109 protein-coding genes, 3 tRNA genes and 1 other RNA gene (2 of these 113 cut by a window edge) are annotated in these 109050 nt (G+C 66.5%); 59 read left to right on the forward strand and 54 right to left on the reverse strand.

Annotated elements, in window-relative coordinates; all coding sequences use genetic code 11:
* Positions 1-2002, reverse strand: partial view of a DNA gyrase subunit A gene (gene gyrA, locus IB269_RS04185; protein ID WP_034395021.1) — the 5' portion only. 665 nt of this gene lie to the left of the window's left edge; 2002 of the gene's 2667 nt are visible here — the first part of the coding sequence; it begins with the start codon at positions 2000-2002; the stop codon falls past the left edge of the window.
* Between the two features lie 229 nt (positions 2003-2231).
* On the opposite strand from gyrA, the gene ompA reads away from it, so the two are divergent.
* From ompA to ssrA, 4 genes are all read left to right on the forward strand, one after another.
* Complete coding sequence (gene ompA / locus IB269_RS04190) at positions 2232-2891, forward strand: outer membrane protein OmpA (protein ID WP_192366470.1); 660 nt, start codon at positions 2232-2234, stop codon at positions 2889-2891.
* An 84-nt stretch (positions 2892-2975) separates the two neighbouring features.
* Positions 2976-3698 carry a bifunctional 2-polyprenyl-6-hydroxyphenol methylase/3-demethylubiquinol 3-O-methyltransferase UbiG gene (gene ubiG / locus IB269_RS04195; protein ID WP_012206516.1) on the forward strand — a complete coding sequence of 241 codons (723 nt, stop codon included), beginning with the start codon at positions 2976-2978 and terminating at the stop codon, positions 3696-3698.
* A gap of 5 nt (positions 3699-3703) precedes the next feature.
* Positions 3704-4369: an HAD family hydrolase gene (locus IB269_RS04200; protein WP_013801633.1), complete on the forward strand. Its 666-nt coding sequence runs from the start codon at positions 3704-3706 to the stop codon at positions 4367-4369.
* 12 nt (positions 4370-4381) lie between these two features.
* Positions 4382-4759: a transfer-messenger RNA gene (ssrA, locus tag IB269_RS04205) on the forward strand.
* A 142-nt stretch (positions 4760-4901) separates the two neighbouring features.
* On the opposite strand, the gene IB269_RS04210 is transcribed toward ssrA, so the two are convergent.
* Positions 4902-5120: a hypothetical protein gene (locus tag IB269_RS04210; RefSeq protein ID WP_013801634.1), complete on the reverse strand. Its 219-nt coding sequence runs from the start codon at positions 5118-5120 to the stop codon at positions 4902-4904.
* Between the two features lie 97 nt (positions 5121-5217).
* A complete protein-coding gene (locus tag IB269_RS04215) occupies positions 5218-5514 on the reverse strand; it encodes an H-NS histone family protein (RefSeq protein WP_192366471.1) in 297 nt (98 codons plus the stop codon).
* Positions 5515-5971: 457 nt separating this feature from the next.
* On the opposite strand from IB269_RS04215, the gene IB269_RS04220 reads away from it, so the two are divergent.
* Together IB269_RS04220 and IB269_RS04225 are read left to right on the forward strand one after the other, a co-directional pair.
* Entirely contained in the window at positions 5972-9790 is a 3819-nt protein-coding gene (locus IB269_RS04220; RefSeq protein ID WP_192366472.1) for an ExeM/NucH family extracellular endonuclease, read from the forward strand.
* A 985-nt stretch (positions 9791-10775) separates the two neighbouring features.
* Complete coding sequence (locus IB269_RS04225) at positions 10776-11102, forward strand: tetratricopeptide repeat protein (RefSeq protein ID WP_071957192.1); 327 nt, start codon at positions 10776-10778, stop codon at positions 11100-11102.
* Positions 11103-11151: 49 nt separating this feature from the next.
* On the opposite strand, the gene IB269_RS04230 is transcribed toward IB269_RS04225, so the two are convergent.
* Positions 11152-11616, reverse strand: a complete 465-nt coding sequence (locus IB269_RS04230; protein WP_192366473.1) for a ribonuclease HI family protein — start codon at positions 11614-11616, stop codon at positions 11152-11154.
* A 101-nt stretch (positions 11617-11717) separates the two neighbouring features.
* Between IB269_RS04230 and IB269_RS04235 the strand changes: the two genes are divergently transcribed.
* On the forward strand, positions 11718-12341 hold the full coding sequence (locus IB269_RS04235) for a glutathione S-transferase family protein (protein WP_192366474.1): 624 nt from the start codon (positions 11718-11720) through the stop codon (positions 12339-12341).
* 71 nt (positions 12342-12412) lie between these two features.
* Here IB269_RS04235 and IB269_RS04240 read toward each other — a convergent pair whose 3' ends face one another.
* The 3 genes from IB269_RS04240 to infA form a co-directional block, all read right to left on the reverse strand.
* Positions 12413-12847: a YbaY family lipoprotein gene (locus IB269_RS04240; protein WP_013801640.1), complete on the reverse strand. Its 435-nt coding sequence runs from the start codon at positions 12845-12847 to the stop codon at positions 12413-12415.
* A gap of 258 nt (positions 12848-13105) precedes the next feature.
* Positions 13106-13182: transfer RNA gene (locus IB269_RS04245), tRNA-Pro, on the reverse strand.
* A gap of 60 nt (positions 13183-13242) precedes the next feature.
* Positions 13243-13491, reverse strand: a complete 249-nt coding sequence (gene infA / locus IB269_RS04250; protein ID WP_012206460.1) for a translation initiation factor IF-1 — start codon at positions 13489-13491, stop codon at positions 13243-13245.
* 450 nt (positions 13492-13941) lie between these two features.
* On the opposite strand from infA, the gene asd reads away from it, so the two are divergent.
* The gene (gene asd, locus IB269_RS04255) at positions 13942-14796 is read left to right on the forward strand and encodes an archaetidylserine decarboxylase (RefSeq protein WP_065345055.1); all 855 of its coding nucleotides are present in this window, start codon (positions 13942-13944) and stop codon (positions 14794-14796) included.
* 45 nt (positions 14797-14841) lie between these two features.
* On the opposite strand, the gene IB269_RS04260 is transcribed toward asd, so the two are convergent.
* From IB269_RS04260 to IB269_RS04295, 8 genes are all read right to left on the reverse strand, one after another.
* Positions 14842-15114 (reverse strand): hypothetical protein, encoded by a 273-nt coding sequence (locus tag IB269_RS04260; RefSeq protein WP_224986237.1) that lies wholly within the window; start codon positions 15112-15114, stop codon positions 14842-14844.
* Between the two features lie 87 nt (positions 15115-15201).
* Positions 15202-16254, reverse strand: coding sequence for an NAD(P)/FAD-dependent oxidoreductase (locus IB269_RS04265; RefSeq protein WP_192366475.1), 1053 nt, complete (start codon positions 16252-16254; stop codon positions 15202-15204).
* Positions 16255-16267: 13 nt separating this feature from the next.
* Positions 16268-16597, reverse strand: a complete 330-nt coding sequence (gene fdxA / locus IB269_RS04270) for a ferredoxin FdxA (protein WP_012206456.1) — start codon at positions 16595-16597, stop codon at positions 16268-16270.
* Between the two features lie 164 nt (positions 16598-16761).
* Entirely contained in the window at positions 16762-18153 is a 1392-nt protein-coding gene (locus tag IB269_RS04275) for a sulfate adenylyltransferase subunit 1 (protein WP_043820601.1), read from the reverse strand.
* Positions 18153-19085 (reverse strand): sulfate adenylyltransferase subunit CysD, encoded by a 933-nt coding sequence (gene cysD, locus IB269_RS04280; RefSeq protein WP_013801646.1) that lies wholly within the window; start codon positions 19083-19085, stop codon positions 18153-18155. Before cysD ends, IB269_RS04275 begins: the two co-directional genes overlap by 1 nt.
* A gap of 41 nt (positions 19086-19126) precedes the next feature.
* Positions 19127-19885 (reverse strand): phosphoadenylyl-sulfate reductase, encoded by a 759-nt coding sequence (locus IB269_RS04285; RefSeq protein ID WP_012206453.1) that lies wholly within the window; start codon positions 19883-19885, stop codon positions 19127-19129.
* Between the two features lies 1 nt (position 19886).
* Positions 19887-20270, reverse strand: coding sequence for a DUF934 domain-containing protein (locus IB269_RS04290; RefSeq protein ID WP_012206452.1), 384 nt, complete (start codon positions 20268-20270; stop codon positions 19887-19889).
* A 28-nt stretch (positions 20271-20298) separates the two neighbouring features.
* Positions 20299-22131 (reverse strand): nitrite/sulfite reductase, encoded by a 1833-nt coding sequence (locus tag IB269_RS04295; RefSeq protein ID WP_192366476.1) that lies wholly within the window; start codon positions 22129-22131, stop codon positions 20299-20301.
* 450 nt (positions 22132-22581) lie between these two features.
* Between IB269_RS04295 and IB269_RS04300 the strand changes: the two genes are divergently transcribed.
* Positions 22582-23439 (forward strand): hypothetical protein, encoded by an 858-nt coding sequence (locus tag IB269_RS04300; protein WP_225613952.1) that lies wholly within the window; start codon positions 22582-22584, stop codon positions 23437-23439.
* On the opposite strand, the gene IB269_RS04305 is transcribed toward IB269_RS04300, so the two are convergent.
* The 9 genes from IB269_RS04305 to IB269_RS04345 form a co-directional block, all read right to left on the reverse strand.
* Positions 23436-24230, reverse strand: a complete 795-nt coding sequence (locus IB269_RS04305) for an ABC transporter ATP-binding protein (RefSeq protein WP_123695237.1) — start codon at positions 24228-24230, stop codon at positions 23436-23438. The two genes, IB269_RS04300 and IB269_RS04305, sit on opposite strands and share 4 nt — an antisense overlap.
* Positions 24223-25236 (reverse strand): FecCD family ABC transporter permease, encoded by a 1014-nt coding sequence (locus tag IB269_RS04310; protein WP_192366478.1) that lies wholly within the window; start codon positions 25234-25236, stop codon positions 24223-24225. Before IB269_RS04310 ends, IB269_RS04305 begins: the two co-directional genes overlap by 8 nt.
* A complete protein-coding gene (locus tag IB269_RS04315; RefSeq protein WP_192366479.1) occupies positions 25236-26297 on the reverse strand; it encodes an iron ABC transporter substrate-binding protein in 1062 nt (353 codons plus the stop codon). Before IB269_RS04315 ends, IB269_RS04310 begins: the two co-directional genes overlap by 1 nt.
* 5 nt (positions 26298-26302) lie before the next feature.
* The gene (locus IB269_RS04320) at positions 26303-26851 is read right to left on the reverse strand and encodes a DUF2478 domain-containing protein (protein WP_097201903.1); all 549 of its coding nucleotides are present in this window, start codon (positions 26849-26851) and stop codon (positions 26303-26305) included.
* A gap of 33 nt (positions 26852-26884) precedes the next feature.
* Positions 26885-27772 carry a tungsten ABC transporter permease gene (locus tag IB269_RS04325; RefSeq protein ID WP_249320484.1) on the reverse strand — a complete coding sequence of 296 codons (888 nt, stop codon included), beginning with the start codon at positions 27770-27772 and terminating at the stop codon, positions 26885-26887.
* 22 nt (positions 27773-27794) lie between these two features.
* Positions 27795-29876 (reverse strand): TonB-dependent receptor plug domain-containing protein, encoded by a 2082-nt coding sequence (locus IB269_RS04330; protein WP_192366480.1) that lies wholly within the window; start codon positions 29874-29876, stop codon positions 27795-27797.
* A gap of 191 nt (positions 29877-30067) precedes the next feature.
* Complete coding sequence (mnmC, locus tag IB269_RS04335) at positions 30068-32008, reverse strand: FAD-dependent 5-carboxymethylaminomethyl-2-thiouridine(34) oxidoreductase MnmC (protein WP_192366481.1); 1941 nt, start codon at positions 32006-32008, stop codon at positions 30068-30070.
* A gap of 15 nt (positions 32009-32023) precedes the next feature.
* On the reverse strand, positions 32024-32692 hold the full coding sequence (locus tag IB269_RS04340) for a trimeric intracellular cation channel family protein (protein ID WP_097201907.1): 669 nt from the start codon (positions 32690-32692) through the stop codon (positions 32024-32026).
* Between the two features lie 172 nt (positions 32693-32864).
* Entirely contained in the window at positions 32865-33137 is a 273-nt protein-coding gene (locus IB269_RS04345) for an oxidative damage protection protein (RefSeq protein ID WP_012206441.1), read from the reverse strand.
* A gap of 144 nt (positions 33138-33281) precedes the next feature.
* Between IB269_RS04345 and IB269_RS04350 the strand changes: the two genes are divergently transcribed.
* From IB269_RS04350 to IB269_RS04380, 7 genes are all read left to right on the forward strand, one after another.
* A complete protein-coding gene (locus IB269_RS04350) occupies positions 33282-34304 on the forward strand; it encodes a sulfate ABC transporter substrate-binding protein (protein ID WP_013801660.1) in 1023 nt (340 codons plus the stop codon).
* 425 nt (positions 34305-34729) lie between these two features.
* Positions 34730-35731: a sulfonate ABC transporter substrate-binding protein gene (locus tag IB269_RS04355; RefSeq protein ID WP_170962019.1), complete on the forward strand. Its 1002-nt coding sequence runs from the start codon at positions 34730-34732 to the stop codon at positions 35729-35731.
* A 23-nt stretch (positions 35732-35754) separates the two neighbouring features.
* The gene (locus IB269_RS04360; RefSeq protein WP_013801662.1) at positions 35755-36810 is read left to right on the forward strand and encodes an aliphatic sulfonate ABC transporter substrate-binding protein; all 1056 of its coding nucleotides are present in this window, start codon (positions 35755-35757) and stop codon (positions 36808-36810) included.
* 38 nt (positions 36811-36848) lie between these two features.
* Positions 36849-38009, forward strand: coding sequence for an FMNH2-dependent alkanesulfonate monooxygenase (gene ssuD, locus IB269_RS04365; protein WP_034395335.1), 1161 nt, complete (start codon positions 36849-36851; stop codon positions 38007-38009).
* A gap of 11 nt (positions 38010-38020) precedes the next feature.
* Positions 38021-38863 carry an aliphatic sulfonate ABC transporter permease SsuC gene (gene ssuC / locus IB269_RS04370; protein ID WP_097201910.1) on the forward strand — a complete coding sequence of 281 codons (843 nt, stop codon included), beginning with the start codon at positions 38021-38023 and terminating at the stop codon, positions 38861-38863.
* Between the two features lie 15 nt (positions 38864-38878).
* A complete protein-coding gene (locus IB269_RS04375) occupies positions 38879-39859 on the forward strand; it encodes an ATP-binding cassette domain-containing protein (protein ID WP_012206435.1) in 981 nt (326 codons plus the stop codon).
* A gap of 54 nt (positions 39860-39913) precedes the next feature.
* On the forward strand, positions 39914-40129 hold the full coding sequence (locus tag IB269_RS04380) for a TOBE domain-containing protein (protein ID WP_012206434.1): 216 nt from the start codon (positions 39914-39916) through the stop codon (positions 40127-40129).
* Positions 40130-40157: 28 nt separating this feature from the next.
* Here IB269_RS04380 and IB269_RS04385 read toward each other — a convergent pair whose 3' ends face one another.
* From IB269_RS04385 to IB269_RS04400, 4 genes are read right to left on the reverse strand one after another with little or no spacing between them, the layout of a single operon-like run.
* Positions 40158-40637 carry a DUF2269 family protein gene (locus IB269_RS04385; RefSeq protein WP_034395341.1) on the reverse strand — a complete coding sequence of 160 codons (480 nt, stop codon included), beginning with the start codon at positions 40635-40637 and terminating at the stop codon, positions 40158-40160.
* The gene (locus IB269_RS04390) at positions 40634-41038 is read right to left on the reverse strand and encodes a DoxX-like family protein (protein WP_192366482.1); all 405 of its coding nucleotides are present in this window, start codon (positions 41036-41038) and stop codon (positions 40634-40636) included. The genes IB269_RS04385 and IB269_RS04390 overlap by 4 nt, the downstream gene beginning before the upstream one ends.
* The gene (locus IB269_RS04395) at positions 41031-41900 is read right to left on the reverse strand and encodes an NAD-dependent epimerase/dehydratase family protein (protein ID WP_192366483.1); all 870 of its coding nucleotides are present in this window, start codon (positions 41898-41900) and stop codon (positions 41031-41033) included. Before IB269_RS04395 ends, IB269_RS04390 begins: the two co-directional genes overlap by 8 nt.
* Before the next feature lie 32 nt (positions 41901-41932).
* Positions 41933-42493 carry a GbsR/MarR family transcriptional regulator gene (locus IB269_RS04400; RefSeq protein WP_192366484.1) on the reverse strand — a complete coding sequence of 187 codons (561 nt, stop codon included), beginning with the start codon at positions 42491-42493 and terminating at the stop codon, positions 41933-41935.
* A gap of 187 nt (positions 42494-42680) precedes the next feature.
* On the opposite strand from IB269_RS04400, the gene IB269_RS04405 reads away from it, so the two are divergent.
* A complete protein-coding gene (locus IB269_RS04405) occupies positions 42681-42998 on the forward strand; it encodes a hypothetical protein (RefSeq protein ID WP_013801667.1) in 318 nt (105 codons plus the stop codon).
* 76 nt (positions 42999-43074) lie between these two features.
* The gene (rlmD, locus tag IB269_RS04410; protein ID WP_034395354.1) at positions 43075-44547 is read left to right on the forward strand and encodes a 23S rRNA (uracil(1939)-C(5))-methyltransferase RlmD; all 1473 of its coding nucleotides are present in this window, start codon (positions 43075-43077) and stop codon (positions 44545-44547) included.
* Positions 44548-44648: 101 nt separating this feature from the next.
* Here the strand turns inward: rlmD and IB269_RS04415 are convergent, their stop codons facing one another.
* Both IB269_RS04415 and IB269_RS04420 read right to left on the reverse strand, forming a co-directional pair.
* Positions 44649-45077 carry a hypothetical protein gene (locus IB269_RS04415; RefSeq protein WP_012206427.1) on the reverse strand — a complete coding sequence of 143 codons (429 nt, stop codon included), beginning with the start codon at positions 45075-45077 and terminating at the stop codon, positions 44649-44651.
* Between the two features lie 66 nt (positions 45078-45143).
* Positions 45144-45836: a Bax inhibitor-1/YccA family protein gene (locus IB269_RS04420; protein ID WP_012206426.1), complete on the reverse strand. Its 693-nt coding sequence runs from the start codon at positions 45834-45836 to the stop codon at positions 45144-45146.
* Between the two features lie 190 nt (positions 45837-46026).
* Here IB269_RS04420 and IB269_RS04425 point away from each other — a divergent pair, with 190 nt between their 5' ends.
* Positions 46027-46434, forward strand: coding sequence for a heme-binding protein (locus IB269_RS04425; RefSeq protein WP_192366485.1), 408 nt, complete (start codon positions 46027-46029; stop codon positions 46432-46434).
* Positions 46435-46458: 24 nt separating this feature from the next.
* Entirely contained in the window at positions 46459-46617 is a 159-nt protein-coding gene (locus IB269_RS04430; RefSeq protein ID WP_192366486.1) for a hypothetical protein, read from the forward strand.
* A 78-nt stretch (positions 46618-46695) separates the two neighbouring features.
* Here IB269_RS04430 and hemP read toward each other — a convergent pair whose 3' ends face one another.
* The 8 genes from hemP to IB269_RS04470 all read right to left on the reverse strand — a co-directional run bounded on the left by hemP (position 46696) and on the right by IB269_RS04470 (position 52166).
* Positions 46696-46917 carry a hemin uptake protein HemP gene (hemP, locus tag IB269_RS04435; protein ID WP_012206424.1) on the reverse strand — a complete coding sequence of 74 codons (222 nt, stop codon included), beginning with the start codon at positions 46915-46917 and terminating at the stop codon, positions 46696-46698.
* A gap of 200 nt (positions 46918-47117) precedes the next feature.
* Positions 47118-47531, reverse strand: a complete 414-nt coding sequence (locus tag IB269_RS04440) for an ExbD/TolR family protein (protein WP_013801671.1) — start codon at positions 47529-47531, stop codon at positions 47118-47120.
* Between the two features lie 3 nt (positions 47532-47534).
* Positions 47535-48257 carry a MotA/TolQ/ExbB proton channel family protein gene (locus IB269_RS04445; RefSeq protein WP_012206422.1) on the reverse strand — a complete coding sequence of 241 codons (723 nt, stop codon included), beginning with the start codon at positions 48255-48257 and terminating at the stop codon, positions 47535-47537.
* Positions 48258-48272: 15 nt separating this feature from the next.
* Positions 48273-48974: an energy transducer TonB gene (locus IB269_RS04450; RefSeq protein WP_013801672.1), complete on the reverse strand. Its 702-nt coding sequence runs from the start codon at positions 48972-48974 to the stop codon at positions 48273-48275.
* Positions 48975-49075: 101 nt separating this feature from the next.
* The gene (locus IB269_RS04455; protein WP_012206420.1) at positions 49076-49348 is read right to left on the reverse strand and encodes a bacterioferritin-associated ferredoxin; all 273 of its coding nucleotides are present in this window, start codon (positions 49346-49348) and stop codon (positions 49076-49078) included.
* Positions 49349-49454: 106 nt separating this feature from the next.
* The gene (locus tag IB269_RS04460; RefSeq protein ID WP_192366487.1) at positions 49455-50582 is read right to left on the reverse strand and encodes an alpha-hydroxy acid oxidase; all 1128 of its coding nucleotides are present in this window, start codon (positions 50580-50582) and stop codon (positions 49455-49457) included.
* Positions 50583-50699: 117 nt separating this feature from the next.
* Positions 50700-50999, reverse strand: coding sequence for an SWIB/MDM2 domain-containing protein (locus IB269_RS04465; RefSeq protein ID WP_012206418.1), 300 nt, complete (start codon positions 50997-50999; stop codon positions 50700-50702).
* A 216-nt stretch (positions 51000-51215) separates the two neighbouring features.
* Entirely contained in the window at positions 51216-52166 is a 951-nt protein-coding gene (locus tag IB269_RS04470) for a DMT family transporter (RefSeq protein ID WP_192366488.1), read from the reverse strand.
* A gap of 362 nt (positions 52167-52528) precedes the next feature.
* On the opposite strand from IB269_RS04470, the gene aceA reads away from it, so the two are divergent.
* The 10 genes from aceA (at position 52529) to IB269_RS04520 (ending at position 62349) form a co-directional block, all read left to right on the forward strand.
* On the forward strand, positions 52529-53860 hold the full coding sequence (gene aceA / locus IB269_RS04475; RefSeq protein WP_013801675.1) for an isocitrate lyase: 1332 nt from the start codon (positions 52529-52531) through the stop codon (positions 53858-53860).
* 308 nt (positions 53861-54168) lie between these two features.
* Positions 54169-56100 carry a threonine--tRNA ligase gene (gene thrS / locus IB269_RS04480; protein ID WP_034395367.1) on the forward strand — a complete coding sequence of 644 codons (1932 nt, stop codon included), beginning with the start codon at positions 54169-54171 and terminating at the stop codon, positions 56098-56100.
* Positions 56101-56180: 80 nt separating this feature from the next.
* Positions 56181-56798 carry a translation initiation factor IF-3 gene (gene infC / locus IB269_RS04485; protein WP_012206414.1) on the forward strand — a complete coding sequence of 206 codons (618 nt, stop codon included), beginning with the start codon at positions 56181-56183 and terminating at the stop codon, positions 56796-56798.
* A gap of 203 nt (positions 56799-57001) precedes the next feature.
* Entirely contained in the window at positions 57002-57205 is a 204-nt protein-coding gene (gene rpmI / locus IB269_RS04490; RefSeq protein ID WP_012206413.1) for a 50S ribosomal protein L35, read from the forward strand.
* A 26-nt stretch (positions 57206-57231) separates the two neighbouring features.
* A complete protein-coding gene (gene rplT / locus IB269_RS04495; RefSeq protein ID WP_012206412.1) occupies positions 57232-57591 on the forward strand; it encodes a 50S ribosomal protein L20 in 360 nt (119 codons plus the stop codon).
* 110 nt (positions 57592-57701) lie between these two features.
* A complete protein-coding gene (gene pheS, locus IB269_RS04500) occupies positions 57702-58754 on the forward strand; it encodes a phenylalanine--tRNA ligase subunit alpha (protein ID WP_012206411.1) in 1053 nt (350 codons plus the stop codon).
* 75 nt (positions 58755-58829) lie between these two features.
* On the forward strand, positions 58830-61277 hold the full coding sequence (gene pheT, locus IB269_RS04505; RefSeq protein ID WP_192366489.1) for a phenylalanine--tRNA ligase subunit beta: 2448 nt from the start codon (positions 58830-58832) through the stop codon (positions 61275-61277).
* 33 nt (positions 61278-61310) lie between these two features.
* Entirely contained in the window at positions 61311-61643 is a 333-nt protein-coding gene (locus IB269_RS04510; protein ID WP_012206409.1) for an integration host factor subunit alpha, read from the forward strand.
* A 188-nt stretch (positions 61644-61831) separates the two neighbouring features.
* A complete protein-coding gene (locus IB269_RS04515) occupies positions 61832-62242 on the forward strand; it encodes a MerR family transcriptional regulator (protein ID WP_013801679.1) in 411 nt (136 codons plus the stop codon).
* Between the two features lie 30 nt (positions 62243-62272).
* Positions 62273-62349, forward strand: a tRNA-Pro gene (locus tag IB269_RS04520).
* Between the two features lie 100 nt (positions 62350-62449).
* Here the strand turns inward: IB269_RS04520 and IB269_RS04525 are convergent.
* Positions 62450-63448 carry a LysR substrate-binding domain-containing protein gene (locus tag IB269_RS04525; protein WP_071956347.1) on the reverse strand — a complete coding sequence of 333 codons (999 nt, stop codon included), beginning with the start codon at positions 63446-63448 and terminating at the stop codon, positions 62450-62452.
* Positions 63449-63501: 53 nt separating this feature from the next.
* Here IB269_RS04525 and IB269_RS04530 point away from each other — a divergent pair, with 53 nt between their 5' ends.
* The 4 genes from IB269_RS04530 to IB269_RS04545 all read left to right on the forward strand — a co-directional run bounded on the left by IB269_RS04530 (position 63502) and on the right by IB269_RS04545 (position 68302).
* Positions 63502-66555: an FAD-binding and (Fe-S)-binding domain-containing protein gene (locus IB269_RS04530; protein WP_192366490.1), complete on the forward strand. Its 3054-nt coding sequence runs from the start codon at positions 63502-63504 to the stop codon at positions 66553-66555.
* Positions 66556-66662: 107 nt separating this feature from the next.
* A tRNA-Pro gene (locus IB269_RS04535) sits at positions 66663-66739 on the forward strand.
* Positions 66740-66998: 259 nt separating this feature from the next.
* The gene (locus tag IB269_RS04540; RefSeq protein ID WP_012206405.1) at positions 66999-67349 is read left to right on the forward strand and encodes a single-stranded DNA-binding protein; all 351 of its coding nucleotides are present in this window, start codon (positions 66999-67001) and stop codon (positions 67347-67349) included.
* 134 nt (positions 67350-67483) lie between these two features.
* The gene (locus IB269_RS04545) at positions 67484-68302 is read left to right on the forward strand and encodes a MetQ/NlpA family ABC transporter substrate-binding protein (RefSeq protein WP_012206404.1); all 819 of its coding nucleotides are present in this window, start codon (positions 67484-67486) and stop codon (positions 68300-68302) included.
* A 199-nt stretch (positions 68303-68501) separates the two neighbouring features.
* On the opposite strand, the gene IB269_RS04550 is transcribed toward IB269_RS04545, so the two are convergent.
* The 6 genes from IB269_RS04550 to IB269_RS04575 form a co-directional block, all read right to left on the reverse strand.
* The gene (locus tag IB269_RS04550; RefSeq protein ID WP_192366491.1) at positions 68502-69227 is read right to left on the reverse strand and encodes a nitroreductase; all 726 of its coding nucleotides are present in this window, start codon (positions 69225-69227) and stop codon (positions 68502-68504) included.
* A 4-nt stretch (positions 69228-69231) separates the two neighbouring features.
* Positions 69232-70431 carry a thiolase family protein gene (locus tag IB269_RS04555; protein ID WP_192366492.1) on the reverse strand — a complete coding sequence of 400 codons (1200 nt, stop codon included), beginning with the start codon at positions 70429-70431 and terminating at the stop codon, positions 69232-69234.
* Entirely contained in the window at positions 70428-71978 is a 1551-nt protein-coding gene (locus IB269_RS04560; protein ID WP_192366493.1) for an AMP-binding protein, read from the reverse strand. The genes IB269_RS04555 and IB269_RS04560 overlap by 4 nt, the downstream gene beginning before the upstream one ends.
* Positions 71971-72564, reverse strand: coding sequence for a biotin transporter BioY (locus IB269_RS04565; protein WP_012206400.1), 594 nt, complete (start codon positions 72562-72564; stop codon positions 71971-71973). The genes IB269_RS04560 and IB269_RS04565 overlap by 8 nt, the downstream gene beginning before the upstream one ends.
* Positions 72565-72632: 68 nt before the next feature.
* Complete coding sequence (locus tag IB269_RS04570; RefSeq protein ID WP_043820550.1) at positions 72633-73226, reverse strand: energy-coupling factor transporter transmembrane component T family protein; 594 nt, start codon at positions 73224-73226, stop codon at positions 72633-72635.
* A gap of 17 nt (positions 73227-73243) precedes the next feature.
* The gene (locus IB269_RS04575; RefSeq protein WP_192366494.1) at positions 73244-73984 is read right to left on the reverse strand and encodes an energy-coupling factor ABC transporter ATP-binding protein; all 741 of its coding nucleotides are present in this window, start codon (positions 73982-73984) and stop codon (positions 73244-73246) included.
* A 386-nt stretch (positions 73985-74370) separates the two neighbouring features.
* Here IB269_RS04575 and IB269_RS04580 point away from each other — a divergent pair, with 386 nt between their 5' ends.
* The 4 genes from IB269_RS04580 to IB269_RS04595 all read left to right on the forward strand — a co-directional run bounded on the left by IB269_RS04580 (position 74371) and on the right by IB269_RS04595 (position 77522).
* Complete coding sequence (locus IB269_RS04580; protein WP_192366495.1) at positions 74371-75252, forward strand: methionine ABC transporter ATP-binding protein; 882 nt, start codon at positions 74371-74373, stop codon at positions 75250-75252.
* A 67-nt stretch (positions 75253-75319) separates the two neighbouring features.
* Positions 75320-75985, forward strand: a complete 666-nt coding sequence (locus tag IB269_RS04585; RefSeq protein ID WP_012206396.1) for a methionine ABC transporter permease — start codon at positions 75320-75322, stop codon at positions 75983-75985.
* Positions 75986-76047: 62 nt separating this feature from the next.
* Complete coding sequence (locus IB269_RS04590; protein WP_192366496.1) at positions 76048-76878, forward strand: MetQ/NlpA family ABC transporter substrate-binding protein; 831 nt, start codon at positions 76048-76050, stop codon at positions 76876-76878.
* A gap of 95 nt (positions 76879-76973) precedes the next feature.
* Positions 76974-77522: an NADPH-dependent FMN reductase gene (locus IB269_RS04595; protein WP_063325741.1), complete on the forward strand. Its 549-nt coding sequence runs from the start codon at positions 76974-76976 to the stop codon at positions 77520-77522.
* Between the two features lie 89 nt (positions 77523-77611).
* Here the strand turns inward: IB269_RS04595 and IB269_RS04600 are convergent, their stop codons facing one another.
* Both IB269_RS04600 and IB269_RS04605 read right to left on the reverse strand, forming a co-directional pair.
* Entirely contained in the window at positions 77612-78100 is a 489-nt protein-coding gene (locus tag IB269_RS04600) for a hypothetical protein (protein ID WP_192366497.1), read from the reverse strand.
* A gap of 334 nt (positions 78101-78434) precedes the next feature.
* Complete coding sequence (locus IB269_RS04605; protein ID WP_012206392.1) at positions 78435-79073, reverse strand: FMN-dependent NADH-azoreductase; 639 nt, start codon at positions 79071-79073, stop codon at positions 78435-78437.
* Between the two features lie 176 nt (positions 79074-79249).
* Here IB269_RS04605 and IB269_RS04610 point away from each other — a divergent pair, with 176 nt between their 5' ends.
* The 7 genes from IB269_RS04610 to IB269_RS04640 all read left to right on the forward strand — a co-directional run bounded on the left by IB269_RS04610 (position 79250) and on the right by IB269_RS04640 (position 85864).
* Positions 79250-80179: a LysR family transcriptional regulator gene (locus IB269_RS04610; protein WP_016448262.1), complete on the forward strand. Its 930-nt coding sequence runs from the start codon at positions 79250-79252 to the stop codon at positions 80177-80179.
* A gap of 115 nt (positions 80180-80294) precedes the next feature.
* Positions 80295-80954 (forward strand): RBBP9/YdeN family alpha/beta hydrolase, encoded by a 660-nt coding sequence (locus IB269_RS04615; RefSeq protein WP_013801694.1) that lies wholly within the window; start codon positions 80295-80297, stop codon positions 80952-80954.
* 158 nt (positions 80955-81112) lie between these two features.
* Positions 81113-82114, forward strand: a complete 1002-nt coding sequence (locus IB269_RS04620) for a sulfate ABC transporter substrate-binding protein (protein WP_063325738.1) — start codon at positions 81113-81115, stop codon at positions 82112-82114.
* A gap of 74 nt (positions 82115-82188) precedes the next feature.
* A complete protein-coding gene (gene cysT, locus IB269_RS04625) occupies positions 82189-83094 on the forward strand; it encodes a sulfate ABC transporter permease subunit CysT (protein WP_013801696.1) in 906 nt (301 codons plus the stop codon).
* Position 83095: 1 nt separating this feature from the next.
* On the forward strand, positions 83096-84094 hold the full coding sequence (cysW, locus tag IB269_RS04630) for a sulfate ABC transporter permease subunit CysW (RefSeq protein WP_192366498.1): 999 nt from the start codon (positions 83096-83098) through the stop codon (positions 84092-84094).
* A 37-nt stretch (positions 84095-84131) separates the two neighbouring features.
* Positions 84132-85259, forward strand: a complete 1128-nt coding sequence (locus tag IB269_RS04635) for a sulfate/molybdate ABC transporter ATP-binding protein (protein ID WP_013801698.1) — start codon at positions 84132-84134, stop codon at positions 85257-85259.
* Positions 85260-85357: 98 nt separating this feature from the next.
* Positions 85358-85864 (forward strand): disulfide bond formation protein B, encoded by a 507-nt coding sequence (locus IB269_RS04640; RefSeq protein ID WP_012206385.1) that lies wholly within the window; start codon positions 85358-85360, stop codon positions 85862-85864.
* 3 nt (positions 85865-85867) lie between these two features.
* Here IB269_RS04640 and dhaL read toward each other — a convergent pair whose 3' ends face one another.
* Positions 85868-87664: a dihydroxyacetone kinase subunit DhaL gene (gene dhaL, locus IB269_RS04645; RefSeq protein ID WP_192366499.1), complete on the reverse strand. Its 1797-nt coding sequence runs from the start codon at positions 87662-87664 to the stop codon at positions 85868-85870.
* Positions 87665-87958: 294 nt separating this feature from the next.
* Between dhaL and rpiB the strand changes: the two genes are divergently transcribed.
* The 7 genes from rpiB (at position 87959) to IB269_RS04680 (ending at position 95012) form a co-directional block, all read left to right on the forward strand.
* Entirely contained in the window at positions 87959-88432 is a 474-nt protein-coding gene (gene rpiB / locus IB269_RS04650; RefSeq protein WP_012206383.1) for a ribose 5-phosphate isomerase B, read from the forward strand.
* A gap of 2 nt (positions 88433-88434) precedes the next feature.
* Entirely contained in the window at positions 88435-89931 is a 1497-nt protein-coding gene (locus IB269_RS04655) for a sugar ABC transporter ATP-binding protein (RefSeq protein WP_192366500.1), read from the forward strand.
* 63 nt (positions 89932-89994) lie between these two features.
* Complete coding sequence (locus tag IB269_RS04660; protein WP_192366501.1) at positions 89995-91050, forward strand: substrate-binding domain-containing protein; 1056 nt, start codon at positions 89995-89997, stop codon at positions 91048-91050.
* Positions 91047-91811 carry a GolD/DthD family dehydrogenase gene (locus IB269_RS04665; protein ID WP_192366502.1) on the forward strand — a complete coding sequence of 255 codons (765 nt, stop codon included), beginning with the start codon at positions 91047-91049 and terminating at the stop codon, positions 91809-91811. The genes IB269_RS04660 and IB269_RS04665 overlap by 4 nt, the downstream gene beginning before the upstream one ends.
* A 48-nt stretch (positions 91812-91859) precedes the next feature.
* Positions 91860-92840 carry an ABC transporter permease gene (locus IB269_RS04670; protein ID WP_012206379.1) on the forward strand — a complete coding sequence of 327 codons (981 nt, stop codon included), beginning with the start codon at positions 91860-91862 and terminating at the stop codon, positions 92838-92840.
* A 48-nt stretch (positions 92841-92888) separates the two neighbouring features.
* Entirely contained in the window at positions 92889-94010 is a 1122-nt protein-coding gene (locus IB269_RS04675; RefSeq protein ID WP_012206378.1) for an erythritol/L-threitol dehydrogenase, read from the forward strand.
* 45 nt (positions 94011-94055) lie between these two features.
* Entirely contained in the window at positions 94056-95012 is a 957-nt protein-coding gene (locus tag IB269_RS04680; protein ID WP_012206377.1) for a sugar-binding transcriptional regulator, read from the forward strand.
* A gap of 35 nt (positions 95013-95047) precedes the next feature.
* On the opposite strand, the gene IB269_RS04685 is transcribed toward IB269_RS04680, so the two are convergent.
* From IB269_RS04685 to IB269_RS04695, 3 genes are all read right to left on the reverse strand, one after another.
* A complete protein-coding gene (locus IB269_RS04685; protein WP_013801705.1) occupies positions 95048-95695 on the reverse strand; it encodes a LysE family translocator in 648 nt (215 codons plus the stop codon).
* Positions 95696-95801: 106 nt separating this feature from the next.
* The gene (locus tag IB269_RS04690) at positions 95802-96473 is read right to left on the reverse strand and encodes a glutathione S-transferase (protein WP_192366503.1); all 672 of its coding nucleotides are present in this window, start codon (positions 96471-96473) and stop codon (positions 95802-95804) included.
* Between the two features lie 93 nt (positions 96474-96566).
* A complete protein-coding gene (locus IB269_RS04695) occupies positions 96567-97424 on the reverse strand; it encodes a LysR family transcriptional regulator (protein WP_012206374.1) in 858 nt (285 codons plus the stop codon).
* Between the two features lie 109 nt (positions 97425-97533).
* On the opposite strand from IB269_RS04695, the gene bla reads away from it, so the two are divergent.
* On the forward strand, positions 97534-98445 hold the full coding sequence (gene bla, locus IB269_RS04700; protein ID WP_034367430.1) for a class A beta-lactamase: 912 nt from the start codon (positions 97534-97536) through the stop codon (positions 98443-98445).
* Between the two features lie 171 nt (positions 98446-98616).
* Here bla and argA read toward each other — a convergent pair whose 3' ends face one another.
* Positions 98617-99963 (reverse strand): amino-acid N-acetyltransferase, encoded by a 1347-nt coding sequence (gene argA, locus IB269_RS04705; RefSeq protein ID WP_012206372.1) that lies wholly within the window; start codon positions 99961-99963, stop codon positions 98617-98619.
* 283 nt (positions 99964-100246) lie between these two features.
* On the opposite strand from argA, the gene IB269_RS04710 reads away from it, so the two are divergent.
* From IB269_RS04710 to IB269_RS04725, 4 genes are read left to right on the forward strand one after another with little or no spacing between them, the layout of a single operon-like run.
* Positions 100247-101698 (forward strand): TolC family protein, encoded by a 1452-nt coding sequence (locus IB269_RS04710; RefSeq protein ID WP_192366504.1) that lies wholly within the window; start codon positions 100247-100249, stop codon positions 101696-101698.
* A complete protein-coding gene (locus IB269_RS04715; protein ID WP_013801710.1) occupies positions 101695-102744 on the forward strand; it encodes an HlyD family secretion protein in 1050 nt (349 codons plus the stop codon). The genes IB269_RS04710 and IB269_RS04715 overlap by 4 nt, the downstream gene beginning before the upstream one ends.
* A 13-nt stretch (positions 102745-102757) precedes the next feature.
* Positions 102758-103972, forward strand: coding sequence for an ABC transporter permease (locus IB269_RS04720; RefSeq protein WP_047219430.1), 1215 nt, complete (start codon positions 102758-102760; stop codon positions 103970-103972).
* A gap of 1 nt (position 103973) precedes the next feature.
* Positions 103974-105107, forward strand: coding sequence for an ABC transporter permease (locus tag IB269_RS04725; protein WP_192366505.1), 1134 nt, complete (start codon positions 103974-103976; stop codon positions 105105-105107).
* A 12-nt stretch (positions 105108-105119) separates the two neighbouring features.
* Here the strand turns inward: IB269_RS04725 and IB269_RS04730 are convergent, their stop codons facing one another.
* Positions 105120-106325 carry an MFS transporter gene (locus IB269_RS04730; RefSeq protein WP_192366506.1) on the reverse strand — a complete coding sequence of 402 codons (1206 nt, stop codon included), beginning with the start codon at positions 106323-106325 and terminating at the stop codon, positions 105120-105122.
* Between the two features lie 51 nt (positions 106326-106376).
* Positions 106377-107375: a LysR family transcriptional regulator gene (locus IB269_RS04735; RefSeq protein WP_012206366.1), complete on the reverse strand. Its 999-nt coding sequence runs from the start codon at positions 107373-107375 to the stop codon at positions 106377-106379.
* A gap of 76 nt (positions 107376-107451) precedes the next feature.
* On the opposite strand from IB269_RS04735, the gene IB269_RS04740 reads away from it, so the two are divergent.
* Both IB269_RS04740 and IB269_RS04745 read left to right on the forward strand, forming a co-directional pair.
* Complete coding sequence (locus IB269_RS04740; RefSeq protein WP_225613954.1) at positions 107452-108336, forward strand: amidohydrolase family protein; 885 nt, start codon at positions 107452-107454, stop codon at positions 108334-108336.
* A 26-nt stretch (positions 108337-108362) separates the two neighbouring features.
* Positions 108363-109050, forward strand: the 5' portion of a protein-coding gene (locus tag IB269_RS04745) for a tripartite tricarboxylate transporter substrate binding protein (protein ID WP_013801717.1). The gene runs 308 nt beyond the window's last position; 688 of the gene's 996 nt are visible here — the first part of the coding sequence; its start codon is at positions 108363-108365; its stop codon lies off the right edge, out of view.

Consider the following 109050-nt stretch of genomic DNA (forward strand, 5'->3'; position numbering starts at 1 on the left):
TGCTGGTGGACATGAACACATAGTGGTCGGCCGGGAAGCTGCGGTACTCGCCCGTCAGCGGCAGCACCACGTTGATCTTCTCGCCATCCTGCAGCGGGAACATGTTGACGATGGGGCGTCCGCGCGAGCCGCGCGAACCTGCGGGCACTTCCCAGACCTTGAGCCAGTACAGGCGACCGCGGTTGGAGAAACACAGCAGGTAGTCGTGCGTGTTGGCGATGAACAGCTGGTCGATCCAGTCGTCTTCCTTGGTGGCCGTGGCCTGCTTGCCGCGTCCGCCGCGCTTTTGCGAGCGGTACTCGGACAGCGGCTGGCTCTTGATGTAGCCCGTGTGGCTGAGCGTGACCACCATGTCGGTGGGCGTGATCAGGTCCTCGGTGGACAGGTCCTGCGCGCTGTACTCGACCGTGCTGCGGCGGGCGCCGACCTTGCTCTGGCCGAACTCGGCCTTGATCTGCTTGAGCTCGTCGCCAATGATGGCCGACACGCGCTCGGGCTTGGACAGGATGTCCAGCAGGTCCTCGATGACGGACATCACGTCCTTGTACTCGGCGACGATCTTGTCCTGCTCCAGGCCGGTCAGGCGCTGCAGGCGCATCTGCAGGATTTCCTGGGCCTGGGTTTCGGACAGGCGGTACAGGCCATCGGCCTGCATGCCGAATTCGCGCTCCAGCCCGTCGGGGCGGTAGTCGTCGGCGTTGACCACGCCGCCATCGGTGCGGGTGCGCGTGAGCATCTCGCGCACCAGCTTGCTGTCCCAGTTGCGCGTCATCAGCTCGGCCTTGGCCACGGGCGGCGTCGGCGCGTTGCGGATGATGGCGATGAAGTCGTCGATATTGGCCAGCGCGACCGCCAGGCCTTCCAGCACATGGCCGCGCTCGCGCGCCTTGCGCAGCTCATACACCGTGCGGCGCGTGACCACTTCGCGGCGGTGCTGCAGGAAGACCTCGACCAGATCCTTCAGGTTGCACAGCTTGGGCTGGCCATCGACCAGCGCCACCATGTTCATGCCGAAGGTGTCTTGCAGCTGGGTCAGCTTGTACAGGTTGTTGAGCACGACCTCGGGCACTTCGCCGCGCTTGAGCTCGATCACCAGGCGCATGCCCGACTTGTCGGACTCGTCCTGGATGTGGCTGATGCCTTCGATCTTCTTCTCGTGCACCAGCTCGGCCATGCGCTCCTGCAGCGTCTTCTTGTTGACCTGGTAGGGCAGCTCGTCAACGATGATGGCCTGGCGCTGGCCGCGATCGATGTCCTCGAAGTGGCACTTGGCGCGCATCACCACGCGTCCGCGACCCGTGCGGTAGCCTTCCTTGACACCGTTGATGCCATAGATGATGCCGGCCGTGGGGAAGTCAGGCGCGGGAATGATCTCCATCAGCTCGTCGATGGTGGCCTGAGGCGTCTGCAGCAGGTGCAGGCAGGCATCCACCACCTCGTTGAGGTTGTGCGGAGGAATGTTGGTGGCCATGCCCACGGCAATGCCCGAGGAACCATTGACCAGCAGGTTGGGCAGCCGCGCGGGCAGCACCAGCGGCTCGCGCTCGCTGCCGTCGTAGTTCGGGCCGTAGTCCACCGTCTCCTTGTCGATGTCGCCCAGCATCTCGTGGGAGATCTTGGACAGGCGGATTTCGGTGTAACGCATCGCCGCCGCGCTGTCCCCGTCCACCGAACCGAAGTTGCCCTGCCCGTCGACCAGCATATGGCGCAGCGAGAAATCCTGTGCCATGCGCACGATGGTGTCGTACACCGCGCTGTCTCCGTGCGGGTGGTACTTGCCGATCACGTCGCCGACGATACGCGCCGACTTCTTGTACGGCCGGTTCCAGTCGTTGTTGAGCTCGTGCATGGCGAACAGCACGCGCCGATGCACAGGCTTGAGACCATCTCGCGCATCGGGCAGCGCCCGGCCCACGATCACGCTCATTGCGTAATCGAGATAGCTGCGACGCATCTCCTCTTCGAGGCTGATGGGCAGGGTTTCTTTAGCAAACTGGGTCATGTGTGGCGATACTCTGACGGCGGGAAAAGGCCCATTTTAGGTCGAATGACGTGTAGCAGCCGAGCAACATAACCCTGGAATTCCGCCGCTGTCCTACTTGTTGGCGCCCGCTTGGCGGTCCGTCTGCTTGTGACGTATGGCACAATCAATTCAACGTTTTTGGTGATGGTCACTGATAACGTCCACAGATTCGCAGCCCTGCTGCGGCTTTTTCCCCAAGAGGAGAACCATGAAGAAACTGAACAAAGTGGCGATGTTGTTTGCCTCTGCCGCCCTCGCAACGGCTGCTGGCGCACAAGTGAAGGCTGCTGACGGTGGCAAGACCATCGACAACTGGCAAAACGGCACCAGCGAACTGGTGTGGAAGAACGGCACGAACGAACTGTGCTGGCGCGATGCCAACTGGACGCCCGCCACTGCAGCAGCTGACTGCGACGGTGCCCTGAAGCCTGTGGCAGCCGCTGTGGCTCCTACCGCAACGCCCGCTCCGGCAGCTCCCGCCCCGGCACCGGCTCCCGCTCCCGCCGTGGCTTCCAAGGTGACCTTCTCTGCTGACGCTTTCTTCGACTTCGACAAGTCGGTTCTGAAGCCCGAAGGCAAGGCCAAGCTGGATGACCTGGCCTCCAAGGTCAAGGGCATCAACCTGGAAGTGGTCATCGCCGTCGGTCACACCGACTCCGTTGGCTCTGACGCCTACAACCAGAAGCTGTCGGTTCGCCGCGCTGAAGCTGTGAAGGCTTACCTGGTGTCCAAGGGCATCGAAAAGAACCGCGTCTACACTGAAGGCAAGGGCGAAAAGCAGCCCATCGCCGACAACAAGACCAAGGAAGGCCGCGCAAAGAACCGTCGCGTGGAAATCGAAGTGGTCGGCACCCGCGCCGCTCAGTAATCTTTCGATTGCTTCCCGCAAAAGCCCCGGCAACGGGGCTTTTTTTATGGCCGAACGGTCGTCGCAATCACCGACAATCGAGCCATGAGCAACGCAATCAACGTCAATGCCGACCCGGCGGAGCTGGAGAAATTCTCCAGCCTGGCCCATCGCTGGTGGGACCCGGAAAGTGAGTTCAAACCTTTGCATCAGATCAATCCGTTGCGCCTGGACTGGATTGATGCGCAAGCTCCCTTGAAGGGCCGCAGGGTCCTTGATGTCGGCTGCGGTGGGGGCATCCTCGCCGATTCCATGGCCCGCAAGGGGGCGAGAGAGGTGGTGGGCATCGACCTGGCCACCAAGGCATTGCGTGTGGCCCAGTTGCATGCGCTGGAAACGGGTACTCCGAACATCCACTACCACGAAGTCAGCGTGGAACGTCTGGCCGAGGAGCAGCCGGGCTCCTTTGACGTGGTGACCTGCATGGAGATGCTCGAGCATGTGCCCGATCCCGCATCCGTGGTCGCGGCCTGCGCCGAGCTGGTCAAGCCTGGGGGCTGGGTGTTCTTCTCCACGATCAACCGCAGTGCCAAGGCCTTTGGTCTGGCCATTGTGGCGGCTGAGTACCTGCTCAAGATGATTCCCAAGGGGACGCATGAGTACGCCAAGCTGATCCAGCCCAGCGAACTCGCCATGTTTGCCCGTCAGGCTGGCCTTGACCTGCAGGCCAGCAAGGGTCTGCAGCACAACCCCATCACCGGGCGCTACTGGCTCAGCGCGGACACGTCGGTGAACTACATGCTGGCAACGCGCCGGGCAGAAGGGTGAGCCGCATGTGGCAAGAAGTCCGAGCTGTTCTGTTCGACCTGGACGGCACCCTGATCGACAGTGCACCCGACCTGGGTGCGGCCGCAGACAGGATGCGCATTGACCGTGGCCTGCAGTCGCTTCCCTATGAGCGGTATCGGCCCATGGCGGGCGCCGGGGCACGGGGGATGCTGGGAGTAGGCTTCGGGCTCACGCCCGACTCGCCGGAGTTTCCGGAGATGCGCGAGGAGTTTTTCCGCAACTACGAGCAGTGCATGACCGAGCGCACCTATGCGTTCGATGGTGTCCCGGAGCTCATTGCACAGCTCCAGGCGGCATCCATGCCCTGGGGAGTGGTCACCAACAAATCCATGCGTTTCACCGATCCGCTGACGCAGCAGATGCCGCTTTTCGCGAGCGCTGGTGCCATCGTCAGCGGTGATACCACGCCCCACGCAAAGCCCCATCCAGCACCGTTGCTGGAAGCTGCCGCGCGTATCGGCCTGCCCCCGCAGTGTTTTGTCTATGTGGGTGATGATGAGCGCGACATCGTTGCAGGCAAGGCCGCAGGCATGAAGACCGTGGCAGCCTGCTACGGCTACCTCGGCGCAGCGGGCGATACGCTGCAGTGGCAGGCGGATGCGCAAATCTATTCTCCGCTGGAGCTCTTGAAACTGCTGGAAAGAGGCTAAGATAGGAGTCTTGGGGCTGTCCTGGTTTCGACGTGGGTTCGGGACCGGTGTGGTGCATGTCGAGCTTGAGTGACGCTCGTAAATCTCCATTCAAAAAACTAACTGCAAACGACGAACGTTTCGCACTCGCCGCTTAAATCCGGTGAGCCTTGCAACAGCACGCTGATGGGCTGGGCAAGGGGGTAGCAATACCTCCCGGCTGCAAGGGAATTTACATCAGCTGGCTGCGTGCTGGGCTTCTTAGTACGTGGCAAGATCCAAGGAAGCTGGCATCCCGGGTAGCGTGCGCCTGCGCGACTTGGGAGGCGAGACTCAAAACAGAACGCTAAACATGTAGATCTGCCCGGCGAAGGCTTGCGGACGCGGGTTCAATTCCCGCCAGCTCCACCATCCAAGACACCGCCACACACTGATGACCTCAGCGTGTGGCGGTTTTTTTTGCCTTCAACTGTCCTGCGGTGTCGTCGGAATCGCACGGATTTCGCACGGGCTGCGGGAACGGGTTCGGCAAGGAGGCTGGCCCAGGGTTGATTCAGCTGCTGCCCATGTCGGGCATGGGCTGTTGCGACAGTTCCTGGATCAGCGTGAGGCGGAAATGCGCCAGGGCCTTGGCGCCATGCTGTATGTGGTGCAGGTCTGCCACCCCGCCGATGCCCGAGACCAGCAGCTCTGGTTTGTTGGACAGGATGACTTCTATGAAGTGGTCAGCCAGTTCTGCTGCCAACAGGGTTTCTGTGCTCTGTTTGCTCATGTGCGTTTCCTCCTTGTGTTGGAAATCGCATGGTATGGCAACGCGGCGAAATAGGGGGCGCCGACTGGGGGGTATGGCCGGCGCCCGGTGTCGATTCTCAGATGGCGAGGCTTGCGCGGTCCTTGCCTTCTATCCACTTGGGCGGCTTGCCGCGGCCTGTCCAGGTGGCGCCGGTTTCTGGGTTGCGGAATTTGGGCTCTCCCACGCTGTGCTTGCTGGCCTTGCCGGATTTGCTCTTGGCGGAGGGGAAGACATCCTCCTCCGTCAAACCATATTGCTGCACCATCGCCTTTGCTTCAGCGATCGCATCGGTTTTCGCATTCTGGATTAGTGCGTCGATTTTTTTCTCAAGCTCGGCTTTTTGTTGCAGCAGGGCCTTGTAGTCGGATGTCATGGCAATGATGATTTTCAGTGGGAGATGCGCGTGTATATCACGGGTATGAATATTTTGTAAGTTATCAGTAAGAAAAAGAGTGTGCGAATGCAGGAACGGTCACCAGCGACGTGGCGCGTTCAGAACAGGTGATGGTGATGGTTGGGGCGATGAGGTGCGCCCAAGAAAAAGGCCAGCGGCTTGCGCTGGCCTGGGAAGAAAGAGCCGGTGCTTTTTGAAAGCTTCCTGGGGGAATGAGAGGGAGGGAGGAGGAAATGCCCCAGACCCGGCAATGAAACGGTGCAGAAACTGAAGGCGATGATGCCTGCCGTGCGCAGGCGGGCCGATGGGTGAGAGGCGAGTCTGCACGTAGGACGGAGGAGCATCTGCCGAGTCACAGGCTGGTCATCTCCATGCGCGATAAACCGGGGGTTGCGCAACCATGGGAGGGAGCGCATTGTTTTTTTATTGCGCATCCATGTCCATTGCTGCCACGCTGATTCCATTTGTTTTCAACCCGGCCAATCCGCTGAGTGCGCCATTGCAGCGCCATCGTTGGCGCCTGTATGGTGCGGGCCTGCTTCTTTCGGCGTCTGCCGGGGTATGGGCGCAGGTTCCCTTCAACGGCACCTACACGCAGAATTTCGACACCCTGGCCGCGTCCGGGGCGGGGCTGGCCTGGGCCAATAACAGCACCTTGCCGGGCTGGTTTCTCTTCAACAAGAACCTGGCATCCATCACCTCTTACGTCGCTGGCAATGGTGCCTCCAACACCGGCAGCTTCTACAGCCTGGGGCTGAGCGCGGACCGCGCCTTGGGGGGCGTGGCATCAGGCGGGGCCTACTTTGGCAGCCCGGCCCAGGGCGCTGTAGCGGGTTGGATTGCGCTGGCGGTGCGCAATGACACGGGTGGCTCGGTCGATGGCATCACCTTGCGATTCAACGGCGAGCAATGGCGCAACGGTGGCAATACGGAACCGCAGCCCATGGTGCTGGAGTACGGCATGGGAGCCACCTTTGCCGACGTGCCTGAATGGCTGCCTGCCGGCGCGAACTTCAATTGGCAATCGCCTGTTGCCACTGGCACTGCTGCCGCCGTGGACGGCAATGTGGCCGGTCGGGTGAACAATGTGGGCGGGGATCTGCGCGGCCTGGGCTGGGCGCCAGGTGCCACGCTGTGGCTGCGTTGGGTGGAGCTCAATGATGTGGGCAACGACCACGGCCTGGCCATTGATGACGTCTCCATCACCCTGGCGCTGCCCGACACCACGGCGCCCACGCTGCAGGCAAGCATTCCCGCAGCGGCGGCGACCGGGGTGGCGCTGAATCCCGAAATCAAGCTGAGTTTCGATGAGGCGGTGAAGCCCGGTAGCGGCAGTTTCGAACTGCGCCAGGGCGCCACGGTGGCGGCAACGCTGCAGGCTGGCGATGCGGCGCAGGTGAAATTCAGTGGCTCGACCATCACGCTCAACGCGGGTGTGCGGCTGGCGGTCAATACGCCCTACAGCCTGGTTTCCGTGGGCGAGCCGGTGCTGGATACCTCGGGCAATGTGTGGACCGGCACGACGCTGGGCTTCACGACGGGAGACGAGCCTCCGGTCACCAGGATTTCTGCGGTCCAGGGCTCTGGCGATCAGTCTCCGCTGGTGGGGCAGAAGGTGACGGTGAGTGCCGTGGTGACGGCCTATATGCCTGGACTGAGCGGCTTCTTCGTGCAGGAAGAGGCGGCAGACTCCGATGGCGATGCTGCTACCTCGGAGGGCATCTTTGTCTACTACGGCAACGCCAATCCTGGCGTGGACGAGAGCACGGTGGGCAAGCTGGTGCAGATTTCCGCCTCGGTGAGCGAGTTCCGCAATCAGACCCAGCTCAGCGCCATCACGGACTTCGTGGTCCGCGGCGCGGCGGCCTTGCCGGAGCCGGTGCGCATCGCACTGCCTGTCAGCGACATGGGGCAATGGGAGCGTCTGGAAGGCATGCGTGTGGAGGTGGCATCTGCCACCGCAGGCGGCAAGCTGGTGGTGAGCGACAACCGCACGCTGGGCCGCTACGGCAATGTCACGCTGTCTGCCGATACGCCGTTGGCGCAGTACACCGAAGTCAACGCTCCCAGCGTGGCGGGCTATGCAGCCTACGTGCAGACGCTGCAGCGCAGCCAGATCATTCTCGATGATCGCTCCGGGGCCCAGAATCCCGAGTTCGTGCCGGGCCGTGGCGGCCTGCCGCTGTCGGCGTCCAACACGCTGCGCGCTGGCGATGGCGTGGATCGCGTCATCGGCGTGCTCGACCAGTTCTTTGATGCTGCCGCCAGCGAGCCCTATCTGACCAGCTACCGCGTGCAGCCCACGCAGACGCCGCAGTTCACGGGAGCCGCGCGACCTTCTGCTGCTGAATTGCAGCAGGCCGTGGGAGCGGCCACGCTCAAGATCGCGTCTGCCAACGTTCTCAATTTCTTCAACCTGACCGGTGCCACAAGCGGCTCTTCCCAGGTGATGTTCAACACGCCGCTGGGCAACCAGCAAGGCATTCGCGGTGCCAACAGCATTGCCGAGCTGGACAGGCAGCGCGCCAAGATCGTGGCCAATCTGCTGGGGCTGGGCGCCGATGTGTACGGCCTGATGGAGGTGCAGAACAATGGCTTTGGCCCAGGCAGCGCCATCCAGGATCTGGCCGACGCCTTGAACGCGAGTGCGGACAAGCCTGCCGGCGCCGTGTATGCGGTGGTCAAGGCACCCTTCACTGAGGCTGCAGGCACGGTGCCAGGCGCGGGCACGGATGCCATTACCGTGGCCATCGTCTATCGCAGCGACCGTGTCACGCCGGTGGGCAGCGCAGCGGCACCCAATGTCTCTACCTACGATGCCTTCAACGGAAGCATTGGCGGAGCCCGGGTGCCGATTGCGCAGACCTTTGCCGTGGGCGGCAGCGCGGAGCAGTTCACGCTGGTGGTGAATCATTTCAAATCCAAGGGCAGCGTGCTCGGTGGCGCAGGCAATGCGGACGTGCTCGACGGCCAGGGCGCCAACAACGCGGCGCGCGTGAAGACGGCCCAGCAACTGAGCAACTGGCTGGCAACCCGGCCCACAGGCGCGACCAGCCCCCACGTGGTGCTGGTGGGTGATTTCAACGCCTATGCGAAGGAAGACCCCATCACCACGCTGGAGGCCGGCGGCTATGTCAAGGTCTCCCAGGGGCTGTCCTATGCATTCGACGGAATGTGGGGTTCGCTGGACCATGTGCTGGTGAGCACCAGCCTGCAGCCCAGCGTGGGGCGTGCGGTCAAGTGGGCCATCAATGCCGAGGAGCCCGAGGTGCTCGACTACAACGTCGAGTTCAAGTCGCTGGATCAGCAGGCCAGCTTCTATGCGCCCACTGCCTATCGTTCCAGTGACCACAACCCCATTCTCCTGGGCCTGAATTTCGGTGGCCGGGCGCCATCGTTCAGTGGCGTGCCTGCCAATGCGCAGGCCGTGGTGGTGGGGCAGGCGGCCGATCTGGCGGACGTGGTGGTGGCCGATGCCGACAGCCCCGTCGTCACACTGTCCATCGTCGCCAGCGGCGGACAGGTGCTGGGCCTGGAGGATGTCGATGCTGCACAGCCCGGCATACAGCTGCGCGGCAGCCCCGAACAGGTGTCGCAGCAATTGCGCGCCGCCATGTACATGGCTTCGGTGGCCGGCCCGGCCAGCCTGCAACTGAGCGTGAGCGATGGTGTCCATGCGGCTGTGACGGCCAGCTATCCGCTGCTGGCGACCGCAGCGGGCGCGGTGGACCCGGCCAATCGATTCAACATCACCGGAGCAAGCCAGATTGCGGTTGTGGGCGAGGTCGTGGGCGGTGGCGCCAACTGCCGCCTGGCCGAGCCGCCGCAGGTCGTGGCGGCACCGGGTACTCCACGTCCTGGGGCCGTGGTGCCACACGGGCTGTTGAAGCTCAATACCGATGGCTGTGATGCGGGTGCGCTCGTGACGGTCAGGCTGACCTATCCCAACGATTTGCCCGGTGGTGCTGAATACTGGAAATGGGGCCGCACGGCAGATAACACCACGCAGCACTGGTACCGCATACCTGCAACGCTGCAGGGTCGCGTCGTCTCCTTCGTGCTGCGCGATGGCGGCCTGGGCGATGACGATCTTCTGGCCAATGGCCGTGTGGAAGATCCTTCGGCCCTGGTGCTGCCTGCAGCGGTCGGTGGCGGCACGCCGGCGTCGATTCCGTCACTGAGCGAGTGGGCGGTCGCGCTGCTGAGCCTGATGATGGGTGGGTTGGCCATCCGTCTGCGCCGACGCAACCCTTGATGCTGCCGTGAAAAAGGCCCGGTCTGCACCACGTGCAGGCCGGGCTTTTTGCATTGGGGCAGGGGAAACTGCGGACAGGCATTTGCCCGACTGCGTGCAAGAGGGATAGGTGGGAGAGGATCTTGGTGTGCAACCGCAGGCCGATGCTTGATGATGGCCGGGTTGGGTGCGAAAGTGGCGCGTCTGCTGCGGCGGGCGCCGTCTCGGTGCGAGGAATGAGAAAGATATCCAGAAACGATCGTGCTTGAAAAAGAGCCTGGCTAACCGGCATACCGCTGGCTGGCAAAAACGACTGCAGGCTGAACTGGCCTGACGAGTCGCCCCACGATGAAACTGAACTGCTGCAACACCATGAATGCTGCAGCATGGGTTGAATGATATACGCAAACAAGAATCATTCTCAAATAAACCCAGAACTTTCTCTGGAATTAGAAAAAGCTTGTGTTTTGCGGTTTTCGCCTGCTGGGCTGGTATCTGGCGTGGTGCCGCTCCAGAAAAAACGCCCCGGCTGCGGAGGCGGCCGGGGCGCTGAATGGAGCGTTCCATGCGATCAATCCAGGAAGGACACATGCTAGGGGTTTTGAATGAGAGCGCTTGCGTCTGCGTCTCCGGTCCTTCCTGGTTGTCAAGTGTAAATTGAAACAAGGTGCTTGATGGGGTCAAAGCAGCCGAAGTTGCATGCATCTGAGCCGTAAAGCTGTTTTTTTGTACTCCGATGCAACCGCCTCAAGCCAAATGCGCCGTGCAATGCAAAAAGCCCGCTGTGGAGCGGGCTTTTTTCTGGGAATGTGGACGATGGCTCTTACGCGACCATCGTTTTACGGCAGAACGTCTCTGCGGCTGTCACCGTTGTTTTTTTCGTCGTAGTGCACGACGCGCCGGCGTGAGATACAGCATTGCCTGCGCAGACAACCACGGGATTATAGCAGAGGCACAATTTGCCGCTGTAGCCATGGGCCTGTGTTGCCGCAGAAGGGGTTTGAAGATGAATGAAATGACGCAAAGGCTTGAGGGCCTGCTCGCATCCGGCAAGGACTCGGCCCTGCTGCGCTGTACCTTAGGCAAGACCTATCTTGAAAACGAGGCGCCTGAGGTGGCGCATTCACACCTGGAGCGGGCCACTGAAATCGATCCAGGCTATTCAGTGGCGTGGAAGCTGCTGGGCCGGGCATTGCTGGCGCTGGGTGACGCTGCTGGAGCACGGCGGGCGTGGAATACGGGATTGGCCTGCGCGCAGCAGAAGGGGGACGCCCAGGTCGTAAAGGAGATTGGGGTGTTCCTCAAGCGCCTGGACAGGCAGCAGGCGGCCTGAGTCGAGACCCTGCGAAAGGGTGGGTGTGGGTGCGGGTGCGGAGCGGGATTCACGCCTGCAAAAGAGCTTCCCTGGCCAGGGCGTCGGCCTCGGTGTTGCGGTGGCGGGGTATCCAGCGCAGTTGCACGTGCTCGAACCCGGTCAGCATGGTGCGGGCCTCGTCAAAGAGGTCTGCCAGGCGCGCGATGGGCTTGATGGGGCGTGGCGATGGAGTCAACTGCTCCACCAGGATGCTGCTGTCCGTGAAGATGGTCAGGCGGCGCGCCTGCAGGCCTTGTAGGGCCTGCAGCGCGGCCATCAGGGCGCGCAGTTCGGCTTCGTTGTTGCAGCCTCGCTCGGGGCAGGGCTCGGACAGAAGGTGGCGGCGTCCGTCGGGTGCGGTGATGACGGCGCCCATGGCCATGCGTCCGGGGTTGGGTACGGCGCTTGCATCGATGTAGGCAGTCCAGAGGTCGGCATCTGAGAGCGCGGGGTCGCAGGCGCTTGGGCGTGATGAGGGCTTTTCCAGGGGCATGCCTGCATCATGCGGCAGCGGTGGAGGTTCGGTCGCATTTCTTGTCGGATCGCACGGGACAATGCAGGTCTGCAAATCACCGAAACCGAAGAAGGCAGCGAATGATCAGGATTCTGGGCAAGTCATCGTCCATCAATGTGCGCAAGGTGCTGTGGCTTTGCGTGGAGTTGGGAATTTCTTTCGACCAGGAGGAATGGGGTTCAGGCTATCGATCGACGCAGGAGCCTGGATTTCTGGCGCTCAATCCGAATGCGATGGTTCCCGTGCTGCTTGATGGACCGCTGGTGCTGTGGGAGTCCAATACCATCTGCCGCTACCTGGCGGCCCGCCATGACCGGCAGGACCTGCTGCCGGCAGCGCCCGCCGAGCGCGCGCTTGTCGAGCAGTGGATGGACTGGCAGGCCACCGAGCTGAACAATGCCTGGCGCTATGCCTTCATGGGGTTGGTGAGAAAAAGTTCGGAGCACCAAGACCCCGCGCAACTGGCTGGCAGCATGGCGAACTGGCATCGCCACATGCGCATTCTGGAAGACCAGTTGTCGCGCACCGGCGCCTTTGCTGCTGGCACGCAATTGAGCCTGGCCGATATCGTGCTGGGCCTGTCCACGCACCGCTGGATGTCGGCGCCCCTGGAGCGCCCTGAATTGCCTGCAGTCCGCGCCTACTACGAACGGCTTTGCGAGCGGCCGGGCTTTCGCCTGCACGGCGCCAACGGCATGCCTTGATGGTGGTCTGGCGCCCTGCGTGACAAAGCCCGCCAGGTTTCCTGCGGGCTTTGGTTGTTGAAAGCGTGGGGTCAGGGGGCGACGCGCACCAGCATCATGTCGGCCTTCGAGCCTGCACCACGGGTCAGGACCGGGTGGACGGTGTCATTGATGAAGATGAGTTGGTTGCCCTGGGTAATGCGTGAGGTGACCGTGTACTGCGAGGCAGGATTCAGGCGGCTGGGCTCGACGGGCAGCTTGAAGCTGTAGGGCGGCTTGAGGCCTTCGAGCCGCATGGACTGCTGGGATATCACCGGGGCGGGAGCATCGGCGCGCGAGGTGTCCTGCAATTCGACGACCAGCACGGCATCGGGCGCAAGCGGAGCGGGCTCCCTCAGGTCAACCGTTCCCATGACCGCAGTGACGGGCGCATTGGGCGCCGGCTGGGTCTGTGCGCATGCACCCAGCAGTGCTGCGGACATCACGAGGGCCAAGGCTGTGCGGCGCTGAAGGCTGTTGGAATTCATTGGAGCTCCTTCTTGATTTGGGAGTCCCAGTCTGGCCTGGCGCGGGTTGCGAGGCTGTAGGAGCAGGCTCAACGCAAGGTGCTGCCATTTCCCAAAGTCGCATGGGCCGATCTGCTGGCTGGTTGCCAGTCTTGGAGGCAAGGGTGTGAAAGGTTTGTGCTCATGCTGCGGGCGCTGCTCTGGCGACGCTCGGTTGAACACGTGCGATCTGGACAGACAAAAGCCCCTGGCTCTTTCGAACCAGGGGCTTGAATCATTTGGTCGGAGCGGCGGGATTCGAACTCGCGACCCTCTGCTCCCAAAGCAGATGCGCTACCAGGCTGCGCTACGCTCCGACTAAAACGCTATTGTAGCGTCAAAAAAATGGGTATTTTCGCAATGGGCGAATTTTTTGCTCAACGCGAGCCAGGTCCAGGGCCGCGGTTGGCCAGGTGGCGGAAGGTGATGCGGCCCTTGGTCAGGTCGTAGGGCGACATCTCCAGCGACACTTTGTCGCCAGCCAGGATGCGGATGTGGTGCTTGCGCATCTTGCCGCCGGTGTAGGCGATCAGCTGGTGTCCGTTTTCCAGCGTCACACGAAAGCGAGAGTCAGGCAGGACTTCCGTGACGGAACCCTGCATTTCAATCAGTTCTTCTTTGGCCATGTGTTCAATCTCTCAGGTCTGGGTCGGTTGCGGCACTCACTTGTCGGAACCACGAAGGCCTTGCCTGGCCCACAGAACATGGGGTACGTGGGCCGAGGCTGAAAAAGCAGTGGATGTTCTGCGCAAGAGGCGCAGACCGAACGGAAGGCCAGGTCACAATGGTGTCGCAAAGGCAAAGCCCGGCAACAGCTAAACCTCCCAATTCTACAGCGTTGCATTCCCGCGCGTGCGCGGCCCAATGCGGCCGTCGCACGCAAAACACAGGTTGGATTTTTGCTGGAACGGTGCTGCCTTTGTCATCTGCGTTTCATCCGCGGCCTCCGGAAATCGTGCGCGTGGCTTCAAGGCGGGTATGACAAGTGCTGAAAGCGGCGGGAGGAGTGGAGGGCGAGGGGTGTGGGTTGGCTAGAATCCGCCCACAACTTCTATTACTTTCATAGCAAAACCTCGATGTCTGATCGACTTGCCGTTCTCTCCCAGTATCTTTTGCCCAAGCAGGCGCTGACTGCCGTCATGGGGCGCCTGGCCCAGGCGCGTGCTGGCGACCTGACCACGGCAGTCATCCGCCGCTTCATCGCACGCTATGGCGTGGACATGTCGGAGGCGGCCGATTCCGATCCTGCGGCCTATGCCAGCTTCAACGAGTTCTTCACGCGGGCGCTTAAGCCCGGTGTGCGGCCGCTGGCTTCGGCCGACTGGGTCTGTCCGGTGGATGGGGCCATCAGCCAGATCGGCGCCATCGAGGGCGAGCAGATCTTCCAGGCCAAGGGACACAGCTACAGCGCCACGGCGCTGGTCGGCGGCGATGCGCAGTTGGCGCGGCAATTCGACAACGGGCATTTCGCCACCATTTACCTGAGCCCGCGCGACTACCACCGCATCCACATGCCCTGTGCCGGCCGGCTGCGGCGCATGATCTATGTGCCGGGCGAACTGTTCTCGGTCAACCCGGTCACGGCGCGCGGCGTTCCGGGCCTGTTTGCGCGCAACGAGCGCGTGGTCTGCGTTTTCGATACCGACCATGGCCCCATGGTGCTGGTGCTGGTGGGCGCCACCATCGTGGGCAGCATGGGAACGGTGTGGCACGGCATCGTCAATCCGCCCCGTCCCGGACGCATCCAGGACTGGCGCTATGACGACCAGTCCATCGTCCTGGGCCAGGGCGAGGAAATGGGGCGCTTCCAGCTGGGCTCCACCGTCGTCATGCTGTTTCCCGCATCGGCAGGGCTTCGCTTCAACGAGCAGTGGACGCATGCTGCGCCCGTGCGCCTGGGCCAGAAGATGGCCGGGCGCAACGAGGCCTGAGCCTGGATGGATGATCGATGAAACCGGGCCCAGGCCCGGTTTCTTTCAAAGGATCCAGCTCAGGGCTTCAGGGCGCCTCTGTGTGGTGAACATCGAAGGCGTGATGCTCAGCCGTTCAGGCCTGACGGGGTCTTCATGGCCGACCAGGTAGACCATCAGTTCGCGACGGCGCAGTATCACGTGGCTGACCTTCTCGGCCTTGCCGTTTTGCGTGACATGCGTGCCGGGGCGAAACAGCGGCATCTGGAAGGTGAAGCTGCGCGGATCGGCCGGTGGCGCGATCGCGGTGCTGGGAGGGGCTTCGAGTGTGGCAACCATAGGCTTGATGTGCATGAGTGGACGCTGCCAACTCTATCGACACTGCCGCGCCAAACTGTAGGGCCGCGGGGGTGCGGCCACGAGCAATCATGCCTGCGGGTGGGAAACGCCAAGGATGGCGTGCAGCCGTGCGCTGGTCGTCGTGTACTGCAGCAGCGGTTTTTCGCCCTGCAGATACTCGGCGGCGGCAAAGGCCGCCATGGTGGCTTCATGGAAGCCGCACAGGATCAGCTTGTGCTTGCCCGGGTAGCTGACGATGTCGCCAATCGCATAGATGCCTGGCGCATCGGTGGCCTGGGTTGCAGGGTTCACCAGCAGCTGCTTGCGTTCCATGGCCAGGCCCCATTCGGCGACCGGGCCCAGGCGAGGGGAGATGCCCAGGCAGACGACCAGTTGCTGCGCCGCCAGTTCGTGCTCCTGGCCTTCGCCATCCATCCACTGAACGGCGCGCAGTTGGCCTGCATCGGCATGCAGTTGCGTGATCTGGCCGATCACCACGCGGATTGAGCCGCTGTCGCGCAGCTCCTGCAGGCGCTCCAGCAGTGCGGCCGAAGCCTGGAAGGCGTCGCGGCGGTAGAGCAGATAGGTGGCCTGGGCCCTGTCGGCGCAGGCAATGGCCGCGGCCACGGCCTCTTCGTCGCCACCGTGGACGATGGCGGTCTGGCCGCGCACCATTTCCAGATCGGCAGGATGGTAGTGAAGCTGGCCTGCAGCCAGCAGCTCCACGCCGGGCACCTTCAGCGCCTTGGGCACAAAGGCGCCCACGCCAGCCGCAATGAAGACGCTGCGCGCATGCAGTTCAAGGCCTTGCGAGGTCTGCGCCAGCCAGCGGCCATCGTCCATGCGCTGCAGCCGGGCGACCTGCTGGGAAAGGTGCAGTTGCGCATCCATGGGCGCGATCTGCCGCTGCAGCAGCTGGACCAGTTCATGGCCCGTGCATACCGGAATGCCGGGAATGTCGTAGATGGGCTTGTCGCCGTACAGCTGCGCGCACTGCCCGCCCACATGGGGCAGGGCATCGACGACATGGCAGCGAATGCCTTGCAGGCCCAGCTGGAACACCTGGAACAGGCCCGCCGGGCCCGCGCCTATGACGAGGGCATCGGTCTGGATCGGTTGCGTGCCGGAGGTGTCTTGCATGGGCTGCGCGGCTTCAGCGTTCGAGCTGGTCCAGCTTGCCGGGCTTGCCGTTCCAGTCGTCGGCGTCGGGCAGCGAGGCCTTGCGCTTGGTGATGCTCTTCCAGCCCTTTTCCAGCGACAGCTCGGCATTGAGCTTGATGAAGGCCAGTTGGTCGGCGGGGACGTCTTCCTCGGCAAAGATGGCATTGGCCGGGCATTCGGGAATGCACACGGCGCAGTCGATGCACTCGTCAGGATCGATCACGAGGAAGTTGGGGCCTTCGCGGAAGCAGTCCACGGGGCAGACATCCACACAATCTGTGTATTTGCACTTGATGCAGTTTTCGGTGACGACGTGAGTCATGGGAGTCTTTTATGGCAGTGTGAATGTCGGTATCAACCCGGGATTCTAAAATTTTTCAGGAGCCAGTCCCGCACATGGCAAGGATTCTGGCGCGGACTGCTGCGGTTTTCCGAAAGCCCACGAGCCGGCATGTGCCGGCTCGCGAAGCGGGACTGTCCAGTTGCTCAATCCAGCAGTGCAGCGCCTGCGGTAGCGTGGCTGGCCGTGTCCACAAGGATCAGCGCACCCAACTGGCGGGCCTGGGCGAAGGGCGCTGCGGGAATGCTTTCCTGCAGCAGCAGCTCCACGCGGCCGATGGCGTTGGGCTCCAGCTGGGTGGCCTCTTCCTGGGCCAGCGTGTGGATGTTCAGGCGGTGCACCACGCGGCGGGCCTTGGCCTTGATCCAGCGGTGGCCGTGCAGCGCCAGGTAGGTGCGGCCGGGGACCAGCGGCTGCTCGTCCATCCAGGCCACGGTGGCGGTCAGCTCGCGCTTGCTGGGCCATGCGGGCTGCGCTTCCTGGGCGTCGAAGTCGTCGTCGGCAGCGGCCGCTGCAGCCGCAGGGGCTGCGACGAGCCAGTCGCCGCGCGAGACATCGACCTCGCGGTCCAGCGTGATGCCGGCCGACAGGCCTGCGTCGATGGAGCCGGGGACGCGGGCATGGTCCAGCACCTGGGCAATCACGGCCTGCTGGCCGCTGGGCAGGATCTGCACGGCGTCGCCCACGCGTGCGCGGCCTGCGGCCACGCGGCCCCAGAACACGCGGCGGCCCTGGCTGGTATCGGCCGAGGACGAGAATTTCTCCACCCATTGCACGGGAAAGGCCAGCGCCAGGCCGGTGTCGGTCGGCGTGTTGGGCAACTGCTCCAGCAGTTGCAGCAGGCTGGGGCCGTCGTAGCCGGCCCAGCCGGGCTCGGCGTTGACCACATTGAAGCCCTTGAGAGCCGAGACGGGCACGGTGGCCGCGGAGGCAATGCCGGCCTCGGCCGTGAAGCGCTCCAGCGCGCCGCGGATGTGGACGAAGGCCTGTTGCGGGTCTTCGACGGCGTCGAGCTTGTTGACGGCAAACACCAGCGAATGCACGCGCAGCAGGTGGGCCAGCAGGCTGTGGCGGCGCGTCTGCGGCAGCAGGGTGAGCTGCGGGTTCTTCCAGTCGAGCTTGGTGGCATCGACCAGCACCACGGCGGCGTCGGCGCTGCTGGCGGCCGTGACCATGTTGCGCGTGTACTGCTCATGGCCCGGCGCGTCGCCGATGATGAACTTGCGGCTTTCGGTGGCGAAGTAGCGGTAGGCCACGTCGATGGTGATGCCCTGCTCGCGCTCGGCCGACAGGCCGTCGGTCAGCAGCGCCAGGTCGGTCTCGCCGCTCTTGGTGACGCCGGCCAGCTGGTCCTGCAGCACGGCGCGCGTGTCCACCAGAAGGCGGCCGATCAGCGTGCTCTTGCCGTCATCGACGGAGCCGCAGGTGATGAAGCGCAAGGCCGAGGCGTTGGCGGCGGTCTGCTGTGTGGCCTGGCTGGCCTGGGTGGCCGTGGAATCCGCGACGGCTGCGTCGGCGGCAATGCTTGCGGTGGTCATCAGAAATATCCGTCCTTCTTGCGCTTTTCCATGGAGGCGTCGCTGGTCTTGTCGTCCATGCGCGTGGCGCCGCGTTCGCTGACTTCGGCGGCCAGGGTTTCGAGCACGATGTCGGCTGCCGTGGCGGCTTCGCTTTCCACGGGGCAGGTGCAGGTGATGTCGCCCACGGTACGAAAGCGCACGTCGCGCACCACGACTTCCTCGCCGTCGCGTGGGGGCGTGAGTTCGGTCACGGGCACCAGCAGGCCGCGGCGCTCCACCACTTCGCGCTTGTGCGTGTAGTAGATGCTGGGCAGGGCGATCTGCTCGCGCTCGATGTATTGCCACACGTCGAGTTCAGTCCAGTTGCTGATGGGGAACACGCGGAAGTGCTCGCCGGGGGCCAGACGCGTGTTGAACAGTGTCCACAGCTCGGGGCGCTGGGCCTTGGGCTGCCATTGGCCGAAGCTGTCGCGGTGGCTGAAGATGCGTTCCTTGGCGCGGGCCTTTTCCTCGTCGCGGCGCGCGCCGCCGATCAGGGCGTCGAAGCGGAATTCATCGATGGCCTCCAGCAGCGTTACTGACTGGTGGACGTTGCGGCTTTCGCCCGGATGGGCCAGGCGCACTGTGCCGCGTGCCATGGAGTCCTCGACGCTGCGCACGATGAGTTCGGCACCGAGCTCCTTGGCGCGCAGGTCGCGGAAATCGGTCACTTCCGGGAAGTTGTGGCCGGTGTCGATCATCAGCAGCGGGTAGGGGATGCGGCCCTTGCCGAAGGCCTTCTCGGCGCAGCGCAGCATGACCAGCGAGTCCTTGCCGCCCGAAAACAGCAGGGTGGGGCGCTCGAAGGCGGCGGCCACTTCGCGCAGCACGAAGATGGTTTCCTCTTCAAGGGCGTCGAGGTGGCGGTTGCTGAGATGGCTCAGCACGGAGGTGTCCACACGGGCATTCATTTCTTGGTTTCCAATCAGATCGGTGTCAAACCCTGCAGGCTTCACTTCTTGGCATGCAGGCCGCATTCCTTGGCCGCTTCATCCTCCCACCACCAGCGGCCGGCGCGGAAGTCCTCGCCAAGGCTGACGGCGCGTGTGCAGGGGGCGCAGCCGATGCTGGGATAGAACTGGTCGTGCAGCGGGTTGTAGTCCACGCCGTGGCTGGCGATGTAGTGCCAGACATCGCCCTGGGTCCAGTCGGTCAGCGGGTTGAACTTGGTCAGGCCCTTGGTCTCGACCTCGCTGCGGTCCACGGCGGGCACGTCGGCGCGGGCATTGGACTGCTCGCGGCGCAGGCCCGTGATCCAGGCGCTCTTGCCAGCCAGCGCGCGCGCCAGCGGCTCCATCTTGCGCACGCCGCAGCAGGCCTTGCGCAGCTCGATGCTGCGGTACATGGCGTCCTGGCCGTTGTCGCGGATGAAGTGGATCACCGATTCGAGCTGCGGCCGGTAGACCTTGACGCTCAGGCCGGGCAGCGACTGGGTGCGCTCCAGCAGGGCCAGGGTCTCGGTGTGCAGGGCGCCGGTGTCCAGCACGAAGACGGGGATGTCCAGGCCCAGGCGGTGGATGATGTCGGTGATCACCACATCCTCTGCGCCCAGGCTGGATGCCTGCGTCACGGCCTCGGCGCCCAGCGCCGCTGCCTCGCGCAGCAAGGCTTCGGTGGCGGCCAGCTTGTCGGCAAAGCCGTTGCTGGCACGGCCGTTGACCTCGGTGGCCTTGGCCGATGCCTGTCGCGACAGAAAGCTTTGCGCACCCATGTCAGGCCGCCTTGACGAAGTGGGGCTCGGGATGGACGGCATCACCCTGGTAGAAGCCGTGGAAGCGGTCCAGCTGGCGCTGGGCGTCGGCGATGTCCACGCCTTCGCGCAGCACGGCCACGTCGAAGCCGCAGCGCTGCATCTGCACCAGCTGGTCGATCAGCACGTCGCCGGTGGCGCGGATTTCGCCCTGGAAGCCCAGGCGCTTGCGCAGCAGGCGGGCCTGGCTGAAGGCGCGGCCATCGGTGAACTTGGGAAAGTTGAGGTCGATTCGCTGCACGCCGGTCAGGTCCAGCGTGAAGGGATCGGCGTCATTGGCCGGGGCGATGATGGTCTGCTGGCCTTCGGCCGGGCTTTGGTGCTCTTGGGCGGCGATGATTTTCATGGGGATCTCCTGCGGCTCTCACCTGGGGTCAGGCGGCCGCCTCCTCGGTGTGCTTGGCGGGGTGGCGGGCGGCATTGCCGGCGGCCTTGAACGGGTCGATGCCCACGCGGCGCACGGTGGCGATGAAGGTCTCGAAACGGCCGCCTTCGCTTTGGCGCTGCTCACGGTAGGTGGCCAGCAGCGCCTCGATCACGCCGGGCACTTCGGCGGCGCTGAACGAGGGGCCGATGATCTTGCCGGGCGTGGCCGGGCCGGACAGGTGGGAGCCGTCGGCGCCGCCCAGCGTGATCTGGTACCACTCCTTGCCGTCCTTGTCCACGCCCAGGATGCCGATGTGGCCGCTGTGGTGGTGGCCGCAGCTGTTGATGCAGCCGCTGATGTGCAGGTCGATCTCGCCCAGGTCCCACAGCTCGTCCAGGTCCTGGTAGCGCTCGGTGATGGCCTCGGCAATGGGCAGGGAGCGTGCATTGGCCAGCGAGCAGAAGTCGCCGCCGGGGCAGGCGATCATGTCGGTCAGCAGGCCGATGTTGGGCTTGGCCAGGCCCAGGGCCTTGGCCGCCTTGTACAGCTGGGGCAGCTGGTCGCGGCGCACCCAGGGCAGCAGCAGGTTCTGCTCGTGGGTGACGCGCATCTCGCCGGCCGAGAACTGGTCGGCCAGCGCGGCGGCGGCATCCATCTGGTCTGCCGTGGCGTCGCCGGGCGCGTAGCCCAGGCGCTTGAACGACAGCAGCACGGCGCGCAGTTGCGGGTGGCGGTGCGGGCGCACGTTGCTGATCAGCCAGCGGCCGAAGTCCTTGTCTTCCTCGGCGGCCGTGCGCAGCAGGGCCAGGGTCTCGGCCTCGGCATTGGCGGGCGACAGGTCCAGCTCGGGCTCGCGGAAATTGGCGGCCACGCGGTCGTACTCGGCTTGCGTGATGGTGTGGGGGCCACCCTCGACCTCGACGATCTGGCGGAATTCCTCATCGACCTGGTCGATGAAGTTCTGGCCCTCGGACTTCACGAGGATCTTGATGCGCGCCTTCCAGGCGTTGTCGCGGCGGCCGTAGCGGTTGTAGACGCGGATCACGGCTTCCAGGTAGTTCATCAGCTGGTTCCAGGGCAGGAACTCGCGCAGCACCGGGCTGATGGTGGGCGTGCGGCCCATGCCGCCGCCCACGCGCACCTTGAAGCCCAGCTCGCCAGCCTTGTTCTTGAGCAACTGCAGGCCCACGTCGTACCAGCCCAGCGCGGCGCGGTCTTCCTCGGCGCCGCTGATGGAGACCTTGAACTTGCGCGGCAGGAAGCTGAACTCGGGGTGCAGCGTGCTCCACTGGCGCAGGATTTCGGTGAAGGGGCGGGGGTCGGCGATCTCGTCGATGGCAATGCCCGCCAGCGCGTCGCTGTTGATGTTGCGGATGCAGTTGCCGCTGGTCTGGATGCCGTGCAGGCTGACGCTGGCCAGCAGGTCCATCACGTCGGCGGCCTTGGACAGCGGAATCCAGTTGTACTGGACGTTGGTGCGCGTGGTGAAGTGGCCGTAGCCGAACTTCAGGTCGGAGCCGATGCGGCGGCCGTCGTGCAGCGGGATGTCGCCCAGCCGGTCCTGGGTGGCGCGGGCCTCGGCCAGCAGGGCGGCGTCGGGCTGGTCGTACTCGCGGGCCACGCGGGCCAGCACGCGCAACTGGGCGCTGGACAGTTCGCCGTAAGGCACGGCCACGCGCAGCATGGGCGCGTAGCGCTGCACATACCAGCCGTTTTGCAGGCGCAGGGGCTTGAACTCATCCTCCGAGAGCTTGCCGGCCTGCCAGCGTTCGAGCTGGTCACGGAACTGCTCGGCGCGCAGGCGGATGAACTGTTTGTCGAATTCGGTGTATTGGTACATGGCGCTTCGGATGTGGGGTCTTCGACTGCCGCCAGTGGCGGCGGTGCAGGGGTTCATTGCGTGGCACCGAGGCACTTGCGGGAAACGCGCGCAGAACCCTGCATGGACGGAAATGTAAGCAATGGCCTTATAGAAGCAAACGATTGTTTTGTCCTGCAAGTATGTGGATATGGATATAAGTGAATGGCAGCAGGCTTTGTGGGGCCGGGCATGCCAAACGCATGAGCGGCCGATATGCTTTCCGGCCAGAGGGAGGATTTCAGAATGCGAAACCGTTGTGCCGCCATCGGGCTGGCCTTGGCATTGGCAACTGCTGCTCAGGCGCAGGCCCAGAAGCCGGCACCGCCGCAGTCCCCGTTGTCAGCAGCGCACACAGCTGACACGCCTGAACCCGACGGATCCGCACGGGAATCAGCCTGGGATGCGTATCTGCATCGCGTGGCGGCGCAGTTGGCCGGTTCCGGCAGCGGGCGCGATCTGGCCTTTGCGGCCATCCTGATCAATCTGTCGGTCCCACCCTTCCTACAAGAGGATGCCGACAGCCGAGCCCCGCAATGGCGCCAGGCCGCCTTGGAGCGGGCCGGGCAGGACGTGCTGGCCTACCAACTGCTGGCTGCCAGGGCGCCTGAACGTGAAGGCGAGTTGCGGTCGCAGGCTGCGCGCCGCTGGCTGGCGCTGGAACCCAGTAATCTCACTGCGCTGATGTGGCAGGCGCTGGGGCCGCAGGAGTTGCTGACTGCCGCGCGCGACAGCCGCTATGCGGACCTGCACATGTATGAGGGCGTGCGCTGGATGCAGTCGGTGCTGCTGAAACACCCGCCCACGGCCGAGGAGTTGCAGGCGTTTGGAGGTGGGCAGCCCTACCGCCCCGAGGAAGGCGCTGCCATCACGGCCATGGGCATCTGGGCGGCCTTTGAACTGCCGGGCTACCGGACCTTGATCGATGCCTGCAAACCCGAAAAGCGGGGCGATGCCCCGGCGCGAGATGCCGACTGCCTGCATGTGGCGCATCTGATGACGGAACGCTCATCCACCGTGCTGGATGAGGCCTTTGGACTGGCGATACGGCGCTGGCTTGCCAGCACCCCTGCCGAGCGCGCTGCAGTGCAATCCCGGCGGCGCCAGCTGGACTGGCTGATGCACAAGTCCAACCCCCTGAGCATACAGGCGGGTGGCGATCCGTTTGTCCGGCTGTTGTCCGATTCCTCCATCCACAGCGAACAGCAACTGCTGGAGCGCATGCTCAAGGACGCAGGTCGCCCGCTGCAGCCCCCGCCTGGCTGGAAGCTGCCCGTTCCCAAGCACTAGATGCCAACGCTGCGCCTGTCCAGGTCTGCGGGCAGCCGCGCCGCCACCGCCGCCTCGCTCACCCCATAGAGCGCAGCCAGCGCGGCCGGTGTCGCCACTTGCGCCGCCGCACCGCAGGCCTGCAGGCCGCCGCGGCCCAGCAGGGCGATGCGGTCGGCCACCTGCAGCGCATGCTCGGGCTGGTGGGTGGACAGCAGCACGGCCATGCCGCGTGCACGCAGCGCGGCAATCTGGTCCAGCACGCGGATCTGGTTGCCGAAGTCCAGGCTGGCCGTGGGCTCGTCCATGACCAGCAGCGCGGGCTCCTGGGCCAGGGCGCGTGCGATCAGCACCAGCTGGCGCTCACCGCCGCTCAGCTCGGTATAGGGGCGCAGCGCCAGATGGGCGATGCCCAACTGCTCCAGGCAGCCCAGCGCCAGGGCACGGTCGGCACTTGAAGGCCGGGCCAGCGCAGGCAGGCGCGCGGCACGGCCCATGAGCACCATGTCCAGCGCTTCGAAGCCGAAGACGCCGGCCTGCGCCTGGGGCACATAGCCCACGCGCCGCGCAAACTCGGCTCGCGGCCAGCTGTGCACGGGCTGGCCCTGCACGCGCACCTCTCCGGCCAGCGGCGCCAGCAGGCCCAGCACGGTGCGGAACAGCGTGGTCTTGCCGCAGCCGTTGGGGCCCAGCAGGCACAGCACCTCGCCTGCGGTGATGGCCAGGTCCAGCCCCTGGCTGACGCGCCGGCGCCCATGGCCCGTGGCCAGGGCCAGCGTCTGCAGCACGGGTGGGGCCTGCACTTCAGTCATTGCGCCCCGTGCGCGACAGCAGGTAGAGAAAGAAGGGCGCGCCGACCAGGGCCGTGAGAATGCCCAGCGGCAGCTCGATGCGTGCCGCGCTGCGCGCCAGCGTGTCGGCCGCAACCACGAAGCCCGCGCCCAGCAGCGCCGAGGCCGGCAGCAGGCGCACGAAATTGGGGCCGACCAGCAGGCGCGCCACATGCGGCACCACCAGCCCCACCCAGCCGACGATGCCGGCCAGCGACACGGCCGCCGCCGTGCCCAGCGTGGCACAGGCCACCAGCAGCAGGCGCAGGCGTGCCACGGGCACGCCCAGGGCCAGCGCCTCCTCGTCAGGCAGGCCCAGCAGGTTGATGCGCCAGCGCAGCAGCATCAGGGGCAGCAGGGCGCACAGCATCACGGGCGCCGTGGCAGCCAGCTCGGGCAGGGTCACGGCGCTCAGGCCGCCCATGAGCCAGAAGGTGATGGATGGCAGCTGCGTATTGGGGTCGGCCAGCGTCTTGACCAGGGCGATGCCCGCGCCCAGCAGCGCGCCCAGAGCAATGCCGGCCAGCACCAGAGCCAGCACCGGGTCATGGCGGCGCACGCTGGTGCTGATGGCCACCACCACCGCCACGGCGGCCAGCCCGCCACCAAAGGCCAGGGCCTGCACGGCCGCCATGGACCAGCCCAGGAAGATGCCCAGCACCGCGCCCAGGCCGGCACCGGCCGAGACGCCCAGGATGTCGGGCGAGACCAGCGGGTTGCGGAACATGCCCTGGTAGGCTGCGCCTGCCGCCGCCAGCGTGGCGCCCACGGCCAGGCCTGCGGCGATGCGTGGCAGGCGGATGTTCCAGAGCACGGTCTCGGCGCTGGCGGACAAGGGGGACGCCGTGCCCGTGGCGCGCGCCAGCAGCGACTGCCACAGCTGCTGCGGCGCGATGGAGAACTGACCCACCGCCAGCGCCCACAGCAGCACGGCGGCCAGCAAGGCCAGCGCGAGCACCCAACCCATGCGGCGGCCTGTGGCAAGCATCAACGCGCAGTCTCCATCAGCCTGCCCAGCGCTGCGGGCGACAGGTCGGCGCCATAGAACAGGCGGTAGAAGTCGCGCACCTCGCGTTCCAACGGCGGCAGTCCCTGCAGGGCCGGCGCCTGTGGGTGGAGTTTTTCCAGCAGCCAGCGCACACCGATCAGCCGGTTGACGCCGGGCGGACCATCCAGCCAGCCGAAGGGCCAGGCCGGCGCGCAGTGCACGCGGCCCGAGCGCACGGCGGCCAAGCCGCGCCACAGCGGGTCCTGGCGCATGCGCTCGGCAAGGCCGGGTTCCTGCGTGACGATGACCTGCGGGTCCCAGGCCAGGATCTGCTCCATGGACACGCGCGTGAGCCCGCCGCGCCCTGCATCGGCGGCCACATTGCGCCCGCCCGCGTACTCGACGGCTTCCACATTGATGGAGCCCGCCAACCCTGTTTCCAGCCCATTGGCGCTGCGCGCGAAATAGACGCGCGGGCGCTCGGCCGGTGCCATGCCCTGGGTGGCACGCTGCGCCAGCGCCGCCACGGCATCGGCATGGCGGGCCAGCGTCTCGCCACGTGCGGCCTCGCCCAGCAGGGCGCCGACCTCGCGCAACTGGCGTGCGTGGTCGGCCAGCGAGCCCTGGATCAGCGCGCAGGGCAGGCCGGTCTGGCGCGCCAGCCGCTCGGTGGCCGAGATATAGGTGGCATCGGCCGTGCCGGCGTCCAGCACCAGGTCGGGCTGCAGCTTCAGCAGCGACTCCAGCGGCATGGTGCTGCCGCGCCCGGACAGGCGGCCCAGATGCGGCAGCGCCTGCAGTGTGGGCCCCAGATAGGCGCGCGAGACATCGTCCAGCTGCTGGGGCCAGCCCAGCAGCTTGTGCGGTGCCAGCGTGGCCACCAGCACGCCTGCGGGCGGTCCGGCCGCGAATACGCGGCGCAGCCTGGCAGGGTCCGGCATCTGTCCCATGCGGGCGGCAATCGTGGTTGCCTGGGCATGGCCGGGAACAAGAGCCGATGAGGCCAGTGCCGCCATGGCCTGGCCCAGCCAGCGGCGGCGGGTGAACAGAAGATCGGTCATGAAAATCAGGGGATGGGGCTGGCGCAGCCACGGCGCTCAAGCTGTGCCTGGCACCATTGCTCTATCTGCACCTCATCGGCTGCCAGCTCGGCATGCAGGCTGCCGGTGTACCTGCGCCAGTCTTCAAGATGGCGGGCCGCGACGGCCGTGAGCACGGGCGTGCCGGCCTCGACAAAGGCCGCGAATTCGGCGGCAAAGCCTTGCCCCGAGGCCTCGACGATGCCGAAGCGGTTGATCACCACCAGATCCACGCCATCGTCCAGCGCCTGGCGCAGCACGGCGCTGGCCTGGGCCAGGGCCTGGGGGTTGAGACTGCAGGCGCGCGAGGCGCAGCCCAGGTCCTGGGACAGCTCGAATTGGCGGTCACTGCGCAGGTCGAACAGCTGCATGCGCTTGTTGCCGTTGGCATAGCGGTCCTGGCGATGCACCAGACCGCCCACCCGCCAGCCCGCGCTTTGCAGGCGGCGTGCCACGCGTTCGAGCAGCAGCTCCATTGCATGCTCGTCGTCGGGATGGACCAGGGCGGCCAGGGGCAGGGTGGCAGGTGAGTTCATGGCATGCGGTGCTTGTGGAATCCAGGCAGGTTTTTACTCCTGGCCGCCGCCGGTGTCGTTGACCAGGGGCATGCTGTCGCGCCCGAAGATCCAGGGACCTCCGGCTGCCACATTGGCCAGCGCCAGTTCCTGCTGGCCCGGTGCGGACAGCAGATGCTCTGCCAGCCGTTGCGCGCTGCGGCGCTGGCCAGCGTCGGCCGGATGGCGCGGCCCGGGCGTGAGCAGCACATAGGGCCGGCGCATCAGCGGGTCGCCGTGCAGCAGCAGCTCGATGCCGGGCGCGCCCATCTTGCCGAAATGCAGCGGGATATGGCCGACCACGGCATAGGCCTGGAGCTCGGCCGCCAACTGCAGCACGGCCTGGGGGCGAGGCCCGGTGTCGGCGCGCAGCCAGCGGGCGTCCGGCCGTATGCCGGCGCGGCGCCACAGGCGCTGGACCACGGTATAGCTGCCGGGGTCGCGCAGCGCGATGAAGGGCGAGCCGCTGGCAACGATGCGGCGCATGGCCTGCACCCCATCGGCCGCACTGCTCACCCCGGCCGGATCATGCGCTGGGCCAGCGAACACATGCTCGTTCCAGCCCCAGACCCGCGCGGCCAATGCCAGGCCGGCAGCCTCCAGCGACATGGCTTCATCGCTGGCGTGGATGAGCAGCAGCTGGGCGCGGCCCTGGGCCATGGCGGGGATCACGCCCTCCTTGGGCGCGGCAACGGCGGTGCGCACGGACAGGCCCAGGCTGCGGCCCGCCGCGTCGGCCAGGTGCGGCCACACACCGCACAGCGACAGGCCGCCGACCACGGCCACGTTCACGCTGGCAGGTTCGGCCGGCTGGGCGGCGCAGCCGCTCAGGGCGGCCAGCGCGGGCAGGGCGCCCAGCAGGCGGCGGCGAGGGTGGCAGATCGGTTCCATGGAATCGGGCACGGGCACAGTCTCCGACCCGGTTTCAGAAGCGATAGCCCAGGTTGACATACCAGCTGCGGCCCGGCATGGGCAGGCCGTCATCGAACTGGTACCACTTGTCGCCGATATTGGCCACGCCGAAGTCCACGGTGATGTCGCTGCGCGGCTTGTAGCGTGCACGCAGGTTGGCAATGCCGTAGCCGGGCAGCTTGAGCGTCTGCAACTGGCCGCTGCCCGACAGCGGAACGTAGCGGCCCTTCTCGGTCTCGACCTCGGCATTGAATTCCCACTGCGCCAGCGGACGCCACTGGACACCGGCCAGCAGGCGGTGGCGCGGCGTGTTGGTCAGCGTGATGCTGGAGTCGCTGGTGTTGCGGCGGTTCAGGTAGGTGTAGCCGGCGTTCATGCTCCACTGTGCCGACAGCTGCTGGGCCAGGGACAGCTCCATGCCGATGTTGCGCGTGCGCCCCACGTTCTGCGCCTGGTTGCAGGTGGTGCCGCCGCATTCGGCCGACGCCACGACCACGGTCTGGATCTGGTTGCGCACGCGGCTGTAGAACAGCGCGGCCTGGCCCTGGCCGCCCTGCCAGGGCGAGCCGCTGACGCCCAGCTCCAGGTGGTTGGCCGTCTCGGGCTGCAGGTCGGGGTTGGCCAGGGCCGTGCCCATGCGTGCCGAGTAGCGGTCCTTGATGGTGGGAAAGCGCGTCTTGTGCGAGGCGATGAAATACGCCTCGCTGCCGCCGCCCAGCGCATAGCCGAGCTTGGCCACGCCATTGGTGGCGCTGGTGGAGCCCGTGGGCCACTGGTAGACCTCGCGTGCATCGCGCTGGTCATGGCTGAGCGCCAGGTTCAGGCTCCAGCGTTCGGCCAGGGAGATCGTGTCCTCGACCACCAGCGAGCGCGTTACGTCGCGGTAGTGCTTGCTGGGGTCCTTGGCCGAGGCGGCATCGGTGTGCTCGTCGATCTTGTAGTGCGCGCCCAGGCGCAGCGCATGGCCCTTGAAACTGTAGTTGGCCCACTCGATGCTGGCGCCCTGGCTCACGTCCTTGTAGCTGCTGGTGGGGTCATGGCGCGTGTAGCTCGCGTCCGTGTACATGTCCAGGCCGTTTTGGTAGGTGTCGTGGTAGATGCGTGTCTTGAGCAGGTTGTCGGCATTGATGCGCGTGGTGCTCAGAAAGTACACGCTGTCCTTGTCCCAATAGGGCCAGCGCCAGTAGCGGATGACGTTCTTGCCCGTGGCGCTGCCGGTATACACGGGGTTGCCCTTCTCGCCTTCCTGGCGCACATAGCCCAGCGCGTATTCGTCCGTGGCATTGGGCGTCAGGCCCAGCTTGAACGACAGCCGCTTGTCCGTGCGGTAGGCGTTGTCGCGGTAGTTGCCCGTGTCGGTGGGCTGCTTCTTGAAGTCCTTGAAGCCCTTGGGCAGCGGAAAACTGTCCGCGTCCAGGTAGGAGGCGCCCAACTGGTAGTACCAGGTGCCCAGGTTGCCGCCCAGGTTCACGGCGGCCTTGCGTTCGCCGCCTGCGCCTGCGCCGATGCGTGCATCGCCCTCGAAGGATTTGACCGGCTTGCGCGTGACCAGGTTGATGGCGCCGCCCAGCGTATTGGGGCCATACATCAGCGAGGCGCCAGCCTTGGCCACGCGGATCTCGGACAGGTCGAACGTGGTGAAGCGGCCGAAGTCCACATAGCCGTCATAGGGCACGTACAGCGGCACGCCGTCCACGAACACCGGCACCTGGCGCGGATCGAAGCCGCGCAGGTAGATCATTTCCTCGTTGCGATTGTTGCGCGACAGCGTGGCGCCCGGCAGCAGGCGCACGGCGTCGGCCACGGTGTCGGCATTGCGCTGGCGCATCTCGTCGGCGTCCAGTCGCTGTTCATCGCTGGATATGGCCTGCGCCTCATTACGCGCACCGTGCACATCGACCGTGCCCAACTGGAAGGTCTGCGAAGCCTGTGCTGCAGGTGCACCCGATGGGGCCTCGACCTGGGCTTGCGCCTGCGTGCTGGCGGCCAGGCCTGCGAACAGCAAGGCGTGTGTCAGTGCGGAGCGAAGGCGGAACGAGGGTGAGCAGAGGGCGGGTGAGGATGCGGGAGCGCAGGAGCGGGGCTGGCGGGTCACGGTTTCAGGTTCTTGTGTGGTTGAACGCGGGGAGCGGCTGGTTGTTTCCTTTTGAAAACAGGTTCCGGATTCTAGCGATATGCACTAGCAAACATAACGAGTGACAAAAAACCGTCTGCGGGAAGACTCGGGTTTTCTTTCAGGCCGTTGTGTGAATGCCCGGTCGTTCAGGGGCCGGGCGGTTCAACGGCTCAGCGCCTGCGGCCCAGGCGCTCGCTGGCCAGGGCAGCCGCCAGCCTGGCATCCAGGGGCAGCGGTTCGTCGTGCAGGCGTGCTGCCAGCAGCTCGCCGCACAGCAGCGACAGGGTGAGCCCGCGCGAGCCCATGGCCGTCAGCGCCCACAGGCCGGGAGCCTGATCGGACACCGGTCCGACCACGGGCAGCCGGTCTGGCGAGGCCACGCGCACGGCGCCCCAGGTGGCGCGCGGTGGCGCGTCGAAGAAGCCTTGCAGGCCCTGGTAGGCACCTGGCAGCAGCTGCGCCAGCTTGGCGCCATTGGCTGCATGGGCTGCGGCCTGGTCTTCGGGACTTGGCGGCAGCGCGGTCTGGTCGCGCTCGAAGGTCGATCCCATGACCCAGCCTGGCCCGGCTGCATCGCCGGGCAGCGGCATGGCAGGCACCAGGTTGCCATGGCCGTTGACTGGAAAGGGCGGCATGGCCTGCGCGCTGGCCGGGGTGTGAACATCCCAGCTGACCTGGCCGCGTATGGGCTGCAGCGGCCAGGCGGCCTGGGCGCCCAGGCTGTGCTCCAGCAGCGTATTCGTTGCGGGGCCCAGTGCGAGAACGACCAGTTCAGCCTCGGCCAGCAGATTGCCCTGTGCATCCAGGGCCTGCCAGACGGGCGCGCCACCTGCTGTGTCGGTGCATGCAAGACGCGCCACGCAGGCACGGCCCTGCCAGCGCACGCCCGGCAGCGCCAGCTGCGCCTGCACCAGCCGCGCCGGGCGCACCCAGCCGGCCTGCACATGCCAGCAGGCCGGGGCGTCGGCGGGCAGGCCGGCCGCCGAGAGTTGATCGGCGCTTGCGGGCCGGCTCCAGTGGTCGCTCGGGCCGGGGTATTGCCAGTCGCGCGGCAGCCGCGGGGCGGCTTCCACGCCGTGCTCCAGCACGCCGGTATCGCACCAGTCCGTGCCCGGTTGCAGCAGGCCCTGGCCGGAGAGCATTTGCAGCTGCGCCAGGGTCAGGCGTGCGCCGTCGCGGCTCAGGCGGGACAGCAGGCTGTCATCGGGCGAGACATGGGGGCAGAACAGGCCCGCGGGCAGGGCGGAGGCGCCCGCTGCAGGCGCGTCGGCAGCATCCAGCACGGTGACCTGCCAGCCACGGCGCGACAGGCTGGCGGCGGCAGCCGCACCGGCGATGCCTGCACCCAGCACCATGCAGCGCCGTGGGGTGATGGCTTCCTGCGGCTGCGCACGCGGCCCGCGCGGCCCACGCGGTTGCCAGGCCGGGTCGAAGACGGCATGCAGGTTGTGGCGCTTGGGGCGCACGCCATCCACCTTGCGCACCTGAAAGCCGTGCTGGGCCAGGGCATCGCGCACCGTGCGCGCCACGCACCAGGTGGACAGCTGCGTACCGCGCCGGCAATGGCGCGCCAGCGCGCGCAGGGTGTCAGCACTCCAGAGGTCGGGGTTGAGTTCCGGCGTGAAGCCGTCCAGGTAGATGCTGTCGGCCGTCAGCTGCTGGCGCCGCAGCATGGCCTGGGCATCGCCGATGTACAGCGTCAGCAGCACGCGGCCCTGCTCGAAGGCGAGGCGGTGCACGCCGGGCAGCAGGCCCTGGAACCGGGTGGCCAACTCCTCGGCCAGCAGGCGCAATCCTGGCTCGCGCGGCATGGCCTGGCGCATGGCGTCGGCGCTGACGGGAAAGGCTTCGGCCGAGACGAAATGCAGCAGCCTCGGGCGCCGGGGATCGGCCTTCCAGGCTTCCCAGGCCACGAGGAAATTCAGCCCGAACCCGAAACCGGTCTCCAGGATGCGCCATTGCGGCGCATCGGCCCAGGCCGCCGGCAGGCCGCAGCCGCCCAGAAAGACGTGGCGGGCCTGGTCCAGGCCGCCGAGTTCGCTGTGGTAGCGGTCGCCGAAGCGCGGGCTGTAGGGCGTGCCGTCAGGCAGCCAGTCAATGGGTTCGGACATGGGCAAGGGGCAGAACTACTCCTCCCAGCGCTGCTGGTAGGAGAACACGGGCAGCCGCCACTTGAAGCGGATGGCGGCCAGGCGCAGCGTGAGTCCGCCGGCAAAGCAGACGACGGTGCTGAGGTTGGAGCCCACTTCCAGCGTGCGCAGCCCCAGGAACAGCAGGCACACGGCCAGCGACACGCTGGCGTACAGCTCGCGCCGGAAGACGACCGGCACCTGGTTGCACAGCACGTCGCGCAGAATGCCGCCGCTGATGCCGGTCAGCATGCCCGACATCACCACCACCACGGGCGGGTAGCCCAGCTCCAGCGCCACGTTGCAGCCGATCAGCGAGAAGGCGATCAGCCCCATGGCGTCCAGCAGCAGAAAGACCTGCTTGAGATGGTGCATGTGGCGCGCCACGACGATGGTCAGCAGCCCGGCCGAGATGACCAGGTAGACATATTCAGGGTGCTGCGTCCAGCCGATGGGGTAGTGGCCCAGCACCATGTCGCGGATGGTGCCGCCGCCCAGCGCGGTGACGAAGGCGATCACGGCCACGCCGAAGATGTCCATGTTGCGCCGGCCCGCCGCCAGCGCGCCCGACATGGCTTCGGCCGTGATGGCCACGAGGTAGATCACCAGCATGACGGTGAACTGCGATGTCTGGAACGATTCCAGCAGGGAGACGGATGGAAGCACGGAAAACCTCGGATGAAGACCGGCCCGCGCCGCAGGGTGTGCGGCCACTGCGCCGTCCAGCGCAAGAAGGCGGGCATTGTAGGCGGTCTCTGGGCGGCGGCCATTTGCGGCACCGCAAATGAAACCGCCCCCGGCGCGGTGCGACGGGGGCGGTGAAAGGGCGCGAAGCGGCTCAGGCCGTAGGAGGCACGTAGCCGGCCGCCGCATCGGCGCCGCCGCCGAAGAAGTGGTTTTCCATCTGGCGGGCCAGATACTGGCGGGCGCGGGCGTCGGCCAGGTTCAGGCGGTTTTCGTTGACCAGCATCGTCTGGTGCTTGAGCCAGTCGGCCCAGGCCTGCTTGCTCACGCCTTCAAAAATGCGCTTGCCCAGCTCGCCGGGGTAGGGCGGGAAGTCCAGGCCTTCAGCGTCAACGCCAAGCTTGATGCAGTGAACGGTACGTGCCATGGGGAATTGAGTCCTTGTCTTGTGGAGATTCAGATGTTTTGGGAATAACAAACTGAAATCTTATTGGTTTGAGTTTTAAGAGTTGGCTTTGAGAATGCTTTCCACGGCACCAGACCGTCGTCTCCACTCTCTACCGACACTCCAATGAAAATTCGCCGCCACTTTATCAAGTTTCCTGTCGCCGCCGGCCTGATCGCGGGCTTGACCCTGTCGGCTCTGCCGGCGTTGGCCCAGTCGGTGCAATTGCTCAATGTCTCCTACGATCCGACGCGCGAGCTGTACGTGGAATACAACCAGGCCTTCGCCAAGCACTGGAAGGCCAAGAGCGGCCAGGACGTGAGCGTCAAGCAGTCGCACGGCGGCTCGGGCAAGCAGGCGCGTTCCATCATCGACGGCATCGACGCCGACGTGGCCACGCTGGCGCTGGCCGGCGACATCGACGCCCTGGTCAAGAACGGCAACCTGCTCAAGGCCGACTGGCAAAAGCGCCTGCCGCACAACTCGGCGCCCTACAGCTCCACCATCGTCTTCCTGGTGAAGAAGGGCAATCCCAAGAACCTCAAGGACTGGGACGACCTGGTCAAGCCCGGCGTGCAGGTGATCACGCCCAACCCCAAGACCAGCGGCGGTGCGCGCTGGAACTATCTGGCCGCCTGGGAATTCGCCAAGCGCAAGTACGGCGGCGACGCGCAGGCCAAGGACTTCATCGGCAAGCTGTTCAAGAACGTGCCCGTGCTGGACACGGGCGCACGCGGCGCCACCATCACCTTCGTGCAGCGCGGCGTGGGCGATGTGCTGCTGGCCTGGGAGAACGAGGCCTTCCTGGCACTCAAGGAGTTCGGTCCCGAGAAGTTCCAGATCGTCGTGCCTTCGCTGTCCATCCTGGCCGAGCCTTCGGTGGCCGTGGTCGACAAGGTCGTGGACAAGAAGGGCACGCGCGCCGTGGCCGAGGAGTACCTGAAGTACCTGTACTCCGAGGAAGGCCAGCGCATCGCCGGCCGCAACTACTACCGTCCCACCGATGCCAAGGTCAAGGCCGAGTTCGCGGACAAGTTCCCCAAGCTGGAGCTGGTCACCATCGACCAGGCCTTCGGCGGCTGGGCCAAGGCCGACAAGGACCACTTTGCCGACGGCGGCAGCTTCGACCAGATCTACACCAAGAAGTGAGTGCGGCGCGCCGGCCCGGCCGGCGCCCACCCACTGATTCACCCGCTTTCCCAGACCCCTGCAATCACCACGATCCGCCATGTCCATCTTGCTGACTTCCCGCCACTCTTTGCAGGCCTTGCGCCGCACGGCGCAGGCAGGCGTGCGGATGCACAAGGCAGGAGTGGCAGGCAATGCAGGCGTGGCAGGCGTGGCAGGCGTGGTGGCATCCAGCTCTTTTCTTCGCTTCGAGACCATGGCCTTCGCCAGTCGGCGATGTAGCACCTGACGACTCCGTGCGGTGCGTCTGCAGGCCTGGCCCTGCAGGCGGCCGCCCCTTGCTCCGCCTTCCCTTTTTTTGTTTTCTGGCTGCATGCCGCGCGCATGCATGGGCAGCGCTTTGCCTGCGCCACGCACCACGCACCACTCTTCCAAGGATGTCCGTCATGGTCTCGTTTGATTCTTTCCCCCGACACACAGCCAACTGGCGCCGACGCCAACTGCTGGGCGCGGGCCTTGCCGCAGCAGTCGCCACGGTGGGCGGCCCGGTCCTGGCCCAGGACAAGGCGGGCGACCGCGTGCTGCGCGTGGGCCACCAGAAGGGCTGGCTGTCCATCCTGAAGAGCCGGGGCACGCTGGAAAAGCGGCTGGCGCCGCTGGGCGTGTCGGTGCGCTGGATCGAGTTCAACGCCGGCCCCGTGCAGCTGGAGGCGCTGAACGTGGGCTCCATCGACTTCGGCGATGTGGGCGAGGCCCCGCCCATCTTTGCGCAGGCCGCAGGCGCACCCCTGGTCTATGCGGGCGCCACTGTGCCGCGCCCCGGGCTGGAGGCGGTGATCGTGCCCAAGGACTCGCCCATCCGCAGCGTGCAGGACCTCAAGGGCAAGCGCGTGGCCTACAACAAAGGCTCGAACGTGCAGTACTTCCTGGTCAAGCTGCTGGAAAAGCATGGCCTGAAGTACGGCGATGTGCAGTCCGTCTTCCTGGCGCCGGCCGATGCGCGTGCCGCCTTCGAGCGCGGCTCCGTCGATGCCTGGCTGATCTGGGACCCCTTCCTGGCTGCCGCGCAAAAGACGCTGGACGCCCGCCTGCTGGCCGATGCCACGGGCGTGGTCAACAACCGCGCCTACTACTTCACCTCGCGCGATTTCGCCACGCGCAATGCCGATGTGCTGCGCATTGCCATCGAAGAGGTCGATGGGATTGACCGCTGGGCCTCGAAGAACCAGACGGCCGCTGCCGCCGAGCTGTCCAGCATCCTGGGCCTGGACAAGTCCATCACCGAGCTGTACCTGAGCCGTGCCCGCTTCGGCACCTCGTCCGTGACGCGCGAGATCCTGGCCGAGCAGCAGCAGATCGCCGACACCTTCTTCGAACTCAAGCTCATCCCCCGCAAGCTCAACCTGCTGCATGCCGCGCCGGTGGACCTGATCGCGTCGCGCCCCTGAGCCCACTGCAAGGAGTCCGCACCATGAACGCCATCCCCAAGAAGCCCCGCCTGGACCGCGTGCGCCGCCAGGCCCTGCAACTGCTGGGCACCACCGCCTTCAGCTGGAGCCTGGCCGGCCAGTACGCACGCGCCGAGACGCCGGCCGCCGTGGCCGGGCCCGAGCAGTTGCGCATCGGCTACCAGAAGTCGGCCGTCAACCTGGTCATCCTCAAGCAGCAGGGCGTGCTGGAAAAGCGCTTTGCGGGCACCAAGGTCAGCTGGCTGGAGTTTCCGGCCGGCCCCCAGCTGCTGGAGGCCCTGGCCGCAGGCAGCCTGGATTTCGGCCTGACCGGCGATTCACCCCCGGTCTTTGCCCAGGCCGCGGGCCGCGACCTGCTGTACGTCGGCGCCGAGCCGCCCAAGCCCGAGAGCTCGGCCATCCTCGTGCCGTCGGATTCGCCGCTGCGCGCCCTGGCCGACCTCAAGGGCCGGCGCGTGGCGCTGCAAAAAGGCTCCAGCGCCCATTACCTGCTGGTGCGTGCGCTGGACAAGGCGGGCCTGGCCTGGAACGAGATCCAGCCCGTGTACCTGGCCCCGGCCGATGCGCGCGCCGCCTTCGAACGCAAGAGCGTGGATGCCTGGGCCATCTGGGACCCGTTCTACGCGGCCACCGAGCTGGCGATTCGCCCGCGCGTGCTGGCCAATGGCGAAGGCCTGTCGGGCAACGCCTCGTTCTACCTGGCCGCGCGCGGACTGGTGGAGCGTCATCCGCAGGTGCTGCGCGCGCTGTTCGACGAGCTCACGCGCGCCGATCGCCTGGCCCAGAGCGCACGCCAGGAGGCCGTGGCCCTGGTGGCCGGCTTCAGCGGCCTGGATGCGGCGGTGGTCAGCCGCTTCATTGCGCGCCGGCCCAGCTCCCCCGTGGGCCTGCTGGCTGCGCAGACCGTGGTGGACCAGCAGCGCGTGGCCGATGCATTTTTTCGGCTGGGCCTGATTCCGCGCCAGGTGCAGGTGGCCGACATCGTCTGGCGGCCCTCGGCGGCCGAGTACGCGCGGCTGGCCGAGCCGGCGGCGGCACGGCCTTCTTCCGCCCTTTGATTTCCTTCCTCGATTCCGTCCCCTGACTGGAGCAGCGCATGCAGGTTTTCTGGTTCATTCCCACCCACGGCGACAGCCGCTACCTCGGCACGGCCGAGGGCGCCCGCCCGCTCAGCCACGACTATGTCAAGCAGGTCGCCATCGCGGCCGACAGCCTGGGCTACGAGGGCGTGCTGATTCCCACGGGCCGCTCCTGCGAGGACCCCTGGGTCGTCGCCTCCAGCCTGATTCCGGTCACCAAGCGCCTGAAGTTCCTGGTCGCCGTGCGGCCCGGCCTGCACCAGCCCAGCCTGGCGGCGCGCATGGCCGCCTCGTTCGACCGCCTGTCGGGCGGGCGGCTGCTGATCAATTTGGTCACGGGCGGCGACCGCGCCGAGCTGGAGGGCGACGGCGTCTTCCTCGACCATGCCCAGCGCTACGAGCAATCGGCCGAGTTCATCCGCATCTGGCGCGAGATCCTTGAGCGCAGCCATGAGGGCGGCACGCTCGACTACGAAGGTGAACACCTCTCGGTCAAGGGCGCCAAGCTGTTGTTCCCGCCGCTGCAAAAGCCGTATCCGCCCGTGTACTTCGGCGGTTCGTCCGAAGCCGCGCACGACCTGGCCGCCGAGCAGGTCGATGCCTACCTGACCTGGGGCGAGCCCCCGGCCGAGGTGGCCAAAAAGATTGCCGATGTGCGCGAGAAGGCGGCGCGCCATGGCCGCAGCGTGAAGTTCGGCATCCGCCTGCACGTCATCGTGCGCGAGACCGAGGACGAGGCCTGGGCCGATGCCGATCGCCTGATCAGCCGCCTCAAGGACGAGACCGTGGTCCAGGCCCAGGCCGCCTTCGCGCGCATGGATTCGGAAGGCCAGCGCCGCATGGCCGCCCTGCATGCCGGCGGCAGCCGCCGCACGCGCGCCGAGCTGGAGATCAGCCCCAACCTCTGGGCCGGCGTGGGCCTGGTGCGCGGCGGTGCGGGCACGGCCCTGGTGGGCGATGCGCAGACCGTGGCCGACCGCATCAAGGAGTACGCGGACCTGGGCATAGACACCTTCGTGCTGTCCGGCTATCCGCACCTGGAAGAGGCCTACCGCTTTGCCGAGCTGGTCTTCCCGCTGCTGCCGCTGTCCGTGCGCGACAGGCTGGCTGGCGGCGTGGGCGGGCCGCTGGGCGAGACCGTTGCCAACCTGTACTCGCCGCGCGCGTCGCAAAGCTGAGGGAGTCACGCATGTCCGATGCACGTACCGTTACTGCGCTGCCGGCCTCCTCGGCCGGCGATTCCTGGTCGCCGCTGCTGCGCTTTGCGGCCGGCGTGGGCCGCCGCCTGGTGCCCTGGCTGGTGCCGCTGGCGCTGATCGCCGTCTGGCAGGCCGCCTCGGCCTTCGGCTGGCTGTCCACGCGGGTGCTGCCCGCTCCGCTGGATGTGCTGCGCGCCGCGCAGGCGCTGGCCGAGTCGGGAGAGCTGCTCAAGCATGTGCAGGTGAGCGCGGGCCGCGCGCTGGGCGGCCTGGCCATCGGCGGCGGGCTGGGCCTGGCACTGGGCCTGCTCACGGGCTCGCTGCGCTGGGCGGAGACGCTGCTGGACTCCACCATCCAGATGGTGCGCAACATCCCCGCGCTGGCGCTGATTCCGCTGGTCATCCTGTGGTTCGGCATCGACGAGAGCGCCAAGCTGTTCCTGATCAGCGTGTCGGTGTTCTTTCCCATCTACCTGAACACCTTCCACGGCATACGCAATGTGGATCCCGCGCTGATCGAGATGGGGCGCAGCTACGGCCTCACGCGCTGGCAGCTGTACCGCGAGGTCATCCTGCCGGGCGCGCTGTCCTCCATCCTCGTCGGCCTGCGTTTTTCGCTGGGCCTGATGTGGGTGATCCTCATCGTGGCCGAGACCATCTCGGCGCAGTCGGGCATCGGCTACCTGACCATGAATGCCCGCGAGTTCCTGCAGACCGACGTGGTGCTGGTCGGCATCCTGCTGTACGCCCTGCTGGGCAAGCTGGCCGACTGGTTTGCGCGTGCGCTGGAGCACTGGTGGCTGCGCTGGCATCCGGGCTACCAGCCCAAGTGACACAAGGAGCACGACATGAGCCGATGGAACCGCATGAAGACCACGCTGGCACAGGCCGTGGAGCTGAACACCACCGCGCCGGCGATGGCCTGGGAGGCCTCGTTCGATGCCGATGGCCTGGACGTCAGCGACCGCCTGGCCCAGAACGACGATGCGCCGCAGTCCGCATCCCCCCAATCCGCACCGCGCCGTGGCGTGCGCCTGCAGGCCGGCGGGCTGACCAAGCGCTACGGCCAGCGCGAGGTGCTGCACGAAGTGCAGCTGCAGGTGGAGCCTGGCGAATTCGTCGCCATCGTGGGCCGCAGCGGCTGCGGCAAGAGCACCTTGCTGCGCCTGGTGGCTGGGTTGGAGCAGGCCACGGCCGGCACCTTGCTGCTGGACGGCGAGCCCGCCCGCGCCGTGCAGGGCGCGCAGGGCGGCACGCGCATCATGTTCCAGGACGCGCGCCTGCTGCCCTGGCGGCGCGTGCTGGCCAACGTGACGCTGGGCCTGCCCGCCTCGGCCCAGGAACGTGGCCGCGAAGTGCTGGCCCAGGTCGGCCTGGCCGACCGCGAGGGCGAATGGCCGGCGCGCCTGTCCGGGGGCCAGCGCCAGCGCGTGGCCCTGGCACGCGCCCTGGTGCATCGCCCGCAACTGCTGCTGCTGGACGAGCCGCTGGGCGCGCTCGATGCGCTCACCCGCATAGAGATGCACCGCCTGATCGAAGGCCTGTGGCAGCGCCACGGCTTCACGGCCCTGCTGGTCACGCATGACGTGCAGGAGGCCGTGGCCCTGGCCGACCGCGTGGTGCTGATCGAGGACGGCCGCATCGCGCTGGATGAACGCATCGCCCTGCCACGGCCGCGCGTGCACGGCAGCGTGGCGCTGGCGGCCATCGAGCAACGCATTCTCGACCGCGTGCTGCAAAAGCCCGCCGCCGAGCCCGAAGCCAATCCGCTGACCGACACCACGGCCTGGCCCGGCGTACCGGCCCATGGCCTGCGCTGGGCGGTCTGACTTTCTGTTTTCCCCAACCTTCCTTTGATTCCTTTTGATCCCCAGGAGAAAAACATGTCCATTCAAGCCATCAACGTGCGCAACCAGTTCAAGGGCCAGGTGCGCGAAATCATCCGTGGTGACGTTGTCTCCGAAGTCGATGTGCAAACGCCCTGGGGCGTGGTCACCTCGGTGATCACCACGCGCTCGGTGGACGAGCTGGGCCTGGTCGTGGGCTCCGATGTGGTGGCCCTGGTCAAGTCCACCGAAGTGTCCATTGCCAAGCTCTGAGGCCAGGCACTGAAGGCACTGCCGATGCTCAACCGCCCCAGAGCATCGGCTTGTTGACCATGAGGTAGTAGGTCACGGCCATGGCGATGAAGGCCGGGTAGCCCAGCGCCTCCCAGCGCCGGGCGTAGACGGCATACAGCGCGGGCAGGGCGGCCTGCGCTGCGTGCGCGCCGCGCGCCATGGCGGCCATGCGCACCTGCAGCCAGACCACGGGCAGCCAGCAGGCGCCGGCCAGCAGGTACAGGCCCAGCGACAGTGCCAGCCACGGCGTGGTCAACGGCCAGCCTGCCATGTGGGCCAGGGCAATGCCGCTCAAGGGCTGTATGACCACGCAGGGCGTGGTGAACCACCAGTCCGCACGCACCACCAGGCGGCTGACCACGGCCTGGGCAGCGACGCTGCCGCTGCGGTTGGCGAAGAACATGTAGAAGGCCGAGCCCAGGCCGGTGCCGACCAGCAGCACGCTGGACGCGATATGCAGCGTCTTGAGCAACAGGTAGAGATTCATGCGGACTCCTTGGACGTGACGGGCGCCGACATCAGGTGCAGCAGCATGGCTGCGATCGGCAGGTTCTTGAGCAGCGGCCCCAGCGGATGCAGCCACAGCGTGGGCTGCAGCACCGTGGCCAGCACGGTCATGGCAGCCATCAGCAGCAAGGCCGCCAGATAGCTCTTGCGGCAGGGCAGCAGCCACAGCGCCAGGCCCACGGCCAGGTCGGCGAGCAGGCCGCTCCAGACCAGGAATGTCTGCCAGCGCGCATCGTGGATGCCGGCATCGGCCAGCACCTGCACGCTCAGGCCCCGGTGCTCAATGGCGCTGACCAGGGCCGTGCCCAGCCAGACGGCGATCAGGCTCAAGTGCATGGTGCGCAGCGGCGCTGGAACGGGGCGTGAGCGGCGCTCATCCATGGCGCAAGGTGGACAGCAGTTGGGAGGGCGCAATGCCGGGCCGGCCCAGCAGGGCTTGCAATCCGGCCGGATCGGTGACGTTGTCGCTGGCCAGCATGGCCAGTGTCTCGCTGCACCAGGGTGAGGCGCTGACCCAGTCGCCAGCGCGTGCGCTGGCGCGGGTGAGCCAGCCGGGCAGCGTGCCCACGCGGGCCGGAGCGCGGCCCATCTGCGCGCGCAGGCTGGCAATCAGTGCGGCCAGCGGCAAGGGCAGGGGGCCACCGATCTCGATCATGCCCACGGGCTCGGGGCGCGTCACCAGGCCGGCCACGGCCTCGGCCAGGTCGCGCACGGCCACGGGCTGCACGCGGGCCTGCAGCACGGGGCGCGGCAGCAGCAGCGCCGGCAGGCGCGCCATGGACAGGAACATCTCGCTGCTGGCGCCGCCAGCGCCGAACACCACGCTGGGGCGGACCACGCAGCCTTGCAGGTGGCCCGCCGCCGTGAGTGCCAGCAGATGCTCGTCAGCGGTGCGCTTGGTGGTGGCGTAGCGCGTGGCACTGCCTTCTATGCCCAGGGCAGAGATCTGTACCACGCGCCGCACGCCGGCAGCGGCGCAGGCATCGAACAGGGCGATGGGGGCCTGGGCGTGCATGGCATCGATGGGCCGGGAGGCGCTGTCGCGCAGCACGCCCACGGCATTGACCACGGCATCCACGCCCGCCAGGTGCGGCAGCCAGGCGTCGGGCGTGGTGGCCTTGGCGTAGTCGAGCGCAGGCAGGGAATGGCGGCTGCGCGCCACGGGATCATGGCCGGCCAGGGCCAGCAGGTTGACGATATGGCGGCCGATGAAGCCGTTGCCGCCGCAGACCAGAATGCGCATGGTGACCTCCAGTTTCTCTTGTGACGGAAATTTCAGGCTCGGCGCCCGCGCTTGACGCGGGAGTCAGCGGCCTCGGAGCGCACGAAGCGCTGCACGCTGGCGCCCAGGCGCAGCAGCTTGTCCAGCGTGGAGGGCGACAGCCGCAGCATCTCGTCGGTCCAGATGCCCAGTGACTCCATGAGGCGCAGCGTCTCGTGCACGCGGTCCTGGGTGTCGGGGGATTCGTCGTCGAAGCCAGGCTCGGCGATCAGTTCGCGCAGCATCTCGGAGGTCGGGTCGAACTCGCGCTGCTTGCGCTCTCGCACGATGGTGCGCAGCAGCTCCCAGACATCGGACGAGGTCTCGAAGTAGTCGCGGCGGTCGCCGGGCCTGCGGCTGGTGCGGATCAGCTCCCAGCCTTGCAGTTCCTTGAGGCTGTTGCTCACGTTGGAGCGAGCGGCGCCCAGCGTGTCGGCAATCTCTTCCGCGTTGAGCGGGCGGCCATGGAAAAACAGCAGGGCGTGGATCTGGGCGACCGTGCGGTTCACTCCCCAGGAGCTGCCCATGTCGCCCCAATGGTGGATGAAACGGTGTGCGATGGGACTCAGTTGCATGGCCTCAGTGTCTGCAGGTCTGAAATTTCTGTCAAGAGAGAAATTTGAGAAAGCTGAAAAATCAAAACCGGCTGCAGCGCGGAGGCGGCGCCTGGCGGGGCGCGGCACGTGCTGCTCCATAATGCTGGGCAGCCTGGCCTGCCACCCAGTACATACACAGGCGGGCCGCCGTTTTGAGGGGAACACCATGACTGCTGTGCAAAACCTGCGTGCCATCACCGTGCTGGCCGCCTGCGCGCTGGCGCAGGCCGCGTCTGCCGCCTGCTATTCCGTCTACACGCCCGAGCAGGAACTGATCTACCGCTCCAACCGCCCGCCGGTGGACCTGACCTTGCCGCTGCACCAGACCGTGGACAAGATCGAGCGCGGTGCCACCATGGTGTTCACGCTGGACGAATTCAACTGCATCACCGAAATCAACCTGCTGGCCGAACGCGAGCAACTGGCCCGGGCGCGCCAGGAGCGGCAGCGGGACCTGGGCCGCAGCAGCACTCCGCGCTCCTGAGAGGCAAAAGCGAGTTGGGGGCTTTTTTGGGGAGCCGCCAACAGGGCAAGGGGAGAGCCTGAGACAATCGTGCCCCATGAGTGAACCCCGCGACAACAAGATCCCCGACAACCTGCCCGAAGCCGACATCGACGCCCCTGCACTGCCCGAAGGCTGGCTGCAGGTGCTGTCCATGGATATGGACGCCCAGGGCGTGGCCCGCAAGAGCGATGGCAAGGTGGTATTCATCGACGGCGCCCTGCCGACCGAACTGGTCAGCGCCAACACCCATCGCAAGAAAAACAACTGGGAAGCCGCCAGCCTGACGGCCATCCACCGCGAATCTTCCCAGCGCGTGCGCCCCGGCTGCCCGAATTTCGGTCTGCACGCCGGTGCCTGCGGCGGCTGCAAGATGCAGCATCTGCACGTGGGCGCCCAGGTGGCCATCAAGCAGCGCGTGCTGGAAGACAATCTCTGGCATCTGGCCAAGGTCAAGCCCGAGACGCTGCTGCGCCCCATCGAAGGTCCGTCCTGGGCCTACCGTTTCCGCTCGCGCCTGTCGGTGCGCTATGTGGCCAAGAAGGGCAAGGTGCTGGTGGGCTTTCACGAGCGCAAGAGCCGCTACATCGCCGACATGGAGACCTGCAAGATCCTGCCCCCCCATGTGGACGCCATGCTGCTGCCCATGCGCGCGCTGATCGCCTCCATGGATGCGCGCGAAACCTGCCCGCAGATCGAGGTTGCCTGCGGCGACTCCGTCACGGCCCTGGTGCTGCGCCATCTGGAGCCGCTGTCCGAGGACGACCAGGCCCGGCTGCGCGCTTTCGCAGTCGAGCACAACGTTCAGTGGTGGCTGCAGCCCAAGGGCCCGGACACCGTGCACCTCATGGAGCAGGGAGGTGCCCAGCTCGACTACGGCCTGCCCGATTTCGGCATCACCATGCCGTTCAAGCCCACGGACTTCACCCAGGTCAATCCGCACATCAACCGCGTGCTGGTCACGCGTGCGCTGCGCCTGCTGGATGTCAAGAAGGACGAGCGCGTGATCGACTGGTTCTGCGGTCTGGGCAACTTCACCCTTCCCCTGGCCACGCAGGCGCGCGAGGTGCTGGGCATCGAGGGCAGCGATACTCTGGTCAAGCGCTCCCATGAAAACTACGCGGCCAACAACGCACAGCGCGCAGAGGGCGACAAGCTCGCGCCCACGCGCTTTGTGGCGCGCAACCTGTTCGAGATGACGCCCGAGATGCTGTTCGCCGACGGCGTGGCCGGCAAGTGGCTGGTGGATCCGCCGCGTGAAGGCGCGTTTGCGCTGTCCAAGGCCCTGGCCGACATCCACCAGGCGCGCATCGGTGCCGAAGGCGCCGAGCCCCTGCCGGCAGGGCATGAGGCCTGGCGCTTTCCCGAGCGCATCGTCTATGTCAGCTGCAATCCCGCAACGCTGGCGCGCGATGCCGGCCTTCTGGTGCATCTGGCCGGCTATCGCTGTGTATCGGCAGGCGTGGTCAACATGTTCCCGCACACGGCCCACGTGGAGAGCATGGCGGTGTTCGAGCGCTGCGCAGACTGACGGCCTGGCTGCCCGTGCCATGAAAAAAGCCGTGGAGCCCTCGGGCGGCCACGGCTTTTTAACGGGCGGATCCAGATCTCAAATCCGGATCTCAAAAGGGGTCAGCTGCGATTGCGGCCTGAGGTCGGCTCGGCAGGCGCCTCGTCCTTGTCGCTGCGGCGGCGGTCGCTCTGGCCCAGGACCGAAGGCGTGCCTTCCATCTTGTTGGCGCGCATGTACTCGTCCATATCCTTCCAGCCTGCAAACACCAGGGCCTTGGACGATTTGGGGTTGAGCGTGTAGCAATCCTCCAGCCCGCGCAGGGCATGGCGGCACGCCCCGCCGATGGCCTTGGCCTCGGCCTCCTTTGCGACGGTGCGGGGGTCCGGTCCCAGGCCCGGAATATCATCCAGCTTGCAGCCGGCGAGCAGCGTGGGCAGCAGCAGGATGGCGAAGGTGCGGGGAAGATTAGGCATGGTCATCTTGAGGAGATTATCGGCAGGCCCTGGAAGAAGTTGAGTCCGCTTTGCACAAATGATGATCCCGGACATGCAAAAGGCCTCCCGAAGGAGGCCTTTGGTGTGCAGCAGGGAAGGTGAAGCCTTCCGAGTGCGGCATCAGTCGCGTTCGCCGCCCATGATGCCCAGCAGGGCCAGCAGGCTCTGGAACACGTTGAACAGGTCCAGGTACAGAGCCAGCGTGGCGCTGATGTAGTTGGTCTCGCCGCCGTCCATGATCTGCTTGAGGTCATAGAGCATGTAGGCGCTGAAGATGCCGATGGCCGCCACCGAGATCGCCATCATGCCGGCCGTGGAGCCGATGAAGACGTTGATGATGGAGCCCACGAACAGCACCAGCACGCCGACGAACAGGAACTTGCCCATGCCCGACAGGTCGCGCTTGATCACCGTGGCCAGCGAGGCCATGACCAGGAACACGCCGGCCGTGCCTGCAAAGGCGGTCATGATCAGCTCGGAGCCGTTCTTGAAGCCCAGGATCATGCCGATCATGCGCGACAGCATCAGGCCCATGAAGAACGTGAAGCCCAGTAGCACGGGGATGCCGGCTGCCGAGTGCTTTGTCTTCTCGATGGCGAACATGAAGCCGAAGGCGCCGCCCAGGAAGACGATGAGCCCCAACCCGCCGCTCAGCGAGCGCGTGATGCCCGTGGCCACGCCCAGCCAAGCGCCCAGCACGGTGGGGAGAAGACTCAGGGCCAGCAGCCAGTAGGTGTTGCGCAATACGCGATTGCGCTCTTGCTGCGAGACACCGTAGCCCGCAGAGCCCAGTGTGGTGACTTGATCATTCATGTGGCCAGTCCTCCGAAGGAGTGTTGTTGCGACTTGCCCATTCTAGGTGGCGGCTTGCGCGCGACTTGCAATACCCCGAGCCGCCGCCATGGTTTGGTTTCGAATGTTTTGTTCTGCGCATGCATTGTCAGTCCTCATACGATTGCTATGCTTATAGGACATTTGTGATGGAATGGATAATTGGAATCTTATGAAGATCAAGCATGAACTCGAACTGGCCGACGTGAAGGCCATTGCCGCCGCCGCAGAAGCCGAGGCGCTGAAGAACAAGTGGGCCGTGACCATTGCCATCGTCGATGACGGCGGCCACCTGCTGTGGCTGCAGCGCCTGGATGGCGCCGCCGCCGTGTCGGCCCACATCGCTCCGTCCAAGGCCCGCTCGGCGGCCCTGGGCCGCCGCGATACCAAGGGCTATGAAGACATGATCAACAACGGCCGCACGGCCTTCCTGAGCGCGCCCACGCTGGACGGCCTGCTCGAAGGTGGCGTGGCCATCATGAAGGACGGCCAATGCCTGGGCGCCGTGGGCGTCAGCGGCGTCAAGGCCAGCGAGGATGCGCAGGTTGCCAGCGCCGGCATTGCTGCTCTGGGCCTGTAATAGCCCCTGGTGCACCCATGCTGCATGAATCGCTCCCTGGGGACTGATCCATGCAACCAAGAAAAAGCCCCTGTGCCGATGGACAGGGGCTTTTTCTTTGGTCAATCTGCGATGCAGCGCGGGGAAAAAATGCTTGGCTACGCAAAATCCGAAGATTTTGTTGGCTGGCTAATCGACCTCTGAGACTGGAAGTCCCAAGGTCGCCCCACGATGAAACGAAGAAGCCGCCGGTCGGGCATCCGACGACGGCCGGAATCTTGCTTATTTGGTCAGGATGAGCTTGCCCAGCTTGGTGGCCTGCAGGCGGTAGGGCGTGCCGTTGTGCACGATGGTCACAGCCTTTTGTCCATTGAGCAGCAGGGTGCTGTCGAGTCCGCTGGCGGCCCCGGTCAGGGCTGCAGATGCTGCGGCCTGCAGCGCTGCAAAGGCCTGGGCGTTGGAGTTGCCGGACAGATGCGAGGTGGCGGCGGAAGTGGCAGACATGCAGGGAATTCCTCAAAAATTGGAAAGTTTTGTGAATGATAACAATTCTCAATTGAAAATCAAGTGAGACTTACTCGCATTGTGGTTTCTGGGACCAGTCCTATCCCTGCGACTCGATGCACTGCCAACGCAAAGAGAATGAAAAACGGCCCCGAAGGGCCGTTGTCGTTGATCGCCAGGCAAGGAACGCCTGCCACGGCCTACTTAGCCGGGTCCGTCACGAAGCCGATCTTGCGCACGCCTGCACGCTGTGCGGCGGCCATGGCCTGGGCCACGCGCTCGTAGCGGACTTCCTTGTCGCCCTGGATATGCAGGTCAGGTTGCGGCTCCTTGGCCGCCTCGGCCTTGAGGTTCTCCTCGAACTGCGTATCGCTGACGGCAACGCCATTCCAGTGGTACTGGCCATCGGCGGAGACGGCCAGGCGCACGGTGGCGGGCTTGACGTCCTCGGGCTGGTTGGTGGCGCGGGGCAGGTCCACGTTCACCGAATGCTTCATCACCGGCACGGTGATGATGAAGATGATCAGGAGCACCAGCATGACGTCGACCAGCGGCGTCATGTTGATCTCGTTCATCACCTCTTCGCCGTCATCGTCCATTGTTCCGAATGCCATGGCTTACGCGCCTTTCTTCAGCGGCAGCACGTTGCCGGCTTCCTTGCCGTCGATGGACACGCGGGCGCCGGTCACGAAGTAGGCGTGCATGTCGTGGGCAAAGCTGTTGAGGGCGTTGAGGATGGACTTGTTGCCACGCACCACGGCGTTGTAGCCGAGCACGGCGGGAATCGCCACGGCCAGGCCCAGGGCGGTCATGATCAGCGCTTCACCGATGGGGCCCGCGACCTTGTCGATCGAGGACTGGCCGGACAGGCCGATGGCGACCAGCGCGTGGTAGATGCCCCAGACGGTGCCGAACAGGCCGATGAAGGGAGCGGTCGAGCCCACGGAAGCCAGAATGGCCAGGCCCGATTGCAGGCGGGCGGTGAACTCGCTGATGCCGTTGCGCATGCAGCGGGTCACCCAGTCGCTGATGTCCAGCGTGTCATGCAGGTGGGCGCTGGTCTTGCGGTGGTGGGCGGTGGCTTCGCGGCCTTCGAGCACCAGGTAGCGGAAGGGGTTGGAGCGGTCATCGCCCAGCTTTTCCAGGCCGCTGGCCAGGTCGGGGCTGTGCCAGAAGTCCTGGGCGTTGCGCGCCAGCTTCTTGAACTTCACGATGTCCAGGGCCTTGATGATCATCACGAGCCAAGAGGCCACCGACATGGCCAGCAGGATGATGGCGACGGCACGGGTGACGAAGTCTCCCTGCGTCCAGACGTGGGCAATGCCGAATTGGGAATCCATGGATACTCCTGAGAATCAATTGAGGGTGAATTTGACCGGGACGGTGACCCACATGGGGGTTGGCGTGCCGTTGCTCTTGCCGGGGACGAATTTCCAGTTCTTGACGCCGTCCACGGCCTGCTGGTCCAGACGGTCGTAGCCGCTGGATTTGCTGACCTCGATCTTTTGAGGCAGGCCTTGCGCGTCCACGAAGATGCGCAGCGTGACCGTTCCCTGTTCCCCCATGCGCCTGCTGATGGCGGGGTAGTTGGGGGCCGGGTTGTTGAGGTAGGCCGCGTTGTTGGACGGCAATTCGATCTTGGGCGGAGCCGGTGGTGCCGGGGGCGCGGGAGGCGCTGGCGGCGCAGGAGGGGCGGGCGGTGCCGGCGGTGCCTCCACCACGGGCTTGGGCTCGTCGTCCAGCGTGCCGCGCGGCGCCGCAGGTGCGGGCTTGGGGTCGGCAATGGCCTTGGGCAGCGGCGGTGCCTTCTTCACGACCGGCTGGGGTTTGGGAGGTGGTGGCGGAGGAGGGGGCTTGGGTGCCTCGGGCTCGGGAGCGGGTGGCGAAATGAATTCCGCAATCACCTGGGCTGGCACGATGACCTCTTCGGGTGCGCGCTGGAGCAGGCCATGCTGCATCGCCCAAAGGGTTGCTGCATGCAAGACCACGACCGAACCCGCGATGGCCACGTTACGGCCAAGGCCCCCGGGGGGGCCAAAACGATCAGACTGGGACATAGAGACAGAAGGAGCGGTCAGCGTATGGGAGCCGGGTGCTGTCGCTCGGAAGACGGAGTATCAGCTGCGCAGAATCCACCAGGTGCATGTAACGACGAGGATCAGGCTGCCGACAAGTGCTGAGAGGAGGACCATGCTTTGCTCTCCAGAATGTTGTTGGCAAGCTGGACGGTCTGGGCCGCGACCTCGTTGTGGATGGCCGCCACGGGCTGGCTGGCGCAGCATTGCGCCACCACATCCCGGGCGCAGCTTTCGCAGCGGCCGCACTGCATGGCGATACCCAATTCGAATTGGATCTCGTCAAAGCTCATGCCCGCATGAGCGTGGCGTGCGATCTCACGGTCGGAAACCCGGCGGCATACACAGACGATCATGGCTACAGGCAGTAGTGGCTGGCTATTGATAGGATGAAAAATTATAAATGAGAATTCATCGCATTTGCAATTCTTGGTTGTCTGTAGGGCTGTATGGCGCTCGGCTTTACTCCGTATCCAGTAGTTCCACAGTGGCCTGGGCAAGGGTGGCACACCCTGTCAGCGCCATGGCGATCTCCAGTTCATCGCGCAGCAACCTGAGCACATGGGCCACGCCGGCGGCGCCCGCATTGGCCAGCCCCCAGAGTACGGGGCGGCCTATCAGAACCGCCGTCGCACCGAGGGCGATCGCCTTGAGCACGTCTGTGCCGCGCCGTATGCCCCCGTCGGCCAGCAAGGGGAGCTCGTGGCCCGCGCCGCGCACGGCCCTGGCCACGCGGGCAAGGGCTGTTGCCGTGGCCGGTGCGGTGTCCAGCGTGCGCCCTCCATGGTTGGAGACGATGATGCCCGCTACTCCCAATCTGGCGGCCTGCAGCGCATCGGCCGGGTGGAGCACGCCCTTGAGCAGCAGCGGCAGCAGTGTCTGCTGCTGCAGCCAGGCGACGTCATCCCAGGTGGGTGCATGGTGCAAAAGGCCGTCGAACAGGGGGCTCTGGCCTGGTGCGAGTTGCATGGCTGCAAGTGGCGTCATCCCCTGCAGATTGACGGCAGACACTCCCGGCGGAAGACAAAAGCGCGCGCGGCGTTCACGGTCCCGTACACCGCTGGTGGGCGCGTCCACCGTCAGCACCAGCGCTTCGTAGCCTGCGGCCTCTGCGCGCTTGATCAGTTGCGTGGTGAAGCCACGGTCATGCTGCAGATAGAGTTGGAACCATAAAGGGCCATGGCCAGGCGTGAGCCGTGCTGCCTGTGCCACTGTCTCCAGCGGCAGGCTGGCCTGTGTGCTGAGCACCATGCCCGCGCCCAGCGCCGCAGCGGCATAGGCCGTTGCAAGCTCTGCGTCCTCATGGGCCATGCGCTGGAAGGCCATGGGGGCCACCAGCAGCGGGCAGGCCAGCTCCCTGCCCAGCAACTGCAGCCGGGTATGGCCGCCTGCAAGGGGGCGGAGCACGCGCGGCCACAGTGTCAGCGCGTCCCAGGCGCTGCGGTTGGCCGCAAGACTGCACTCATCGGCCGCGCCGCCCGAGAAATAGGCCCAGGCGTTGTCGTCCATCCGCTGCCGCGCATGCGCCTCGTGGTCGGCCAGATTGATGATGCCGTCGGGAACGGCTTGCAGCGCGGGCACTTGACTCATGGCATTGGAATGTTGTCGGTGTGCAGCATCTTCGGCAAGAAGAGGAGATGGCATCCCGGAAAAAAGAAAAGCCGGCCCAGGGGCCGGCTTTCATCCGTCGTGGCGCAGGCCCGAGGATTACTTGACGTGCTTGCCGATCAGGCCAGCCATCTCGAACATCGAGACTTGGGGCTTGCCGAACACTTCCTTGAGCTTCGCGTCGGCGTTGATCATGCGCTTGTTGGCAGCGTCTTGCAGCTTGTTGGCCTTGATGTAGACCCACAGCTTGCTGATGATCTCGGTGCGGGGCAGGGGAGTGGAACCCACCACGGCAGCCAGAGCGGGGCTGGGGGTGAGGGGTTTCATGAAGGCGGCGTTGGGAGTGCGCTTCTTTGCGGGAGCTGCCGGAGCAGCCGTTGCCTTCTTTGCAGTTGCCATGTTGCTTGTTCCTAGTATGGAGTGGATTCTTTACCAGCGAAAAACCGTCGCTATCCACTGGCAGGCTGATGCTAATGGGAAAAAAACGCTCTTCCAAGCTTACCCGTCAAATTTTTGCCTCGATTTGTTGCTGTGGCGCTGTTTTTTGAGGAGTTTTTGCATTCTGGCTCGCTTTCGAGGGCCGCACTGGCAGGTTGGCCGTCGGCGCCAGCGTTTTCAGAGGGGGCTGGCACCGCTCGCGGAAGGGTGTTGTGCAAGGCGTTTTCTGCCCGGCCAAGTGGCCACGAGAATGCCCAGCAGGGCGATCGCAAAGGCCAGCGCCTGCATGGATGTGACCCGTTCGCCCAGCACGCACATGCCGACCACGGCAGCGCTGATCGGCAGCAGTACCGTAAAGGTGCCGGCCTGGGAGGCTGGCACGTTGCGCAAGCCCGTCATCCACAACCACACGGTCCACACGCAGGCGGCAAGGGCGTAGAAAAGCAACAGACCCCAGATGCTCCATGCCACGCTGCCGAAGTCGAAGCGCCACGCCAGATACAGCCCGAAGGGCGTTGACAGCGCGAATCCCCAGAGATTGACGATGGATGTGATGCGCTTGGGTCCCAGGGACGTGGTCAGGCGCTTGCCTATGACGGCGTAGAACGCCTCGCAAAGCACGGCGCCGACCAGCAGCATCTGCCCCAGCCACGCCTGCGGTGAGGCTGATGCTGCCGAGGCGGCGCCAGCGTCCGGGCGGGACAGTGCATACAGGCCGATGCCCGCCACGGCCAGCGCAATGGCCAGCCAGGTGCGCGCAGCCACGCGCTCGCGCAGAAACAGCCAGCTCATCAAGGCCACGGCAGCAGGGATGGCAGCCATGGTCACGCCGGCCGTGACAGCGCTTGTCAGGCTCACTCCAGTCACCATGCAGATGGTGAAGAGAAAGTTGCCGAACAGCGACTCAAGAAACAGCAGGCCCTGCGTGCGCCGAGACAGGGGTGCCTCGTCAGCCGGCTTGCGCAGCCAGCGCAGCATGGCGATGGCCCCGATGCCAAAGCGCAGCCAGGCCAGCAGCAGCACCGGAAAAATGGCCGCCAGAGGCTTGGAGAGGGCGACATAGCTGCCGACCAGGGACATGCTCAGCGCCAGGCAGGCATAGGCAGATCTGCGATGGGAGGTGTTCACGGCAAGTGCTGGTTTGAGAGGCGGGAGCGCCGCCTGAACGCGCGATGGTACCTGTGAGCGCGTCCGGTGTGCGTGACATGTGCCTGTCGCGGACGCTTGCCATGCTGTGGTGACTTTTCATGGCATGGAATTCATGTTTTGCATTGTGAAATATTGAAATGCTGCATTGCGCCAATTTTTCTCAATACGAGAAATGTGATTTCATATTGAAAAATATGAAAATAACTCGTTGATTTATATGATGAAAAATTTAGTCTTGTATAAGACACAAGATGTTGATGAGGTCTTCTATAAGACTTAAATTTGATCCCAAGGCCGACGCAAGAAAGCCGCTTGTTTCAACCACCTCCCAGGAGAGCAACATGCCCCAATCCCTGACCCAGCAACTGAGCCGTGAACAGCAGATTTCCGCCCTTGAGAAAGACTGGGCGCAGAACCCCCGTTGGAAGGGCGTCAAGCGCGGCTACAGCGCCGCCGACGTGGTGCGCCTGCGCGGCAGCCTGCAGCCCGAATACACGCTGGCCCAGCGTGGCGCGGAACTGCTCTGGGACAGGATCAACGGCGGTGCCAAGAAGGGCTATGTGAATGCCTTTGGCGCCATCTCCGCAGGCCAGGCCATGCAACAGGCCAAGGCTGGCCTGGAAGCGGTGTACCTGTCGGGCTGGCAGGTGGCTGCCGATGGCAACACCAGCGAAACCATGTACCCCGACCAGTCGCTGTACGCCTATGACTCGGTGCCCACCATGGTGCGCCGCATCAACAACACCTTCAAGCGTGCCGACGAAATCCAATGGGGCCGTGGCATCAATCCCGGCGACAAGGAATTCATCGACTACTTCCTGCCTATCGTCGCCGATGCGGAAGCCGGTTTTGGCGGCGTGCTCAACGCTTTCGAACTGATGAAGAACATGATTGCCGCTGGCGCAGCCGGCGTGCACTTCGAGGACCAACTGGCTGCCGTGAAGAAGTGCGGCCACATGGGCGGCAAGGTTCTGGTGCCCACCCAGGAAGCCGTCGAGAAGCTGATCTCCGCCCGCTTTGCCGCTGACGTGATGGGCGTGCCTACCATCGTGCTGGCCCGCACCGATGCTGAAGCCGCCAACCTGATCACCTCCGATCACGATGCCAACGACAAGCCGTTCCTGACCGGCGAGCGCACACAGGAAGGCTTCTACCGTGTCCGCAATGGCATGGAGCAGTCCATCAGCCGCGGTGTGGCCTATGCGCCCTATGCCGACCTGGTGTGGTGCGAAACCGGCGTGCCCGACATCGGCTTTGCCCGCGAGTTCGCCCAGGCCGTGCATGCCGCCTGCCCAGGCAAGCTGCTGAGCTACAACTGCTCGCCTTCGTTCAACTGGAAGAAGAACCTCAACGACAGCCAGATCGCCTCCTTCCAGGAAGACCTGTCTGCGCTGGGCTACAAGTTCCAGTTCATCACCCTGGCCGGCATTCACATCAACTGGTTCAACACGTTCAAGTTTGCCCACGCCTACGCCAACGGCGAAGGCATGAAGCACTACGTGAACATGGTGCAGGAGCCCGAATTCGCAGCGCGCGAACAAGGCTACACCTTCGTGTCGCACCAGCAGGAAGTGGGTGCAGGCTACTTCGACGACGTGACCACGGTGATCCAGGGTGGCTCGTCCAGCGTCAAGGCACTGACCGGCTCCACGGAAGAGGAGCAATTCCACTGAAGCGCGGCTTCGGTGAGTGCAACTTCAGGTAGATAGGGGTGAGAAAGCGTCCGGAGCCTTGTGCTTCGGGCGCTTTTTCTTTGCTGGGGTTAAAATGGCGGAAGTTTTCAATTGACAACAACTGACAAGGGCGAGAAAGGCATCATGGTTATGACACCGCGAACTACATCGGAGATGTACACCGGCCGCTAGCGGCTGGCGGTTCGCGCCTGCACGAGATTCACTCGACCCCAAGAAAGCGCGGACCTGGCTCCGCGCTTTTTGCTTTTGGGGGATGCGCGCCCCCTGAGAAATATTTTAGGAATCCCATGATCCACATTACGCTTCCCGATGGTTCGCAACGTGAGTACCCCGGCCCGGTCACCGTGGCCGAAGTGGCCGCATCCATAGGCACGGGCCTTGCCAAAGCGGCACTGGCCGGCAAGGTGGGGGCTGGCGAGGACGCCAAGGTGGTGGACACCAGCTTCGTCATCGACAAGGACATGCCCTTGTCCATCGTGACGGCCAAGGACGCCGATGGCCTGGAGGTGATCCGCCATTCCACGGCCCACTTGCTGGCCTATGCGGTCAAGGAACTGTTCCCGGAGGCCCAGGTCACCATCGGTCCCGTGATCGAGAACGGCTTCTACTACGACTTCTCGTACAAGCGCCCCTTCACGCCCGAGGACCTGGTCGCCATTGAAAAGCGCATGGCCGAACTGGCCGCCAAGGACGAGCCCGTGGTGCGCCGCGTGCTGCCGCGCGACGAGGCCGTTGCGTACTTCAAGGGCATCGGCGAGAACTACAAGGCCGAGATCATCGCCAGCATCCCCTCCAATGAGGATGTGAGCCTGTACCGCGAAGGCAGCTTCGAGGATCTGTGCCGCGGCCCGCACGTGCCCAGCACCGGCAAGCTCAAGTTCTTCAAGCTGATGAAGGTGGCTGGCGCCTACTGGCGTGGCGACCATCGCAACGAGATGCTGCAGCGCGTGTACGGCACGGCCTGGGCATCGAAGGACGACCTGCAGCAGTACCTGCACATGCTGGAGGAGGCTGAAAAGCGCGACCACCGCAAGCTGGGCCGCGAACTGGACCTGTTCCACATTGACGAGCATTCGCCGGGCACCGTGTTCTGGCACCCGAAGGGCTGGTCCCTGTGGCAAGAGGTCGAGCAGTACATGCGCCGCGTGTACCGCGACAACGGCTACCAGGAGGTCAAGGGTCCGCAGATCCTGGACAAGACCCTGTGGGAGAAGACCGGCCACTGGGACAAGTACCGCGAGAACATGTTCACGACCGAGTCGGAAAAGCGCGACTACGCGCTCAAGCCGATGAACTGCCCCGGCCACATCCTGATCTTCAAGCAGGGCATCAAGAGCTACCGCGACCTGCCGCTGCGCTACGGCGAATTCGGCCAGTGCCACCGCAACGAGCCCACGGGCGGCCTGCACGGCATCATGCGCGTGCGCGGCTTCACGCAGGATGACGGCCACGTCTTCTGTACCGAAGACCAGATCCAGCCCGAAGTGCTGGCCTTCACCACGCTGCTGCAAAAGGTCTACGCGGACTTCGGTTTCAGCGACATCATCTACAAGGTCGCCACGCGCCCCGAGGCGCGCATCGGCTCCGATGAGAGCTGGGACAAGGCAGAAGCTGCGCTGATCAACAGCCTGGAGGCTTCGGGCTGCGAGTACGTGATCTCGCCCGGCGATGGCGCGTTCTACGGCCCCAAGATCGAGTACACGCTCAAGGACGCCATCGGCCGCCAGTGGCAGTGCGGAACCATCCAGGTGGATTTCTCCATGCCCGAGCGCCTGGATGCGGAGTACGTGGGCGAGGATGGCGACCGCCATCGCCCCGTGATGCTGCACCGTGCCATCGTTGGCAGCCTGGAGCGTTTCATCGGCATTCTCATCGAGCAGCACGCTGGCGCCATGCCGACGTGGCTGGCTCCCGTGCAGGCCGCCGTGCTCAATATCACCGATGCGCAGGCGGACTATGTGCGGGAAGTCGCACAAAAGCTGCAAAAAGCATTTCCGAATCAAGGCCTTAGGGTGGCGACAGATCTGCGCAACGAAAAGATTACGTATAAAATACGGGAGCATTCGTTGCAAAAGCTGCCTTACATCCTTGTTGCTGGCGACAAGGAGAAGGCTGCTGGTGCAGTGGCAGTGCGCGCACGGGGCAACAAGGACCTCGGTGTGATGTCGGTCGATGCGTTCATTGAACTCGTGGCCAAGGACATCGCGGCGAAGGCCTGATGGAGCATCTCCAAAGGCGGTAGCCGCTTGCGTGTACTGCACACAAGCGGCTACGCTGTTGTAGCAACTTAAATCCAAGGGTGAGAACCATAGCTACTGAATTTCGTGATCGGCGCCACCGTGAAGAGCGCAAGCATCGTCTCAACCGTGAAATCATGGCGCCTGAAGTGCGTCTGTCCGGCCCGGAGAACGAGCCGCTGGGCATCGTGCCTCTGCAGGAAGCGCTGCGCATGGCGGGCGAACTGGACGTGGACCTGGTGGAAATCGCCGCCACTGCCACTCCGCCTGTCTGCCGGTTGATGGACTATGGCAAGTTCAAGTACCTTGAACAGAAGAAGGCTGCCGAAGCCAAGGCCAAGCAGACCGTCATCGAAATCAAGGAAGTGAAATTCCGCCCTGGTACCGACGACGGCGACTACAACATCAAGCTGCGCAACATCCGCCGTTTCCTGGCCGATGGTGACAAGTGCAAGATCACGCTGCGGTTCCGCGGCCGTGAAATCACGCACCAGCAGATTGGTCTGGACCTGCTGAACCGTCTGCGTGACGATCTGGCGGATTCCATCCAGGTGGAGCAGTTCCCCAAGCTGGAAGGCCGCCAGATGGTGATGATGATCGCCCCTGCGCGCAAGAAGCCCACAGCTGGCGGCAAGCCGGCAGAAGTTTCTGCTGCACCTGCGGTGGCTGATAAGGCATAATCGCGGTTTCGCCCTTCGTTGAGGGGCGACAGAATTTGCAGGCCGTGCGCGAGTTGATTGCGCGGGGCGTGCGATGCAAGGGACATGGTTTCCATGTCCCTTGTTCTTGCCGGCCTCCGGGCTGGCACAGAAGTGTCTCGGGGCCAGCAAGTGCGCGCAGTGTTGCGAGCCGCCTCACGAGCACAAACAACAGGAGCATTCAAATGCCCAAAATGAAGACCAAGAGCAGCGCGAAGAAGCGTTTTCGCGTTCGTCCCGGTGGCACCGTCAAGCGCGGTCAAGCCTTCAAGCGTCACATCTTGACCAAGAAGACCACCAAGAACAAGCGTCACCTGCGTGGTGCAGTGTCTGTGCATGAGACCAACATGGGCTCTATCGCACAAATGCTGCCGATGGCTGGCCTGTAATTCACTGACGAACAAGGAGAAAACACATGCCTCGCGTCAAACGTGGTGTAACGGCCCGCGCCCGTCACAAAAAAGTTCTGGCCCTTTCCAAGGGTTTCCGCGGCCGCCGCGGCAATGTCTTCCGCATCGCCAAGCAGGCGGTGATGAAGGCTGGGCAATATGCCTACCGTGACCGCCGTGCCAAGAAGCGCGTGTTCCGCCGTCTGTGGATCGCCCGTATCAACGCCGCTGCACGTGAACTGGGCCTGACCTACAGCCAGTTCGCCAACGGCCTGAAGAAGGCAGCCATCGAGATCGACCGCAAGATGCTGGCCGATATCGCGGTGCACGACAAGGCTGCGTTTAGCAGCATCGTTGATCAAGTCAAGGCCAAGCTGGCTGCTTGAGATAACGGTCTGCGGCCATCCTCGTGATGGTCTGCAGCGCAAACAGCAAGGGCTAGGGCTTGAAAAGGCTGCTAGCCCTTGTTTCTTTTCACAGTCGATAAAGAGTCGATATGAACGAGTTGGATTCTCTGGTCGAAAGCGCGCAGCAATTGTTCGCGCAGGCACAAACCCCCGCTGATCTGGAAAACGCCAAGGCGCAGTTTCTGGGCAAGTCGGGCAAGGTGACCGAGCTCATGAAGGGCATGGCGCAGCTTTCCGTCGAAGAGAAGAAGTCGCGCGGAGCCGCCATCAACGTGGCCAAGCAAGGCATCGAGGCCGCGCTGACCGCGCGCCGAAAGGCCCTGGCCGATGCCGAACTGCAGGCCCACCTGAAGGCCGAGGTGCTGGATGTGACCTTGCCGGGTCGTCGCCGTGGCCAGGGTGGCCTGCACCCCGTGTCGCTGACGCTGGAGCGCATCGAGGGCATCTTCGGCTCTATGGGCTTCGATGTGGCCGAGGGCCCCGAGATCGAGTCCGACTGGTTCAACTTCACGGCGCTCAACACGCCGGAAGACCATCCCGCCCGTTCCATGCACGACACCTTCTATGTGGAAGGCGGCACGGAACAGGCTCCCAATCTGCTGCGCACGCACACCAGCCCCATGCAGGTGCGCCACGCCGTGCAGCACGTCAAGAAATACCGTGAGCGGCTGGACGCCGGCCAGGGCATGCCCGAGATCCGCGTGATCGCGCCGGGCCGCACCTACCGCGTGGACAGCGATGCCACGCACTCGCCCATGTTCCACCAGTGCGAAGGCCTGTGGATTGGCGAGAACGTCAGCTTCAAGGACCTGAAGGTGGTCTTCACCGACTTCTGCAAGACCTTCTTCGAGAGCGACGACCTGGTGCTGCGCTTTCGTCCCAGCTTCTTCCCCTTCACCGAGCCCAGCGCCGAGATCGACATCCAGTTCCAGAGCGGCCCGCTGGCCGGCCGTTGGCTGGAAGTGGCCGGCTCCGGCCAGGTGCACCCCAACGTGGTGCGCAACATGGGGCTGGACCCCGAAAAGTACATCGGCTTTGCCTTTGGCATGGGGCCTGACCGCCTGACCATGCTGCGCTATGGCGTCAACGATCTGCGACTGTTTTTTGACGGCGATATCCGCTTCCTGTCGCAATTCCGTTGATCCGGCTGCAAGCCTTCGCCAAAGAGTCCGCCAGCGCCACGGCGCGCGGACTGAACCAACGCCAAAGAGTCTGATATGCAATTTCCCGAATCCTGGCTGCGCGAGTTCTGCAATCCGCCGCTGACCACCCAAGAACTGGCCGACACCCTGACCATGGCCGGCCTGGAGGTGGAGGAGCTGGAGCCCGTGGCGCCGCCGTTCACCAAGATCGTCGTCGGTGAGATCAAGGCTGCCGAGCAGCATCCCAATGCCGATCGCCTGCGCGTGTGCCAGGTCGATGTGGGCGGACCCGAGCTGCTGACCATCGTCTGCGGCGCGCCCAACGCGCGCGTGGGCATCCGCGTGCCCTGCGCCACGGTGGGCGCCGAGCTGCCGCCCGGTGAAGATGGCAAGCCTTTCCTGATCAAGATCGGCAAGCTGCGCGGTGTGGAGAGCTTCGGCATGCTGTGCTCGGCACGCGAGCTCAAGCTGTCCGAGGACCATGGCGGCCTGATGGAGCTGCCGCTGGACGCGCCCCTGGGCCAGAACATCCGCGAGTACCTGAACCTGGATGACACGCTGCTCACGCTCAAGCTCACGCCCAATCTGGCGCATTGCCTGAGCGTCTACGGCGTGGCGCGCGAAGTGGCTGCGCTGACCGGCGCGCCGCTCAAGCCCCAGTCGTTCACGCCTGCCGCCGTGGGCGTGCAGGACAAGCTGGCCGTGAAGATCGAGGCGCCCGACCTGTGCGGCCGCTTCTCGGGCCGCGTGGTGCGCAATGTCAACACCCAGGCGAAGACGCCGCAGTGGATGGTCGATCGCCTGGCGCGGTGCGGCCAGCGCAGCGTCGCGCCGCTGGTGGACATCTCCAACTATGTGATGTTCGAGCTGGGTCGTCCTTCGCACATCTTCGACCTGGACAAGATCCACGGCGGCCTGCAGGTGCGCTGGGGCAAGGAAGGCGAGCAGCTCAAGCTGCTCAACGGCAACACCGTCACCGTGGATGGACAGGTGGGCGTGATCGCCGATGAGCGCGAAATCGAGTCGCTGGCCGGCATCATGGGCGGCGACGCCACAGCCGTGTCCGACGACACGCGCCACATCTACATCGAGGCCGCATTCTGGTGGCCCAAGGCGATTGCCGGCCGTTCGCGCCGCTACAACTTCTCCACCGATGCGGGCCACCGCTTCGAGCGGGGTGTCGATCCCGAACTGACGGTCGAGCACATCGAGCGCATCACCGAGCTGGTGCTGCAGATCTGCGGCACGCCCGAGACCGTCTGCGGCCCCATCGACGACCAGAAGTCCAACATGCCCCAGCCCAAGCCCGTCACGCTGCGCGTGGCGCGTGCGGCCAAGGTCATCGGCATGCCGCTCACGCAGCAGCAGTGCCACGATGCGCTGGCCGGCCTGGGCCTGCCGGTGGAGCAGGGCGATGGCGTGCTCACCGTCACGCCGCCCAGCTTCCGCTTTGACATCAACATCGAGGAAGACCTGATCGAGGAAGTGGCGCGCATGGTGGGTTACGAGAACCTGCCCACGACCAAGCCGCTGGCGCCCATTGCGCCCAAGCTGCGCGCCGAAAACCGCCGCAGCCAGTTCGCCGTGCGCCGCGCGCTGGCCGATCTGGGTTACCAGGAAACCATCAACTTCAGCTTTGTGGAAGCCGCGTGGGAGAAGGATCTGGCCGGCAACGCCAATCCCATCCAGCTGCTCAACCCCATCGCAAGCCAGCTCAGCGTGATGCGCTCCAGCCTCATCGGCTCGCTCATGCAGGTGCTCAAGTTCAATGCCGACCGCAAGGCCGAGCGCGTGCGCGTGTTCGAGCTGGGCCGTGTCTTCCTCAAGGATGACAGCGTTGTTGACAGCGACACCACGGTCAAGGGCTTCTACCAGCCCATGCGCGTGGCGGGCCTGGCCTGGGGTGCTGGAGAGCAGCTGCAATGGGGCCGCGCCGAAGCCAAGGTGGACTTCTACGACGTCAAGGGCGATGTCGAGGCGCTGCTGGCGCCTCGCAAGCCCGTGTTCGAGCCGGCCGAGCATCCGGCCATGCACCCGGGCCGCTGCGCGCGCGTGCTGCTCGATGGCCAGTCCATCGGCTTCGTCGGCGAGCTGCATCCCCAGTGGCGCCAGCAATGGGATCTGGCCCAGGCGCCCGTGCTGTTCGAGCTGGAGCTCGATGCCGTGCTGGCGCGCGAGGTGCCGGTGTTCAAGCCCGTGGCCAAGCACCAGGCCGTGGAGCGCGACATTGCCGTGGTCGTGAACGAAAAGGCCACGCATGCCCAGCTGATGCAGGCGGTGGAAGCTGCCCAGACCGGCGGCCTGCTGCGCTCCGCCGTGCTGTTCGATGTGTTCCGCCCCAAGGCGCTCAAGGCCGGCGAGACAGCGGCACCGGGCGCGCTGGCGCAGGACGAAAAGAGCCTGGCCGTGCGCCTGACGCTGGGCAATGACGACAGCTCGCTCACCGACGTGCAGATCGAACAGGCCGTGCAGGCCGTGCTCGAGCAGCTGCAGCAACGCCTGGGCGCGCGCCTGCGCGCCTGATGGAAGGCCCATGCCGTGAAAGGAGATCCCGTGATGGAACTGACGGTGGAAAGTCTTGATTCGCCCGCGCTGACCAAGGCGCAGCTGGCGGACCTGCTGTTCGACGAGATCGGCCTGAACAAGCGCGAATCCAAGGAAATGGTGGATGCGTTCTTCGAGCTGATCTCGCAAAGCCTGGTGACGGGCGAGGATGTGAAGCTGTCGGGCTTCGGCAACTTCCAGATCCGCACCAAGGCGCCGCGTCCGGGGCGCAACCCGCGCACGGGCGAGGCCATTCCGATCGAGGCACGCCGCGTCGTGACCTTCCATGCGAGCAGCAAGCTCAAGGAGCAGATCCAGGAAGGCACGACGGGCTCCGCGTCCTGAAGGGTCGTCCCCGGGGGCCGGCTTGCCGTGGCCCAGCTGTCGTCAGCCTGTCTGCCTTGCGGTGGATGGGCTGTTTTTACGACAGGGTGCTGGCCTGCAAGCGAGCTGTGCAGTAGGCTCGGCCTTCTTCCCGGATCGGCATCCGCGCACCAGCGGCATTGCACATCCTGACCTCATCCACATTTGCCATGGCTTCACTTCTGCCCCAGATTCCCGCCAAGCGCTACTTCACCATCGGTGAGGTCGCGGATCTGTGCGACGTCAAGCCGCATGTGCTGCGCTATTGGGAGCAGGAGTTCACGCAGCTGCGTCCCATGAAGCGGCGCGGCAACCGCCGCTACTACCAGCACCATGAAGTGCTGATGATCCGGCGCATCCGTGAGCTGCTCTACGAGCAGGGCTTCACCATCAATGGCGCGCGCAACCGCCTGCGCGAAGCCTCGGGGTCTGCCGTGGTTCCCGCGCTGCAGGCTGGTGTCGTGGTGTCGGCGCCGGCTGCCGCGCCGCTGCTCGGTGGCGATGCCGCGGCCAGCGTTCCGCTGGAGCCGGAGGCCGTGCGTGAAGAGCTTTTGCAGATTCGGGCGCTGCTTTCTATTTGAGAGCAAAAAGCTGTATATAATTGAATTCTTCGGCGTGTAGCGCAGCCTGGTAGCGCACTTGCATGGGGTGCAAGGGGTCGCGAGTTCGAATCCCGCCACGCCGACCATAAATGAATACGGACCACAGCTTCTGGCTGTGGTCCGTTTTTCTTTGTGCCATCGCCAACCGCTGCCAACCGCTGAAGGGGAGCGGCCGTTGCGCAGGAATCAACCCTGGGCGCAGGTTGCAAGCAGCCATTGCCGGAAGGCTGCCAGCGCCGGCAGTGTCGCGTTCCTCTCGGGATAGACCAGGTAGTAGCTGCGCTGGCTGGGGATGGCGTCTCCCACCACGTGCAGCTCACCGCGCGCCATCTCCTCTTCCACCAGCACCCGTGGCACCAGGCCCACGCCCATGCCTGCCAGCACGGCCTGTATCAGGTGCGAGGTCAGCTCGAAGCTCGGCCCTATCCGCATCTGCCGGTGATCGAGCCGATAGTGCGTGAACCACTCGCTCCAGGCCTGCCGGTTGCTGGCCACCGTGAGCAGCACCTGCTGGCCCGCCCAGTCCGGCGAGGCTGCTGCCTGCCCGGCCTGCTGCAGCGCCTGCGGGCTGGCCACCGCCACCAGAAACTCGTGGTACAGGCGATGCGCGGTCAGCCCGGGCCAGTCTCCCGTGCCCACGGTGATGGCGGCGTCTATCTCTGCGCTGTCGAAATCGATATCGCCGATGCGCGAGTGGATGTGCATCGTCACCCCGGGCTGCGCCTGGTAGAAGCCATGCAGGTGCGGCAGCAGCCATTTGGAGCCGAAGGTGGGCAGGGTGGCCAGATTGAGGGTGCCACCGCCGGACTGGCGTGACATGGCCTGCAGGGTGGCGCTGCGTATGCGGCCCAGCGCGGCGCCCAGGTCGATGAAGTAGCGGCGCCCCACGTCGGTCAGGCGCACCGTGCGGCCCTCGCGGCGGAACAGGCTGATGCCCAGCTGCGCCTCCAGCGTCTGCACCTGCCGGCTGATGGCGCTCTGGCTGAGCGACAGCTCCTCGGCCGCACGCGCATAGCTTTCGTGGCGCGCGGCCGCCTCGAAGACCAGCAGCAGGGACATGGAGGGCGTCAGGCGTCGGTAATTCATGAGTTTTATGCAGTGTTTGCGGCAGCAATTTTCGTTTGTTCCAGAGGAAGAGTGTAGAGATACTTGCGGCCATGGTCGGCCTGAAATCGTGTATTGCATGCATGGGTTTCCTGGGCTGATCGCCTGCAACAAAACTCCCCACCTTGCCCTCCATGTCGATTGCCCCACTGCCCCTCGCCGGCGCCCCCGTGCCTGCCCAATACCTTGAGTTTCTTGAAGCACTGAAGGCCACCGGCTTCGAGGGCGACGTGGACACGGACCATGCCAGCCGCACCGTGCTGGCCACGGACAACTCCATCTACCAGCGCATGCCGCAGGCGGCCATCTACCCGCGTCACGCCGAGGATGTGGCCAGCGCGGCGCAGGTGCTGGCGCGGCCTGAGTTCCGCGATGTGGTGCTGACACCGCGCGGCGGCGGCACGGGCACGAACGGTCAGTCGCTCACGCATGGCGTGACCATGGACTTGTCGCGGCACATGAACGGCATCCTCGAAATCAATGCCGAGCAGCGCTGGGTGCGCGTGCAGGCAGGAGTGGTCAAGGACCAGCTCAACGCCGCGCTCAAGCCATACGGGCTGTTCTTTGCCCCCGAGCTGTCCACCTCCAACCGCGCCACCATCGGCGGCATGATCAACACCGATGCCAGCGGGCAGGGCAGCTGCACCTATGGCAAGACGCGCGACCACGTGCTGGCGCTGGACTTCGTGCTGCTCGGCGGCGAGCGCCTGCACAGCGCGCCGCTGGATGCCGAGGCGCTGGAGCGCATGTGCGCCGATTCGGGGCGCATCGGCAAGGTGCACCGCACGGCGCGGCGCATCAGCGAGGACCAGGCGGAGTTGATCGAGGCCAGATTCCCCAAGCTCAACCGCTGCCTCACCGGCTATGACCTGGCCCATCTGCGCGAAGGCGACGGGCGCTTCAACCTCAACAGCGTGCTGTGCGGCGCCGAAGGCTCGCTGGGCTTCGTGGTGGAGGCGCGGCTCAACGTGCTGCCCATTCCCCGGTACTCGGTGCTGGTCAACGTGCGCTATGCGGGCTTCATGGATGCGCTGCGCGATGCGCGCGCGCTGATGGCGCACCGGCCGCTGTCCATTGAGACGGTGGATTCCAAGGTGCTGCTGCTGGCCATGAAGGACTTCGTCTGGAGCAGCGTGGCTGAGTACTTCCCGCAGGACGGGCAGCGCCCCACGCTGGGCATCAACCTGGTGGAATTCAGCGGCGACGATCCGCAGGAGGTCGATGGCCGCGTGCAGGCCTTCCTCGCGCACCTGGGCGCCGACGCCTCGGTGGAGCGGCTGGGCCACACGCTGGCGGCCGGCAATGCGGCGGTGCACCGCGTCTATGCCATGCGCAAGCGCGCCGTGGGCCTGCTGGGCAACGTGGCGGGCGAGGCGCGGCCCCAGCCCTTTGTCGAAGACACGGCCGTGCCGCCCGAGAACCTGCCCGAGTTCATTGCCGAGTTCCGCGCGCTGCTGGACAGCCACGGCCTGCAGTACGGCATGTTCGGCCACGTCGATGCCGGCGTGCTGCATGTGCGCCCCATCCTGGACATGAAGAACCCCGTGGACGCCGCCCTGGTGCGCCCCATCTCCGACGCGGTGGCCGAACTCACGCAGCGCCATGGCGGCCTGCTGTGGGGCGAGCACGGCAAGGGCCTGCGCTCCGAATATGTGCCGGCCTTCTTCGGCGAGCTGTATCCCTCGCTGCAGCAGCTCAAGGCCGCCTTCGACCCGCACAACCAGCTCAACCCCGGCAAGATCGCCACGCCGCCGGCCAGCAAGACCTTGCTGCTCAAGGTGGACGGCGTCACCACGCGCGGCGAGCTGGACCGGCAGATCGACGAGCGCGTATGGCAAAGCTATGGCGCGGCCATGCACTGCAACGGCAACGGCGCCTGCTACAACTTCGACCCGGACGACGCCATGTGCCCGTCCTGGAAGGCCACGCGCCAGCGCGTGCATTCGCCCAAGGGCCGGGCCTCGCTGATGCGCGAATGGCTGCGCCTGCAGGGGCAGGCCGGCGTCAACGTGCTGGAGGTCGCGCAGCGGCCCCAACCCTTCCTGTCCAGCCTGGCCGCGCGCTGGCGCAACAGCCGCGCGGCGCGCCGCGGCGAGGCCGATTTCTCTCACGAGGTCTATGACGCCATGGCCGGCTGCCTGGCCTGCAAGTCCTGCGCCGGGCAGTGTCCCGTCAAGGTCAACGTGCCCGAATTCCGCTCGCGCTTTCTGGAGCTCTACCACCGCCGCTACCTGCGGCCCGTGCGTGACTACCTGATCGGCTCGCTGGAGTTCACCATGCCGTGGCTGGCGCGCATGCCCGCGCTCTACAACGGGGTGATGGGCTCGCCATGGATGCGCGATGTGCTGAGCCGTCGCATCGGCATGGTCGATGGCCCGCTGCTGAGCCGGCTGGACCTGGCAGCCACCTTGCGGCAATGGAAGGTGCGCGCGGCCGATGCGCAGGCGCTGGCTGCGCTCACGCCCGAGCAGCGCGCGCGCAGCGTGGTCATCGTGCAGGACAGCTTTACCCGCTACTTCGAGACCGGCCAGCTGCAGGTGCTGATCGAGCTGGCGGCGCGCCTGGGATTCCAGGTCTGGCTGGCGCCGCTGCTGCCCAATGGCAAGCCGCTGCATGTGCAGGGATTCATGGGCGCCTTTGCCAGGGCCGCCATCCGCAATGCCGCGCAGCTGGCGCAACTGGCGCAGTCCGGCGTTGCGCTGGTGGGGCTGGACCCGGCCATGACGCTGGCCTATCGGCAGGAATACCTCAAGGTGCCGGGCATGGGCGAGGTGCCGAAGGTCGCGCTGCCCCAGGAGTGGCTGCTGCAGGTGCTGCCCGAGGCAGTGACCAGCGTGGCCAGCGTGGCCTACCGGCTGCTTCCGCACTGCACTGAAAAGACCAATGCGCCCGACAGCGGCAAGCAGTGGACGCAGCTTTTCGAGCGACGGGGGCTGCGCCTGAGCGTGGAGGCCACGGGCTGCTGCGGCATGTCGGGCACCTACGGGCATGAGGCGCGCAACCTCGAAACCTCCAAGACCATCTATGCCCAGTCATGGGAGAAACAGATCGAGAGCAAGCAGAACCTGGGCGAGCCGCTGGCCACCGGCTATTCCTGCCGCAGCCAGGTCAAGCGACTGTCTGCACGCCAGTTGCGCCATCCGTTGGAGGCCTTGCTGGACCACGTGCGCGCCACGCATCAGGGGTGAGAAGATGCGGGGGCTGATCGTCGCCATTTCAGGAATTTGCAGACATTTTTGAAAAATCTCTGCGTTTTCCCTGAAGGCCTGTTTTTAGTCCCTATAATTCAATGCTTCGGCGTGTAGCGCAGCCTGGTAGCGCACTTGCATGGGGTGCAAGGGGTCGCGAGTTCGAATCCCGCCACGCCGACCAAAACGCAAAGCTCCTGACGGAAACGTCAGGAGCTTTTTGCTTTGTACGTTTGTTTTTTGCGCGTCCGATTTTGCGCGCGATGGCGCCTTGCCGCGAAGAGCAAGTGCAAGTGCAAGTGCAAGTGCAAGTGCAAGTGCAAGTGCAAGTGCAGCTTCGCCAGGCAGGTCCATCACGGATGGCGAGGGCAGCCAGCGCATGAAAAGTCCATGCACCGCGAAGATGCGCGTCCCGGTCTGGGCACGTAAAACCTGCACCTACAATGGCGTCTTTTGTAACTGACGATTTCTTCCTGGTCTCGCACATGATGGATGGACTGATTACCGGCAGACTCACCGGTACGCCCGAACACCGCAGCGACCGCAATCGGCGCCCCTTCATGGTGGCCCGCGTGCGCTCCGAGGCATCCGATGGCACCTCCATCCCGGTCAACGTGGTTGCATTCGATGCCCAGGCCTGCGAGGTGCTGCGCAATCTGATCGAAGGCGATGCCGTGGCGCTGCGTGGCAGCTTCACGCCCAAGGTCTGGATAGACCGCCAGGAACAACCCCACCCTGTGCTGGACGTCGTGGCCCACCAGGTGATGGCAACGCCCGAGTTCCAGGACCGCTGACGCCCGCGCTGCGGCGCCGGTTGTGAGCTACTGAAAAAACTGTCTAGCCGCAGTGTGCCGGTACGGCCGCCGCGCGCTGTGTTGGCGCTACAGTGTGCGCCTGTGTTTTTGACAGGTTACAAGGAACCGCATCCATGCCCACCAAGCGCCATTTCCTCCGCCGCACGCTCACGGCCGCCGCGATTGCCAGCACCGCAGCCATGACCCTGCTGGCCATGCCCGCGCAGGCGCAGGACAAGCCCATCAAGGTCGGCGTCACGGCCGGCCCGCACGCCCAGATCATGGAACAGGTCAAGAAGGTCGCCGAGAAGAACGGCCTGAAGATCCAGATCGTGGAATTCGGCGACTACGTGCAGCCCAATGCCGCGCTGTCTGCCGGTGATCTGGACGCCAACAGCTACCAGCACCGCCCCTACCTCGACGCCCAGGTGCGCGACCGCGGCTACAAGATCGGCTGGGTGGCCGACACGGTGAATTTCCCCATCGGCATCTATTCCAAGAAGATCAAGCAGCTGGCCGACCTGCCCCAGGGCGCCAAGTTCGGCATCCCCAACGACCCCACCAACGGTGGCCGCGTGCTGCTGCTGCTGCAGGCCCAGGGCCTGATCAAGCTCAAGGAAAGCGCGGGCCTGAAGGCCACGCCGCTGGACGTGGTCTCCAACCCCAAGAAGCTGCGCTTCGTGGAGCTGGACGCAGCCCAACTGCCACGCTCGCTGGATGACCTGGACGCCTCGGCCATCAACACCAACTTCGCGATCTCGGCGGGCCTGAACCCCAAGACCGATGCCATTGCGCAGGAAAACGCCAAGAACCCCTATGTGAACATCCTGGTCGCGCGCGATGCCGACAAGGGCAAGCCCTGGGTGGCCCAGCTGATCAAGGCCTACCACTCCGATGAAGTGCGCCAGTTCATCGATGTGCAGTTCAAGGGGTCGGTGATTCCTGCGTTTTGATAGGAAGCACCCCCTGAGCGGCTGACGCCGCTTCCCCCTCTCTCGCTTCGCGGGAGGGGGACGACACCCTCGCTGCGGGGCGGCGCGGCCGGCATAGGCCCTTGCTCGGTGTCCCTCGCTTTGGGTTGCGCCGGTTTCGGTCGCCGTGTTCAGTGCGAGCGATGGCTGAATTGCAAAAGCTGCCATTGGCAGCTTTTTTTCATTCTCCCAGTACCCTGAAGTATTCGGTCAGCGGTGCGCGGGTGGTCTGGGTGCGGTTGACGGGGGCGGCCTCGTCGGGCCAGCCCAGGGCCAGGCCGCAGACGATGTGCTCGCCGGGCGGCAGGTCGAGCACGCGGCGCACGGTGTCGGGGTAGGAGGCCAGGGCGCCGATGGCGCAGCTGCCCAGGCCCTGGGCGGCTGCGGCCATTTGCAGGCCGTACAGGGTCATGCCCAGGTCCATGTAGCCGCCTGCGCCGAAGCGGGCGTCAATGCTCACGACCAGGGCCACGGGCGCGTCGAAGAAGCGGTAGTTGCGGCCGAACTGCGCGTCGCGCCCTGCGCGGTCCTCGCGGGCCACGCCCAGGGCGCTGTACAGGGCCTGGGCCGACGCCACCTGGCGCTTGCGCAGCGCCATGGGCATGGGGCGGGGGAAGTAGCCGTAGTCCTCGCGCTCAGGTGCTCCGCCTTGCCAGTCGGCCAGCAGCGCCTGTGTGAGTGCGCCGCGCAGGCTGCCGCGCACCTGGATGAACTGGCCGGGCTGCAGGTTGCCGCCGCTGGGCGCGCGGCGGGCCGATTGCAGCAGCTGGTGCAGCAGCGCATCCGGCACGGGATCGGGCCGGTAGGCGCGCACGGAGCGGCGCTCTTGCACCAGGGCCTCATGCGCATCGCCAAAGGGAAGGGTGTCGGACGGTGGGTTGGCGGACATGGGAAATGCGGAGGCCATGGATTCAAAGCGCCTGCACCAGGCAGGCCGCACCTATGCCGCCCGCCCCTGCAATGGCGGCCAGGCCTAGGGCCGGTCTGTGGGCTGCTGGCGTGCGGTGCAGGTCTGAGAGCATGCGCACCAGCGCAACCGCGCCCGATGCGCCAATGGGATGGCCGCGCGCCAGGCCACCGCCGCCGGTGTTGAGTTGCTGCAGTGGCAGGCCCAGGCTTTCTGCAAAGGCCAGGGCCTGCACGGCGAAGGCATCGTGCAGCTCCACAGCCTGGAGCTCTGCCGCAGTCAGGCGAGGAAGCTGCAGCGCTGCGGCTCCACGCTCCAGCACCTGCTGGGCCGCCAGTGCGGCGGCGACCAGCGGTGTTTCGGGCGCATGGCCCAGCGAGGCACTGGCCACCCAGCGGGCGCGTGGCTGCAGGCCCAGGCGTGCACAGGCCTGCTGCGTGGCCAGCAGCACCAGGGCTGCACCATCGGCCTTGGGCGAGATGGTGGGCGTGCTCAGCGCATGGCGCTGGCGTGCATGGGCGTCAACGGCGCCGCCCGCTTCGGCCACCACGGGCATGCGGGCAACGCGGGCCGGGTTCAAGGCGCGCGGATAGGCGTCGTGGTCCAGCCCCGCCATGGGCACGATCTCTTGGGCCGGCCGGTCGCGGTGCGCGAGCGCCAGCGCGTGGCTGTTGATGGCATGGGCCTCCTGAACGGCGCGGGTGATGCCATGGGCCAGTGCATGGTCTGCGGCGGATTGCAGCAGGTCCGGGTCGCGTGCGGGATCGGGGGCGAACGCGGGGCGGTCATAGGTGACGGGCAACTCGTCTGCATGGCGCGGGCGTGTCTGGCGGATGGGGGCACGGCTCCAGGCCTCGGCACCACCGGCCACTACGATATCGGCCTGGCCCGACAGCAGCAGGCCCGCAGCCAGGGCCACGCTGTCCAGGCCAGAGCAGCATTGAGTGTCCACGCTGTGGGCCGCGCAGCGCTCCGGCAAGCCCGCAGCCAGGGCCAGCATGCGGGCCGGGTTGCCGCCTGCGCCCAGGGCGTTGCCTAAGACCACGGCATCCACGGCCCGGGCAGGCAGGCCGGCCCGGGCCAGCAGGGCCTGGAGCACGGGCGCGCCCAGTTCGTGCGCCGCAAGCTCGCGCAGCGCACCGCCCACGGGGGCGACGGGGCTGCGCGCCCAGGCCAGGATGACGGGGGCGTCTTGCGGGTTCATGGCAGGGGCAGCAGCGCGGGTTCGCCGGGCAGTGCCCGGCCAGTGTCCGTGGCAGTGGCAGTGGCAGTGGCAGTGGCAGTGGCAGTGGCAGTGGCAGTGGCAGTGGCCGCCAGCATGCGCGCCAGCCGGCCATGGTCGGTCTTGCCGCTGGCGGTCTGCGGCCAGTCGGTGCAGCTCCACCATTGGCGCGGCAGCTTGTAGCTTTCCAGGCGCTCGCGCAGCCAGGCTGCCAGCGCCTGTGCGGAGCCTGTGGGCGCGGCGCCGTGCCATTGCACGACGGCGTGCACCTGCATGCCGCGCAGGGCGTCGGGCAGGCCTTGGATGGAGACCTGGGCCACGCCCGGGTGCGCGGCCAGCAGGGTCTCGACTTCCTCGGGGAACAGGTTCTTGCCTTGGGTGACGAGCATGCGGCTCTGGCGTCCGGCCAGGCACAGCTGGCCGCCGGCATCGATATGGCCCATGTCGCGCACGGACAGCCATTCGCCATCGCGCAGCGCGGCCGTGCCATCGCGGGCCTCGCCCACATAGTCCATGAACAGCATGGGGCTGCGCATGTAGATCAGGCCGTCCTCGCCTGGCTGCAGGGGCTGGTCGCCGGGCTGCTGCGTGGCGGGGCGGATCTGCAACTGCACATTGCTGAAGGGCCGGCCCACGGCCTGGGGCGGGGCCTGTTCGTCGGCCTCCATCCAGGCGATGAAGCTGGCCTCCGAGGCGCCGTAGAACTCGATGATGCGTGCGCGCGGAAACAGCGCGCGCAGGGCCGGGGTCTGGGCGCGCATCCAGCGCGCGCCGCTGATCATGATCAGCTCCACCTCGGGGATGGGCGCCAGCGAGCGGTGTGCGGCCCACTGCAGCATCAGCAGCAATTGGCTGGGCACGGCGACCAGGCAGGGCGCCTCGCCGCGCGCCAGCGAGGCCAGGCAGCGCGCTGCCGAGAACCGCTCCTGCACCACGGCGCCTTCGCCGCACCACAGGCCCTGCATCACGCCGAACAGGAACAGCGAATGCGAGATGCGCCCGGGCGCCATGGTGCGCTGCGCGGCCACGGGGCCGAAGTCCTCGAGGCAGACGCGAAAGCTCTCTGTCCACGAACGGTGGTGGCGCATGAAGCCCTTGGGCAGCCCGGTGCTGCCCGAGGTGAAGCCGGTGTAGAAGGCGCCGGTGGCCGTGGCCTCGGCCAGAGCGCTGGGCGCCGTGGGAAGCCAGCCTTCGATGCGCTGGCGCACGGCCTCGGGCCAATCGGGGTCGGCCACGGCGGCGCAGCGGCCGCTGTGCAGGATGGCGAGGAATTCGACGATGGCATCCACGGTGCTGGCGCTGCCGCCCGTGTCCAGCAGCAGCATCTCTGGCGCCTGGCGGGCCACCAGCGCGGCCGAGCGCTGCAGCACGGCGGCATGCAGCGCGGCAAAGCTCCATTGGCCTGCCTCGCTTTGCAGCGCCATCGCATCGGGGCGCTGCCGGGCCCAATGCTCCAGCGGGCCATGGACCAGGGTCCACGGGTGCTGCAGCGGCGCGGCCAGCGGGTGGGACGCGAGCGGCTCAACCATGCTGGCGGCCTCCGAACGGCCAGTCCGGCATGCCGCGCGCCACCGTGTGCACCACCAGGGCGCACAGCACGCACTTGATCAGATCGCCGGGCACGAACAGCAAGGTGGCCATGAAGGCCTGCGACAGGCTGAGCTTGGCCATCAGCATGAGGCCCAGCACGCCAAAGGCATGCAGGGCCACCAGCCCGCCCAGCGCCGAGGCCGCAAAGGCGCTGAACGCCGCGCGCCGGGGCGCGCCCTGGGGCAGCGCACGCATGACCAGGCCGGCAATGCAGGCCGCCAGCGGGTAGCCCAGCAGGTAGCCGGCCGAGGGCGCCATGAAGACGGCAATGCCGCCGCGCCCGCCCGACAGCAGGGGCAGGCCCACGGCCACGGCCGCGAGGAACAGCAGCATGGACTGCATGCCGCGCCAGGGGCCGAGCATCACGCCGGCCAGCATCACGCCCAGCGACTGGATGGTGATGGGCACGCCCAGCGGCAGGTCGATCTTGGGAATCAGGCCCATGACCGCCATCAGCGCCGCAAACAGCGAGACCTGGGCCATGGAGCGCGCAGAGGCGCGTGAGACGGTGGAGGGGGCGGTCATGGAGTTCTCGGAAGGTTCTCGCAAGGCTCTTGCGTATGGATTGGTCGGGAAATGGGGCAGGGCAGGCCTCAGCGGCCCAGGCGAGCCCACAGCGCATCGGACACGCGGCGCGTGGCCTGCAGCATGTGGATGGTCAGCGGCGCAATCAGGCGCAGGCCGCCCGCGCGGCCCGTGCGCAGCCGGTGGGCATCGTCCATGCGCTTCCACTGCACAAAGAAATGCTCGGTGAAACGCAGCATCAATGCCAGCTGCAGGGCCACCTGTTCGGGGGAGATGCCGATGCGCTCCAGCGGCGCCAGCAGCCGCTCCAGCACATCGACCAGATCGCTGGGGCGTGTGCTCACGGTCAGCGCCATGCCCAGCGTGGAGGCGCAGACCAGGCGCAGCGCGCTGGCGGCGGCCAGGGCGTAGTGCTGCATCCACACATGGAAGGCAGCGACCAGCAGGGCGGCCACGGTGACCGACAGCATGAGCCGCCGTGCGCCCTCGGTGGCACGGCCCAGCGACAGCCACAGCAGGCCGCAGGCGGCGCCGGCCAGGGCCAGCAGCCACGGTGAATCGATGAGGAACAGGCCCGTTCCCAGCAGCGCCATGAGCAGCAGCTTGCGGCCCGCGCTCCAGGCATGGAGCCAACTGGTGTATTCGCTGTAGAGGCTTCCCATGGCGGCCGGCTCCTGCGTCAGTCCTGCGCTTGCAGCCGGTGTGCCACGTCGGCTTCATAGGCTGCGCAGACCTCATGGCCGGGGCCGTCTGCGCGCACTTTGCCGCGCTCCAGCCAGAGCACGCGGCCAAAGCTGCGCACGTGGTCCAGCACATGGGTGGAGACCAGCACCTGCTGCTCGGCGGCCGCGATGTCCCGGGCCAGCCGCGCCTGGCCCGGCAGGTCCAGGCTGGCGAAGGGCTCGTCCAGCAGCAGCACGCGCGGCGCGGCAATGAGCAGGGCCAGCCAGCACACCTGCTGGCGCTGGCCCTGGCTGAGTCCGGCCACGGCGCGCGGTGCCCAGTCGGCCAGGCCGCGGCTGGCCAGCAGGGCGCGGGCGCGTTCCGTGGCCTCGCGCCGCGAGATCCCCGAAGGGCGCAGACCCAGGGCCAGCTCTTCCTCCACGGTGGGGAAGATGATCTGGTCGTCGGGGTTCTGGAACATCAGCCCGACCTGGCCCGGGCGCTGTGCACGGGCTTCGTGCAGTTCGGTGCCGTCCAGCAGCACGCGCCCGGCCTCGGGCGCATCCAGTCCGCACAGCAGGCGGAACAGGCTGGTCTTGCCGGCGCCGTTGTCGCCGATGAGGCCCACGCGCGGCTCGTCCAGCCGCAGGTCGAGGCCGTCAAAGACTGTTGTGATGCCGCGCCGCAGGCGCACGGCTTCCACGCGCAGGCTGGCGGTGCTGGCAGGGCGGTCGGCAGTTCGGGAGGATTCGGGCATGGCAAAGGAAAGCGGGCACTTACCTGTAATGCACGCAACCGCAAGGGATCTTGCCGTTGTACAGGCCTGTCGGGGGCGGATTCTAGCAATGCCGTCCAGGCCGTACATCAAGGCTTGAAAGACGGCAATCGATATAAGCACCGTATTTTTTATTCTTTTGTTTGAACAACGTTTTGCAACACACTCGTTAGAACACTAATGACGGCAGATCCTGGGGATTCGCCTGTGCTTGGCGACGACGCAAGACAACGCATGCCCATCGGCTTGCAACTGCGTCCAACTCCTCAGCACAGGGCCCGGAAATTGCGCGCCATTGCCTGGAGATGGCGGTGCAAAGGCTGCCGTTGCCGATCCCAGGACCGTTTTCACTGCCGAACCGAGACTCCATGACCGTCCAGACCGCCCATTTGGCCCCGGAAAACGCGCTGATCCGCCTGCGCGACCTGCAAAAGAAATTTGTAACAGCCGATGGCAAGCACTTCGATGCCGTGCGTTCGGTATCACTGGACATTGGCCAGGGCACGGTCTTCGGCCTGATCGGCAAGAGCGGCGCGGGCAAGTCCACGCTGCTGCGCCTGATCAACCTGCTCGAGCGTCCCGACAGCGGCGAGGTGGTGGTGTCAGGCCAGCGCCTGACCGACCTGGGCCGCCGCGCGCTGCGCGAGGCGCGCCAGAACATCGGCATGATCTTTCAGCAGTTCAACCTGCTGCAGAACGCCACCGTGTTCGAGAATGTGGCCTTTCCGCTGCGCATCCACGGTGGCCATTCGCGTGCCCAGATCGAGCAGCGCGTGCGCGAGTGCCTGGACATCGTCGGCCTGACCGACAAGGCGGCCAGCCATCCTGCCCAGCTGTCGGGCGGCCAGAAGCAGCGCGTGGCGATTGCGCGCGCCCTGGCGCCGCGCCCGCAGGTGCTGCTGTGCGACGAGCCCACCTCGGCGCTGGACAGCGAGACCACGCGCTCCATCCTGGCCACGCTGGCCGACATCAACAGCCGCCTGGGCGTGACCATCGTCATCGTCACGCACGAGCTGGCCGTGGTCGATGCGCTGTGCAGCGAGGTGGCCATCATTGAGCAGGGCCAGGTGGCAGAACGCTTCACGCTGCCTGCCCTGCCGCAGGGCCGTGCCTACGAGGCGCCGCAGCGCGCCACGCTGCTGGGCAGCGAACTCGAGGCCCTGCGCGTGGAGCGCGCCGACAAGGCCCTGCGCGAGCGCGGCGCCACCCGCCCCGTGGTGCTGCGCGCCGTGGGCGGCTCCGAGCACTGATGGGGCTTTCGCCCGTTCCCGCCTTTCGCCTCTTCCTGTTTTCCCTTCTTTTCGATTCCGCATTCCCATGTCTGAAAACATCGTCGAAATCCTGCCCGAGCTGTGGCTGGCCATGGGCCAGACCCTTTTGATGCTGGGCATCGGCCTGTCGGCCGCCGTGCTCATTGGCGGCCCGCTGGGCGTGCTGCTGTTCCTGCTGGGTCCCGGCCAGTCGCTGGACAACCGCCCGGCCTTTGCCGTGCTGAACTGGACGGTCAACACCGTGCGGTCCTTCCCCTTCATCATCTTGCTGGTCGCGCTGGTGCCCTTCACGCGCTGGCTGGCCGGCACCTCCATCGGCCCGCTGGCTGCGGCCGTGCCGCTGTCCGTGGCGGCCATTCCCTACCTGGCACGGCTGGTGGACCAGTGCCTGCGCGATGTGCCGCGCGGCGTGATCGAGGCCGCGCACGCCATGGGCGCATCGGAGCTGCAGATCGTCTGGCGCGTGCTCATCGTCGAGGCGCGTTCGGGCCTGGTGCTGGCGCTGACCGTGCTGGCCGTGAGCTTTCTGTCGTACTCGGCCATTGCCGGCGTGGTGGGCGGCGGCGGCATTGGCGATCTGGCCATCCGCTACGGCTACTACCGCTTCCAGACCGATGTGATGGTGCTCACCGTGACCATCCTCGTGGCCATGGTCCAGGTCATCCAGTTCGTGGGCAACACGGCGGCCCGCCGCCTGGACAAGCGCGGCTGAGTGCGCTGTCCGGACCCGCTTTCTTCTTTCTTCCCGCTCTCTCCCAAAAAAAGGATTCCGACATGACCGCATCCCTTTCCTTCGTGCGCCGCCATCTGCTGGCCTCGGCCGCCGCCCTTGCCGCTGCCAGCGTGCCGGCGCTGCCCGCCCACGCCCAGGCCGACAAGAAGCAGCTGGTGATCGGCGGCACGGCCGGCTCCAACATCGACCAGCTCAAGCAGGGCATCGTGCCGCTGCTGCAAAAGAAGGGCTACCAGGTCAAGCTGGTGGAGTTCAACGACTACGTGCAGCCCAACCTGGCGCTGGCACAGGGCTCGCTGGACGCCAACTTCTTCCAGCACCGCGTCTACCTGCAGAAGTTCGCGGCCGACCAGAAGCTGGATCTGGTGGAGCTGGTGCAAGGCCCCATCGCCCCCCTGGGCGTGTATTCCAAGACCCGCAAGACCCTGGCCGAGGCCAAGGAAGGCGACCGCGTGACCCTGCCCAACGACCCGAGCAACCTGGCGCGTGCGCTGGTGCTGCTGGAGCAGGCCGGGCTGATCAAGGCCAAGCCCGGCATCGACCCGCTGCGCGTGTCCGAAAAGGACCTGGCCGAGAATCCGCGCAAGCTCAAGTTCATCCCGCTGGAAGCCGCACAGCTGCCGCGTTCGCTGGGCGACACCGAGTACGCCATCATCAACGGCAACTTCGCCATCTCCTCGGGCCTGAAGCTGACCGAGGCCGTCTCGCTGGAAAAGACCCCCGACCACTACCTGAACGTGGTGGCCATCAAGAAGAAGGACCAGGGCACGGCATGGGCCAAGGACCTGGCCGAGGTCTACCGCTCCACCGAATTCAAGGCCGTGGTGGACAGCAAGTTCCAGGGCTACGCCAAGCCCTCCTTCCTACAGTGAGCCTGCTGAACGCGGCCACATAATGGCTGCTTGCGGGAGGTGCGCCTCCCGCCTCTTTCCCGCCCGTTTCCCGCCATTTCCTCCAGGAGCAATGCATGAGCCAGATCAAGGTCGCTGTCATCGTGGGCAGCCTGCGCAAGGATTCCTTCAACCGCAAATTCGCCGACGCCATTGCGCGCCTGGCGCCCGAAGGCTTGGTCTTCGAGCAGGTCGCCATCGACAGCCTGCCCCTGTACAACCAGGACCATGACGGCAATGAGGTGGACGTGGTCAAGCAGTTCCGCGCCCAGATCCAGTCGGCCCAGGCCGTGCTGTTCCTGACGCCCGAGTACAACCGCTCGATTCCCGGTGTGCTCAAGAATGCGCTGGACCAGGGCTCGCGCCCCTACGGCAAGAGCGTCTGGGCCGGCAAGCCCGCTGCCGTGGCCGGCGTCTCCGTGGGTGCCATCGGCACGGCGCTGGCGCAGCAGCACCTGCGCAATGTGCTGGCCTACCTGGACATGCCGACGCTGGCCCAGCCCGAAATCTTCATCCAGGCCAAGGACGGCCTGTTTGCCGAAGACGGCTCCATCGGCGCCGGCAGCCGCGACTTCGTGAACGGCTTTGTGCAGAAGTTCGCTGCCTGGGCGCGCAAGCACCAGTGAGCGGTGCGGCAAGGCCTCAAGACACAAAAAAGCCCGGCAATGCCGGGCTTTTGCGTTGCGGCTCCTGTGAGCGCAGAGGTCAGGAAGCGTCAGGAAGCGGGAGAGGGGTTGGCAATCGCCGCAGCAGGGCGTGTGGCGGACGATGCCTTCTCGCGCGCCTGGGCCTGGTCGATGGCGTCGATGATCACCACGCCCGTCGACTTGACGCCGGGCGCCGAAAAGCCGGCACCGGGCGTCACGCCGGGATGGGCCAGCAGCTTGCGCGTCATTTCCTGGTTCAGCTGCTGCTGGCTGGGCTTGGCGGGGGTGGGCGTGGCGGCGGGCTGCTCGGGCTCCTCGGGCGCAGGTGCCTCGTCGGTGTTGCGCACATAGCTGCGGTACACGCGCGAATTGAGCTGCTCCTGATCCTGCTCGCGCTGGTACTGCATGAACTGGTAGACGCCGATGCCCAGCACGGTAATGGCCAGCAGGGACACGGCAATCACCGTGATCACCAGGTTTTCATCGGACGGCGGGCGGACATGGACATGGACAGGGCCGCGGGGCCGGGCATGGGGACGGTGGCTTGTGGCTGGCATGGATGGAAGGCAGTGAATGCAATAAGGCTGCCTGGATATCGGCAGGTCCGCCGTCCTTCTGAAATACAGAGGGTTCGTGTCGGACAAAGCCGCGAATAGGGCGGTGATGGTTCAGCCTACCAGCTTCGTGTGTCTGCGAAAGCCCATCGCGCATTGCTTTTTTCAAAGGAGGTGCAGAGGCGGATACCTCTTTTATTCGCCACAGTCCATTGGGAGCATTCCGGACGGCCCGGCACGTCCGCGCCGTGCTTCTCCAAAAGCAAAAGCGCCTGGGCCGAAACCCAGGCGCTTGTCCATTCATTGAGCAGGCAGCCCCTGCGGGCTGCAATGGCCCTCAGGCGGCGATGGCCGCTTCCTGATTGGCGGCAGCCGCTGCACGCACGATGTCGCTGCGGGCCGATTCCAGGGCCTTGGCCTTGGACTCATCGCCCATGGCCACGCCTTCTGCGCGCACGATGCTCACATCGGTGATGCCCAGGAAGCCGAACACCGTCTTCAGATAGCTTTCCTGGTGCTCCAGGGCCTGGCCCATTTCGCTGGTGGAGTACACGCCGCCGCGCGTGGAGGCCACGATGACCTTCTTGCCCTTGGCCAGGCCTTCGGGGCCGGCTGCGGTGTAGCGGAAGGTGCGGCCGCCCTGGGCGATGCGGTCGATCCAGGCCTTGAGCTGGCTGGAGATGGTGAAGTTGTAGAACGGAGCGCCGACCACGACCACATCGGCCGCCAGGAACTGGCTCACCAGGGCTTCGGAGATGGCGTTCTGTGCGCGCTCGGCTTCCGTCGTGGCGGCCTGGCCGGTGCGAAAACCCATGGACACCGCGTTCAGGTGGTCGGGGGCGTTCACGGCCAGATCCAGGTATTCGACCTTGGCGCCGGGGTTGGCGGCCACCAGGGCAGCCACGGTCTGGGCGGTCAGCTGGCGGGACACCGAAGCGGCGCCGGTGATGGAAGAGTCGATGTGCAGCACTTGCATGGAAAAGCTCCTGAGATGTCGGTTGGGATCGCGGTTGGGATCGGCCACTCGGGAAAGCTTGTAGGGCCGACGATGGGATCAATTGTGAATTTGGACAGAGTCTTTGATAAGCCGCCGAAATTGCGATAGATTGTCCTGAATTTGCAGTCAATGAGCACAGGGGAGGGACGCGCGACATGATGGATCTCAACGACATGCTGTACTTCGCCGAGGTGGTGGAGCGCGGCGGCTTTGCCTCTGCCGGGCGGGCGCTGGGCATACCCAAGTCGCGGCTGTCGCGGCGCGTGGCCGAGCTGGAGGCCCGGCTGGGGGTGCGCCTGCTGCAGCGCACCACGCGCAAGCTCTCGCTGACCCAGGTGGGCGAGGCCTACCTGCGCCATTGCCAGGCCATGCGCGATGCGGCCCTGGCCGCCGCCGACACCGTGGCCGAGGTGCAGACCGAGCCGCGCGGCACCATCCGCGTGAGCTGCCCCGTGACCCTGGCCCAGACCGTGCTGGGCGAACTCATGCCCCAGTTCCTGCAGCGCTGCCCGCTGGTGCATGTGGAAATGCAGGTGACCAACCGGCCCGTGAACCTGGTGGAGGAGGGCATCGACGTGGCGCTGCGCGTGCGCCCCAGCCTGGAGGACAGCGGCTCCATGGTCGTCAAGCGGCTGGATGTGGCGCGCCAGATCCTCGTTGCCAGCCCGGAGCTGCTGGAGCGCCAGGGCACGCCGCGTGCACTGGCCGACCTGCAGCACCTGGACAGCATGTCCATGTCGGCGGTGGATGGCCAGTCCAGCCTGCTGCTGGTCGGCCCCGAAGGCCGCGAGCAACGCCTGCAGCTGCAGCCGCGCTATGTGGTGGATGACCTGCTGACGCTGAAATTCGCGGCGCTGGCCGGCAGTGGCATGTGCTGGCTGCCTGACTACATGTGCCACGAGGAACTGGCCGAGGGCCGGCTCGTGCACCTGCTGCCGGGCTGGGAGCCGCCCCAGGGCATCGTGCACGCGGTCTTTCCCTCGCGGCGCGGCCTGGCGCCGGCCGTGCGGCATTTCCTGGACTTCCTCGGCGAAACCGTGCCGGGGCGCAACAGCCATGCCACGCGCGAGCCGGTGGCACGCTAGGGTTGGGTTGCACCTCGCCACGCCATAAGAAAACAACAAAACGTTCGTTGGGATAGTTGGCGGTGTTCTCCACAATCGGGGCCCATGTCCAGCAATGGACAGTCCAGGAGAACCCATGAATCCCCACCGCATCATCATCGTGCCCGGCTGGCGCAACTCCGGTCCTGACCACTGGCAAAGCCTGTGGGCGCAGCAGCTGCCGCATGCCGAGCGCGTGGAGCAGGACGACTGGCTGGTGCCCCACCGCGATCCCTGGGTGGCCGCGCTGGAGCAACTGGTGCTGTCCCGGCCCGAGCCAGTGGTGCTGGCCGCCCACAGCCTGGGCTGCATCACGGCCGCGCACCTGGGCCCCGAGGCCAGTGCGCGCGTGCGCGGTGCGCTGCTGGTGGCGCCGGCCGATCCCGAGCGCCGTGCCCAGCTGGCCGACTTTGCGCCCGTGCCCTATGCGCCGCTGCCGTACCGCAGCGTGCTGGTGGCCAGCAGCAACGACCCCTACTGTCCGATCCGCCGGGCCGGCGCCTATGCGAGGGCCTGGGGAAGCGAGTTCGTGCGGCTGCAGAACGCGGGGCACATCAATGTCGAATCAGGCTTTGGCGACTGGCCCCTGGGCCTGGCGCTGCTGCAGTCGCTGATGCAGGGCGACAGCTGGCAGCCGGCGCAGCCCCGGCCTGCCGTGCGTTCGCCGCGCTCGCCGCGCCCGCCGCGTGTGGCGGCTGCGCATGCCTCCGTCTCTGCGGGTACTGGCGCTGGCGCGCCATGGGCTGCCGGTCTGTGATGGGCCGGCGGGTGACCGCGGGCAGGGCAGGTTCTTTATATGGTGACAGGCCATTAACAAACAAAAATATATTCTTTTGAGTTTTAAGTCAGCGTTCGCACAATGTGACTGTCTGTGAATACACCGCAGAGATGTCCACTAATAAAAGGCAGCGAACCATGCATTCTTTGAAGCTCAAGACTTTGTTGGCCACCCTGGCGCTGGCCGCCGCGGGAACGGTATCGGCGCAGAACCAGCTGCTCAACGTTTCCTACGACGTGGCGCGCGAGTTCTACAAGGACTACAACGCCGCCTTCGTCGCCCACTACAAGAAGACCAAGGGCGTGGACATCAAGGTGGACCAGTCGCACGGTGGCTCCAGCGCCCAGGCGCGCGCCGTCAACGACGGCCTGGCCGCCGATGTGGTGACCTTCAACACCACCACCGACGTGCAGTTCCTGGCCGACAGCGGCGTGGTCGCCAAGGACTGGGCCAAGAAATTCCCCAATGACGCCTCGCCCACCACATCGACCATGCTGTTCCTGGTGCGCAACGGCAATCCCAAGAACATCAAGGACTGGAGCGATCTGATCCGTCCCGACGTGAAGGTCGTGGTGGTCAATCCCAAGACCGGCGGCAATGGTCGCTACGCCTACCTGGCTGCCTGGGGTTCGGTGCGCGAGAAGGGCGGCACCGACGCGCAGGCGGCCGAGTTCGTGCAGCAGCTCTACAAGAACGTGCCCGTGCTGGGCAAGGGCGGCCGCGACGCGACCAGCATCTTCCTGCAGCGCAATATCGGCGACGTGCTGATCACGTTCGAATCCGAAGTGGTCTCCGTGGACCGCGAATTCGGCAAGGGCAAGGTCGATGCCGTCCATCCCTCGGTGTCCATCGTGGCCGAGAACCCCGTGGCCGTGGTCGAGCGCACCGTGGCCAAGAAGGGCACGGGCCAGCTGGCGCACGACTACCTGGCCTGGCTGTACTCCGACGAAGCCCAGGAAATCGCCGCACAGCACGCGCTGCGCCCCCGCTCCGAGACCGTGCTCAAGAAGCATGCCGATGTGTTCAAGCCCATCAAGCAGTTCACCGTGGCCAAGTATTTCGGCTCGCTGTCCGAAGCCCAGAAGGTGCACTTCAACGACGGCGGACAGTTCGACAAGATCTACGTCCCCGGCAAGTAAGCACGCAAGCAGGCATGAAGGCGGCGCAGTCCGCCTGAGGCCCCCTCCCCACACTGGCTGATTTGGAATCCAACATGGTGTCTGCCGTTCCGACCAGCCCAAGGCCTGGCGCCGACGCTCCTGTGCCCGCACCGTCCGGTGCGGCGCGCAAAGGGCGCGGCGCCAAGCGCGTTTTGCCCGGCTTCGGGCTGACCTTGGGCTATACGCTGTTTTATCTGAGCCTGATCGTGCTGATCCCGTTGTCGGCACTGCTGTTCAAGACCTTCTCGCTCACCTGGCCCCAGTTCTGGGAGGCCGTGGCCTCGCCGCGCGTGCTGGCCTCGTACCGGCTGACGTTTGGCGCCTCGTTTGCGGCGGCCTGCGTGAACCTGGTGTTCGGCCTGCTGATCGCCTGGGTGCTGGTGCGCTACAAGTTCCCGGGCAAGAAGATCGTCGATGCCCTGGTGGACCTGCCCTTTGCCCTGCCCACGGCCGTGGCCGGCATTTCGCTGACCGCCTTGCTGGCCGGCAACGGCTGGGTGGGCCAGTACCTGGAGCCCTACGGCATCCAGCTGGCCTTCAACCCGAACGGCGTGGTCATTGCGCTGATCTTCATCGGCCTGCCCTTTGTCGTGCGCACGGTGCAGCCGGTGCTGGAAGACTCCGAGAAGGAGCTGGAAGAGGCGGCCACCAGCCTGGGCGCCTCGCGCTGGCAGATCTTCTACAAGGTGATCCTGCCGGCCATCACGCCCGCGCTGCTCACGGGCTTTGCCATGGCCTTTGCACGCGCCATCGGCGAGTACGGATCGGTCATTTTCATCGCGGGCAACATGCCCATGATTTCTGAAATCACACCGCTGATCATCATTGGCAAGCTGGAGCAATACGACTACGCAGGCGCCACGGCCGTGGCCGTGGTGATGCTGCTGTTCTCCTTCGTGATGCTGCTGGTCATCAACGCGCTGCAGGCATGGCAGCGCAAGCATTCGGGAGGGGCTTGAGATGGCGTTGTCTCCACAGGAAGCTCTGCTTCTCAAGATCATTGGCGCGGTGCTGGTCGCCGTGCTGGTGCTGTACAGGCTCACGGCGCCCCCGAAGGGCCGGCGCGAAAAGCTCACCACCACCGAGCCGCGCGCCGTGCGCTGGATTCTCACGGGCATTGCGCTGATCTTCATCGGCCTGTTCCTCGTGCTGCCACTGGCGGCCGTGTTCACCGAGGCGCTGCGCAAGGGCTGGGACGCCTATGTCGCCGGCCTGCAGGAGCCCGATGCCTGGTCGGCCATCAAGCTGACCCTGATCACGGCGCTGATCGCCGTGCCGGTGAACCTGGTGTTCGGCGTGGCGGCGGCCTGGTGCATTGCCAAGTTCGAGTTCCGGGGCAAGGCCTTTCTGATCACGCTGATCGACCTGCCGTTCTCGATCTCGCCCGTGGTGGCGGGCCTGATGTACGTGCTGGTGTTCGGCGCCAACGGCTGGTTCGGCCCCTGGCTGGCCGAGCATGACATCAAGATCATCTTCGCCGTGCCCGGCATCGTGCTGGCCACCATCTTCGTGACCTTCCCCTTCATCGCCCGCGAGCTGATCCCGCTGATGCAGGCGCAGGGCAGCGACGAGGAGCAGGCCGCCATCGTGCTGGGTGCCACGGGCTGGCAGACCTTCTGGAAGGTCACCGTGCCCAACATCAAGTGGGGCCTGCTGTACGGCGTGATCCTGTGCAATGCGCGTGCCATGGGCGAGTTCGGAGCGGTGTCGGTGGTCTCGGGCCACATCCGCGGCCAGACCAACACCATTCCGCTGCATGTGGAGATCCTCTACAACGAGTACCAGTCCGTTGCCGCCTTCGCTGCCGCCTCGCTGCTGGCCCTGCTGGCGCTGGTGACCCTGGTCATCAAGTCGGTGGCCGAGTGGCGTGCCGAGCAGCAGGCCAAGGCCGCTGCCGACCTGCCTCCCGAGCGCCCCACGGCGTCTTCCCAGGCATCCCAGGTGCCGCAGGTGTCCTGAACCCCGGCCCCGACCAGACAAAAGCAAGAGCAAGACCATGAGCATTGAAATACGCAACGTCAGCAAGCAGTTCGGCGATTTCCAGGCCCTGCGCGATGTGAGCCTGGACATCCAGTCCGGCGAACTCATCGCACTGCTCGGCCCCTCGGGCTGCGGCAAGACCACGCTGCTGCGCATCATCGCGGGCCTGGAGACGCCCGACGTGGGCAGCATCCACTTCAGCGGCGAAGACACCACCGATGTCCATGTGCGCGAGCGCAACGTGGGCTTCGTGTTCCAGCACTACGCGCTGTTCCGCCACATGACCGTGTTCGAGAACGTGGCCTTCGGCCTGCGCGTGAAGCCGCGCAGCCAGCGCCCCAGCGAGGCCCAGATCCGCGAGAAGGTGATGAGCCTGCTCAAGCTGGTGCAGCTGGACTGGATTGCCGAACGCTTCCCGTCCCAGCTGTCGGGCGGCCAGCGCCAGCGCATTGCCCTGGCCCGCGCCCTGGCGGTGGAGCCCAAGGTGCTGCTGCTCGACGAGCCCTTCGGTGCGCTGGATGCCAAGGTGCGCAAGGAGCTGCGCCGCTGGCTGCGCCGCCTGCATGACGAGCTGCACGTGACTTCCATCTTCGTGACCCACGACCAGGAGGAGGCACTGGAAGTGGCCGACCGCGTGGTCGTCATCAACCAGGGCCGCATCGAGCAGGAGGGCACGCCCCAGCAGGTCTGGGACAACCCGGCCACGCCCTTCGTCTACGGCTTCCTGGGCGACGTCAACCTGTTCAAGGGCCGCGCCAGCGATGGCCGTGTCTACCTGGACGACGGCACCCAGCTGGACAGCCACGACGCCAAGGGCGCCAGCGACAGCAAGGCCTTCGCCTATGTGCGCCCGCACGATCTGGAGGTGGAACGCTACTCGCCCGGCCAGAACCTGGACGTCCAGGGACGGCCCACGGGCATCGTCGTGCAGCTGGCCCGCGCCATCGTCGTGGGGCCCATTGCGCGCCTGGAACTTATTCCATCGGAGAGCACCGAAAGCACGGACAATGCCGAAGAGGGTGGCCTGATCGAGGCGCAGATTCCTGCGCAGCAGTTCAGGGACATGGCCCTGCGCGAGGGGGAAACCCTGGTGGTGACACCGCGCCGTGCCAAGGTGTTTCTGGACGAGGCGGCTGGCATCTGACGGCGCGGCAACGGCTTCCTGCACCCGCTGAACAGGGCTGCAGCGCCGGGCCGGCGCCGCAGCCCTGATTTCATTCAACCGGGTGACGAAAGACAAGAATGCTTCAATGGTTTGACAACGCTCCGCGCCGCATCCTGGCGCTCATCAGCCTGGCCTGCGTGGCCATGCTGGCCTTCGGCATGTATCTGCAGCATGTGGTCGGGCTGGAGCCCTGCCCGATGTGCATCGTGCAGCGCTATGCATTGATCGGCGTGGCCCTCTTCACGGGCCTGGGCAGTGTGCGCGGCGGTCGCGGCTGGCTGATCAGCTGGGGCGTGCTGGCGCTGGTGGCTGCAGGCTTTGGCGCCTTCGTCGCCGCGCGCCAGAGCTGGCTGCAGTGGTATCCGCCCGAGTTCGCCACCTGCGGGCGCGACTTCTACGGAATGATCGAGAACTACTCCATCAGCCGTGCCGTGCCCATGATCTTCCGTGGCTCGGGCGACTGCGCCGCCGTGGACTGGAGCTTCCTGGGCGGCTCCATCGCCAACTGGTCCTTCATCTGCTTCGCCATCATGAGCGTGGCCGTCTTGGTGCTGCTGGTGCGCGGCGCTGCCCGCAGGCGCTGAGCCCTAGGCTGAGGCTTGCGCCAGTCGCCGCTGCAGCGACTGCGCCAGGGTGCTCAGGATGAGCCAGCAGGACGTGGCGCCCGCGTCCAGCACGCCGATGGAGCGCGGCCCCAGCCGGGCCGAGCGTCCGATGCGGGCCTGCAGGTGGCGCGTGGATTCCTTGCCCGCCTCGGCCGCGGCCTCCATGGCCTGCAGCGCCTCGCGGAAACCGGCGCCGGCCTGCAGCGATTGCCGGTAGGTCTGCAGGGCCGGGGCCAACGTGTCGATGAGGGTCTTGTCGCCCACCTGGGCCTTGCCCATCTCCTGCACATCGGCGACGGCCCGCGCCAGGGCTTGGCCGAACAGGGTGGCATCCATCTCCTGCTCCGGCCCAAGAACATCGGCGAAGCCTTGGAAGAAGCTGCCGTACAGCGGGCCCATGGAGCCGCCGATATCGTCCATCAACGCCTGGGACAGCTGCTGCAGCGCCGCAGGCAGCTGCGCTGCCTGGCTGGCCTCCATGGCATCGAGCCGTGCGCCGCAGCCGGAAAAGCCCTTGGCCATGTTGATGCCGTGATCGCCATCGCCGATCAGGCCGTCGATCTCGCTCAGGAACTCCCGGTGGCTGACGATGGCCGTGATCAGTTCACGCACGATGCTGCCCGCGCCATCGAGCGCGATGGCCGGCCCTTGGCTGGTGCGCCTTGCGGCTTGGGGGCGGGCGGTTTGTGCTTGTTCCTGGGCCTGTGCCGGCGTCCTTGCCGGAACAGAGGGCGGCGTTGGAATGGCATCCTGCGGCTGGGGCGGCAGCCCGCCGGCCAGGGTCAGGGCGACTGACTGGCAAGGTGCCTCGAGACAGGCCAGCAGCTCGTCGTCCAGCTGCATCAGCGTGAGCGTGATGCCCATCATCTCCAGCGACGTGAAGAGATTGCCCACCAGCCGGAAGGCCACCTGCATGCCGCGTTCTTGCAGGCGCCGGGCCACCTCGCCATAGAGGATGTACTGCTCCATCAGCGGCGTGGCGCCCAGGCCGGACAGCAGCACGGCCACGCGGTCGCCCGGGGCGAAGGGCAGGTCGGGCAGCAGGGTGTCCAGCATGCGCTCGGCCATATCGGCCGCCGTGGCCGTGCGGTGCACGGACATGCCGGGCTCGCCATGGTGGCCTATGCCCACCTCCATGCTGCCGCGCTCGATATGGAAGTTGGCCTTGCCCACGGCGGGAATGGTGCATGCCGACAGGCCGATGCCGATGCTGCGCGTGCGGGCCATGGCGTGCCGTGCGAGGGCGATCACTTCGTCGAGGCTGGCGCCCATGGCCGCCCGGGCGCCCGCCACCTTCCACATCAGGATCTCGCCGGCCACGCCGCGGCGGCTGGCCTCGTCGCCCCGCGCGGCGGAAGGCACGTCGTCGTTGGCCACCACGGTCCTGACCGCCATGCCTTCGGCCGCGGCCATCTGCACGGCCATGGCCACGTTCATGTTGTCGCCCGCGTAGTTGCCATACAGGCAGGCCACGCCGGCGCCGCCATCGGCCGCGCGCATGGCGTCGTAGAAACTTCTGGCCGTGGGGGACGAGAACACCTCGCCCACGGCGGCGGCGTCGCACAGGCCTGCGCCCACATAGCCCAGAAAGGCCGGCTCGTGCCCCGACCCGCCGCCCGTCACGATGCCCACCTTGCCCCTGCGTGGCGCGCCATGCAGGCGCACGACGCGGGGGTTGCCTGCGTCGATGCGCAGGGTGTCGCCATGGGCGGCGATCCATCCCTGGAGCATGTCCTCCACCACCCGGTCGGGGTCGTTGATCACGCGGTTGGTCGTCATGCCTTTGTCTCCTCCAGGTGCAGTCGCGGCGAGTGTGCCGAAGGCTGTTCATATGATCATTGAATGGTCATTTTTGATTTGTTGAAATTGGCATGTCAATGCCTTTTGGCTATTCAATAGCCAAGGGAAAACGATAGGATTTGATGGATTTTGTAGAAAATTCAACAGGTTACCTCTTCATATTGCTGATGCACATAGCTTTCGTTGTTTGACAACTGCTCTTCGATTGAGAAGACTCTCAGAAAACATTGATTAAATGATCATGTGATGGTCTTTTGTAATGAAGGGGATGCCATGAAGCTGGCCATCGGCTGCGACGAAGCCGCCTGCGACCTCAAGAACGCCGTGAAGCAGCATCTGCTGGCCCAGGGCCACGAAGTGGCCGACTTCGGCACGCACGACGGCGAGCCGGTGCTCTACCCCGACATCGGCATCGCGGTGGCGCAGGCCATCGTCCAGGGCCGCCATGAGCGCGGCGTTCTCCTGTGCGGCACGGGCATAGGCATGGCCATTGCCGCCAACAAGGTGGCGGGCATCCGCGCCGCGCAGGCCCATGACACCTATTCGGCCGAGCGCGCCAGCCGCAGCAACGACGCGCAGATCATCACGCTGGGCTCGCGCGTGATCGGGGTGGAACTGGCCAAGGCCATCGTGGACCGCTTCCTTGCATCGCGCTTCGATGGCGGCAGCTCGGCCCTGAAGGTGGATGCCATCACCGGCTTCGAACGCTCGCAGGCCGCCGCGGCCGGGCGCGGGCAGGGCGCGTGACCATGGGCACCGGCACCGGCACCGCACTGCTGCAGGCTCGCGGGGTGGCCAAGAGCTTCGGCGGCGTGCCTGCGCTGCGCAACGGCTGCCTTGAGCTGCAGGCGGGCAGCGTGCACGCGCTGTGCGGCGGCAATGGCGCAGGCAAATCCACCTTCCTGAACATCGTGATGGGCCTGTTGCGGCGCGATGCCGGCGAGATATTGCTCAAGGGCCGGCCGGTGGATTTCGCCACGCCGCACGAGGCGCTGGCGCACCGCCTGTCCATCATCACGCAGGAGCTGTCGCCCATCCCGGGCATGAGCGTGGCGGAGAACATCTTCCTGGGCCGCGAGCCCCGGCGCGCCGGCGTGGTGGTCCGCCATGCCGCGCTGCTGGAGCAGGCGGATGCGCTGCTCAGGCAGCTGGGCTTCGATATCGATCCGCGTGCGCAGATGGGCCGCCTGAGCCTGGCGCAGACCCAGCTGGTGGAGATTGCCAAGGCCCTGAGCCGGCAAAGCGAGCTGATCATCATGGACGAGCCCACCTCGGCCATTGGCGAAAGCGAGACCGCCATTCTCTTCGACGCGATACGCCGCGTGACCGCGCAGGGCGCCGGCATCCTCTACGTGTCGCACCGCCTGACGGAGATCTTCACCATTGCCGACAGCTACACGGTGTTCCGCGATGGCGGCTTCGTGCAGACCGGCGCGCTGGCCGATATCGACCGGCGGCAGCTGGTGAAGCTCATCGTGGGCCGGGAGGTCCGCGCTGCCGCCAGCGAGCGCAGGGCTGCGGCGCCGGGCGAGCCGCTGCTGTCGGTGCAGGGGCTCACGCGCCGGGGCGAGTTCGAGGACATCAGTCTGGACGTTGCCCGCGGCGAGGTGCTGGGCATCTACGGACTGATGGGATCGGGCCGCAGCGAATTCCTCAACTGCCTGTACGGCCTCACGCGCGCCGACCAGGGGCAGGCGAGCCTGGGCGGACGGCCCCTGCCGCGCGGTAATCCGACGGCGTCGATCAAGGCGGGCCTGGCCCTGGTGACCGAGGACCGCAAGGCCACGGGGCTGGTGATGAGCTCCTCGGTGCGCTTCAACGCCAGCTTGCCCGCACTGCCGGGCCTGCAGCGCGCCGGGGTGGTGGATGGCGCGGCAGAGCGCGTGCTGGTGGGCGGCCTGCTGCAGCGCCTGCGCGTGAAGCTGGCCAGCCCGGCCATGCCGGTCTCCGGCCTGAGCGGCGGCAACCAGCAGAAGGTGGTGCTGGCCCGTTGCATGGCCACCAATCCCGTCTGCCTGTTGTGCGACGAGCCCACGCGCGGCATCGACGAAGGCGCCAAGCGCGAGGTGTACGCCTTCCTGGCCTCGCTGGCCGAGCAGGGCCATGCCGTGGTGGTGGTGTCCTCCGAGGCGCCGGAACTGCTGGAGCTGAGCGACCGCATTGCCATCTTCCGCAAAGGCCGGCTTGACCGCGTGGTGGCCGGCCACGGCATCACGCAGGAGGCGCTGATGCACCTCGCGTCCTGAGCCCGGGTGATGCCCGTGCTGCGTTTTTCCCCTTGCCTTTCACAACACACAGGAGACATGACCATGCCGTTTTTCCGCTTCACCACCGTGCTTGCCGCCGCGCTTGCCGGTGGGCTGTTCCTGGCCGCAGCGCAGGTCCGGGCCCAGGCTCCGGCCCCGCTGTCGGCACCAGCACCAGTGCCATCGCCGGCCAAGCCCTACCGCATAGGCGCGGCCGTCTATGGGCTCAAGGGTGAGTTCATGCAGATGTGGACCAAGGAGCTGAAGGCGCATCCGGCCGTGAAGGACGGCACGGTGCAGATCACCGTGTTCGACGGCAACTACGACGCGCTGACGCAGAGCAACCAGTTCGACACCATGATCACGCAGAAGTACGACGGCATCCTCTTCGTGCCCATCGACCTGAAGGCGGGTGCGGCGCCCGTGCACAAGGCGGTGAAGGCCGGCATTCCCGTGGTGGGCTCCAACACGCGCGTGCAGGGCGATGTGCTGACCTCCTACGTGGGCAATGACGATGTGGTGGCCGGCCGCATGCAGGCCGAGGCGCTGATGAAGGCCATCGGCGGCAAGGGCAATATCGTCGTCATCGAGGGGCCCATAGGCCAGTCGGCACAGATCGAGCGGGCGCGCGGCAATGACGAGGTGCTGGCCCGCCACAAGGACGTGAAGGTGCTGGCGCGCAAGACCGCCAACTGGTCGCGCGCCGAGTCCATGGGACTGATGGAGAACTGGCTGACCGCATTCCCGGGCCAGATCCAGGGCGTGATCGCCCAGAACGACGACGAGGCCCTGGGCGCGGTGCAGGCCATCAAGACCAAGGGCATCGATATCAAGACCATCCCGGTGGTGGGCGTGGACGGCGTGGCCGCCGCCATCACGGCCGTCAAGCGCGGGGAGATGACCACCAATTTCCAGGATGCCCAGGCCCAGGCGCAGGGCGCGCTGGATGTGCTGCTGCGCCAGCTAGTCGGCCCGTCCTACCGGCCGCGCTCGGTGGTATGGAGCGAGTATGCCCAGGCCATGCCCTGGGGCGATGGCACGGCCAAATCCTACGAGGTGCCCTGGACCGCCATCGTGCCCGCCAATGCCGACGCCTTCTTGCAGAAGGTGCGCAAATGAGCGCCGCCGGCCTGGAGCGGGACTTCGACGGCCGCACGGCCCTGGTCACCGGCGGCGCGGGCGGCATCGGCCTGGCGATTGCCCGGCAGCTCGCCGAAGGCGGTGCGCGTGTCGTCCTGGTGGACCTGGAGCGGCAGGCACTGGACGTGGCCGCTGCCAGCCTGGCGGAGCCCCGGCACCACCTGGCGCTGGCGGTGGATGTGACCAGGCCCGAGGGCGTGGAGCAGGCGGTGGCCACCGTGCTGGAGGCCACGGGCCGCATCGACATCCTGGTCAACAGCGCCGGCGTGGCGCTGCTGGAGCCGGCCGGCGAAGTCAGCGAGGCGGCCTGGGATCGCACGCTGGCCGTCAACCTCACGGCGCCGCTGCTGCTGGCCCAGGCAGTGGCCCCGGCCATGCGCCGCCAGCGCCACGGACGCATCATCAACCTGGCCTCGCAGGCCAGCGTGGTCGCGCTCAGGCGCCATGCCGCCTATTGCGCCAGCAAGGCGGGCCTGGTGGGACTGACGCGCGTGCTGGCGCTGGAATGGGCGTCCGACGGCATCACCGTCAACGCCATCTCGCCGACCGTGGTGGACACGCCGCTGGGCCGCAAGGCCTGGGCCGGGCAGGTGGGGGAGGCCATGCGGGCACTCATCCCCACGGGCCGCTTTGCGCAGCCCGAGGAGGTGGCGCGGCTGGCCGTGTTCCTGGCCGGTACGCACGCTGGCATGCTGACGGGCGAGAACATCGTCATCGACGGGGGCTACTCCATCCAGTGAGCGGTCAGCCGGCACCACGCTTTTCTTCCATCAACGCGGGAGTCCTCCATGACGAATCTTCAAGCCGCATCTTCGCCGCCGCTCTTGGGGCGGCGCGCGCTGGACCTGCGCAGCCTGCGCGAGCGCTACGGCGTGGTCATCGCGCTGATTGCACTGTGCGCGGCGCTGGCGCTGGCCAACCCCCATTTCATGACCTGGGGCAACTGGGCCGACATCCTGCGCCAGACCTCCATCAACGGCATCCTGGCCATCGGCATGACGTGCGTGGTGCTGACGGCGGGCATCGACCTGTCGGTGGGCGCCATCCTGGCGCTGGCCGGCATGGTCGGCGCCTGGCTGGCGGCCGATGGCCAGGGGCTGGCGGTGAGCGTGGGCGCCGGGCTGGGCGTGGGCATGCTGCTGGGCGGCGTCAACGGCCTGCTGGTGGCCTGGTTCGCGGTGCCGCCCTTCGTGGCCACGCTGGGCATGCTCAGTGCGGCGCGCGGCCTGACCTACATCTACAACGACGGCATGCCGGTGTCCGAGCTGCCCGACGGCTTTCTTGCCATCGGCGCCGGCCAGCTGGGACCCGTGCCCATGCCCATCGTGATCTTTGCCGTTGCCGTCGCGGTGTTCGCCTTCGTGCTGCGCTACACCGTGTATGGCCGCTACATCTACGCCGTGGGCGGCAACCTGCGCAGCGCCAAGACCAGCGGCATCAACACCCGCGCCATCGTGCTGCTGGTCTATGTGGTCAGCGGGCTGCTCGCGGGGCTGGCCGGTATTTTGCTGGCATCGCGGACCACGGCGGCGCTGCCGCAGGCCGGCGTGTCCTACGAGCTGGACGCCATTGCGGCCGTGGTGATCGGCGGCACCAGCCTGTCGGGCGGCACGGGCAGCCTGGGCGGCACGGTCGTCGGAGCCCTGCTCATCGGCGTGATCAACAACGGGCTGAACCTACTGGGAGTTTCCTCGTACTACCAGCAGCTGATCAAGGGCGTGATCATCGTCGGCGCCGTGCTGCTCGACAGTTCGCGCCGCAGGGCATGAAGCGCTGCGCCCACGTCCTGTCCACCATCTGCAACCCGGGAGAGTTCCATGCAAAACACCCTGCCTGACGCCGCCGATACGAACATGCTGGCCGTGGTCTGCCACGGGCCCAGGGATTACCGGCTCGAACGCGTCGCGCGTCCGCAGGCCGGGCCGCGCGAGCTGGTCATCCGCGTGGCTTCTTGCGGCATTTGCGCGGGCGACTGCAAATGCTGGGCTGGCGCGCCGCGCTTCTGGGGAGACCCGGAAAAAGGCCGCCCCGCCTATGTGCGCCCGCCGGTGATCGCGGGCCACGAGTTCTGGGGCCATGTGGTGCAGGTGGGCGAGGGCGCGCAGGAGCACCACGGCGTGCAGCTGGGTGACCGGGTGATCGCCGAGCAGATCGTGCCCTGCCATGCCTGCCGCTATTGCAGGACCGGCTTTCGCTGGATGTGCGAGGTGCACGATGTCTACGGCTTCCAGGGCCAGGTGGCCGATGGCGGCATGGCCGAGTACATGCGCCTGTCGGCCCGCGCCGTGGTGCACCGGATTCCCGAGAGCGTGGCCTTCGAGGATGCGGCCATCACCGAGCCGCTGTCCTGCGCCATCCATGCCGTCAACCGCGGCGACATCCAGCTCGATGATGTGGTGGTCATCGCCGGCGCAGGCACGCTGGGCCTGCTCATGGCCCAGGTGGCGCGCCTGAAGACGCCGCGCCGGCTTGTGGTCATGGACCTGTCGGACCAGCGCCTGGCGCTGGCACGCCGCTGCGGCGCCGACGTGACCATCAACCCCGCACGCGAGGATGCCCGCGCCATCGTGCACGCACTGACCGACGGCTATGGCTGCGATGTGTACATAGAGACCACGGGCGCGCCCTCGGGCGTGACGCAGGGGCTGGACCTGGTGCGCAAGCTCGGCCGCTTCGTGGAGTTCAGCGTCTTCGGGCGCGAGACCACGGTGGACTGGTCCATCATCGGCGAGGAAAAGGAGCTGGACCTGCGCGGCGCCCACCTGAGCGCCCATTGCTACCCCATTGCCATAGACCTGCTGGCGCGCGGGCTGGTCACCTCCGAGGGCATCGTCACCCACCGCTATGCGCTGTCGGAGTGGGAGAGCGCCATCCGGGTGGCCGATTCCATGGACTCGGTCAAGGTCCTGCTGCTGCCCCACGCTGGCGAGGCCCGGTGAGCGGCGCTACACTGCGCGCCTTTCCCGGCACCCTTGGAGGCACCCTTGACTGAAAGCGACCTGACGCGACTGGCGACCCTGTACTACGTCGATGGATGCACGCAGGACCAACTGTCCAAGGAGTTCGGCATCTCGCGCGCCACCGTCGGGCGGCTGCTGCGCCGCGCGCAGGAAGAGGGCATTGTCGAGATCCGCGTGCGGCCGCATTCGCTGGTGTCCGCCGACCTGGAGCGGCAGCTGACCGAGCGCTTTCATATCAAGCGCGCCCTGATCGCGGTGGACCACAAGGATGCCGACCGGCAGCGCGAACTGCTGGCAGGCCTGGTGGCCAGCGAACTGGAGCGCATCCTGGTCGATGGCTCCATCGTGGCCGTGGGCATGGGGCGCAACGTGTCCTCGGTCTCCGAGCACGCCCTGTCCGCCACACGGCGGGAATGCCACTTCGTCAGCGCCATCGGCGGCTCCTACCGTGGCGGGGAGGCGATGAACGCCGACCACATCGCGCGCCGCCTGGCCGCGCGCTTTGGCGGCAAGTCCGAATCGCTCTATGCGCCGGCCCTGGTGGGCGATCCGCAACTGCGCAAGGCGCTGCTGGACAACGACACCGTCAGGCACACCCTGGACAAGGCGCGCCGTGCCGACATCGCCCTCATCGGCGTGGGCGATGTCAGCGTGGACAGCAACATGGCCCGCATGGGCTGGTTTTCCGCGCAGGAGATCTCGGACGCCCGCCGCGCGGGCACGGTGGGCGACATGATGGGCTACGACTTCATCGACATCCACGGCCAGCCGGCCGCCACCCCCATGCAGGACCGCGTCATCGGCCTGAGCCGCGAGGACCTGCTGCGCATACCCAACGTCATCGCCGTGGCGGCCGAATCCAGCAAGGTCACGGCCATCCTGGGCGCCCTGCGCACCGGCGCCATCGACACCCTGGCCACCACCACGGCCAACGCGGCGGCCGTGCTGCAGCTGGACGATGTCATGGGGACGACGCGCTGACGCAGTGGGGGAGGGGCGGCTCTTGGGCGGCGCGCCTAGTTCGACGCGCGGCGGTAGAAGGCCAGCGAGCCTGCCAGCGCCAGCAGCATGCCGCCGCACAGGCGGTCCAGCCACATCACGGCCCGCCCGCGCAGCAGCCGCGCGGCGCGTGATCCGGCGAAGGCATAGGCCAGCATCACCAGGAAATCGATGAGCGCGAACACCAGCGCAATGGCGATGTACTGCGGCGCCTGGGCGGCCGCCGGGTCGATGAACTGCGGCAGCAGGGCCGAGCAGAACAGGTAGCCCTTGGGATTGGTCACGGCGACCAGGAACGATTTGAACAGCACGGTGCGGGCGCTGTAGCCGTCGGCGCCTGCCTCTGCCTTGCCGTCGCCCTGAGGTGCCGACAGCGATCCGCCCTGGCTGCGCAGCATGCGCAGGCCCAGCCAGGCCAGGTAGGCCGCTCCCGCCCACTTGACCACCGAGAACCAGAACTCCGAGGCCGCCAGCAGGGCGCCCAGGCCCAGCGCGACAGCGCCGACCAGCACGAAGTCCGACAGCACGGCGCCCAGCATGCCGGGCAGGGCGCGGCGCACGCCGTGGCGCGAGCCATTGGCCAGGGCCAGCAGCACGGTGGGGCCGGGGGTGATGATCGCGATCAGCGCGACCAGGGAGAAGACGAGCAGGGTGGCGAGGGTCATGTCGGCGAAGGCTCATGCGGTTGGCAACAGCGTGCCACTGTGCCAGCTTTGCCTGCCTTGCGCAGCCCCTGCCGACCCGGTGCAGGGCACACGGGGCGGGCAGGCGTCAGTCGCTGCCCACGCCGCCGGCGGCAAAGACCGGGCCGCGCGTGCCGGGCACCCAGCCCGGGTAGGTTTCCATCACTTCGGCGAACAGGGCCGAATCGATCCAGCGCTGCAGCCAGGCCTGCAGGTGCGGCCAGGGCTGCTCGTTCCATTGCGACTCGTCGATGCGCGCGTACTGGCGCACGAAGGGGCGCAGGGCCATGTCGGCCAGGCTGGGGTTCTGGCCGAACAGGTAGCCGGTGGCCTCCAGCTGGTCGTCCAGCTCGGCCAGCCAGGTCAGGGCATCGGCCTGGGCGTGGTTGACCTCTTCGGCCGTATAGCGCTCGGGGTACTTGCAGCGGTCCAGGGCGTGCTTGAAAAAGCCGTCGTTGCGCTCGATCAGCGCCAGCATGTCCGGCAGCGAACCGCTGGTCGGTGCCAGCCAGCCATCCGGGTCATTGGCGCGCAGCGCGTGCAGCATGACATCCAGGCTCTGCTCGATCACGCAGCCGTCCTCCAGCACCAGCACGGGCACCGTGCCCTTGGGCGAAGCGTCGAGCAGCGCCTGCGGTTTGTTGCGCAGGTTGATTTCGCGCAGCTCGCAGGCCAGGCCGGCATGGGCCAGCGCCAGGCGGGCGCGGATGGCGTAGGGGCAGCGGCGAAACGAGTAGAGAACCGGCAGGGTCTGGGTCATGGAGCGGGGACGGGGCTAGGGGCCAAAAGCGGCAGATGATAGCGCCGGGGCCAAAGTCAGGCGGCCTGCGGGTCTTGCCGCGGGCGTCCGTGGCTATTGCAGTTGCGCCAGCAGCCATTGCCTGAAGGTCTTGAGCGCCGCGCTGGGTGCGCGCGAGCGCAGGTGGGTCAGCCAGTAGGCGCCCGTGTCCACCTCCTGCTCGAAGGGGCGCACCAGCCGGCCCTGCTGCAGCAGGTGCTGGAACATGCGCGCCGGCAGCAGGGCCACGCCCGCGCCCTGGGCCGCCGCCTCGGCCAGCGTCAGCGAGGAGTCGAACATGGCCCCGCGCGCCAGCGGCGCGCTCTGGTCCAGCGTGGCAAACCAGCTCTCCCACTCCTGCAGGCGGTACGAGCGCAGCAGCGTCTGCCCGGCCAGGTCGGCCGGCTGGCGCAGGCGCTGGGCCAGGGCAGGGGTGCACATGGGCGTCAGCGGCGCGCGCAGCAGCAGCTCGGCACGCGTGCCCTGCCAGGCGCCGTCGCCAAAGCGCACGGCCGCATCCAGCCCTTCGCCGGCCAGGTCCACGCGGTTGTTGTGCGTGAGCAGTCGCAGGTCGATGTAGGGGTGCTGCTGCTGGAACTGGCCCAGCCTGGGAATCAGCCAGCCGATGGCGAAGGTGCCGACCACGCCCACGGTGAGGACCTCGCGCGGGCGCGGTTCGGCCACCTGCTGCAGCGAATGCTCTATGCGCGCAAAGCTCTCGGCCACGGCAGGCCACAGCGCGTGGCCTTCGTCGGTCAGCGCCAGGCCGCGCGGCAGGCGCCGGAACAGCGGCTTGCCCAGGCGCTCCTCCAGGTTGCGGATGTGCTGGCTGACGGCGGCCTGGGTCACGCACAGCTCGTCGGCCGCCCGCGTCAGGTTGAGATGGCGCGCGGCCGCATCGAACATGCGCAGGGCATTGAGGGGCAGTTGCATGGTGAGCCAATAGTTTTTCTAAGGGATGCTGCCAATTATTCACGCTGGTCGCAGATTGGGCGCGGCGCTATCGTTGCGGTTGTCGATCTGCAACTGAAAAGGAAAAACAATGCAAAGACGCGATTTTCTGATGACGGGCGGCGCGGCCGCCTGGATGGCGGCCGGGCTGGCGGGCTGCGCCCTGCCATCAAAAAAACAGGGGGCTGCCGACCAGGCCTTCAGGACCGAGCTGGCGCGCATCGAGAAAAGTGTGGGCGGCCGGCTCGGCGTGGCCGTGCTGGAGGTGGAGTCGGGCGCCAGCGTGGACCACCGCGGCGACGAGCGCTTTGTCATGTGCAGCACCTTCAAGCTGCTGCTGGCCGCCCAGGTGCTGGACCGCGTGCAGCAGGGCGATGAGCGCCTGTCGCGCCGCGTGCACTACGCCAGCTCCCGGCTGGTTCCCTACTCGCCGGCCAGCGGCCCGCGTGCCGGTGATGGCGGCGGCATGACCATCTCCGAACTGTGCGAGGCCGCCGTGGTGCTCAGCGACAACACGGCCGCCAACCTGCTGCTGGACGCCAGCGGCGGCCCGCAGGCGCTGACGCAGTGGCTGCGCGCCAGCGGCGACGAGACCACGCGCCTGGACCGCATGGAGCCCGAGCTCAACGAAGGCCTGCCCGGTGACGAGCGCGACACCACCACGCCCCTGGCCATGGTGCAAAGCATGCAGCGCCTGCTGCTGGGATCGGTGTTGGACGGCCATGGCCGCGCCCTGCTGCAGCAGTGGCTGGTGGCCAGCCGCACGGGCGACAAGCGCCTGCGCGCGGGCATGCCGGCCGGCTGGCGCGTGGGTGGAAAGACGGGCACCGGCGATCGCGGCACGGCCAACGATGCCGTCATCGCCTGGCCCACGCCGCAAAGCGCACCGCTGCTGGTGACCGGCTACCTCACCGAATGCCCGGCCGACGCGCCACAGCGCGATGCGGCGCTGGCAGCGGCCGGCAAGGCGGCCGCACGCTGGCAGGCAGCAGTGCAAGGCTGAGTTGCGCCACCATGTCGCTTGATTTGGGCGATTTCAAAAAATTGGCGCGGCCTGAAGACGAGAGACGCCGAGGAAGGGCCTGGGCCGGCCGCGCCGCCCCCGCACCGAGGGTGTCGCCGGCCGCCCGTATGCCCCCCTCGTGAGGGGGAAGGCGCACAGCGCCTCAGGGGGTTACAACTTCTTGACCAGGACCTGACTTTTGCGGTCCCAGTTGTACTTGGCCTTGCGCGCCTCGGGCAGCCAGTCGGGGTCCACGGGCTGGAAGCCGCGCTTGATGAACCAGTGCATGGTGCGCGTGGTCAGCACGAACAGGCTGTCCAGGCCCTGGGCCTTGGCGCGCTGCTCTATGCGCTTGAGCAGCTTCTCGCCGTCGCCCGTGCCCTGGCTCTTGGGCGAGACGGTGACGGCCGCCATCTCGGCCGTCCTGGCGCTGGGATAGGGGTAGAGCGCGGCGCAGCCGAAGATCACGCCATCGTGTTCGATGATGGTGTAGTGGGCGATGTCGCGCTCGATCTCGGTGCGGCTGCGCTTGACCAGGGTGCCGTCCTTCTCGAAGGGCTCGATCAGCTGGATGATGCCGGCCACGTCGTCGGGCGTGGCCTCGCGCAGCTCTTCCAGCTTCTCGTCGATGATCATGGTGCCGATGCCGTCGTGCACATAGATCTCCAGCAGCAGCGCGCCGTCGATCGCAAAGGGCAGGATGTGGCTGCGCTCCACGCCGTGCTCGCAGGCATGCACGCAGTGCTGCAGGTAAAAGCCCGTGTCCGTGGGCTGCTCGGGCGTGGGCAACTCGGCCAGCATGCGGCGGGCCGTGGCCAGCGGCAGCTCGGTGTCGATGGGGTTGGTCTCGTCGGCCGGGCCCGTGGGGTCCATGCGGATGCCCGGCACCTCGGTCATGAAGATCAGCTTGTCGGCCTTCAGCTCGATGGCCACGCGCGTGGCCACCTCTTCCATGCTCAGATTGAAGGCCTCGCCAGTGGGCGAGAAGCCGAAGGGCGACATCAGCACCATGGCATCCATGTCCAGGGCGCTGCGGATGCCGCTCACATCGACCTTGCGCACCAGGCCCGAATGCTTGAAATCCACGCCGTCCACGATGCCCACGGGCCGCGCCGTGAGGAAGTTGCCCGAGATCACGCGCACGCGCGCGCCGGCCATGGGCGTGTTGGGCAGGCCCTGGCTGAAGGCGGCCTCGATCTCGTAGCGCAGCTGGCCGGCGGCTTCCTGGGCGCAGTCCAGCGCCACGGAGTCGGTGATGCGCACGCCGCGCGAGTACTGGGCCTCATGGCCCTTGGCGGCCAGTTGTTCGTTGACCTGGGGACGGAAGCCATGGACCAGCACGATCTTCACGCCCATGGCCTGGATCATGGCCAGGTCCTGGACGATGGAGCTGAGCTTGCCCGATGCGATGGCCTCGCCCGTCAGTCCCACCACAAAGGTCTGGTGTCGGAACTTGTGGATATAGGGAGCCACGGACCGGAACCAGGGGACGAAGGTGAAGTTGAAGACGGTGGACATGGTGGTCAGTCGGGGCATCGGGCCGATGCCGGGCAGAAAAAAAAGGCCTGCGGACAGGTCCGCCAGGACATGCTCGCGCAGGCAGGCGCCAGTGTAGCGGCATGGCGCGGCACCTGCGCACAGAAATGGGATGGAACGCCAGGCAAATCGACCCTGCTGCACAGTGCCGGGGGCACAAGGCACAGGACCTTGTCCGACGGGGGCCCGCCTGCAAGCCCGTGTAAGCTTCGCCACCATCGGTGAACCACGCAAGGCGCCCCCATTCATGCCATTGAGCGCTTCCATGTTTTTTCCGTTGCTTGCGCGGCCCGCGCGCCTTGTGCCGTGGCTGGCGGCGCTGGGCATGGTCGCAGGGGCAGCCCAGGCTGCAGGGGAGGCTCCGGCCTCCCAGGCCGCCGCCGCGATGAGCTTCGTGCAGGCCCGCCAGGCGCTGCTGCAGGGCTCCGACCAGCTGGCCGCCTCGGCCAAGGCCGTGGAAAGCGCGCGCCTCAGACGCCAGGGTACGCAGGGGCTGGGCGGGCCTTCCGTGGCCATCACGGGCCTGGGCTACCGCTACTCGGCCAATGCCGACATCGATCTCGATCCTGCGCGGCGCACCCTGGACGGCGTCCTCGGCCAGCTGCCGCCCTCGGTGGGGCCGGTCATTCCCTCGCTGCCGCAACTGCCCACCTCCTATGCCTTGCAGCGCAAGAGCACGAATGCCTCGGCCAGCCTGTCCCTGGTCTGGCCGCTGTACCTGGGCGGCCTGTCCGATGCGGTGCGCAGTGGCCTGGACGCTGCCACCGACGAAGCCCTGGCCGATGCCGCCAGCAGCAGCCACGCCCTGCATTCGCTGCTGGTGCAGCGCTACTTCGGCGCCCAGCTGGCCGAGCGGGCCGCACGGCTGCGCGAGCGTGCACTTGAAGGCGTGCGCGTGCATGACACGGCGGCGCAAAGCATGCTCAAGGCGGGCGTGATCTCCCGGCTGGAGCGCCTGCAGGCCCGTGCCGCGCTGGCCGACGCCGAGCAGCAGGCGCGCAAATCGCGCGACGACGCAGACCTGGCCGCAGCGGCGCTGGCGCGCACGGTCAAGGCGCAGCGACAGGTGCTGCCCAGCACGCCGCTGTTCGTCAGCAGCCGGCCTCTGCCGCCGCTGGACGGCTTCGTCGCCGCGGCCCAGTCGCACCATCCGGGTCTGGACAAGGTGCAGGCCAAGAAGCGCCAGGCCGAGTCCCTGCACGACGCGCAGGAGGCGCTGCGCCGGCCGCAGCTGCTGGCCTTCGGTTCGCGCGAGGTCAACACCAGCGGCAAGCCCAACTGGGTGGCAGGCGTGGCCGTGCGCTGGACGCTGTGGGACAGCATCGACCGCGATGCGCTGGCCGCCTCCTCGCAGCGCAAGATCGAGCAGGCCGAGCTGACCGAAGCCCAGGCGCTCAGCGACATCGCGCTGCTGGTCGAAAAGAACTGGCTGGGCGTGGAGCAGGCACGCCGCCAGTACCAGGCCCAGCAGGCCCAGGAGGATCTGGCGCGCGAGCTGTTGCGGCTGCGCGAGGCCGGTCTGCGGGAAGGCACCAGCACCACGCTGGACCTGATCGATGCCAGCCTCAATCTCGCCAAGGTCCAGACCCAGCGTGCCGAACTGGCCAACCAGTATGTGCAGGCCCTGGCCGCACTGCTGGAGAGCACGGGCCAGAGCGAGGAATTCGACCGATTCATGGCCCAGGCCGACATACAGATCCCACCCGACGCACCATGAGCACAGCCACGCCCGACCATCCCCGCAGCGCCCCCGAAGCACCCGGCCCCGCGCCCGTGCCGCCGGGGCGCAGGCGCCCCTGGCTGGCCCTGGCCATCGTGCTGGCCGTGCTGCTGCTCGTGGCCTGGGGCTTTTGGCGTGCGGCGCAGCCCGCCCCCCTGTATTTCCAGGGCCAGATGGAGGCACGCGAGACCGACATCGCGCCCAAGGTCACGGCGCGCATCGCCAAGGTGCGGGTCACCGAAGGCCAGAAGATCCAGCCCGGCGATCTGCTGGTGGAGATGGACAGCCCCGAGGTGCGCGCCAAGCTGGCCCAGGCCGAGGCCGCCCGCGATGCCGCCCAGGCCCAGGCCGACAAGGCGCAGGCCGGCGCACGCCCGCAGGAAGTGCAGATGGCGCGCCTGAACTGGCAGCGCGCCCAGACGGCCGCCGACCTGGCCCAGACCTCGCTGCGCCGCGTGCAAAGCCTCTTCGACCAGGGACTGGTTGCAGCCCAGAAGCGCGATGAAGCCGATGCCAACTGGCGCGCCTCGCGCGACCAGGCGCTGGCTGCGCGTGCGCAGTATGAAATGGCGGCTTCGGGCGCGCGCCAGGAGGATCGCAGCGCTGCCCAGGCCCAGGCACGCCAGGTGCAGGGCGTGGTCGCCGAGGTGGAGGCCGCGCGTGCCGAGACCGAGCTGCGCAGCCCCGTGGGCGGCGAGGTGGTCCAGGTGCTGGCCCGTCAGGGCGAGCTGTCTCCGCAGGGCGTGGCCGTGGTCACCGTGGTGGACCTGGCCGACCAGTGGGTGGTGCTCAATGTGCGCGAGGACCAGCTTGCACGCTTTGCCCAGGGCAGCCGCTTCACCGGCCGCCTGCCGGGCCTGGACAACCGCGAGGCCGGCTTCGAGGTCTACTACCTGGGTGTGCTGCCCGACTTCGCCACCTGGCGCGCCACGCGCGCTGGCCAGGGCTTCGATGCGCGCACCTTCGAGGTCCGCGCGCGGCCGCAGCAGCCCATTGCAGGCGCGCGGCCCGGCATGAGCGTGGTCGTGGAAGGCGGCCGTTGAGCGGCCGGCGGCAGTGAGCGCGAACCCGCCCACGGCCTTTGCCGCCAGCCTGCGGCGCGAATGGCGCCTGCTGCGCGGGCGGCCCTGGGACCTGGCCATGGTCAGCTGGGTGCCGCTGCTGGCGCTGCTGCTCATGGTCTGGATCTTCTCGGCAGGCCTGGTCCAGCGCCTGCCCGTCGCCGTCTGGGACCAGGACCACAGCGCCCTGTCGCGCCAGCTGGTGCGCATGCTGGACGCCACGCCGGGCCTGGCCGTGCAGTCGCAGGCGCTCAATGCCTCGGAGGCGCAATGGGCGCTGCAGTCCATGAATGCCTACGCCGTGGTGCAGATCCCGCCCGGCTTTGCGCGCGACATCAAGCGGGGCCAGGGGGCCGACGTGGTGCTCATGCACAACGCCCAACTGGCCACGCATTCCAGCCTGATCCAGCGCGACCTGCGCCAGGTGGTGGGAACGCTGTCGGCCGGCGTGGAAATGCAGGCCCGTGCCAAGCGCGGCGACCCTGCCCAGGCGCTGCGCGTGCGCATGGAGCCCATACGCACCAACCTGGTGTCGCTGTTCAACATCTCCACCAACTACGAGCAGTTCCTGGCGGCGGCGCTGATTCCCGCGCTGCTGCACATCCTGGGCATGACGGCCGGCGCATGGTCCGTGGGGCGTGAGCTGCGCGACCGCACGCTGGGCCAGTGGATGGCCGAGGCTGCGGGCCCGGGAAAGCCCGGCTGGAGCGCCATTGCGGGCGCCTTGGCGGGCAAGCTGGCGTTGTCCTGGGCCAGCCTGGGCCTGGGCGGTACGCTCGCCATGCTGTGGCTCACGGCCGGACGGGGCTGGCATCCGGGGCAGGGCGCTGCCAGCCTGGCCTGGGTGGCGCTGGCCCTGCTGCTGCTGATCGCCGTGAGCCTGGCGGCCGGGGCGCTGCTGGCGGCGCTCACGCTGTCGCTGCGCACGGCGCTGTCGGGCGCGGGCCTGCTGTCGGCGCCGGCCTTTGCGTTCAGCGGCGTGGGTTTTCCGCTGCTGGCCATGCCCGATTCGGCACGTGCCTGGGCCCTGTCCATGCCCTATACCCACTATGCGCGGCTGCAGATAGAGCAGCTGCAGATGGGCGCGCCCATCGTGCAGAGCCTGCCCGTGGTGGCCGGGCTATTGCTGGCCGCGCTGGTGTTGCTGCTGCTGGCCACGGCAGGCCTGGCGCGCGGCCTTTCCCGCCCCGACAAATGGGGAGGGCGTTGAGATGGCCAGGGGCTTTGCGCAAGACTTCATCAGCGCCCTGCGTGCCGTGTTCGGCGACGTGGGCGTGCTCATGCTGCTGGTGGGCGCGCCCGTGCTCTACGGCTTCTTCTATCCCTGGTTCTATGGGCAGGAGGTCGTGCAGCGCGTGCCCGTGGCCGTGGTGCAGCACGACGGCAGCGGCCTGGCACGCCAGATGCTGCGCTTTGCCCAGGCCAGCCCGCGCATCGAGGTGACCCTGGTCACGGGCGACGAGGCCCAGGCGCAGCAGGCCCTGCTGGATGGCCGCGTCATGGGCTACGCGCTGCTGCCGCGCGACCTCAAGCGCCGCGTGGTGCGCAGCGAAGAGGCCGTGGTCCCCGTCTATGCCAACGGTGCCTACCCGCTGGCCGCCAAGCAGGTGCAGTACGGCTTTGCCGAAGCCTTCGGCACGGTCTCGGCAGGCGTGGAGCTGCGGCGGCTGACGGCCGGCGGACAGAGCGCACTGCAGGCCCAGGCCAGCCGCTCGCCCGTCAACCTGCAGATGCAGGCCCTGTTCAATCCGACGGAAGGCTACGGCAGCTTCGTCGTCGCCGCCGTGGCCATCATCATCCTGCAGCAGACGCTGCTCATGGGCGGCGCGCTGCTGGTGGGAACCTGGCGCGAGCAGGGATTGGACAGGGCGCCGGCACGCACCTGGCTGGCGCGGCTGCTGGCGCTGTGCACGCTGGGCTGGCTCTCGGGCCTGTACTACTTCGGCTGGATCTTCGTCTGGCACGACTATCCGCGCGGCGGCAATCCCTGGGGTGCGCTGGTGCTGCTGGCCGTCTTCGTCCCGGCCGTGGCGGGAGCGGCGGCGCTGCTGGGCTGGTGGCTGGCCAACCGCGAGCGCGCCATGCAGGTGGTGCTGTTCACCTCCATCCCGCTGGCCTTCGTCGGCGGCTTCAGCTGGCCGGCCGAAGCCCTGCCGCAACTGCTGCAGGCGCTACGCTGGCTGTCGCCCAGCACGGCGGCCATCCAGGCCTCGCTGCGACTGAACCAGGCCGGCGCCCCGCTGGAGGCGGCGCTATGGCATCTGTCCGTACTGCTGGCCCTGGCGCTGCTGGGCTGGGTGGCCGTGCTCTGGCTGGGCAGCCGCCGTGCGGACCCTGGCGATTGACCGCTCGGGGCTTCAGGCCGGCGCGCCCGCGCCGCGACCCCGTCCCTGCACGGCCAGCATCAGCAGCACCACGCCCACGATGGGCAGCAGCCAGGTGTTGATGCCGTCCCAGCCGGCCGTGTGCAGCAGCTGGCCCGAGCCGAACGAGGCCACGGCCACGGTGCCGAAGACCAGGAAGTCATTGAGGGCCTGCACCTTGGCGCGCTCGGCAGGGCGGTAGCACTCGGTCACCAGGGCCGTGGCGCCGATGAAGCCGAAGTTCCAGCCCACGCCCAGCAGCACCAGGGAGCCCCAGAAGTGCAGCAGCTCCAGCCCCATCAACGCCATCAGGGCCGAGGCGGCGATCATCACCAGCCCCAGCGCCGTGATGCGGCGCTTTCCAAAGCGCGCGATCAGCCGGCCCGTGAAGAAGCTGGGCGCGAACATGGCCAGCACATGCCACTGGATGCCCAGCGCCGCCTCGCCCACCGTGTGGCCGCAGCCCACCATGGCCATGGGCGCGGCCGTCATCAGAAAGGCCATGAGACCGTAGCTGACCACGCCGGCCGAGGCCGCGACGATGAACTGGGGCGTGCGCGCAATCTCGGCCAGCGGCCGGGCCTCGCCCGCCACGGCGCGGGCCTGGGGCGGCGGCAGCTTCAGGCCCAGCAGCAGCGGCAGGGCCAGCAGGGCGAGCACGGCCTGGCTGTAGAAGCTGCCGGCGAACGGCGTCATGGGCAGGGCGTCGCGCGTCCAGATCACCACCTGCGGGCCGATGATGGCCCCGATCAGCCCGCCGATCATCACGCGCGAGATGGCGCGCGCCTGCTCGGCGGGGTCGGTCATGGCGTCGGTGGCGGCAAAGCGGTAGCTCTGCACGCAGGCCGCGTAAAAGCCCGCCAGCGCCGTGCCGATGCAGAAGGTCACGAAGTCCGATTGCGCAATGCCCTGGGCCGCGATCACGCCCGAGACCACGCCCAGGATGGCGCCCAGCACATAGGCCGTGCGCCGCCCCATGCGCTGCATCAGCCAGGCCGCGGGCAGCGTGGACAGCGCCAGGCCCAGCTGGTAGATGCTGACCGGCAGCGTGGTGGCCGTGGGATTGGTGGACAGCTGCTGGCCGACCAGGCCGCCCAGCGAAATGATGATGGGCGGCGACGCGCCCCCCAGCGATTGCGCGGCCACGAGCAGGCCGAGGTTGCGGCGCTGCAGCGCTGGAGTGTGTTGTTCTGGTGTCATGGCTTGTGCGGCGGAAAGACCGCATCTTCACCGAAAAGCATGAGGGCTGGGTTAAGCGTTGTTCCGTGTGCCAGCCCTGTCCAGGCGCTGCTGGAGCAGGGATTTGCTGTACGCCTCCTGGAAGATCTGGTGGATCAGCTCCCTGAACCATTTGTGCCCCGCGTCATGGTCGTTGCGCGGATGCCAGACGGCGTCGATGGACAGGGCCAGCTCGGGCAGGGGCATGGGGCGCGCCACGCAGTTGGAGCCGGACAGCACGCTGTGCATCCAGTGCGCGGGCATGGCGGCCACCAGGTCGGTGGATTCGATGACGGGCACCATGCCCAGCCAGGTGGGCACCTGGAACATCACGCGGCGCGCCAGCCCGCGCTCGGCCAGGAGTTCGTCCACGATGCTGCTGCCCACGCCCGTGACCTTCAGGTGGCCCTGCTCCAGGTATTTCTCCAGCGTGAGCGGGGAGGCGGCGGCCGGATGGTCCTTGCGCATCAGCACCATCCACTGGTCGTCCAGCAGGCGCCGGGAGGCCGACAGCACCGAGCGACCGCGCGAGACGGACAGCCGTATCTCCACGCCTTCGTACTCGACGCGGTCCGAGGGCTGGCGGCCGTCGAAGGACTGCACCGACAGGCTGATGCCCGGCGCCACCGCACGCAGATGGATGCACAGCTGCGGGAGCAGCAGCACGCCCACGTAGTCGGACAGGCGCAGGTGGAAATTGCGCCGCGCCGTGGCCGGATCGAAGCCCTTGCTGACCTCGATGGCGCTTTCGATCTCGCTGAAGGCCTTGCGGAAGCTGCGCGCCAGGCGCACGGCCTCGGGCGTGGGCGACATGCCTTCGGCCGTGCGCAGCAGCAGCGGGTCGTTGAACTGGGTGCGCAGCCGGCGCAGCGCATGGCTGACGGCCGAGGAGGTGATGCCCAGCCGCGCGGCGGCCTTGCCCACGCTGCGTTCTTCCACCAGGGCCTCGAAGATCACCAGCAGGTTGAGGTCGATGCTGCGCAGGTTGACCGGAGCCCGGGGCGCACCGTCTGCATGTTGAATGCTGTTCATTTTGATGATGACAAAGATGAGCTTGACTGAATTTTACGTGCGTCACGACAATGCACCAGCTTTGAAATGAATGCCCATGAATTCACCCAGTTTCAACCGCTGTGCCGGTGATTCCGACGCAGTAGAAAATCCAGCGGAACAATATCTGTTTCCAGAAAATTCCTGCGATACCCATTTCCATGTATTTGGTCGTTCCGAAGATTTTCCGTTGATTGCGGAGCGCGCCTATACACCGGCCGTCGCGTCCATGGACGATTATTGGAAAGCCTTTCGCCCATTGGGTGTGGACCGCTGCGTTCTGGTCCAGCCCAGCGTGTATGGCCGCGATCACGGCCTTCTCAAGCAGACGCTGCGCCATGCCGAATCGGGCCGCATGCGGGGCGTGGCCGTGATCTACGAGGACACGCCGCAGGAGGAGATCGAAGCGCTGCACGCCCTGGGCGTGCGGGGCGCACGGTGCAATGCGCTGTTTTCGGGCGGGGTCTCCGTCTCCAGCCTGCGGGCCGTGGCCGACCGCATCCGGGGCCTGGGCTGGCATGTGCAATTGCTGGTGAACGTGGATGAAGACCCTGGCCTGGCGCAGCGCGTGGCCGACATGGGCGTGGCCGTGGTGGTGGATCACTTCGGCCACCCGTCACGCCAGCTGGGCGCCGGCGGGCCGGGCAGCCGCAACCTGCAGGCGCTGATGAAGGAAGGGCGGGCCTGGGTGAAGTTCTCGGGCGCCTACCGGATATCGGCAACGGCATCGGCCGTTGACCCGGCCGTGGTTCCCATTGCACATGCCCTGGTGCAGGCCAATCCGCACCGGATCGTATGGGGGTCGGACTGGCCGCATCCCGGAATAAAGGCCCGTTCGAATTCCGCTGGCGAATTGGCGCAGGCATTGGTGGATTGGGTTCCAGAGGAATACAGGCACACGGTATTGGTCGATAACCCCGCGCGCCTGTATTGGGGTCATTGATTTTCAAATAGCAGGAGACAGAGAAAATGAATCGAATCACATCGGGCCGCAGAGGCTTTATCCGCACGGCGGTATCTTTCGCGGCGCTGGCTGCGGCATCGGCTGCATCGGCAGTGCAGGCGCGCGCATTTCCGGCCAAGCCGCTCACGCTGGTCGTGCCCTTTGCGCCGGGCGGCAACGTGGACATCGTGGCCCGCACGCTGGGCATTCCGCTGGCCCGGCATGCGGGGCAGTCCGTGATCGTGGACAACCGTGCGGGCGGCGGTGGTGCCGTGGGTTCGGGCTGGGTGGCGCGCGCCGAGCCGGACGGGCATACGCTGCTGGTGGCCACGCCGGGCCAGTTGGGCACCTTGCCCGAGATGATCAAGCTGCCCTACCGCGCCGACAGCTTTGCGCCCATTGCCGTGGTCAGCCGCACGCCCGTGGTCGTGGTGGTGCGCGCCAACGACGCGCGCTTCAAGACCGCTGCCGATTTCATCAAGGCGATGAAGGCCAAAGATGGCAGCGTGACCGTGGGCCATGCCGGCCCGGGCTCGCCCAATCACCTGGCCGTGCTGCAGCTGGAAGATGCCGTGAAGGTGCGCGTCAATCCCGTGCCCTACAAGGGATCGGGGCCGGCCCTGGTCGATCTGATCGGCGGGCAGATCGATGCCGTGGTGGACCAGATCACCAGCTCCACGCCGCATATCAAGAGCGGCGCCCTGCGCGCGCTGT

Origin of the sequence: Delftia sp. DLF01 (assembly GCF_014852125.1) — a bacterium.
GTDB lineage: Bacteria > Pseudomonadota > Gammaproteobacteria > Burkholderiales > Burkholderiaceae_C > Comamonas > Comamonas acidovorans.

What these genes read in the sequence shown, in the direction of transcription:
- ompA (WP_192366470.1), top strand. Translation starts at nt 2,232, where the DNA reads ATGAAGAAACTGAACAAAGTGGCGATGTTGTTTGCCTCTGCCGCCCTC.
- ubiG (WP_012206516.1), top strand. Translation starts at nt 2,976, where the DNA reads ATGAGCAACGCAATCAACGTCAATGCCGACCCGGCGGAGCTGGAGAAA.
- IB269_RS04200 (WP_013801633.1), top strand. Translation starts at nt 3,704, where the DNA reads ATGTGGCAAGAAGTCCGAGCTGTTCTGTTCGACCTGGACGGCACCCTG.
- IB269_RS04210 (WP_013801634.1), bottom strand. Translation starts at nt 5,120, where the DNA reads ATGAGCAAACAGAGCACAGAAACCCTGTTGGCAGCAGAACTGGCTGAC.
- IB269_RS04215 (WP_192366471.1), bottom strand. Translation starts at nt 5,514, where the DNA reads ATGACATCCGACTACAAGGCCCTGCTGCAACAAAAAGCCGAGCTTGAG.
- IB269_RS04220 (WP_192366472.1), top strand. Translation starts at nt 5,972, where the DNA reads ATGTCCATTGCTGCCACGCTGATTCCATTTGTTTTCAACCCGGCCAAT.
- IB269_RS04225 (WP_071957192.1), top strand. Translation starts at nt 10,776, where the DNA reads ATGAATGAAATGACGCAAAGGCTTGAGGGCCTGCTCGCATCCGGCAAG.
- IB269_RS04230 (WP_192366473.1), bottom strand. Translation starts at nt 11,616, where the DNA reads ATGCCCCTGGAAAAGCCCTCATCACGCCCAAGCGCCTGCGACCCCGCG.
- IB269_RS04235 (WP_192366474.1), top strand. Translation starts at nt 11,718, where the DNA reads ATGATCAGGATTCTGGGCAAGTCATCGTCCATCAATGTGCGCAAGGTG.
- IB269_RS04240 (WP_013801640.1), bottom strand. Translation starts at nt 12,847, where the DNA reads ATGAATTCCAACAGCCTTCAGCGCCGCACAGCCTTGGCCCTCGTGATG.
- infA (WP_012206460.1), bottom strand. Translation starts at nt 13,491, where the DNA reads ATGGCCAAAGAAGAACTGATTGAAATGCAGGGTTCCGTCACGGAAGTC.
- asd (WP_065345055.1), top strand. Translation starts at nt 13,942, where the DNA reads ATGTCTGATCGACTTGCCGTTCTCTCCCAGTATCTTTTGCCCAAGCAG.
- IB269_RS04260 (WP_224986237.1), bottom strand. Translation starts at nt 15,114, where the DNA reads ATGGTTGCCACACTCGAAGCCCCTCCCAGCACCGCGATCGCGCCACCG.
- IB269_RS04265 (WP_192366475.1), bottom strand. Translation starts at nt 16,254, where the DNA reads ATGCAAGACACCTCCGGCACGCAACCGATCCAGACCGATGCCCTCGTC.
- fdxA (WP_012206456.1), bottom strand. Translation starts at nt 16,597, where the DNA reads ATGACTCACGTCGTCACCGAAAACTGCATCAAGTGCAAATACACAGAT.
- IB269_RS04275 (WP_043820601.1), bottom strand. Translation starts at nt 18,153, where the DNA reads ATGACCACCGCAAGCATTGCCGCCGACGCAGCCGTCGCGGATTCCACG.
- cysD (WP_013801646.1), bottom strand. Translation starts at nt 19,085, where the DNA reads ATGAATGCCCGTGTGGACACCTCCGTGCTGAGCCATCTCAGCAACCGC.
- IB269_RS04285 (WP_012206453.1), bottom strand. Translation starts at nt 19,885, where the DNA reads ATGGGTGCGCAAAGCTTTCTGTCGCGACAGGCATCGGCCAAGGCCACC.
- IB269_RS04290 (WP_012206452.1), bottom strand. Translation starts at nt 20,270, where the DNA reads ATGAAAATCATCGCCGCCCAAGAGCACCAAAGCCCGGCCGAAGGCCAG.
- IB269_RS04295 (WP_192366476.1), bottom strand. Translation starts at nt 22,131, where the DNA reads ATGTACCAATACACCGAATTCGACAAACAGTTCATCCGCCTGCGCGCC.
- IB269_RS04305 (WP_123695237.1), bottom strand. Translation starts at nt 24,230, where the DNA reads ATGACTGAAGTGCAGGCCCCACCCGTGCTGCAGACGCTGGCCCTGGCC.
- IB269_RS04310 (WP_192366478.1), bottom strand. Translation starts at nt 25,236, where the DNA reads ATGCTTGCCACAGGCCGCCGCATGGGTTGGGTGCTCGCGCTGGCCTTG.
- IB269_RS04315 (WP_192366479.1), bottom strand. Translation starts at nt 26,297, where the DNA reads ATGACCGATCTTCTGTTCACCCGCCGCCGCTGGCTGGGCCAGGCCATG.
- IB269_RS04320 (WP_097201903.1), bottom strand. Translation starts at nt 26,851, where the DNA reads ATGAACTCACCTGCCACCCTGCCCCTGGCCGCCCTGGTCCATCCCGAC.
- mnmC (WP_192366481.1), bottom strand. Translation starts at nt 32,008, where the DNA reads ATGTCCGAACCCATTGACTGGCTGCCTGACGGCACGCCCTACAGCCCG.
- IB269_RS04345 (WP_012206441.1), bottom strand. Translation starts at nt 33,137, where the DNA reads ATGGCACGTACCGTTCACTGCATCAAGCTTGGCGTTGACGCTGAAGGC.
- IB269_RS04350 (WP_013801660.1), top strand. Translation starts at nt 33,282, where the DNA reads ATGAAAATTCGCCGCCACTTTATCAAGTTTCCTGTCGCCGCCGGCCTG.
- IB269_RS04355 (WP_170962019.1), top strand. Translation starts at nt 34,730, where the DNA reads ATGGTCTCGTTTGATTCTTTCCCCCGACACACAGCCAACTGGCGCCGA.
- IB269_RS04360 (WP_013801662.1), top strand. Translation starts at nt 35,755, where the DNA reads ATGAACGCCATCCCCAAGAAGCCCCGCCTGGACCGCGTGCGCCGCCAG.
- ssuD (WP_034395335.1), top strand. Translation starts at nt 36,849, where the DNA reads ATGCAGGTTTTCTGGTTCATTCCCACCCACGGCGACAGCCGCTACCTC.
- ssuC (WP_097201910.1), top strand. Translation starts at nt 38,021, where the DNA reads ATGTCCGATGCACGTACCGTTACTGCGCTGCCGGCCTCCTCGGCCGGC.
- IB269_RS04375 (WP_012206435.1), top strand. Translation starts at nt 38,879, where the DNA reads ATGAGCCGATGGAACCGCATGAAGACCACGCTGGCACAGGCCGTGGAG.
- IB269_RS04380 (WP_012206434.1), top strand. Translation starts at nt 39,914, where the DNA reads ATGTCCATTCAAGCCATCAACGTGCGCAACCAGTTCAAGGGCCAGGTG.
- IB269_RS04385 (WP_034395341.1), bottom strand. Translation starts at nt 40,637, where the DNA reads ATGAATCTCTACCTGTTGCTCAAGACGCTGCATATCGCGTCCAGCGTG.
- IB269_RS04390 (WP_192366482.1), bottom strand. Translation starts at nt 41,038, where the DNA reads ATGGATGAGCGCCGCTCACGCCCCGTTCCAGCGCCGCTGCGCACCATG.
- IB269_RS04395 (WP_192366483.1), bottom strand. Translation starts at nt 41,900, where the DNA reads ATGCGCATTCTGGTCTGCGGCGGCAACGGCTTCATCGGCCGCCATATC.
- IB269_RS04400 (WP_192366484.1), bottom strand. Translation starts at nt 42,493, where the DNA reads ATGCAACTGAGTCCCATCGCACACCGTTTCATCCACCATTGGGGCGAC.
- IB269_RS04405 (WP_013801667.1), top strand. Translation starts at nt 42,681, where the DNA reads ATGACTGCTGTGCAAAACCTGCGTGCCATCACCGTGCTGGCCGCCTGC.
- rlmD (WP_034395354.1), top strand. Translation starts at nt 43,075, where the DNA reads ATGAGTGAACCCCGCGACAACAAGATCCCCGACAACCTGCCCGAAGCC.
- IB269_RS04415 (WP_012206427.1), bottom strand. Translation starts at nt 45,077, where the DNA reads ATGTCCGGGATCATCATTTGTGCAAAGCGGACTCAACTTCTTCCAGGG.
- IB269_RS04420 (WP_012206426.1), bottom strand. Translation starts at nt 45,836, where the DNA reads ATGAATGATCAAGTCACCACACTGGGCTCTGCGGGCTACGGTGTCTCG.
- IB269_RS04425 (WP_192366485.1), top strand. Translation starts at nt 46,027, where the DNA reads ATGAAGATCAAGCATGAACTCGAACTGGCCGACGTGAAGGCCATTGCC.
- IB269_RS04430 (WP_192366486.1), top strand. Translation starts at nt 46,459, where the DNA reads ATGAATCGCTCCCTGGGGACTGATCCATGCAACCAAGAAAAAGCCCCT.
- hemP (WP_012206424.1), bottom strand. Translation starts at nt 46,917, where the DNA reads ATGTCTGCCACTTCCGCCGCCACCTCGCATCTGTCCGGCAACTCCAAC.
- IB269_RS04440 (WP_013801671.1), bottom strand. Translation starts at nt 47,531, where the DNA reads ATGGCATTCGGAACAATGGACGATGACGGCGAAGAGGTGATGAACGAG.
- IB269_RS04445 (WP_012206422.1), bottom strand. Translation starts at nt 48,257, where the DNA reads ATGGATTCCCAATTCGGCATTGCCCACGTCTGGACGCAGGGAGACTTC.
- IB269_RS04450 (WP_013801672.1), bottom strand. Translation starts at nt 48,974, where the DNA reads ATGTCCCAGTCTGATCGTTTTGGCCCCCCCGGGGGCCTTGGCCGTAAC.
- IB269_RS04455 (WP_012206420.1), bottom strand. Translation starts at nt 49,348, where the DNA reads ATGATCGTCTGTGTATGCCGCCGGGTTTCCGACCGTGAGATCGCACGC.
- IB269_RS04460 (WP_192366487.1), bottom strand. Translation starts at nt 50,582, where the DNA reads ATGAGTCAAGTGCCCGCGCTGCAAGCCGTTCCCGACGGCATCATCAAT.
- IB269_RS04465 (WP_012206418.1), bottom strand. Translation starts at nt 50,999, where the DNA reads ATGGCAACTGCAAAGAAGGCAACGGCTGCTCCGGCAGCTCCCGCAAAG.
- aceA (WP_013801675.1), top strand. Translation starts at nt 52,529, where the DNA reads ATGCCCCAATCCCTGACCCAGCAACTGAGCCGTGAACAGCAGATTTCC.
- thrS (WP_034395367.1), top strand. Translation starts at nt 54,169, where the DNA reads ATGATCCACATTACGCTTCCCGATGGTTCGCAACGTGAGTACCCCGGC.
- rpmI (WP_012206413.1), top strand. Translation starts at nt 57,002, where the DNA reads ATGCCCAAAATGAAGACCAAGAGCAGCGCGAAGAAGCGTTTTCGCGTT.
- rplT (WP_012206412.1), top strand. Translation starts at nt 57,232, where the DNA reads ATGCCTCGCGTCAAACGTGGTGTAACGGCCCGCGCCCGTCACAAAAAA.
- pheS (WP_012206411.1), top strand. Translation starts at nt 57,702, where the DNA reads ATGAACGAGTTGGATTCTCTGGTCGAAAGCGCGCAGCAATTGTTCGCG.
- pheT (WP_192366489.1), top strand. Translation starts at nt 58,830, where the DNA reads ATGCAATTTCCCGAATCCTGGCTGCGCGAGTTCTGCAATCCGCCGCTG.
- IB269_RS04510 (WP_012206409.1), top strand. Translation starts at nt 61,311, where the DNA reads ATGGAACTGACGGTGGAAAGTCTTGATTCGCCCGCGCTGACCAAGGCG.
- IB269_RS04515 (WP_013801679.1), top strand. Translation starts at nt 61,832, where the DNA reads ATGGCTTCACTTCTGCCCCAGATTCCCGCCAAGCGCTACTTCACCATC.
- IB269_RS04525 (WP_071956347.1), bottom strand. Translation starts at nt 63,448, where the DNA reads ATGCAATACACGATTTCAGGCCGACCATGGCCGCAAGTATCTCTACAC.
- IB269_RS04530 (WP_192366490.1), top strand. Translation starts at nt 63,502, where the DNA reads ATGTCGATTGCCCCACTGCCCCTCGCCGGCGCCCCCGTGCCTGCCCAA.
- IB269_RS04540 (WP_012206405.1), top strand. Translation starts at nt 66,999, where the DNA reads ATGGCGTCTTTTGTAACTGACGATTTCTTCCTGGTCTCGCACATGATG.
- IB269_RS04545 (WP_012206404.1), top strand. Translation starts at nt 67,484, where the DNA reads ATGCCCACCAAGCGCCATTTCCTCCGCCGCACGCTCACGGCCGCCGCG.
- IB269_RS04550 (WP_192366491.1), bottom strand. Translation starts at nt 69,227, where the DNA reads ATGGCCTCCGCATTTCCCATGTCCGCCAACCCACCGTCCGACACCCTT.
- IB269_RS04555 (WP_192366492.1), bottom strand. Translation starts at nt 70,431, where the DNA reads ATGAACCCGCAAGACGCCCCCGTCATCCTGGCCTGGGCGCGCAGCCCC.
- IB269_RS04560 (WP_192366493.1), bottom strand. Translation starts at nt 71,978, where the DNA reads ATGGTTGAGCCGCTCGCGTCCCACCCGCTGGCCGCGCCGCTGCAGCAC.
- IB269_RS04565 (WP_012206400.1), bottom strand. Translation starts at nt 72,564, where the DNA reads ATGACCGCCCCCTCCACCGTCTCACGCGCCTCTGCGCGCTCCATGGCC.
- IB269_RS04570 (WP_043820550.1), bottom strand. Translation starts at nt 73,226, where the DNA reads ATGGGAAGCCTCTACAGCGAATACACCAGTTGGCTCCATGCCTGGAGC.
- IB269_RS04575 (WP_192366494.1), bottom strand. Translation starts at nt 73,984, where the DNA reads ATGCCCGAATCCTCCCGAACTGCCGACCGCCCTGCCAGCACCGCCAGC.
- IB269_RS04580 (WP_192366495.1), top strand. Translation starts at nt 74,371, where the DNA reads ATGACCGTCCAGACCGCCCATTTGGCCCCGGAAAACGCGCTGATCCGC.
- IB269_RS04585 (WP_012206396.1), top strand. Translation starts at nt 75,320, where the DNA reads ATGTCTGAAAACATCGTCGAAATCCTGCCCGAGCTGTGGCTGGCCATG.
- IB269_RS04590 (WP_192366496.1), top strand. Translation starts at nt 76,048, where the DNA reads ATGACCGCATCCCTTTCCTTCGTGCGCCGCCATCTGCTGGCCTCGGCC.
- IB269_RS04595 (WP_063325741.1), top strand. Translation starts at nt 76,974, where the DNA reads ATGAGCCAGATCAAGGTCGCTGTCATCGTGGGCAGCCTGCGCAAGGAT.
- IB269_RS04600 (WP_192366497.1), bottom strand. Translation starts at nt 78,100, where the DNA reads ATGCCAGCCACAAGCCACCGTCCCCATGCCCGGCCCCGCGGCCCTGTC.
- IB269_RS04605 (WP_012206392.1), bottom strand. Translation starts at nt 79,073, where the DNA reads ATGCAAGTGCTGCACATCGACTCTTCCATCACCGGCGCCGCTTCGGTG.
- IB269_RS04610 (WP_016448262.1), top strand. Translation starts at nt 79,250, where the DNA reads ATGATGGATCTCAACGACATGCTGTACTTCGCCGAGGTGGTGGAGCGC.
- IB269_RS04615 (WP_013801694.1), top strand. Translation starts at nt 80,295, where the DNA reads ATGAATCCCCACCGCATCATCATCGTGCCCGGCTGGCGCAACTCCGGT.
- IB269_RS04620 (WP_063325738.1), top strand. Translation starts at nt 81,113, where the DNA reads ATGCATTCTTTGAAGCTCAAGACTTTGTTGGCCACCCTGGCGCTGGCC.
- cysT (WP_013801696.1), top strand. Translation starts at nt 82,189, where the DNA reads ATGGTGTCTGCCGTTCCGACCAGCCCAAGGCCTGGCGCCGACGCTCCT.
- cysW (WP_192366498.1), top strand. Translation starts at nt 83,096, where the DNA reads ATGGCGTTGTCTCCACAGGAAGCTCTGCTTCTCAAGATCATTGGCGCG.
- IB269_RS04635 (WP_013801698.1), top strand. Translation starts at nt 84,132, where the DNA reads ATGAGCATTGAAATACGCAACGTCAGCAAGCAGTTCGGCGATTTCCAG.
- IB269_RS04640 (WP_012206385.1), top strand. Translation starts at nt 85,358, where the DNA reads ATGCTTCAATGGTTTGACAACGCTCCGCGCCGCATCCTGGCGCTCATC.
- dhaL (WP_192366499.1), bottom strand. Translation starts at nt 87,664, where the DNA reads ATGACGACCAACCGCGTGATCAACGACCCCGACCGGGTGGTGGAGGAC.
- rpiB (WP_012206383.1), top strand. Translation starts at nt 87,959, where the DNA reads ATGAAGCTGGCCATCGGCTGCGACGAAGCCGCCTGCGACCTCAAGAAC.
- IB269_RS04655 (WP_192366500.1), top strand. Translation starts at nt 88,435, where the DNA reads ATGGGCACCGGCACCGGCACCGCACTGCTGCAGGCTCGCGGGGTGGCC.
- IB269_RS04660 (WP_192366501.1), top strand. Translation starts at nt 89,995, where the DNA reads ATGCCGTTTTTCCGCTTCACCACCGTGCTTGCCGCCGCGCTTGCCGGT.
- IB269_RS04665 (WP_192366502.1), top strand. Translation starts at nt 91,047, where the DNA reads ATGAGCGCCGCCGGCCTGGAGCGGGACTTCGACGGCCGCACGGCCCTG.
- IB269_RS04670 (WP_012206379.1), top strand. Translation starts at nt 91,860, where the DNA reads ATGACGAATCTTCAAGCCGCATCTTCGCCGCCGCTCTTGGGGCGGCGC.
- IB269_RS04675 (WP_012206378.1), top strand. Translation starts at nt 92,889, where the DNA reads ATGCAAAACACCCTGCCTGACGCCGCCGATACGAACATGCTGGCCGTG.
- IB269_RS04685 (WP_013801705.1), bottom strand. Translation starts at nt 95,695, where the DNA reads ATGACCCTCGCCACCCTGCTCGTCTTCTCCCTGGTCGCGCTGATCGCG.
- IB269_RS04690 (WP_192366503.1), bottom strand. Translation starts at nt 96,473, where the DNA reads ATGACCCAGACCCTGCCGGTTCTCTACTCGTTTCGCCGCTGCCCCTAC.
- IB269_RS04695 (WP_012206374.1), bottom strand. Translation starts at nt 97,424, where the DNA reads ATGCAACTGCCCCTCAATGCCCTGCGCATGTTCGATGCGGCCGCGCGC.
- bla (WP_034367430.1), top strand. Translation starts at nt 97,534, where the DNA reads ATGCAAAGACGCGATTTTCTGATGACGGGCGGCGCGGCCGCCTGGATG.
- argA (WP_012206372.1), bottom strand. Translation starts at nt 99,963, where the DNA reads ATGTCCACCGTCTTCAACTTCACCTTCGTCCCCTGGTTCCGGTCCGTG.
- IB269_RS04710 (WP_192366504.1), top strand. Translation starts at nt 100,247, where the DNA reads ATGTTTTTTCCGTTGCTTGCGCGGCCCGCGCGCCTTGTGCCGTGGCTG.
- IB269_RS04715 (WP_013801710.1), top strand. Translation starts at nt 101,695, where the DNA reads ATGAGCACAGCCACGCCCGACCATCCCCGCAGCGCCCCCGAAGCACCC.
- IB269_RS04725 (WP_192366505.1), top strand. Translation starts at nt 103,974, where the DNA reads ATGGCCAGGGGCTTTGCGCAAGACTTCATCAGCGCCCTGCGTGCCGTG.
- IB269_RS04730 (WP_192366506.1), bottom strand. Translation starts at nt 106,325, where the DNA reads ATGACACCAGAACAACACACTCCAGCGCTGCAGCGCCGCAACCTCGGC.
- IB269_RS04735 (WP_012206366.1), bottom strand. Translation starts at nt 107,375, where the DNA reads ATGAACAGCATTCAACATGCAGACGGTGCGCCCCGGGCTCCGGTCAAC.
- IB269_RS04740 (WP_225613954.1), top strand. Translation starts at nt 107,452, where the DNA reads ATGAATTCACCCAGTTTCAACCGCTGTGCCGGTGATTCCGACGCAGTA.